This is a genomic window from Paenibacillus sp. NPDC057967, from assembly GCF_042887015.1.
Lineage (GTDB): Bacteria > Bacillota > Bacilli > Paenibacillales > Paenibacillaceae > Pristimantibacillus.
The window spans coordinates 345,312-460,654 of the sequence record NZ_JBHVQB010000001.1; the positions used below are offsets into that span (position 1 = coordinate 345,312).

86 protein-coding genes and 3 pseudogenes (2 of these 89 cut by a window edge) are annotated in these 115,343 nt (G+C 44.4%); 14 read left to right on the top strand and 75 right to left on the bottom strand.

The window, feature by feature from the left end:
• From ACFVSO_RS01470 to ACFVSO_RS01485, 4 genes are all read right to left on the bottom strand, one after another.
• Window positions 1-267 carry the beginning of an alpha/beta hydrolase gene (locus ACFVSO_RS01470; RefSeq protein ID WP_387469347.1) on the bottom strand. It extends 663 nt beyond the left edge of the window, so only the first 267 of its 930 coding nucleotides appear in the window; the start codon lies at window positions 265-267; the stop codon falls past the left edge of the window.
• 128 nt (window positions 268-395) lie between these two features.
• Window positions 396-1,181 (bottom strand): sporulation protein, encoded by a 786-nt coding sequence (locus ACFVSO_RS01475; protein ID WP_387469350.1) that lies wholly within the window; start codon window positions 1,179-1,181, stop codon window positions 396-398.
• 117 nt (window positions 1,182-1,298) lie between these two features.
• On the bottom strand, window positions 1,299-1,553 hold the full coding sequence (locus ACFVSO_RS01480) for a DUF7667 family protein (protein WP_387469352.1): 255 nt from the start codon (window positions 1,551-1,553) through the stop codon (window positions 1,299-1,301).
• A gap of 128 nt (window positions 1,554-1,681) precedes the next feature.
• Window positions 1,682-2,866 carry a bis-aminopropyl spermidine synthase family protein gene (locus tag ACFVSO_RS01485; RefSeq protein WP_387469354.1) on the bottom strand — a complete coding sequence of 395 codons (1,185 nt, stop codon included), beginning with the start codon at window positions 2,864-2,866 and terminating at the stop codon, window positions 1,682-1,684.
• A 586-nt stretch (window positions 2,867-3,452) separates the two neighbouring features.
• Between ACFVSO_RS01485 and ACFVSO_RS01490 the strand changes: the two genes are divergently transcribed.
• On the top strand, window positions 3,453-3,905 hold the full coding sequence (locus tag ACFVSO_RS01490) for a hypothetical protein (RefSeq protein WP_387469356.1): 453 nt from the start codon (window positions 3,453-3,455) through the stop codon (window positions 3,903-3,905).
• Window positions 3,906-4,007: 102 nt separating this feature from the next.
• Here the strand turns inward: ACFVSO_RS01490 and ACFVSO_RS01495 are convergent, their stop codons facing one another.
• The 13 genes from ACFVSO_RS01495 to ACFVSO_RS01555 form a co-directional block, all read right to left on the bottom strand.
• Window positions 4,008-4,799, bottom strand: coding sequence for a hypothetical protein (locus tag ACFVSO_RS01495; protein WP_387469358.1), 792 nt, complete (start codon window positions 4,797-4,799; stop codon window positions 4,008-4,010).
• 187 nt (window positions 4,800-4,986) lie between these two features.
• A complete protein-coding gene (locus tag ACFVSO_RS01500) occupies window positions 4,987-6,147 on the bottom strand; it encodes a leucine-rich repeat domain-containing protein (protein ID WP_387469361.1) in 1,161 nt (386 codons plus the stop codon).
• Between the two features lie 120 nt (window positions 6,148-6,267).
• Complete coding sequence (locus tag ACFVSO_RS01505) at window positions 6,268-7,071, bottom strand: DNA alkylation repair protein (protein ID WP_387470520.1); 804 nt, start codon at window positions 7,069-7,071, stop codon at window positions 6,268-6,270.
• Between the two features lie 115 nt (window positions 7,072-7,186).
• A complete protein-coding gene (locus ACFVSO_RS01510) occupies window positions 7,187-7,861 on the bottom strand; it encodes a Crp/Fnr family transcriptional regulator (protein ID WP_387470522.1) in 675 nt (224 codons plus the stop codon).
• A 668-nt stretch (window positions 7,862-8,529) separates the two neighbouring features.
• The gene (locus ACFVSO_RS01515; protein ID WP_387469363.1) at window positions 8,530-10,104 is read right to left on the bottom strand and encodes an FAD-dependent oxidoreductase; all 1,575 of its coding nucleotides are present in this window, start codon (window positions 10,102-10,104) and stop codon (window positions 8,530-8,532) included.
• A gap of 23 nt (window positions 10,105-10,127) precedes the next feature.
• The gene (locus ACFVSO_RS01520; protein ID WP_387469366.1) at window positions 10,128-10,985 is read right to left on the bottom strand and encodes a Gfo/Idh/MocA family oxidoreductase; all 858 of its coding nucleotides are present in this window, start codon (window positions 10,983-10,985) and stop codon (window positions 10,128-10,130) included.
• A gap of 17 nt (window positions 10,986-11,002) precedes the next feature.
• Window positions 11,003-12,061 carry a Gfo/Idh/MocA family protein gene (locus ACFVSO_RS01525; RefSeq protein WP_387469368.1) on the bottom strand — a complete coding sequence of 353 codons (1,059 nt, stop codon included), beginning with the start codon at window positions 12,059-12,061 and terminating at the stop codon, window positions 11,003-11,005.
• Window positions 12,062-12,077: 16 nt separating this feature from the next.
• A complete protein-coding gene (locus ACFVSO_RS01530; RefSeq protein ID WP_387469371.1) occupies window positions 12,078-13,682 on the bottom strand; it encodes a response regulator in 1,605 nt (534 codons plus the stop codon).
• A gap of 366 nt (window positions 13,683-14,048) precedes the next feature.
• Complete coding sequence (locus ACFVSO_RS01535) at window positions 14,049-15,593, bottom strand: extracellular solute-binding protein (RefSeq protein ID WP_387469373.1); 1,545 nt, start codon at window positions 15,591-15,593, stop codon at window positions 14,049-14,051.
• A 64-nt stretch (window positions 15,594-15,657) separates the two neighbouring features.
• On the bottom strand, window positions 15,658-16,542 hold the full coding sequence (locus ACFVSO_RS01540; RefSeq protein ID WP_387469375.1) for a carbohydrate ABC transporter permease: 885 nt from the start codon (window positions 16,540-16,542) through the stop codon (window positions 15,658-15,660).
• A gap of 14 nt (window positions 16,543-16,556) precedes the next feature.
• Entirely contained in the window at window positions 16,557-17,477 is a 921-nt protein-coding gene (locus ACFVSO_RS01545; protein ID WP_387469377.1) for an ABC transporter permease, read from the bottom strand.
• A 142-nt stretch (window positions 17,478-17,619) separates the two neighbouring features.
• Window positions 17,620-19,311, bottom strand: a complete 1,692-nt coding sequence (locus ACFVSO_RS01550) for a cache domain-containing sensor histidine kinase (RefSeq protein ID WP_387469379.1) — start codon at window positions 19,309-19,311, stop codon at window positions 17,620-17,622.
• 109 nt (window positions 19,312-19,420) lie between these two features.
• Window positions 19,421-20,965 carry an extracellular solute-binding protein gene (locus tag ACFVSO_RS01555; RefSeq protein ID WP_387469381.1) on the bottom strand — a complete coding sequence of 515 codons (1,545 nt, stop codon included), beginning with the start codon at window positions 20,963-20,965 and terminating at the stop codon, window positions 19,421-19,423.
• A 258-nt stretch (window positions 20,966-21,223) separates the two neighbouring features.
• On the opposite strand from ACFVSO_RS01555, the gene ACFVSO_RS01560 reads away from it, so the two are divergent.
• Window positions 21,224-25,621: an S-layer homology domain-containing protein gene (locus tag ACFVSO_RS01560; RefSeq protein ID WP_387469384.1), complete on the top strand. Its 4,398-nt coding sequence runs from the start codon at window positions 21,224-21,226 to the stop codon at window positions 25,619-25,621.
• Between the two features lie 99 nt (window positions 25,622-25,720).
• Here the strand turns inward: ACFVSO_RS01560 and ACFVSO_RS01565 are convergent, their stop codons facing one another.
• From ACFVSO_RS01565 to lpdA, 7 genes are all read right to left on the bottom strand, one after another.
• Window positions 25,721-26,518, bottom strand: a complete 798-nt coding sequence (locus tag ACFVSO_RS01565; protein ID WP_387469386.1) for a TatD family hydrolase — start codon at window positions 26,516-26,518, stop codon at window positions 25,721-25,723.
• A 4-nt stretch (window positions 26,519-26,522) separates the two neighbouring features.
• Window positions 26,523-27,092, bottom strand: a complete 570-nt coding sequence (locus ACFVSO_RS01570; protein ID WP_387470524.1) for an RNA 2'-phosphotransferase — start codon at window positions 27,090-27,092, stop codon at window positions 26,523-26,525.
• 217 nt (window positions 27,093-27,309) lie between these two features.
• Window positions 27,310-27,900 (bottom strand): hypothetical protein, encoded by a 591-nt coding sequence (locus tag ACFVSO_RS01575; protein WP_387469389.1) that lies wholly within the window; start codon window positions 27,898-27,900, stop codon window positions 27,310-27,312.
• 17 nt (window positions 27,901-27,917) lie between these two features.
• Complete coding sequence (locus ACFVSO_RS01580) at window positions 27,918-28,550, bottom strand: M12 family metallo-peptidase (protein WP_387469391.1); 633 nt, start codon at window positions 28,548-28,550, stop codon at window positions 27,918-27,920.
• A gap of 336 nt (window positions 28,551-28,886) precedes the next feature.
• Window positions 28,887-30,059 carry an ABC transporter permease gene (locus tag ACFVSO_RS01585; protein WP_387469394.1) on the bottom strand — a complete coding sequence of 391 codons (1,173 nt, stop codon included), beginning with the start codon at window positions 30,057-30,059 and terminating at the stop codon, window positions 28,887-28,889.
• Complete coding sequence (locus tag ACFVSO_RS01590; protein ID WP_387469396.1) at window positions 30,043-30,675, bottom strand: HlyD family efflux transporter periplasmic adaptor subunit; 633 nt, start codon at window positions 30,673-30,675, stop codon at window positions 30,043-30,045. Before ACFVSO_RS01590 ends, ACFVSO_RS01585 begins: the two co-directional genes overlap by 17 nt.
• Window positions 30,676-30,714: 39 nt before the next feature.
• A complete protein-coding gene (lpdA, locus tag ACFVSO_RS01595) occupies window positions 30,715-32,106 on the bottom strand; it encodes a dihydrolipoyl dehydrogenase (protein ID WP_387469398.1) in 1,392 nt (463 codons plus the stop codon).
• Window positions 32,107-32,275: 169 nt separating this feature from the next.
• Between lpdA and ACFVSO_RS01600 the strand changes: the two genes are divergently transcribed.
• Entirely contained in the window at window positions 32,276-32,854 is a 579-nt protein-coding gene (locus ACFVSO_RS01600; RefSeq protein ID WP_387469400.1) for a TetR/AcrR family transcriptional regulator, read from the top strand.
• 96 nt (window positions 32,855-32,950) lie between these two features.
• On the opposite strand, the gene ACFVSO_RS01605 is transcribed toward ACFVSO_RS01600, so the two are convergent.
• Window positions 32,951-34,048, bottom strand: coding sequence for an MBL fold metallo-hydrolase (locus tag ACFVSO_RS01605; RefSeq protein ID WP_387469402.1), 1,098 nt, complete (start codon window positions 34,046-34,048; stop codon window positions 32,951-32,953).
• A gap of 267 nt (window positions 34,049-34,315) precedes the next feature.
• Between ACFVSO_RS01605 and ACFVSO_RS01610 the strand changes: the two genes are divergently transcribed.
• Window positions 34,316-35,350 (top strand): ABC transporter substrate-binding protein, encoded by a 1,035-nt coding sequence (locus ACFVSO_RS01610; RefSeq protein WP_387469404.1) that lies wholly within the window; start codon window positions 34,316-34,318, stop codon window positions 35,348-35,350.
• A 12-nt stretch (window positions 35,351-35,362) separates the two neighbouring features.
• Window positions 35,363-37,024 (top strand): helix-turn-helix domain-containing protein, encoded by a 1,662-nt coding sequence (locus tag ACFVSO_RS01615; protein ID WP_387469406.1) that lies wholly within the window; start codon window positions 35,363-35,365, stop codon window positions 37,022-37,024.
• A gap of 39 nt (window positions 37,025-37,063) precedes the next feature.
• Here ACFVSO_RS01615 and ACFVSO_RS01620 read toward each other — a convergent pair whose 3' ends face one another.
• The 24 genes from ACFVSO_RS01620 to ACFVSO_RS01735 form a co-directional block, all read right to left on the bottom strand.
• On the bottom strand, window positions 37,064-37,537 hold the full coding sequence (locus tag ACFVSO_RS01620) for a hypothetical protein (RefSeq protein WP_387469408.1): 474 nt from the start codon (window positions 37,535-37,537) through the stop codon (window positions 37,064-37,066).
• 236 nt (window positions 37,538-37,773) lie between these two features.
• Window positions 37,774-39,081, bottom strand: coding sequence for an NtaA/DmoA family FMN-dependent monooxygenase (locus ACFVSO_RS01625; RefSeq protein ID WP_387469410.1), 1,308 nt, complete (start codon window positions 39,079-39,081; stop codon window positions 37,774-37,776).
• A 269-nt stretch (window positions 39,082-39,350) separates the two neighbouring features.
• Window positions 39,351-40,181, bottom strand: a complete 831-nt coding sequence (locus ACFVSO_RS01630) for an AraC family transcriptional regulator (RefSeq protein WP_387469412.1) — start codon at window positions 40,179-40,181, stop codon at window positions 39,351-39,353.
• A 45-nt stretch (window positions 40,182-40,226) separates the two neighbouring features.
• Window positions 40,227-41,216: a FecCD family ABC transporter permease gene (locus tag ACFVSO_RS01635; protein WP_387469414.1), complete on the bottom strand. Its 990-nt coding sequence runs from the start codon at window positions 41,214-41,216 to the stop codon at window positions 40,227-40,229.
• Window positions 41,213-42,304, bottom strand: a complete 1,092-nt coding sequence (locus tag ACFVSO_RS01640) for a FecCD family ABC transporter permease (protein ID WP_387469416.1) — start codon at window positions 42,302-42,304, stop codon at window positions 41,213-41,215. Before ACFVSO_RS01640 ends, ACFVSO_RS01635 begins: the two co-directional genes overlap by 4 nt.
• A gap of 19 nt (window positions 42,305-42,323) precedes the next feature.
• Window positions 42,324-43,145 (bottom strand): alpha/beta hydrolase, encoded by an 822-nt coding sequence (locus tag ACFVSO_RS01645; RefSeq protein ID WP_387469418.1) that lies wholly within the window; start codon window positions 43,143-43,145, stop codon window positions 42,324-42,326.
• Window positions 43,142-44,152, bottom strand: coding sequence for an ABC transporter substrate-binding protein (locus tag ACFVSO_RS01650; protein ID WP_387469420.1), 1,011 nt, complete (start codon window positions 44,150-44,152; stop codon window positions 43,142-43,144). Before ACFVSO_RS01650 ends, ACFVSO_RS01645 begins: the two co-directional genes overlap by 4 nt.
• 112 nt (window positions 44,153-44,264) lie before the next feature.
• The gene (locus ACFVSO_RS01655) at window positions 44,265-45,377 is read right to left on the bottom strand and encodes a helix-turn-helix domain-containing protein (RefSeq protein ID WP_387469422.1); all 1,113 of its coding nucleotides are present in this window, start codon (window positions 45,375-45,377) and stop codon (window positions 44,265-44,267) included.
• Between the two features lie 127 nt (window positions 45,378-45,504).
• Window positions 45,505-46,389: a nicotianamine synthase family protein gene (locus ACFVSO_RS01660; RefSeq protein WP_387469423.1), complete on the bottom strand. Its 885-nt coding sequence runs from the start codon at window positions 46,387-46,389 to the stop codon at window positions 45,505-45,507.
• A gap of 145 nt (window positions 46,390-46,534) precedes the next feature.
• On the bottom strand, window positions 46,535-50,263 hold the full coding sequence (locus tag ACFVSO_RS01665; RefSeq protein WP_387469424.1) for an ABC transporter ATP-binding protein: 3,729 nt from the start codon (window positions 50,261-50,263) through the stop codon (window positions 46,535-46,537).
• A gap of 81 nt (window positions 50,264-50,344) precedes the next feature.
• The gene (locus ACFVSO_RS01670) at window positions 50,345-51,220 is read right to left on the bottom strand and encodes a haloalkane dehalogenase (protein WP_387469425.1); all 876 of its coding nucleotides are present in this window, start codon (window positions 51,218-51,220) and stop codon (window positions 50,345-50,347) included.
• Between the two features lie 182 nt (window positions 51,221-51,402).
• The gene (locus tag ACFVSO_RS01675; RefSeq protein ID WP_387469426.1) at window positions 51,403-51,870 is read right to left on the bottom strand and encodes a MarR family winged helix-turn-helix transcriptional regulator; all 468 of its coding nucleotides are present in this window, start codon (window positions 51,868-51,870) and stop codon (window positions 51,403-51,405) included.
• A gap of 192 nt (window positions 51,871-52,062) precedes the next feature.
• Window positions 52,063-52,686: a hypothetical protein gene (locus ACFVSO_RS01680; RefSeq protein WP_387469427.1), complete on the bottom strand. Its 624-nt coding sequence runs from the start codon at window positions 52,684-52,686 to the stop codon at window positions 52,063-52,065.
• A 51-nt stretch (window positions 52,687-52,737) separates the two neighbouring features.
• Window positions 52,738-53,691 (bottom strand): tRNA dihydrouridine synthase, encoded by a 954-nt coding sequence (locus ACFVSO_RS01685; RefSeq protein WP_387470526.1) that lies wholly within the window; start codon window positions 53,689-53,691, stop codon window positions 52,738-52,740.
• A gap of 274 nt (window positions 53,692-53,965) precedes the next feature.
• Window positions 53,966-54,820 (bottom strand): VOC family protein, encoded by an 855-nt coding sequence (locus ACFVSO_RS01690; protein WP_387469428.1) that lies wholly within the window; start codon window positions 54,818-54,820, stop codon window positions 53,966-53,968.
• A complete protein-coding gene (locus ACFVSO_RS01695) occupies window positions 54,798-55,454 on the bottom strand; it encodes a TetR/AcrR family transcriptional regulator (protein ID WP_387469429.1) in 657 nt (218 codons plus the stop codon). Before ACFVSO_RS01695 ends, ACFVSO_RS01690 begins: the two co-directional genes overlap by 23 nt.
• A gap of 215 nt (window positions 55,455-55,669) precedes the next feature.
• A complete protein-coding gene (locus tag ACFVSO_RS01700) occupies window positions 55,670-56,731 on the bottom strand; it encodes a suppressor of fused domain protein (protein WP_387469431.1) in 1,062 nt (353 codons plus the stop codon).
• Between the two features lie 199 nt (window positions 56,732-56,930).
• Entirely contained in the window at window positions 56,931-57,182 is a 252-nt protein-coding gene (locus tag ACFVSO_RS01705) for a hypothetical protein (protein WP_387469432.1), read from the bottom strand.
• 156 nt (window positions 57,183-57,338) lie between these two features.
• A complete protein-coding gene (locus ACFVSO_RS01710; protein WP_387469433.1) occupies window positions 57,339-58,397 on the bottom strand; it encodes an AI-2E family transporter in 1,059 nt (352 codons plus the stop codon).
• A gap of 173 nt (window positions 58,398-58,570) precedes the next feature.
• Complete coding sequence (locus ACFVSO_RS01715; RefSeq protein WP_387469435.1) at window positions 58,571-59,287, bottom strand: M24 family metallopeptidase; 717 nt, start codon at window positions 59,285-59,287, stop codon at window positions 58,571-58,573.
• A gap of 296 nt (window positions 59,288-59,583) precedes the next feature.
• Window positions 59,584-61,635, bottom strand: a complete 2,052-nt coding sequence (locus tag ACFVSO_RS01720) for a serine hydrolase domain-containing protein (RefSeq protein WP_387469437.1) — start codon at window positions 61,633-61,635, stop codon at window positions 59,584-59,586.
• 311 nt (window positions 61,636-61,946) lie between these two features.
• Entirely contained in the window at window positions 61,947-62,246 is a 300-nt protein-coding gene (locus ACFVSO_RS01725; protein ID WP_387469439.1) for a hypothetical protein, read from the bottom strand.
• Between the two features lie 311 nt (window positions 62,247-62,557).
• A complete protein-coding gene (mazF, locus tag ACFVSO_RS01730) occupies window positions 62,558-62,899 on the bottom strand; it encodes an endoribonuclease MazF (RefSeq protein ID WP_387469441.1) in 342 nt (113 codons plus the stop codon).
• A complete protein-coding gene (locus ACFVSO_RS01735) occupies window positions 62,893-63,123 on the bottom strand; it encodes an AbrB/MazE/SpoVT family DNA-binding domain-containing protein (RefSeq protein WP_387469443.1) in 231 nt (76 codons plus the stop codon). Before ACFVSO_RS01735 ends, mazF begins: the two co-directional genes overlap by 7 nt.
• Window positions 63,124-63,836: 713 nt before the next feature.
• On the opposite strand from ACFVSO_RS01735, the gene ACFVSO_RS01740 reads away from it, so the two are divergent.
• A complete protein-coding gene (locus ACFVSO_RS01740) occupies window positions 63,837-65,285 on the top strand; it encodes a serine hydrolase domain-containing protein (protein WP_387469445.1) in 1,449 nt (482 codons plus the stop codon).
• Between the two features lie 201 nt (window positions 65,286-65,486).
• On the opposite strand, the gene ACFVSO_RS01745 is transcribed toward ACFVSO_RS01740, so the two are convergent.
• The 7 genes from ACFVSO_RS01745 to ACFVSO_RS01775 form a co-directional block, all read right to left on the bottom strand.
• On the bottom strand, window positions 65,487-65,804 hold the full coding sequence (locus tag ACFVSO_RS01745) for a thioredoxin family protein (RefSeq protein WP_387469447.1): 318 nt from the start codon (window positions 65,802-65,804) through the stop codon (window positions 65,487-65,489).
• A gap of 2 nt (window positions 65,805-65,806) precedes the next feature.
• The gene (locus tag ACFVSO_RS01750) at window positions 65,807-66,178 is read right to left on the bottom strand and encodes a MerR family DNA-binding transcriptional regulator (RefSeq protein WP_387469449.1); all 372 of its coding nucleotides are present in this window, start codon (window positions 66,176-66,178) and stop codon (window positions 65,807-65,809) included.
• 304 nt (window positions 66,179-66,482) lie between these two features.
• On the bottom strand, window positions 66,483-68,162 hold the full coding sequence (locus ACFVSO_RS01755; protein ID WP_387469451.1) for a M56 family metallopeptidase: 1,680 nt from the start codon (window positions 68,160-68,162) through the stop codon (window positions 66,483-66,485).
• An 8-nt stretch (window positions 68,163-68,170) separates the two neighbouring features.
• Entirely contained in the window at window positions 68,171-68,524 is a 354-nt protein-coding gene (locus tag ACFVSO_RS01760) for a BlaI/MecI/CopY family transcriptional regulator (RefSeq protein WP_387469453.1), read from the bottom strand.
• 276 nt (window positions 68,525-68,800) lie between these two features.
• Complete coding sequence (locus ACFVSO_RS01765) at window positions 68,801-71,110, bottom strand: glycoside hydrolase family 95 protein (RefSeq protein WP_387469455.1); 2,310 nt, start codon at window positions 71,108-71,110, stop codon at window positions 68,801-68,803.
• Window positions 71,111-71,125: 15 nt separating this feature from the next.
• Window positions 71,126-72,091, bottom strand: a complete 966-nt coding sequence (locus tag ACFVSO_RS01770) for an aldose epimerase family protein (RefSeq protein ID WP_387469457.1) — start codon at window positions 72,089-72,091, stop codon at window positions 71,126-71,128.
• Between the two features lie 158 nt (window positions 72,092-72,249).
• Window positions 72,250-75,600: a DUF5107 domain-containing protein gene (locus ACFVSO_RS01775; protein WP_387469459.1), complete on the bottom strand. Its 3,351-nt coding sequence runs from the start codon at window positions 75,598-75,600 to the stop codon at window positions 72,250-72,252.
• 154 nt (window positions 75,601-75,754) lie between these two features.
• Here ACFVSO_RS01775 and ACFVSO_RS01780 point away from each other — a divergent pair, with 154 nt between their 5' ends.
• Window positions 75,755-76,648: an AraC family transcriptional regulator gene (locus tag ACFVSO_RS01780; RefSeq protein WP_387469461.1), complete on the top strand. Its 894-nt coding sequence runs from the start codon at window positions 75,755-75,757 to the stop codon at window positions 76,646-76,648.
• A 36-nt stretch (window positions 76,649-76,684) separates the two neighbouring features.
• On the opposite strand, the gene ACFVSO_RS01785 is transcribed toward ACFVSO_RS01780, so the two are convergent.
• From ACFVSO_RS01785 to ACFVSO_RS01805, 5 genes are all read right to left on the bottom strand, one after another.
• Window positions 76,685-79,237, bottom strand: a complete 2,553-nt coding sequence (locus ACFVSO_RS01785) for a glycoside hydrolase family 97 N-terminal domain-containing protein (protein ID WP_387469463.1) — start codon at window positions 79,235-79,237, stop codon at window positions 76,685-76,687.
• A 34-nt stretch (window positions 79,238-79,271) separates the two neighbouring features.
• Complete coding sequence (locus ACFVSO_RS01790) at window positions 79,272-81,368, bottom strand: alpha-galactosidase (protein ID WP_387469465.1); 2,097 nt, start codon at window positions 81,366-81,368, stop codon at window positions 79,272-79,274.
• Between the two features lie 138 nt (window positions 81,369-81,506).
• Window positions 81,507-83,120: an extracellular solute-binding protein gene (locus ACFVSO_RS01795; RefSeq protein WP_387469467.1), complete on the bottom strand. Its 1,614-nt coding sequence runs from the start codon at window positions 83,118-83,120 to the stop codon at window positions 81,507-81,509.
• 147 nt (window positions 83,121-83,267) lie between these two features.
• On the bottom strand, window positions 83,268-84,200 hold the full coding sequence (locus ACFVSO_RS01800; protein WP_387469469.1) for a carbohydrate ABC transporter permease: 933 nt from the start codon (window positions 84,198-84,200) through the stop codon (window positions 83,268-83,270).
• Between the two features lie 35 nt (window positions 84,201-84,235).
• A complete protein-coding gene (locus ACFVSO_RS01805) occupies window positions 84,236-85,204 on the bottom strand; it encodes an ABC transporter permease (RefSeq protein ID WP_387469471.1) in 969 nt (322 codons plus the stop codon).
• A gap of 228 nt (window positions 85,205-85,432) precedes the next feature.
• On the opposite strand from ACFVSO_RS01805, the gene ACFVSO_RS01810 reads away from it, so the two are divergent.
• The 3 genes from ACFVSO_RS01810 (at window position 85,433) to ACFVSO_RS01820 (ending at window position 89,338) form a co-directional block, all read left to right on the top strand.
• Window positions 85,433-87,016 (top strand): response regulator transcription factor, encoded by a 1,584-nt coding sequence (locus tag ACFVSO_RS01810; protein WP_387469473.1) that lies wholly within the window; start codon window positions 85,433-85,435, stop codon window positions 87,014-87,016.
• The gene (locus ACFVSO_RS01815) at window positions 87,013-88,755 is read left to right on the top strand and encodes a sensor histidine kinase (RefSeq protein WP_387469475.1); all 1,743 of its coding nucleotides are present in this window, start codon (window positions 87,013-87,015) and stop codon (window positions 88,753-88,755) included. The genes ACFVSO_RS01810 and ACFVSO_RS01815 overlap by 4 nt, the downstream gene beginning before the upstream one ends.
• Before the next feature lie 130 nt (window positions 88,756-88,885).
• On the top strand, window positions 88,886-89,338 hold the full coding sequence (locus tag ACFVSO_RS01820) for a HEAT repeat domain-containing protein (RefSeq protein WP_387469477.1): 453 nt from the start codon (window positions 88,886-88,888) through the stop codon (window positions 89,336-89,338).
• 70 nt (window positions 89,339-89,408) lie between these two features.
• Here ACFVSO_RS01820 and ACFVSO_RS01825 read toward each other — a convergent pair whose 3' ends face one another.
• From ACFVSO_RS01825 to ACFVSO_RS01865, 9 genes and pseudogenes are all read right to left on the bottom strand, one after another.
• A complete protein-coding gene (locus ACFVSO_RS01825; protein ID WP_387469479.1) occupies window positions 89,409-91,709 on the bottom strand; it encodes a glycoside hydrolase family 97 N-terminal domain-containing protein in 2,301 nt (766 codons plus the stop codon).
• A 538-nt stretch (window positions 91,710-92,247) separates the two neighbouring features.
• The gene (locus ACFVSO_RS01830; protein ID WP_387469481.1) at window positions 92,248-93,258 is read right to left on the bottom strand and encodes a hypothetical protein; all 1,011 of its coding nucleotides are present in this window, start codon (window positions 93,256-93,258) and stop codon (window positions 92,248-92,250) included.
• Entirely contained in the window at window positions 93,224-94,342 is a 1,119-nt protein-coding gene (locus tag ACFVSO_RS01835) for a DNA cytosine methyltransferase (protein ID WP_387469483.1), read from the bottom strand. Before ACFVSO_RS01835 ends, ACFVSO_RS01830 begins: the two co-directional genes overlap by 35 nt.
• A 683-nt stretch (window positions 94,343-95,025) precedes the next feature.
• A complete protein-coding gene (locus ACFVSO_RS01840) occupies window positions 95,026-95,712 on the bottom strand; it encodes an ATP-dependent nuclease (protein ID WP_387469485.1) in 687 nt (228 codons plus the stop codon).
• 9 nt (window positions 95,713-95,721) lie between these two features.
• A complete protein-coding gene (locus tag ACFVSO_RS01845; protein WP_387469487.1) occupies window positions 95,722-96,144 on the bottom strand; it encodes a hypothetical protein in 423 nt (140 codons plus the stop codon).
• A gap of 138 nt (window positions 96,145-96,282) precedes the next feature.
• Window positions 96,283-96,690 (bottom strand): AAA family ATPase, encoded by a 408-nt coding sequence (locus ACFVSO_RS01850; protein WP_387469489.1) that lies wholly within the window; start codon window positions 96,688-96,690, stop codon window positions 96,283-96,285.
• A gap of 255 nt (window positions 96,691-96,945) precedes the next feature.
• Window positions 96,946-97,086: pseudogene (locus ACFVSO_RS01855) on the bottom strand (23S rRNA (uracil(1939)-C(5))-methyltransferase RlmD); the annotation flags it as partial.
• Window positions 97,087-97,341: 255 nt separating this feature from the next.
• Entirely contained in the window at window positions 97,342-97,644 is a 303-nt protein-coding gene (locus tag ACFVSO_RS01860) for a hypothetical protein (RefSeq protein ID WP_387469491.1), read from the bottom strand.
• Window positions 97,641-97,844, bottom strand: a complete 204-nt coding sequence (locus ACFVSO_RS01865; RefSeq protein ID WP_387469493.1) for an aspartyl-phosphate phosphatase Spo0E family protein — start codon at window positions 97,842-97,844, stop codon at window positions 97,641-97,643. Before ACFVSO_RS01865 ends, ACFVSO_RS01860 begins: the two co-directional genes overlap by 4 nt.
• Before the next feature lie 334 nt (window positions 97,845-98,178).
• On the opposite strand from ACFVSO_RS01865, the gene ACFVSO_RS01870 reads away from it, so the two are divergent.
• Both ACFVSO_RS01870 and ACFVSO_RS28840 read left to right on the top strand, forming a co-directional pair.
• Entirely contained in the window at window positions 98,179-101,607 is a 3,429-nt protein-coding gene (locus tag ACFVSO_RS01870; protein ID WP_387469495.1) for an ATP-binding protein, read from the top strand.
• A 189-nt stretch (window positions 101,608-101,796) separates the two neighbouring features.
• Window positions 101,797-102,116, top strand: a pseudogene (locus ACFVSO_RS28840) (DDE-type integrase/transposase/recombinase); the annotation flags it as partial.
• 16 nt (window positions 102,117-102,132) lie between these two features.
• Here the strand turns inward: ACFVSO_RS28840 and ACFVSO_RS01875 are convergent.
• The 3 genes from ACFVSO_RS01875 to ACFVSO_RS01885 form a co-directional block, all read right to left on the bottom strand.
• Window positions 102,133-105,843, bottom strand: a complete 3,711-nt coding sequence (locus ACFVSO_RS01875) for a YobI family P-loop NTPase (protein WP_387469497.1) — start codon at window positions 105,841-105,843, stop codon at window positions 102,133-102,135.
• Window positions 105,844-106,603: 760 nt separating this feature from the next.
• Window positions 106,604-107,623, bottom strand: coding sequence for a hypothetical protein (locus tag ACFVSO_RS01880; protein ID WP_387469499.1), 1,020 nt, complete (start codon window positions 107,621-107,623; stop codon window positions 106,604-106,606).
• A gap of 361 nt (window positions 107,624-107,984) precedes the next feature.
• Window positions 107,985-111,746: a hypothetical protein gene (locus ACFVSO_RS01885; RefSeq protein ID WP_387469501.1), complete on the bottom strand. Its 3,762-nt coding sequence runs from the start codon at window positions 111,744-111,746 to the stop codon at window positions 107,985-107,987.
• A 908-nt stretch (window positions 111,747-112,654) separates the two neighbouring features.
• Between ACFVSO_RS01885 and ACFVSO_RS01890 the strand changes: the two genes are divergently transcribed.
• On the top strand, window positions 112,655-113,749 hold the full coding sequence (locus ACFVSO_RS01890; protein WP_387469503.1) for a beta family protein: 1,095 nt from the start codon (window positions 112,655-112,657) through the stop codon (window positions 113,747-113,749).
• On the opposite strand, the gene ACFVSO_RS01895 is transcribed toward ACFVSO_RS01890, so the two are convergent.
• Window positions 113,718-114,293 carry a sce7726 family protein gene (locus tag ACFVSO_RS01895; protein ID WP_387469506.1) on the bottom strand — a complete coding sequence of 192 codons (576 nt, stop codon included), beginning with the start codon at window positions 114,291-114,293 and terminating at the stop codon, window positions 113,718-113,720. The two genes, ACFVSO_RS01890 and ACFVSO_RS01895, sit on opposite strands and share 32 nt — an antisense overlap.
• Window positions 114,294-114,713: 420 nt before the next feature.
• Here ACFVSO_RS01895 and ACFVSO_RS01900 point away from each other — a divergent pair.
• Window positions 114,714-114,971: pseudogene (locus ACFVSO_RS01900) on the top strand (tyrosine-type recombinase/integrase); the annotation flags it as partial.
• 201 nt (window positions 114,972-115,172) lie between these two features.
• Here the strand turns inward: ACFVSO_RS01900 and rlmD are convergent.
• Window positions 115,173-115,343, bottom strand: the final stretch of a protein-coding gene (rlmD, locus tag ACFVSO_RS01905) for a 23S rRNA (uracil(1939)-C(5))-methyltransferase RlmD (protein ID WP_387469508.1). Its footprint extends 1,278 nt past the window's final position; only the last 171 of its 1,449 coding nucleotides appear in the window; its start codon lies beyond the right edge, outside the window — the gene reads right to left on this strand; it ends in the stop codon at window positions 115,173-115,175.

Here is a 115,343-nt window from a genome sequence, read left to right on the forward strand (position 1 = left end):
CGTTATGTCGGAGGGCTGATTCGCCTCCAAATAATAGGCATGCAAGCGCAGGCCATCCTCGGAGTCCATGCTCCAGTCTTCGAACAGTTGAGCTTCCCACCATTGGTCGTTGCGTTCGTAAGGATTCTCAGCGCTTGCCCCGACTTCGAGATCAGGATTGCCGTTCAAGAAGCTTTTGTCGGCACGCGCGATGGCTACGTTATAGAAATAGAAGCTGGCCCCAATGATGCCAGCAGCCAATACAAATAAGATAATTGTGATGAACATCTGCAACACCTTTCTGGACAAGGTAGTCGATATGCTTGCCAACATTATCATAAAGAAAAAACGGACCGCATAGCAAGCTGAGTAAGCATGCCATACAGTCCGACGAAAGGTACCTGTCGTGTGCTCCGTTAGTGTGAGTATCTGGAGATGACTTGATCCAGCAGCGATGCGACATGCTGCGGACCGCGCTGAGCATCAGCATTCGTAACGGTTACCCGCACGAAGCTTTCATCCCTGTCCATAGCTTCTGCGAACATGCCGAACAAGCTTGTCGCTCTCCGGTCAATCTGAAGCAGCAGCTCCAGCTCCGATGGTTGATTGCGCAGGAATACGACTTCGAGCTCATCCAACCTGCCCCGATAAGCACCGGAATAAGGCACCCATTCGAACTCTTGAACGAACGGCGAATGTGGGCCGCCAAGCCGAGGGGCATACAGTGTCTCCGCTTCGCGCATACGGAATCCAAGCAGCTCAATCGCCTGCATGACCGCACGCATAGCGGGAGTAGGTACGACCTCAATCCGGTCATTGTCCGTGGGATCTACCGACGAGCGGATATCCGCCGTGGTCTTGATCCACACCGACGATCTGCCGATCGTAAGCGGCGTATTCGGGGCCAGATAAAACGAGAACGGCAGCTCAAGCGCTGTGTTCGGCTGCACATCAATCGGCGGCGTCACACGCACCGTTCCGAGCTGAACGTTTTGCGGAATCTTGCTGTCGTTTACTTCTTTTAAATACGTGGTCATAATGGTCAAGTCGATGCCTTCGATCCGTTGCACCACTGCGCCTCCCTGAATTCGAACAACTCCCCGGATTTCTTCTCCAGGATAATAAGTCGTCTTCTCCAGAAGCGTATCAAGCTTTGCAGAACCGATCCCTACACTTGCCATCATTCGATTAAACAACGACATTCCGCACACCCCATCATTCATCATTATGATATCGATGTCAGAGCTTCCCCCAACTTCTCTATCATAGCAAATTTTATGAGGAATGGAATGCTTTGAGACTACTGGATTGGGGGTCCGTTAGAGCAAGCCCGCTTCCATCTCGTCAAGCTTCTCGCATATTTCGTTATGCCATACCATATCGCCTTGCTCATACGCTACGAATGCCAGTGATTTCAAGGAATCGAGCTTCCGTACCAGCTCCAGATTGACCGTTAGACAATGGGCTAATTCCTGCTTCTCCACAGCTGAAAGGCGATCATAATTGCCCCCTATCGACTTCGCCTTCATGGTTAATTCCGCAAGCCTGCGGTGTGCCGAGTGAATACCAATCATATTTCACACCCTACCTTCATACCGGATTACCTGCCAATACTATCAGGATAGCCCGTCTTGCGATGTTCATTCATGGTTAGGCATATATTCTGGAACATTTTTATAGAATCTAGCATCATCGCCGGACGCTAGCCGGGATCGCCCGAGCCGGAAACCGCCCTCTTCTCCACCATATTGAACGTATCGTTCGCACAAGAAGGGCAGCCCTCATTCTTCAACTGCTCAATCGTCGCGATCTCTCCTTTGATGCCTACGAAGATATGCCGCGAGCATTGCTTGCATCGATAGGTACGCAGTGTCTGCCTGACTTCACCGGTATATAAGGCATCGGTGAAAGCCCCGCTATGCTCCGGCTCCGTCTGGTCTGTCGTGCGAAGTATGAACATTTGGCTGCGATTCGCAATCATCTCAGCAGCTTCATATTCGTTGAAGTGAGGAAAGCTCGCGCTTACCGTCAGTCCCATCCGGACAAATTCCCGCTGCATCGCCAGCATGAAAGCAGGTGATTTATGCGCAAAAGACAGGAAGATCGGCAGCCCCTTCAATCGCTTCATCGCTTGAATACCGCGCGATATGAACAAGCTCATGCCCTGCAATGTATAGGGAGGATCAGTAAAGAATCCATCGTATTGACCGCATAGCGTGAGCGGAAGCGGCTCCCTGAAATCGATGCGATGACAGCGAATAGGCAAATCATATTCCTTCGCTACATCTTCAATGTATCGGATAAATCGCTCATCGATGTCCATCACATCTATTCGCGTCGCCGTATGCCCGCCGTTCGGGAACAGCTTCTTAAGCAGCAAACCGATCGACACGCTCACCAGATCATCGTCCCCTACACATAGTATCCGCTTGCCGATCAGCGCATGCTGCTGGAGACAAAGAATGGCCCGGCGCAGACTGGTCTCCGGCGTACACTTGGATTGATCAATGCGCACATCAACGGATGGACGGAGCGGGAACAGGGTCTTCAGCTTTTTTAGAATAACGCTCAGTTCATCATCCCATTCATTTGATTGAAACAAAGCTTGATGGAATGAGCGGTCGAGACCGCGGTATCCCCACTCTTCCTCGATCCAAGCAGCACCCTCAGACGTACATCGAACGCCCTGCTCCTGAATCAGCGCTCCCGCATTGATCAGCTCCCGCTTAACGGCGGCAGTAACCGGGACGGGGAGCAGTGTCCTTCTAGCCAGCTCCTTGGTCGATATGCCTGGCTGCAAATAGGATTCTAACAGCAGTTGTTCAATGACCTGCGTCCCTTCTTGCAATGTCATCTGCTCGTTCACTTGTTCCACGTAGTTCTTCAATCACTTCATCCTCCTGACTCGTATATAAAGATGGTTGTTCTCCGCTTCGGTCTTATCCGCACAATTAACACTGACATGTCATCACTCCTAATTTTTTTGTGTGAAACGCAAAAAGGGCAGAGATGAACATACGTCATCCCTGCCCTATCTTGCAGATGCCTAATAACTCGCCATAGACGCAAAAAATCCGCACTGAACACAGTACGGATAAAGGCGCAATGGTATAGGCGTCCCCTAAGGTTAGATTAATCCGTTGTTCTTAACTAATTCCGAAGCATCCCATTGGCCATCAAGAAACAAACCACCCTCAACTGAGCGCATGGTTCATAGCCTGCCGAATACCTCTAATATGGAATTTGATTAGTTAAGAACGACCTGATTCATAAACTCTCTCCTTAATGGGAATTAGCTTTATGTTATCTTATTTGGGTTGGCGGAGTCAAATTCGAACAAATGAGGTTAATCAATTTGATTCTGACGATTGTTGTCATTATTTGTTCTAAAATATCAAATATTCTATTTCAACCATCTAGTCACTTATTTGGTTCTATGGTACTATATAGAAAAATATCGAGGAGGATTACAAATGTTGATAGCTATTATTATTTTGGCAGCTATTATTTTCCTTATTGTCTCTCTAGTCAATACGAGGAAAAAGGCAAAAAAACGCAGCGAAGAACTCGGAGTAAAGGTCTCCGTAGCACTTCAGCATGTTGAGGGACTTCCCATTGCACTTGGAACACTATCCAATTTGCTTGCTTGCCAAAATAAATTGGTTATCGACTCCAAGAAGCTATCGTTCGATGTTCCTTACGATAGAGTCATTAAGTACAGCACCCAGAATGTTTCCGGAGGTGCCTCAAAAATCAAGTCTCCTCTATTTGTCGTTCACTATTATGATAAGAGCGGCGCACAACAGTCAATTACCTTCACAAGTACCATGTTTGATTTGAATAAATTCGTCATTGATTTTACAAAAGCATTGAATCGCCCGGAGAATAGCCTTGAGGTTGGAGAGAGCGGAACCGTTTCTTTGTAAGATGACATCACTAATTCTACATAAATATAGAAGGAAGCCTCCTATAATTAGGGGGCTTCCTTTCTTTAGTAATGGAATATTGGTATTGTTTCAATCATTAAATTAAGGCATTATGACTTCGCGCGGTCTTTTGCTGTATGAGATGTAGGCCAGCCCTAACACTTGGGCAAAGAATACGTAGATCGAAGCATCTATCCGATTAATAACAAATATAAGTACAGGTGAAAAAATAATAAGTGCAATGGCAGACCATCGTATCGCTCCTTGCTTGCCTAACTCTCGTTTTACCATAAAGGACACTATACTTACAGCAATCGTTGCAGCAATAAATATCGTAACGCCCAATAACACCAAATTCATCTTAAGCCATAGAGTTGATCCCATTTGTACAAGGCTGAAGACCATAAAGATGAACATAATCATTATAGCTAACAAAATGATGGGCCAGATTGGCGCATACAATCTCTGAATATAATGCAGCCATTCGCTATTGTCCTTGTTCTCATTTAATTTCTCCAGTTGCCTCGTCAGCTTATCTACCTCAGTCATGACTAAAGCGTGCAAGGAATATAGCAATGACCGGTCGAATTGCTTATAGTAATCTCGAATAATGGTGCGATGTGTTTTTGTCAAATATGGCCCGCATTCTCCAAGAAGTACATACATTTGCCGTTTACTATCCTCGTTATTTAGATGAAGCACACTTGCGATGCTTAGCTCAAGCTTCGTAAATAAGGTTTGTTTCAGTTGAGCGATCGTCAACTTATCCTGCTGCTCACGATCGATCATGCCTTTAAACTGTCTATACATCCACACTAATATCGTGCCAATGATGGATATGAGAAGTGCTTCTGTTGTATTAGCTTTAAAAAATGCAGCCACTTCAGCCCACATATTATGCCCCGCTCCTAGTCCTATGAAATGTCTAGTTCTTAGGACTTATTCGCCAGAAAAGAGGATAGCCCCTTCTTTTTGTTAATATTCTCCTCCATTAGCCATCTCAATACTTTTTTACTCGCATAAAAAAACCTCCCTTGTTAAGAGAGGTTCATCCGTTTGCCTTATCATGTCACCGAAATAGCTAATACGTCTCATACACAAGAGTACGGTCTAATTCCAACGCCGCTGAAAAAAGCGCGTATATATAAAGATGACCAGCTGGCGTCTCTCCCGCATCGTAACCTAACCGAAAGGCTCCGTCCCTATCAAATTCGAGTGCCGACAGCACCAGCTCATTCACATCCTCGTCCGGATGCGTTCGGGCAATCAGTTCCAATGCTTGCTCGATCAGTTCGTCCTTGCGCTTCCATGCCCCCCTAATCATCGGCGACAGCTGCTCCATATCAGCGTGGGTTGAAGCACCGACAGATGCGGCAAGCTCGTTGTCCCTGTATACCAATGTGGCAGAATAAGAGGAGAAGGAGTTGTTGTAGATAAACGTCCCCACATCCTCTATCGAATAGTCCGGTTCGATCATCAAATTATTAGAGGAATCCACTTTCACAAGCTTAGCGTTATCACTCGTATCCAGCATCGATAATTTGTTTTCAGAGCAATACAGCTCTATTAACTGAGCATTCTGGCTGATGTCCAGGCTCATAATATGATTATTAAAGCATCTAAGACTCTCTAATGCGATAAGCGGCGCAACATCTAATTGTGCGAGATGATTGTGGTTGCATCGTAACTCCCTCAGAACCTGGCAATTTCCTATATTTAATGTGCTCAAATAATTATTTCCGCAATCGAGTCGGGCAAGCCCTTTGTTCTGATCCAGATCCAGCGCGAACAAAGAATTATAGCCGCAATTAAGCTCCTTCAACTGTTCGTTCCGGTCTAGCTTCAGCTCCGACAGGATGTTCCAGTAGCAATGCAGCTTCGTAAGCTTGGGATTATCGCTGACATTCAATCCACGAATTCGGTTAAAGCCGCAATCCAGCACTTCCAGCTCTGGAAGATGGGTGAGATCCAATTCATGAATTTCATTGTTGTTGCAATTGAGTTCCTTCAGCAATCCATTATGGCTTAGATCAAGTTCCCTCAGCAGATTATATGAACAATCCAATTGCTCCAGCGACACAAAATGCTCGATCCCTCGTAAACTGGAGAACTTGTGATTCTGAATCTGGAGCGACAAGATATCCTCTACATCTCCACGGTCAATGCGACCTCGACCTCCCGAGAAATTGTCCAGGACGTAGCTTCTAAACCCTTCATCTATGAAATCCTGCGTAATGTCCATTTCCACGCCTCCCTTAGCAAGCAGTTGCTATGTTAGGCTTATTATAGCTTCCATCCCCGTCAGGGTCAGCGGTCTTATGACCTTATTGCATGGTGAAAGATGGGAAAATAGACTTAGTTTTCACTGTTTTATGCTTCTTTGCGCCCGCGCTGCAATTCGCTTGGTCGATGTCCCATCAGATATCGTCAGCCATGTCTCGCATAGGCTAGCCACCCATTCCGGTCTGGACTTCGCGGCATCATTCAACCAATTGGCAACGGAATCCTGAACATACTTGGACGGGTCAGATTTCAGCGGTTCAAGCAAGGGCAGCCCCAATTCAGGATTCTCCTTCAGCTTCGTAATATGTTTGGCCCACACACCTCGCGGTCTAGTCGCTTCCACAGCAAAACGTCGCACATTGGCATCTTCTTCATCGACCCATTCACTCAATACTTGTATAGACAGCAACAGTTCTTGCGAGACATCTTCTCGGATCGCCATCCATGCTATTTCGCGCACGCCAAAATGGCCGTCGGCAGCAAAGCGGCGAATAAGCGCCAGCTTTTGTTCCAGCCCCAGTTCCTCTAGTCCAATGATGTATGCTGCCCAGCAACGCACACTGTCTGACGGATGCGCAGCCAATCGTTCGAATATCTCATTTTGCCCATATTCCTTCTGCTGACGGACCATACCAAGCCATTCGCCCGCTACAGCGGGAATGACTTTCATGACAGGCTGCCCCTTTATTCGCTCCAGAGCGGATAGCATGGCAGTGGTGTGTTGTTGTAAGCCAAGCTCCATCAGAACGTTTCTTAGCAGCTTTATATGATCGACCGCTAGCCATTCGGTTAAATTAACGGTTTCCATTTTCCCGCTGTTCAATAAATCGAGTACTTCAGTTACGATTTCACTTGCTCTGCGCGGCCCTTTTCGGTTGGCAATAGCCTCCGGTATTAAGTTTGCTTCCACCTATTCGCAACCTCCATTATGACTTTCCTTCATCATAGGGTCTGTGCGAAGAGAAAAGCTGTAATGCAGGTTACAAATCGAATCCACTCTATTCTGTGAGAATATCGCGGTGAATGGCTATCGACCGGAATCCAACTTGTAGCATACCGGAATCAGCAAGCTCCTTTAATGCGACAGAAACGGCTTCTCTGGATGCCCCCACAAGCTGGGCAATCTCCGCATGCGAAAGAGGCATATCAATCTTGCCGTACTCGCAGCCCTTATTCCAAACGCCAAAACGCCCGAACAGCTCGTTTAGGACATGAATGATTTTATCGTGCAGCTTGCCAAGCGCCAGATTTTGCGCGAGACTGCTCATATTAGACAAGCGCTCGCTGATGGCTTTCATCATGTTCATCATGAATTTCGGATGCTGAATCAGATAGATTTGAAATCGTTCCTTGTCCATCATACAAATATCGCTCTCCACGACCGTCTCGATAAACAGCCCTCGCGTGCCTAACGAGATTTCATCCATCTCGCCAAATACATTCCCTGCACCCAATATGTCCAGCGTAAATTGTTTCCCTTCCTCACTGAGCCGATAGAGGCGCACCTTGCCCTTTTTAATAAAATACAACGTTTCAACGAATGTGTCCGGTGTCTGGATAAAGGTCCGCTTCGGGACGGTTGTAATGATGGTCAGCTTATCCATCTCGACCAAATCATTCTCCGAAAGTGAGCGCATCAAATGAAATTGCGATAAATACTGAATACGATCCATCGTTCTCCTCCCCTGCTTATAGAGATCATCGCTTATTTTGGCGGACAATGCAAAGGAATTGGCAGGGGCAAGTGCTCCTTTCACTACTGGCCATACTCCCCTTCAAAATGAAGAGAAGGGGTTGTCTCATAAGTAGATTTGCTTGAAGAGAAAACTCGAATGACTAAAAAACACAAAAATACACTTACTCCGAGCAGGATTGTATCGAGTTATAAGGGACGGTCGATACAGATTCGCGGATTTGGTCGATCTGATAAGTCGATCTGATCGACTTATTCAGGTCAGACGAGGCTGCTACGAGTATTTAGATCGATTCTATCGACTTATTCAGCTCAGATGAGGCTGCTTCGGGCATTTAAGTCGATTGTATCGACTTATACGAAACGGTCGATACAGATTCGCGGATTTGGTCGATCTGATCGACTTATTCAGGTCAGACGAGGCTGCTACGAGTATTTAAGTCGATCTGATCGACTTAAACGGGACGGTCGAGGCAGGGGCGCGCGTCATGAACGAGCAATGCCCCCACCGTTCGTACGCACAATAACAATAACTACAACAATTACAAGACTTTCGACTCAAAAAGAGAGCTGCCCCTATGTCACTTCAGACATTCGGGACAGCTCCTTCTCAACAATCGGAGTCTCGCTATAAGATTCTTATTGCATCTATACCGAATGAATAGATGGCCAATCCAGCTCAATGCCCTCCGCTACTAGCAGCTTTTGGAATTGCGCAAGCTGCGCAGCATTGTTGCGAACATCACGCGGCTTGAGGCCATTCTCTACGCAGTAAGCAGCTAAGTAACCTGCCGCTTCCCCTATATTCCACTCCACAGGATGCAGCCGGTAGCATCCATTGGTAATATGGGTCGTTCCGATATTTTTGCAGGCTGCCAGCAAATTGTCCATACGTACAGGAATCAATGCGCCTAACGGGATATAGAACGGCAAAGAAGGTACATCTATATAAGTGCGAAGCGATGTGCTTGGATGCAGGTCAATCCGGTAAGACCCAATCCCTACGCTGTCCGGATAACGCTCCGCCTTCCCTTCCTCCCGGCAATCCGGGCTCAAATGCTGCTCAAGCACCGTACATTCCGCTTTGATCCGGCGCGATTCACGAATATACGGCATCTTCGCCAAACCATCTATCGTACCGGTTGCATCGCCGCGAAGACGAAGTCCAGGATAACCGTTGCCTCCATCATGACGCGGAGCCTCTGTCTGCATCCAGTAAAGCAGTGACAAGCTCAGCTCCCTCGCATTGTTCAGATGCTTCGCTCTCTCCTCGGCGCTTACATCAATGATCGGCCCCAGCCAGTAATCATTTTGCGGCCAGTTGACAACCGTCAGATCGCTTTCAAAAGTACCCGGCGAGAACTGCTGACGATCGATCAAGCGTCTATATTGCCATAAGGAGAAGTGCTTTCCATCCGGGAATAAGCTGTACGTTGTCGGCTCAAGAGTAGACGGCACCACTCCCGCCCAACTCAGCTGCTTATCAGGCCAGAAGTCCGCGCGATAGCTTCGCCAGAAGTCATACTGGTCCGGCTTCTTTATCGTAAAGTCCTCGCCCTCGATATGGTCCATGGCGAAGCACCATGTCAGGGCTTGCATATCCATAGGATCAGCCTTGCCCGGCAGCGCATGAGGCTCACCCGTATCCTCCACCGACTCTGCCCCTGTTACGTACTCTACGTTCGCTAGAGGCAATACATCTCCTTCATCGGTTGCATCCAGGAAATAAGCTCCGGTCAACACCACTTTTTCACCCGTCAGCACATGCCGCAATTTCGCCGAAAGGATCCGATCGCCATCCGTCTCTACCTGCTGCACCTTGAAATATTCTAAAACCGTCAGGCGGCCGCTGTGCACATAAGGAGCAAGCATATCGCGCAACACTGCAAGAGCTGTTCTTGGCTCATGCGATATTTTGCTGACGGATGCATTTCCGGGATTAAAGACCAGTCGCATACGAGCTTCCGGCGTTACAGGAAAGTTGTTTATGTAATAATTCCGCACTCTATTCCGAAATTGCCGATAGCTTGCCGTACAGCCAAATTGCTCAATCCATTTATTCTCGTCCGGGGGAACGGCCTGGCTGGTCAATTGCCCGCCAATCCAATCGCTTTCCTCTGTCATAATGACACGCTTGCCCATTTTGGCCGCTGCTAATGCTGCTGCGACTCCGCCGGTACTGCCTCCGATAATGATGATGTCTGCATTCAAGTGTTGTACCATAGTAAAAAGCCACACCTCTTCCGCTAATGTCTACTCCCATCAATTGAAGGCAATTGCACCCATTGATGAGGCTTCTCCATAGCCTTGATTCCATATTCAATAATCGTAATGACGGACAGCGTCTCAGACGACGCTACCGCAGGAGTCGATGTTCGGAAAAAGGACACCATGCTTTCAATAAACAGTTCAAAAAATGGGGACTCGACTTTCTTCACGACAGTGGGGCCTTCTATATATTTTACGGCCATCATAAACGGGCACTCCCAGCCCAATTGATGCAATGAAGCTTGTCTTCCGTTGCCAAAATCAATCAGCAATGCGGGCGACTCAGCTGTACCCGTATACATTAATCTACTCGCTCCAATTCCCATTAATGCCACAATTGGTTCAATTTGGTGAATGGCGTAAGAATGAAAGAGGCCTGGTCCCCAGCTGCTAATCGTCTCCGTCTCTAATTGTGAATCTGCCGTATATTCAGCCGCATAACGAAGCGCAGACGTAGAGTACATCGGCGTTCCATATTGCTCGGCAAGCTGGAACATTCTCTCTGCCGCTGCCCGGTCTGGAGCGAAGGTCTTATCAATGTAAGTCGGCTTGCCAGACCGCAGCGGAAGATCGGACAGCTCCTCATGAAATTCCGGGTTATCTGGCGACAATACGATCAAATAATCGCTGCGCTTCACCACATCTTCTATCGTGTCCAGCAACTCTACTCCATGGTTGCGGCACCACTCCGCATTGCTGATGCCGTTTGGGCTGTCTATTTTCCCATAAGCATAAGCAACCTTCATGGTCTCGCCCGACGCCTCTTCAATCCATTTCGGATACTTGTTCGCATGGAATTCATCCAAGTAATAATCGATGAAGCCTATCTTTTTCATATCGTGCTCTCCTCTCGCTAGAAAGAGATTTCCCGGCTGTTGTCAGATGAATCATAAATCGCTTGAATAATCTTGGAAGACAGAATGACTGTATCAATATGGGATGGCAGCTTCTCGCCAGTCTGAATGCATTGAATGAAGCTGTCGATTTCATTCTGAAAATGATTGCCTTCCTTAAATTGAGGGATGGTCTCCAGCAAAGCGCCATTCTGAGCGCTGTAAAGTTTAAAGTCGGCGCCATACTGCAAGCGAATACCCGCTTTATCGCCTAGAAAATCGATATACGTCTCGCCAACCCCAATATTTTGTGCCCAAGCGCCGTTCAGGGAAATCGTTGGGCCGGAGGTACGGATCAGCCCGGTAACAAAATCGTCAACATCATACGTACCTTCAAGTTTCGGCGGACCAGCCCACATGCTTAGATACGAGTAATTTTTCATATCCTTGCCCAGCTTGGAGAATGCTTGACCGGACACGGTGCGCGGCTCCGGATCGCCGGCGCAATACATCACAATATCCAGATAGTGTACTCCCCAGTCGATAAGAACGCCGCCGCCCGACACCGCTTTTGTTGTAAAGTCGCCGCCCAGGCCTGGAATACTTCGCTGCGCGCGGAAGCTGACATAGACGTGATAAAGCTCGCCCAGCTCACCGTTTTGGATCATATCTTTAATCCTATTTACGCTTGTATTGAACCGGTTGACGACGCCGATATTTAAGGTCACTCCTGTATCATGCTGAACCTTTTGCATCTCCAGTGCTTCCGCGTAGGTTCTTGCCGCAGGCTTCTCGCACAGCACATGCTTGCCTGCTTTCATACACTCTATGGCAATGGATGCATGGACATTATTCGGCGTACAGATCGATACCGCATCGACTTCAGGATCATTTAATAGTTCGCGATAATCCGTAATGGCCGTTCCACAGCCGTATTCCTTCACCGCTTTTTCGGCTCGCTCCCCGTCAATATCGCAAAAATATTTAATTTCCGCAGCCTCATTTTTCAAATAAGACGGAATATGAGCATGATTGGCAATGGTACCGCAACCGATAATCGCAACTTTTATTTTAGACATCTCCTATATTCCTCCCTTAATTCGCTTCTAGTTTTGAAAACTCGCCAGGTGTAACTCCCCAATACTTACGAAATACCTTTGTAAAATAGCTTAAATCCCGATAACCTACTGCGCTTGCCGTATCGTACACCTTCGCTCCCTTTAGCAGGATCGATTTGGCGCGCTCCATCTTATGCTCCAATACGTAGGCTGAAAAGGATTTGCCCGTCTCTTGCTTGAACAGCCGGCTCAAATACGAGGAATTGATAAATAGCCGCTCCGCCACATTGTATAGCGTCAAATCCTCTTGAATGCCGTCATCGATAATTTGAAGTGCCGCCTCTACCATGCGATGCCCTGCGCTTCCTCTTCTCGCATGCTGATAGGCTATGAAACTATGGATAATCCGCTGCAAGCATTCATAGACCTGTTCCTTGGTGGCAAAGGACTGCAAATGAAGCAAATAAGGAAAATCGCTTCCCGCTACCTCCTTTACCGAGCAGCCGCGCTGCTGAATCAGCCGTACGATCAAGCTGCCGAAGTAAAGGATAATCTCGTTGACCTTATCCATTGTATCCGCTGTAAGCATCGACGAATTCCACTGTTTATCAAAAGCTTCCAGTGCCTTGGCCAAATTCCCTGTTTCAATTCCAATCTCAAGCTCACGCTCGCTATTCGGCTGGCCAAGGTCCAACATATCCTGCTCGAACCTTGCTTGATACGAAATCGCGATATGCTTCCCATAAACAATGCGCCGCTGCAGAGCTTGACGCGCTTGCTCATAAAGCTTGTTCATGTCGATCACTTGATCGGTATATTCACTAATTCCCGCGCTAGCGGTTAGTTTGAGACTTTCCTTGACAATGTTAAGCAGCTTGCCTACCGTCGCATTCACATAAAGAATAAAGGGTTCCGGATCTTCAACGGAACAGGTATGAAAGACAATGACCGTGGAGCCGTTCGAATCCAGAAACATCCATTCCGGCTCCAGATCTTGGCTTGCGATATACTTTAACGAAACTTGCAGCAGCGAGGTGTCGTCTGCTCGAAATCTGGTTTCAGCCGCTTGCAAGGGGTCCATATCTACAATAGCTACGCAATAAAGTCTTGGCGTGTCCAAGTCCATCATCATATCCGAGCTATGCTTCTCAATCTCCCAAAGCGAATATTTGCCTTGCAGCCAGTTCATCAGAAACAGCTCGCGAAGATGCGGAAGATGCTGCGTCCACTTTTGAGTTAATAGGGTCTGATTATGCAGCGCATCGAGCTGCTCGCGCAATTCGGCGGCGCTCTCCAGAACAGCATTCAAAATCTCACTGTCTCCAGCAGGCTTCAATAAATATTTACTGATCCCGGTCTCCATAGCAATCTGGGCAAATTCAAAGTTGTCATGGCCACTTAAGACGATCATTTTAATATAAGGATTTTTGAGCCGCACAAGCTTGGCAAGCTCAAGCCCGCTCATGCCAGGCATCTGCACGTCCAGCAGCATGATATCTGGCTTCTTGCGGTCGAACAGCTTAAGCGCTTCCTCGCCGCTCTCCGCCAGCCCGATGACCTCAATCCCATGATCCTCCCAGGGAATCTCTAGCGCCAAATTGTTGCGCAGCCTTGGTTCATCCTCGACGATCATTAAATACATAAGCAGCCCTCCCAAGCGAAATGGCATGCGACATGGATGTCCGCATTTCCTTCATCATACCAGAAGAATCTTTGCCAACCATCCCTAAAGCGATGGCAAAGATCCTTCTTCGATTGCTAAAAGAGGTTGTTCAAAAAGTCCACTTTTGATCACGAAGCACTATCTAGGAAGCATACTCGACATCGAACATTGAATTCAGCCGGAACTTCCGGTGCTCACGTAGCTTCCACTACGCTCCGCTCCTCATTTCCTAGCTTCATCCAATCTTCTGCAGCGTTTTGAAAAAACGCATCATCGGAAGCATAAGCTCAAGTGCTGAAAACCGGACTTTTTGAACTCACAATGTAAGAGGTTGTTCAAAATGAATTACTTTTGAGTACTAAACCATGCATTGGCATCCTTATTCATAGCTTCGCCGCCGTCTGCTTTCCACTTCGCCAAGTAACTATCAAATGTATCAAGTGACGCTGTGCCGGCAATAAATTGCAAATACGTATCATTTGAGAACTTGGTCAGCTTCTGCGAATGCTCGGAGATGCTCGCAATTGGCGGCGCATTGGACAAACGGTCAATGACAAACAGTCCGTCTGCCAGCTGCTGCAACTCTTCAAAATAGTTGAACAAGATTGGATCTTTTCTTACCCTTGCCTGCCAATAAGTCGAATAGACGCTTTCATCAACACCAGTCAGATAGTAGCTTGCATTATTCAGATCATCGAAAGCCGGAAGAATAGGGAAGTATTTGCCGTCTTCGAACTTGTGATGAACGCCTTCTTGGCCGATAACAATCTCTTTGAATAGATCCTTTTCCAATTTAAGATTCATATAATTCATTGCATGCTCTTTATTTTCGGACCATTTCGGAATGGCCATAAAGTACGTAATGCCCGTGTTGACGCCAATCGTCGATAAGCCTTGCTCATCCTTCAAGAATGGCAGCGTGACGAAGTCCGCATCTGGGAAGTTCTTCTTCAAAGCGTTAACAACCGATGGCGCGCTCCACCAAGCTAAGCTCATCATGGCAGACTGGCCGCTTGTGAATCTCTCGATTGCGACAGAGCTTGTATTAATAGGCCACTCCGAGTCAAGGAGTCCTTCTTTGTATAATTTATTCATAAAGGACAAATATTCTTTCATCCTTGGATGCTCGGCCTGATGAATCACCCCTCCGTCCACTTCCAGCCAGGCATTGTTCGTAAGGGTGTTGGCAATGCCAAATGTGGAGGCAATCTCCGGAATGACGCTCACTTGCCCCGTTCCAGTAAAGGGAATAACCCCCTTCTTATCTTTGATAGCCTTCAGCACATTGTACAGCTCGTCACGATTCGTAGGCACTTCCAATTGAAGCTCTTCGAGCCAATCCTTGCGAATGACAAGGCTGGAGCTGGCATAGATACCGGTTCCGCCTTGCGGAATGGCATAAATTTTCCCATCTATCGTAGCAGCCGACCATGTCGTATCTTCAATGCCTGCTTTCAGATTTGAACCATATTTATCAATCAAATCGTTCAAAGGCTCCAAAGCGCCCGCTTCGGCCAAAGTGAAAAATTGTTCTTTGGTCAGCCGCATAATGTCGTACTTTTCACGATTGGACATCAGCAAATTTAATTTTTCATTGGGGAGCTCTTCTGGCAGCATATCGTAGGTCGTCTTATAGCCCGTTTTCTCTTCTAGGAACCCTGCAGTAAAGTAGGCATTAGGATCGAATCGGTCGAACGGCTGAAGCTGTCTGAGCTGCGGCTTTGTGCCGCTCAGGACATCCTCTGTGGCTTCTGGCGTATTCGTTGTGTTTCCAGCGCTAGTCGGCGATGCCGTTTCCTTATTCGTGTTCTTTCCTCCATCGCCTGAGCTAGAGCATGCAGATACAATCATAACTGCGATCAACATCAGCAGAGTAATCGTTTTCTTCATATGGTCGTAACCTCCCTTTGAATTGAACCAGCCTTCGTGCAATACCGTTGCCATTTAGATCCTTTTATCCTTTTACAGAGCCAAGCATGACCCCCTTTACAAAATACTTTTGCAAGAAAGGATAAACTAGCAATATGGGTATGGTCGCGACGATGATGGACGCCGATTGAATCGCCTGCGGCGAAACATTCATCGCCATATTGACGTCGATCGTATCCAGCTTCAAAAATATATTGTTAGCGGAAGCCAGCAGTTCCTTTAGATAGAGCTGCAACGGTTTAAGATCGGGACTATTGATGTAAATCATTGCGGTAAAAAAGTCATTCCAGAAGGCTACCGCATAGAACAAGGAAATCGTCGCAAGGACAGGCATCGATAGGGGCAGCACGACCTGGAAAAGCGTTCGAATATTGCTGGCTCCGTCAATCTTGGCCGATTCTTCTAATGCTTCCGGTATGTTCTCAAAGTAGCTTTTAATAACCAGCATATTGAAAACACTGATCATGCCCGGCAGGAATAGCACCGGCAGCGTATTCACGAGACCTAATTCTCTTATTAACAAGTACGTCGGGATTAACCCTCCGCTGAACAGCATCGTGAACACGAACATGAGAATAAAAATTTTGCGTCCGCGCAGCTTCGGCTTTGACAACGGATAAGCAGACAGCGATGTCATAATGAGACTGAGCAGCGTGCCGACCACCGTTACGATAATCGAATTAATGAAAGCGCTTTGAAACAATTTGTCGCTCATAACATAGACGTACGTTCCGAACTGCAAATCGACAGGCAGCAGATTGACTTGCCCCGATATAACCGCAGCCTCGCTGCTCAGGGACTTGGCTATCAAATTAAGAAACGGGAATATGGTGATAACGCCCATAAGGATAAAGAATGTATAGTTTGAAGCCACAAATACCTTGTCTAGAATCGATGTTTTTTGCCGCATAAGAAGCCCCCTTTCTACCAAATGCCCCGTTTAAGAAACTTCCGGCTTAAATAATTTCCTGTAATGATTAGAATAAAGCCGATTACGGAATCAAATAGTCCGACCGCTGTCGAAAAGCTGTAATCCTGCTGGCCAAGACCGATTCGATAGACGTAAGTGCCAATGACATCCGCAACCTCGTATACAATAGAGTTGTACATGACGAGAATTTGCTCTGTGCCTGCCTCCAATATGTTACCGAGGCGAAGGATAAACATAAGGATAATGATCGGCACCAAGCCGGGGAGTGTAATATGCCATATCTGTCTGAATCTGCTGGCTCCATCGATCTTGGCCGCTTCATACAGCTGAGGATCGATGGTGGCAATAGATGCCAGATAAATGATCATCCCCCAGCCTACTTCCTTCCAGCCCGCGGAAGAGATAAGCACCGACCGGAATACCTCCGTATTCATGAAGAACGCTATGGAATCTCCGCCTAATCCGACAATCATCTTATTAATCAATCCGCCATTAGTGGACAGGAGCTGCAGGAATAAACCGCTTACAATTACCCATGATAAAAAATGAGGCAAGTATACAATCGTTTGGATTCCGCGTTTAAAAACCATATTTTTAATCTCATTCATCAGAACAGCCAATATAATCGGCAAAGGAAATAAAAAGAAAATCTTGTAGATGCTAATAATCAATGTGTTTCGGAACACTCTCGCAAAATCCTCGGATAAGAACAGTTTCTCAAAATGCTCCAAGCCGACCCATGGACTTGCCGCCAATCCGTCATAAATGTTGAAGTCCTTGAACGCAATAACAATCCCATACATCGGCGTGTACTTGAACAGAAGTAAAAAGAGTATTCCTGGAATGAGCATTAGATACAAATCCCATTCTTTCACTACATCAAGCCGAAGCCTTTTAAAGTAGGATGGGGTCATTGAATCCCTCCTTTGCCTGTTGTTATCCCTCATTTTAGGGAGTAAAGGCATGAATGAATAGGGGAGGATGTTGCGGTGTTTTGGTAATTTGATGACTATGAGACAAAAAGAAAGACCTGGACAGAGCGTATATTCGCTCCGTTCAGGCCGGCTTCTCCATCAATCTTTCAAGTGGGATTTGTAAGGTTATCGTCGTTCCTTCCTGCCAGACGCTATCCATGAACAGTATCGCGTCTATGCCATAATAAAGCTTCATTCGTCCAACTACGTTTCGGATGCCGAATAAATCCTTCACTGAATTTTCCGTAATCGTCACTAAATTTTCCTGGCGGTTAAGCTTTTCAATTTCGCTTCGAATAAAGTCGAGCCGCTCCTCGCTGATGCCCATGCCATTATCCTTAACCGTCAGACAGAGGTTACCCTCCTTCAAGCTGCTCGAAATGACTAATTCCCCGCCCGCTCCTCGCTTCTCGAGGCCATGCAATATCGCATTTTCTACAATGGGCTGAAGGAGCAGCTTTAAGACTCGCAGCTCTTTCGTGTCCTCAGCTATATCAAAAGTGACCGTGAACTGGTCCATAAAGCGGAACTGCTGCACCCGCAAATAGTATTCAAGATGCGTAACCGTCTCCGCTACTGTAAATACCTCCCGTCCCTTGCTTAAGCTTAAACGGAAAAACTTCGATAGATTCAGCACCATTTCGCTAATCTCATTCACATCATAGTTTTTGGCGGTCCAATAAATCGAGTCCAGCGTATTGTACAGAAAATGGGGATTAATTTGCGAATGCAGAAACTTCAATTCGGTTTTGCTGGATTGCAGCTGATGCTCATAGACATCACGAATAAGCAGCTGCTGCTCGGCGATCATCTGATTGAACGCATCCGTCAGCGCGCCGAATTCATCGGTTCGTTTACGAGTTAGCCGGATGTTCAGCTTCCCCATCCTCATTTGCTTCATTCCGAAGATTAGCTCTCTTAGTGGCGATGAAATCCACTTGTAGACCCCGTAAGAAATAAACAGGGCAAGCATGATGCTTATTCCAATAATAAGCATCGTAATTTGCGAGAGCTGCCTCGATTTCTGATACACCTCCTGCTCGGGCTGGATCATCACGATCGACCATCCGGAGCTCTCGGACTGCATCCGCCATACAAGCATTTCTTGCTCTTGGCCTGCTCGCCTTTCTTCGCCACCGGGCCCCGCCCACTCATCCTTCAGATGATTCTGGTCGGTTCCCGCAACGAGATCACCATTAGCTGAATACAAATAGATGGAAGAGCCTGCGGACGGCTGCACGCTTTGAATCCTCTCCTGAAGCAGCCCTCTATCAACCGTCAGCACCAGAACATTAGAACCGTCCTCTTTATTTTGCAAATCCATCAATCTCATAAATGAAATCGTCTCGGGGCCGAAAATGTTCTCTTCACCCGGGAGGGGGTTGTAAAGCACCGTTTTACCATTGGCCTCCGTGACGGCTTGATACCACGATTCGTTCTCGTGCTGGAGCATTCTCGCGCCATATTGCGTAGAGATCAGCATGCCCGATTCGGAATGCAGGATAGAAACCTCCCGGATATGTCCATTAATGGCTACCACATTCGTGAGGCGATCCATGATCGAATATAAGCCGTACAGGTCTGATGTTAAAAGAATAGCGTTCGCTTCATGCAAGGTCAGCTTTATACTATAATCCACCGACAACAGCACTAATAAATTTTCCAGATCCTGAAGAGAGATATCGATATTGTCGAGCACTGACTGCAACCCCGTCTCTGTCCGCTCATCCGTCTGCTTCTTCAAAATATCCATCGAACTAATGTTTGAAAACAAGCTGATGCCCACCAAAGGGATCAATATGAGCAAAAAATAAAGGGTTAGCCGGATTTGGATTCGCTGGCGGTAAGCATTCGAAAGGGTAGTCCATACGTTTTGCAAGCTCTTAATCCGCCCCTTTCGTCTGAAGTCTATACCAAGCATTCACTTCATTTGTAATTTCCCAGCCGCCATTCGTATTCCACTGCTTCGCAAACCTTTCGAACTCCTGATCAACGCTTAAGCCCATAATGATTTTCAAATAAGTTTCCTCTTCCAGCTTCAGAAGCTGTGAACCGTATTTTCTCATGGAGACGGTTTGGGGTCCGCGATAATCGCTGTGAAGCACATTTTGGACGATAAACTCCACATTTTCATTCAAATCATATTGCTCACCGAGAGAGTTCAGCCGATCCCTGCGAACAGCCCCATCGTTCGGATCAGCCAATGCATGCAACGTGCCTCGATAGATATGCTTTTCGTGTTCCTCGAAATGGGTCACCATGATACCATTCTGCTTCGTCCATACTTCACCCTCGAACCCCAGCTTTAATTCTCTATATCCTTCGCCTGCAATGAAATGGAGCACTTCTATTACTTCTTTCGCATGAAGGCTCCCCTTCGGAATGACACTATAGGTCTGAATCAGGTCATACTGGGCGGTCCCGTATTGTCCATCGTAGCCGACCGGGTATTCCAATCGAATCCACTCCGCCTTCGGATCCTTTTTCATATTTTCAAGAATAGGACCCCGCGTATCATACCAGGCAGCCGAAAACAATCCAACTCTGCCCTCAATAATTTTGTCCTTGAAGCTGCTCAATTTGTTCAGAATAAACTCCCGATCGAGTATCCCGTCACCGTACAGCTTCGCCAAATAAGCAAGCGCGCTCTTCGCTTCCGGTAAAATCCCGCTGTATACAAGCTTTCCGTCCTTTTCCTTCCACATGCTTATTTGACTTAGCCCGCGCGGAACTCCGAAAGCACCGAAGAATGGAGCTGTCCGCGATAATCCCGATGGAATCATGGTGAGCCCATAGGTATCATTCACACCGTTTTGATCAGGATCTCCATATGTAAACGCATACATCACATCGTAATATTGCTCCAATGTGCGCGGCGGCTCTAAGCCTAACGCATCCAGCCAGTCTTTGCGCGCATAAATCACTTCATTGCCGGATACTTCATTCAGGCTGGGGATCGCATAGATTTGTCCGTTAAAGGTAACAGCCTCCCACGCTTCCTTGGGGAAGATCTGGAACAGCTCTGGAGCATGGGCCTCAATAAGATCATCAAGCGGCAGCAGCGCTTGTTCGGTCACATATTTGTATACCCACATCGGATCTGCTGTCTGGATGAGATCCGGCTGATCCGATGAATTCATGATCGTATTTAATGTTTCTTGATAACCATTGAACTGCGGAACCATCAAAGAAAGGTTAACTCCAGTGGCATTCTCAATGTAACTCAAGTAGGGATTATGATTTTCATCCATTCCTTCTGGAAATTTGCGATCTGAATTATTGACAACCATTCTGATTGCTGGCCTGTTGCTTTCGGATAATCCCTCCCCGCTTTCGTCTGCAGACAGGGAACGAGAATCACAACCAGCCAAGAGACTAATGGCCATGATAACGCTTAGCTTGATGATCGTCATCGGATGAATACTCACAGCGATGCCTCCTTCCATTCTGTTGTATATGGAGTATAGCAGTTTTCTTAGTCATTTTGACATCGCTTTCACATTCTCCTCTTTTAGAGATTGTATCTCGTTGTTGAAAACCGGACTTTTTGAACACGTCCTTTTGGGTGCCTCCATTACAAATGTCATCGATGTTCTATAAGTTGTCATCATCGCCCCTATAATCCGGAAAGCGCCCGCACCTATAATGAAAGCGTATCCAAACAACTGCAAAGGGAAGGTGGATTTATGAGAAAGTATGGTAGAAATGCAATTACTTTTCTTATCGTCTGCTTGATTGCTTCGGTTTTTTCGAACGGGGCGGCCATGGCGCAAGCTGAAGATGAAGCCGCTTCTGTCGACGCTTCTGTCGACGATTCGGTGTATGCCGTCACTGCGGACGGCAGCACAAAGCTGGAGCTCAGTTACATCAATACGAACGTGGATAGTCCGCAGCGGCAGGATTACTTAGCCTTGTTCACAAGCGGGACGAGTGTTACTAACGTCGCTGGCAATAGCAACGAGGTTTTCGTCAAAAGCACCAATGTTGCCATCCAAGTCGATGCGAATGGCTCCATTCTGAAGTGGATCGGCCCGCAAGGAGGCATTGATCCCGTGACGAATAAACCGATAGCTTGGGATGCTGCACAGCAAGTCACGATTCCGCCCGGCGGCTACGTAATTCTTGCCAACGACAACAATTGGCTGGACAAAGACTTTCGCAAGGGATTATATAATACCTTTCATGCAGAAGACACCATTACTCTCGAAAAAGGCGGTGCCATCGTGACAGCGGAGGATTTCATACAGGAGGAGGAAAACGGCGGTGATCTGATCGAGATTGAAGCGCCTCCTGCGGATGTAACCGTCATTGTGGAGGGGCCAAAGAAACCGATTGATTATATCGACGCTGATGTCTCATCCATTCCTAATATCATTGCATTATTTACGACCGAATACGGAACAAAGGTCTCCGTTAGAAATACCAATGTAGCCATTCAAGTAGATGCGACTGGCAAAGTGACAGCGATGTTCAATGCGGCAAACGGCAGCTCCGCTCCATCATGGACACAGGGCGGCGACCTCGACATTCCGCCAGGCGGATATGTCGTCATGGCTCAAGACAATAGTTATACGACCTATGATATCAAAAAGTATCTGGCGACCAAGTTTAAGGTGGGCGATACGGTTAAGCTGCGGAAGAACGGGAATGTCGTAGCCGTAACGGAATTGATGAAAGGCACTGGCGCTCTTCCGCGTATGGAGCTTGATGGAATGAACATGTATACAACTCCAGAGGCGACCGCGACCGTATCCGGCAAAGTAACCAATCAGACTGGCGCTTCCGTTGCAATCGGTGAACAATCGGCTGTATTGCAAGAAGACGGCACTTTCAGCCTGCAAATTCCGCTTGCCGAAGGACCAAACTATCTCGATGTCGTGTTGTCCAAGGATGGTGCCGCCCTGGACACAAAATCTATCATTGTGTATAGCAGGCCTTCCCTGAATGATGACAAACAAATCATGCTTTGGGTGGATCAAGCATCGAACGCCAAGAAGCTTCAATCAAGTGAAAGTGTCCTCCAATTTCTGAATAAAGCGAAAGACGCCGGGGTCACAGACGTTATGTTTGACGTTAAAGGGGTGGAAGGCTACGTTTCCTACAAGAAAAATGACTTGACGGGCCGCCCGTATGTCAGTGAGATGGTTGCCGGTGACCGGAAAGGCTCCAACCCTGATTTGGACTTGCTTGAATTGTTTCTGGAACACGGCCATGCGCTTGGACTGAAGGTTCATGCTGCCTTTAATGTATTCGCAGAAGGCTCTATTGCCGTGAACGACTTCGCTATCATTGATGAGCATCCGGAGTGGGAGGAGCATGTATTCCGTCCGGAAGACAACGGGCAAATATTAGCATTAAGAGAAAGCGAATATGGCAAAAAAGGCTTGTCGGGCGCTTCTGGAGGTGCCGCTGTATTATTCGTCAATCCGGCAAACGATGATACGCGCCAGTTCCAATTGAAGACCTTCGAGGAAGTGCTGAAGAACTATAACGTAGACGGCATTGTCCTTGACCGGGCACGCTACGATAACGAAACAGCCGATTTCAGCGATGTTACGAAGGCCAAATTCGAAGCGTTTCTGGAACAGCGCGGGAAATCGCTTGCCAACTGGCCGAATGATATTTTCCAATATGTGAACGGCAGTCGGGTTAATGGTCCGCTTATTCAAGACTGGTGGGAGTTCCGGTCTGCCACAATTACAAGCTTTGTAGAAGAGACGAGAGCGCTTGTTGACCGCTATTCTGCGGAGAAAGAGAGAAAGATTGAAACCTCCGCCTATGTTGGCGCATGGTTTGAATCCTATTATTTGAATGGCGTTCACTGGGGAAGCAAAGACTTCCGCTATGACGACCGCCTCAAATTCCCTAACGATACGATTTATACCGAGGAGTATTACAATACCGGATATATCAGTGAGCTGGACTTTCTAATGGTAGGAACCTACTATAGCACGACCCAAGAAATTCAACGTTATATTACGCTGGATTCGATTGTAACTAATGGCGAGGTCCCGCTTTATTCGGGTATGGCCTTGTCTAATCTTCAGGACCCTGCTCTTCAGCGGCAAATCTTCCAAGCTGCGCTTAGCAGCTCGAACGGCTTAATGTTGTTCGATGCGTCTCTTGCCAATTGGCCGATTATTAAAGCCTCTATTCAGGACAAGGAATACGTAAAGGACTACCAGCTGGGAATGAGTTTTCCGGGTGCTCCTTCATCCTTTATCGAGGGCAGCTTCTACAATACAAGCCGTAATCTTGGCGACCTGAACGTAATGGATGAAGAATTCGGGACCTCAACCGGCACCAACAAGTTTGGCGTTGAGGTTGTCGTGGATGACTCCGGTAAGGTTACGAAGGTCGTCAACAAAAAGCAAGCCATCGACTGGAATTGGGGCGTGCCTGAGGACAACAACAGTGCTATTCCGTCTGGGGGCATGGTCATATCGGCACTCGACGAGAACGGTGTTCGTACAAAGCGGCAGCTTGTCGCTAACACCTATAATATAGGTGACAATATCAGAGCAGCTGCGCTTACGGGCTACATGGACTATGACGGTAAGACTGTGTCGACCGCAAATGCCACACTGAAAGGAAATATCAAAGTATTAGGCCCAGGCTCCAAAGTTGAAGTTTTCTTAAATGATAATAAGGCAACGGTTGCTTCCGGCGGAGACTTTACAGGCGTCGTTAATCTGAAACAAGGTGTCAATACCATAACCATATCTGTATTTGTAGATGAATGGAAGACGAATGAGCTATCGATCCAAATGACCTATACCCCTTCTGTTACGCCTCCCGGTGGCGGCAGCAGCGATCCAGTAACGGATCCGGAACCAACAATGACGAATACTGGCGTAGTGATTACGGCTGATGAAGTCCAAACGACGGATGCAAACGGGAATCCTGCTGCAGGAGTTACTCTGGATCAATCCATGATCAGCAAGGCTATTGCGGCGCTTCAAAAGGATGGTAAAAACAAAAGGGAACTGATTGTCGATTTTACGACAGATGGGCCTATCTCCATCGTTAACGTACCTGTGCAAGCGTTGCTGCAAGCTGCCAATTCAATCGAAGGCGCTATTCTGACCATCAAATCAGGCGGGGCTTCCTACTGGCTGCCGGCGAATTTGATTGACACTGCTACGTTATCGACTCTGCTAGGCGATCAGGCGAGCAATACTCAAGCGATCATCACTGTAGAAAGGAAATCAGGAGCAAACGCCAACGGCGTGACAGACGCCATTGAAGCTCAAGGCGGCTTATTAATCGGCGACGCTTACGATTTCCGCATCACATTGAAAGCTGGAGATTCATCGGTATCCTTCAATGATTTCGACAACCGTTATGTTGAACGCTCCTTTACGCTGCCAAGCAACTTGGTAAGCAAAGTAACTGCGGTTGCGATTGATCCAACAACTGGGGAACTGTCCTTTATTCCTGCCCGCTTCACTACGGTAAACGGAGTGACCGCCGTAACGATCAAGCATGCTGGCAACGGCGTATATGCGGTCATCTCCTATTCCAAATCCTTTAATGATTTAGAGAATCATTGGGCTAGAGCCGATGTCGAATGGCTTGCATCGAAGCTGCTTGTGAAAGGCATGTCCGAGAGCCAATTCGCGCCGGATGCATCCATTACCCGCGCTGAGTTTGTGGCATTGCTCATTCGCGCGCTTGGACTGAAGGAACTGGCCGGTTCATCGTTCAGCGATGTTGGTACGTCCAGTTGGTTTGCCGGCTATGCTGCAGCGGCAGCTAAGGCTGGTCTGATCGAGGGCTACGAGGATGGCACATTCCGACCATCACAAACGATAAGCCGTGAAGAGATGGCTGTTCTTGCCTTGCGTGCAGCTAACTTCGTAGAGAAACAAAACGATTCCACATCATTATCTGCCTTGGAGGCATTCTCCGATGGCGGTGCGATCAGCAACTGGGCGCGCAGTGCGGCGGCTTTTGCTGTACAAGAAGGCCTAATGAATGGCGTAACGAGCACCTCTTTTGCTCCGAAGGAGCAAACGACTAGGGCGCAAGCTGTTGTCATCATGAAGCGACTCTTAATACAGCTTGGTTTGATCGACAACTAATCACACTAACTTAAAAAGAGTAATGGCGGTGCTCAGGAGTTCATTCCTGGCACCGCCATTCTATGTTTTCAGTCGCTTCAGAAGCGCGACAATCAGATATCAGATACGGAAAAACGCCTTGGCCGTCTCTGTTGTTGCTTTCGCGACCTCTTCAGCCGATTTCCCGATGCACCGCGCAACGGTGTGAAGGACGTGGGGCAGTATCGAAGGTTCGTTCCGTCCATCCGCTACCCTCTCTTTCAAGTCGCGCGGAGTCAGGAACGGCGCATCCGTCTCAATCATGAGACGATCCAGCGGAATCGTACGGACAAGCTCCTTCAGATGCTTGCCTCTTCTCTCGTCGCAGATCCAGCCGGTAATTCCGATATGAAAGCCCATATCGAGATAGGTTCTGAGCTCGTAAGCCGTACCTGTAAAACAATGAACGACCGCTTTGTTGACGGCATGTTCTTTTAGAATGGCTACAAAATCATGAAACGCCTCCCGGTCATGCAGGAACAGCGGCATTTCCAGCTCCTGCGCCAGCCCAATCTGTTCTTCGAACCACTTACGCTGGACATCCCTCGGCGAGAAATCCCGGTTGTAGTCCAAGCCGCATTCTCCAATTGCTACAACCTGAGGTGACGACGCCAGTTCTCTTAGCTTCGCAATCGTCTCGCTTGTGCAGCTCTTGGCATCATGGGGATGTACGCCTGCTGTGGCATACAGCTTTCCAGGGTATTGTGCCGCATAGCGCGATGCCTCTATACTGCTTCTTACGCTCGTACCTGTAATAATAAGCGGTGAAACCTGCGCATCTATCGCTCTCTGTACAACTTGTTCGCGATCCTGATGAAACGATCGGTGCATCAGGTTTACGCCGATATCTATGATGGGATAATGGTTGGATTGATTCATTTATCTATTTCTCCTTATTTTCCGGATTCGTTAGTTTAAAGCTGACTGCCGGAACATGATCCGCTAACCACACTTCATTCCCGGCATAGTAGAACGTTACTCCCGATTGCCTGGCGCTGCATGTATCCACCTCAAGAATAACAAGCTCTCCCCGCCTGCTCCCTGCCAAGGCTGCAAAGTCTGTCCCTTCGGACAAATGGACGTATTGCCTGCTCATCGGTTTCAAGCCATCGTTCATAATTAACGTTAGTGCTTTCTTATTGGTGCCGTGATATAGGATGGCTGGAGGCTCTGCCGGTGAATAACTGACCCGATCATGGCTATGTCCGTATCTGGCTCTTATACGCGCATCTATGATTTCAAAGCGCTGCTTCTCCGACTGGCGCACGACCAGCTCAATATGCTCCTTGGCAACCCATCCCCACTTAGGCTGGGCTTGTATCGATGCCAGCAGCGCGTCTAGCGTACACGATCCATCCTCGGGAGCTAATACAAGTCCGAACGCCTCTGGCGTATGCCGCAGCATTTTGCTTATCAGCTTGCTTAGCGATTTTTCTTTGTGTGGATCTAACAATGTCATCACTTCACTTTCTAACCTTAATCCGATTTGCTGTTAATTGCATTATAGCCTCTCGTAACGGAGAAGGAACGGGAATGTTTGGTTAGATATAAATAATACGAGTAATAAAATAAATGGAGTGGTGAAAAAAGCTGAATTAATCTTATAAAAAAGATCGTCAATCTGTTTTCACCAGAATGACGATCTTTTTTTATAGATTAGTGTAAACATACTATTCAGTTAATGGTTTGCTCTTATTTTTAGCTGCAACAGTTATTTTATTTATGAATTTCTCTAATTCTTGCTCTCCTCTTCCTGACGTTAATATTTCTTTTTGGGTTTGAGATTTTACTTTTCCGTTATTAATTTTCCAAATCCCATCTTCGAAGTTATATGACCAATACTGTCCTGACTCCGTTTTTGTTAGAATCAAAATCACATTTTCAGATTGTTTAACCATTTTACTACTGTCTATTTTATTGTCATTAGAACCATGCTGCAGGAACGTTATAGTTTGGTTGTCTGTTTCTCCGTATAAAACTTTATCCACTTGAACAATTGCAGGGGTAACGGGAAAAGAATTATCATATTTAATTTTTACACCTGAATCTTTTTGAAAAGTTTCTCCCAGACCTACGACAGTTCCTTGAATGATTAAATCAACATTCCAGAATTCATCTTCAAGACTAACATAATTTGAATCAACAGCAGTGACACGATCATTTTGATTATCGCTTTTATTTACAGCTAATCCAGTTACAGCTCCTATAACAATGGATAGTGATAATAACAAACCTATAATTGTTATACGTTTTTTATTCATAAATACACCATTCCTTTCTAATAACGGTCATTAAGTTGTTGTACATCATAGGAGGATGGTACCAATCCTCCCGCTAAAGCTGCTGTCATTAATGAATCAGCCTTCGCAGAAAGATATTCAGTATGAGCTAATCCCATAACATGTCCTAATTCGTGAGCTACTAAAGCCCGCCTTTTAGAACTTGCAATAATGTTTCCATTATTCGTATAAATTGCTGCATAATTAACTAATTTCCCCGTTCCGCAAAGAGTATCTATGTTATGAATGGGTTTAGTCATACATGCAACAGCATCATCTCTGTATGGCTGTGTCCAAGCATAGCCATTACCCCACCCATTACTATTCCAAACAGACGATGCTACAGAGATAAAATACACATCCGCACTTGTATCAGGAGAGTCTGATATCATAACGTCAGCACCACTATTAGTCCAAAGAGCTAACCCATCTGTATATACACTTCCACCATAACTAGAATTAAGACTATCATCATTTACCCGTAAGACAACATCACCTTGAAAACTAATTGTCTTCCATTTCCACCCATAGTATGCTGCCTCAGAAATTGAAGAAAAAATACCGAATGAAATTAATCCTACGCTCAGACACGCAATAAATAATGAAAGTTTTCTAAAAAACCTCACTTCCAAACAACCCCCTCCAAATTAGCATAAAACCCAAATATATCTAATTATATTGTAATCATATGCTAGTATTACGGTCAACGAAATGATTAAAATCAGGTAAATAGAACTACGTATATTCTATTAAATGACCCCATTTCTTATCTAATTACATGAATATTTTTTCCAAAATACCCTCACATCGTTTCTTGTCAGTCCCCTGCTAGAAAGTATAAACATTGTGCGTACAGAACTCTTAATTTTGGCTTTTAAACAAAAACACCCCCAAGTTTATATCCCTGCAATAGGGAGACTTCACTTGAAGGTGATTGATTTAATCGTATGATATGGATTTCCTTATCCTTAACTAATAACCGGCAAAGCTCCTGAATTGGCATGCTGCTCGGCCACCGAATGGGATGTTCTCGCTTCCTTCATGACCATAAGCCCGATGAGCAACGTTGCGGCACCAATAATAATGAGCAATGCTCCGAGCTCCAAGCTATAGGCCGTTAAGTCTCCATTCCTGAACGCCATGCCGCGAATCAGTCGGTTCAGCCAGTTCATCGGCAGCGCCCATGCCGTAACCTGAAAGAAAGCCGGCAGCGCAAGCGGAGTCAACTGAATGCCGGTAACAAGAAACGACGGGTACAAGAGGACACTCATCCGCGAGCCGACTTTGCTCACATCCTTGGCTGTGTAACCGAGCAGCATCGCGAGCAGAGACAAGGCAAAGGAATAGAGCAGCAAAGGGATCATAAAGAGATACGGCTCTGCCTCAAATCGCATGCCTCCTACTTGCTTCAGTAGTCCATAGCTTAAGAGCAAGGATACCGTACTGAGCAAAGCATAGGGAACAACGCGAATCCACAGCTGGGCAGGCGATGTCCCATTCGCAAACAGCCTTCCTTCCTTCCGAAGCCTAGGCGCTATGGCCCCGGCAGCGCCAGTCGTTATCATTAATACGACGATATTAACAAATCCAATGACCATCGAGCCGATAAAGGATGTCGTCGGGTTATACAGCATTCGCTGAACGAGGGTTAGGGGAGAGATTATCCCCTTAGCCGTTTCTGCATCCATCCCTTGCCCAGCTAACCCGGTCATGGATAATGTCATATTTTCGGTCGTCATAATCTCCTGAATAGCGGTTCGGATACCGGTTAGCCCTGAGGGCATCGTATTGTCCATTAAAACTCCGATAGTCGTGGATTTCCCTTGTTCTCTTCTCAGCTCTAATTCAGCAGGAAGGATAATGACAGCTACAGCCTGCTCATTAGCCAGCAATGTATCTGGATTCATCCGACTAGGAAACACCTCAGTGACCTTCATGTATGGGGACGCATTTATTTTCGTGATTAACTGCCGAGAATAAGAGCTATGATCCTCATCTACGACAACAACGGGAGATTCATTAATTTGATTCTTCGAAAACATCAATCCAAAGAACAAGGCCGCAATTAACGGGGCGACAAAAATAACGATCAAAAACTTGCTGCCCGCTACGTACTTCCACTCCTCAGTCAGCGATTTCATTAAAGTCCACCTCCGCCGTCATACCCGGAAGCAGTCCGGCTTTCGAAGGCACGGATAGACGTACTGCAAACATGCTCACATCCGCTTGGCCTTTCTCTCTCGTCATGCGCATGCTCGCAAACTGAGGGGCGGCTGCAATCGAAGTGACAATGCCATCCACCTCAATTGGCTGGTCCAAATACGGAAAACGGACCTTTACACTCTGATTCATCTTAAGTTTATGAATTTGCCCTTCCTGTACGAAGAGGTCCGTAAAATATTCGTTCTTTTGCACAACGGCTGCCGGCATTCCTGGCATAATCTCTTCTCCCAGCTTTACGGCGATTCGGTTAACCAGCCCGTCTTCTGGTGCAAATACCTCCTCCTCGCTTCCTTCCTCCAGCTTGATTCTGAATAGCAGATCTCCCTTTTGGACGGAATCACCTAGCCCCGCATTTATCTGATAAATGGTGCCTGGCTTCTTGTCATATAGGATCGTTTTCGACTCGGCGTCAAGCACACCTTGCTTTCGATTCTCGGCCTGACTCACTGCATCTGTCCCTTTTGCCGCGAGAAGTGATCCTCCTACTATCAGCACAAGCGCAATTCCCATATACAATACCCATTTCTGCTTCATGTTTAATTCCTCTCCCTATCCTGTTTCGATCTTCTTTGTTTAGTTTTTCTTGCCCATTATCATTTTTCTAACTGCATTTTCTGCAGCCTCCATGATCACTTCACCCAAAGTGGGATGAGGATGAATGGTCATCGCCAGATCCTCGACTGTCGCTCCCATCTCGATAGCCAAAGCCAGCTCCGATATAAGCGTTGACGCTTCTACGCCAACGATTTGCGCACCCCATATCATTCCTGATGTCTGATCCGCTACAATTTTCACAAACCCATCCGTCTCTTTCAGCGCAAGGGCTCTTCCGTTAATGCCAAATGCGGATTTGCCCGCTATAACGGAATAGCCCTTTTCCTTGCTTTCCGTCTCCGTCAGGCCAACGCTCGCAAGCTCTGGTCCGGAGAAGACAACTAATGGCATAGCTTTATAATCAATAATGGAAGGCCTTCCCGCTATAGCCTCCGCTGCAACCTTCGCTTCATAGGTAGCTTTATGAGCTAGGGCCGGGCCCGTGCGAATATCTCCGATCGCATACACATGCGGAACCTTCGTTCTGCACTGTTCATCCGTCTCAATGAGTCCTCTGGCTCCTGCCTGCAGGCCGATACGTTCAAGCCCTAACTTCCCATCTGTATTCGGTCTTCTCCCCACCGTCACTAGCGCATATTCGGCTCGAACAAGATGCTGTTCGCTCCCTTTCATGTAATAGAGAGTCAGCCCATCCGCATCCTCTTGGGCTTTTACTGCCTTTGCATCCGTAATGATGGTTACACCGTCGTTGTTCAACTGCCGGATTACAGGCGCAACCAAATCCGCCTCAAACTCAGGAAGCACTCCTCCGCCCCCTTCGAGAATCGTTACGTTGGTGCCGAATTTGGCATACATCTGCCCCAATTCTACGCCAATATAACCTCCTCCAATTACCACCAGACTTGCCGGGAGCTTGGAAAGCGACAAGGCTTCCGTGGATGAAAAGATACGCCCGCCATACGGAAGTGCCTCCAGCTCGATTGGACGGGAGCCCGTGGCCAAAACGACGTTTTTGAACGATATCTGTTGCTCTGTTCCCTCGCTCCTAATGGCAACCGTATGCTCATCCATGAAGCTTGCTTCTCCTTGGAGAATTGCAACTCCGGCTGTTTTCAACAGAAACTGAACCCCGCCAGCCTGCTTATTCACAACCGCTTGTTTGAATGACTGTGCCCCCTCAAATGAAGCTGTCCCAATATCGCTACTCCGCTCGCTGTGCAGCTGAAAGCGATGGCTTTCCGCAATCAAGGCTTTGGAAGGAATGCAGCCTACATGGGTACACACGCCGCCGACCTTGCCGCGCTCCACAACCGCTGTCTTCATGCCAAGCTGTGCGGATCGCAGCGCCGCCGCGTATCCCCCCGGCCCTGAACCAATCACTAAAGTATCTACTGCCTCTAAATGGAACATGTCTGTACCTCCTAATTTAAAATATGATGATCATAATATATTATAGTCATCATATTTTAAAAGCGTCAATCCCCTCTCTTGTGCCTTGCAGGCTGCTTAACAAATTGACACTATTATTTATGATGACTATAATATTTTAAGGCTAGAGTTGTATAAAGGAGTGTTGAAGGTGCCTTATCCTGAAGGACATAAGTTAAAGGTGCGCGGCCGAATTATTGAAAGTGCCGCCAAAGCTTTTCGCACAAACGGCATTCGCGAGATTAGCGTCCCGGTCATCATGAAGGGCGCGGGCCTTACGCATGGAGGATTCTATTCGCACTTTGACAATAAAGAGCAGCTGGTCTTGGAAACTTGCCAGTATGCCATTAGTGATACGATAGCATTGCTGCAAAAGGCAGCAGATCAAGCGGGTGAAGATGCGAGGATTGAAGCCGTTATTGATTTTTACCTAAGCTCGTATCATCGCGATCAGAAGGAGCTCGGCTGTATTCTCCCTGCCCTCTCCGCTGAAATTTCCCAGTCTTCAGAAGAAGTGGGACAAGTCTTCACCCAAGAGCTGCAGCGAATGATTGATTTTATCTCCAATTTGGCGAAAATCGATCCTTCTACGGGTAATGCCATCATGAGCCTCATGGTCGGCACCATTGTACTGGCGCGGTCGGTGAGCGACTCCAAGCTGAGTGACCAGCTGCTATCAGCGGGCAAGCAAAACGCAAAAGAGCTTATTAGGACTAGCATGCATGTCTAATCAAGTGTCTTTGGCATCACGGCGTTCAAGCATACAAAAAGGCAGCGCAGAACTCATTATTTGAATTCTGTGCTGCCTCTTCTTTACGTTATGACGTTACTCCCACCAACTATCAGATGGGTATTCCGATGCTCCTATGGTTACAGTTTCTCCTATTCTAGGAGTCACTAAGACCGTGTTCAGATGTTCGGCTGCCCGTGTTGCCCGCTCTATAGGGTCTGTCCAACTGTGAAGCGCTAATGTAAAGGCTCCCCAATGTATAGGAATCATTAATTTGCCTTGCACATCCTGATGAGCTTGCAATGACTCTTCAGGAGACATATGAATATTCCCCCACTTCTCATCATATTGCCCCGTCTCGATGAGAGTAAGGTCGAACGGTCCGTATTTATCACCAATCTCCTTGAAATGCGGTCCGTATCCGCTGTCCCCGCTGTAGTATATTCTCGTTTGAGCACTAACTATAACCCAGGAGCTCCACAGGGTAGACCCCGCGCCGCCGCCCCTTCCTGAGAAATGTCTTGCCGGTGTACTGGTTAACGCCAGTCCATGAAGCTGCAGCTCCTCCCACCAATCCAGCTCTACAATTCGATCAGGATCGACTCCCCACTTCGTCAGATGCCCCGCAACTCCTAACGGAACAATAAATTGCTTCACTTTTCCCCTCAGCTTGCGAATCGATGCATAGTCCAGATGATCATAATGATCATGCGATATCACTACGGCGTCCAGTTCAGGCAGGTCCTCTATCTCTGCCGGCAGCTTGTCGCTGTAACGCTTGGGACCGAAGAAGCGGACAGGGGAAGCATAGCCACTGAACACAGGGTCTATCAATAGCTTCACCCCATCAACTTTCAGCAGCAGCGTGGAATGTCCGAACCAGATCACTTTATCTTCCTTATTCTCCATGAAAGCCTTCGAATCAAACGGCTCGACCGGTATGCTCCCTTTCGGCCTGCTGTTTGGAGTTCCCTTAATCATTCTGACTAAAGCATCGGTGCTATCTCTTAGGCTATAATTCATTGGCGTTGATGTTTGATTGCGGAACTTCCCGTCGCTAAATTGCGGGGAGGCTTGAATTCGTTTTTGACTTTCTGCCGAACTTTTGCCGCCAAGCGGAGGATAATATTTCAGGATCAAAAAAATGACCCATGCGACAAAAGCGATTACAGCGAGTAGAATTATTAATTTCATTCCCTTTGACCCCAACTTTCTATGTGCATCCACCTGAACACCATTAGCGTCATTCACTTTTAGATTTTGCAATTATATCATACGCATACTTCTAGCTGTTACCTTAATAAAAATACGCTTCTTACACCACTGCACTGTCCCTTCTGTGCAAAAAGTCGTTACTTCCATCCATTGCTGCACCTGATCGTACAGTGTAATCTATTAATAGAGAATGATAATCATCCTCAAATCATGTATAATACAGATTGAATAGGAGAATGACACACCATGAACAGATTATTGTCCCGTTTATCCCAGACCACCTTATTCCTCTCATTGCTCATTTTGCTCGCGGCCTGCAGCTCTTCAAGCACGTCAACGCCAGCAAAAACGCCTGAGGAAAGTACGAATACAAGCATCGAATCGGAAGCGCCAGCGACGACCAAAATGTACAAAGATTATGAAGGCAGGGAGACAGAAATTCCGGTTAATCCGCAAAAAATTGCTGTGGTTGCCGGATCGGGAGCTATTATCGACGTCAAAGAATTAGGATTCGAGCCTATTGCCTACCCGCACCGCTATATGAGCAACTCTAATATTTTGAAATCCACACACGAAAGCTTAAGCGCCAAGGCTCCTGACATCGGAATGCCTACTAACTTGGAAGTATTGGTCGATCTCAATCCCGATCTCATGATTATGGGCTATGAAACTCAAGATAATGAGTATGCTATGTTGCAAAAAATTGGACCCATCGCCGGCTTCGATGAATCGGTCTCGCTGCCGCAGCGACTCACTGCTATTGGTGAAATCTTAGGCAAGCCGGATGAGGCTAAGGTAATCCTCTCTGATCTGGAACAAAAAACCCAATCGATGTGGCAGCAACTGCGCGATCAAGGAAAAATAGCCGAGGGAGAGACTGCCGCAGTTATCGTCTATTATTGGAACAAGAAAATGTATCTCATGAAAAACTTCGGCGTATTTGACCTGATCAACCACCCAATGGGATTTAAAATGTCGGACAAGGTGGCTGGTCTAGCGTCCTCATCCCCTTCCCCGTATATCGAAGTTACGGAAGAGGCACTGCATGACACATTAATCGCCGACCGTCTGTTCCTGCTGTATGATAATAATGCGGAAGCCAAAGAAGGCTTCAAACAATTGAAGGAAAGCAAGGTATTCCAGAGCCTTCCTCCAGTCAAAAATGGAAAGACTCACTATATTCCGCTCGAGTATAACGATAACGATCTGATTACTACACGCAAACTCATCGACGTCTTCCCGCAAATTATAGAAAGCGAGATGTTCGAAGAAGCCAAATAGGAGTAAATGCCAATGTTTCAGCCTTCTATCGGTGGCAAGTCAGCACTTCCACTCACGTTCGCCCTGACTTCCACCCAGCGTATAACCTGCGACAACCAAGAATACTGCCCTATTGGGTTCGCTGACGAATATCGCCTCCTACTGGTGCTTCAGGGAAAACTGGAGGTGAAGGATATACACCGCAAGCAATCCGCTGTACCGGGAGCCTGTCTCTTGATTAATCCCGGCAGTGAGGTCTTGCTAACCAGCCAAGGAGCTGAATCTCTCTTCTATCTGCTCTCCTTTACCGCTGTGAATGCCTATGCCAACGGGTCAGCGCTGAAGCGCATCTTAAAGCTGCTGGCTGACGGGATGAAGCTCCCGGCAGCGGTCCTTCATACATTTGCGGCTAACTTTGAGGACGATGGGTTTCAGGATGAGCTGCTCCAAATCGGTAAGCAAAGCTCTTTCCTCTCCCTGCTTTCTATGCTCCTGGAGCAGGGCGTTAAAGAGGAGAATCGCATACGCGAACCGAGGAACGCTGTATGTCGAACTATCGAATTTGTGCAGAGCAATTATCAACTTAATCTCACCGTGCAGCAACTGGCTGATATGGCACAGCTCCCGCGTTGGCAATACCTCCGGGTGTTCAAAAAAATGACCGGAAGCAATCCAAGCAACTATATCACCCAGTTAAGAATCGAGCAGGCCAAAGCCTTACTGAGTCACTCCGATGAACAAGTATGGAAGGTTGCGCATCAGGTAGGTTATAACGACGAGCACTATTTCAATCGCAGATTTAAGCTCGAAACAGGGATATCTCCGGGCCAATATGCGCGAATCTATAGTCGTAAGACGAATATGAGCGAACAGCATGAGGCTGTTCAATATCCCCCTGTATCGGCTGAGCGTATTATATACGATGATGCCGGCACTGTAGGCGATTTGCTCGCACTGGACATTGAGCCAGTGGGAGCAAATTTGCGCTTTTGCAACAGCGACTCGTTTGCAGACAAAATCCAGTACACACAAGAAATCGGCTTTCCGCTTATTCCAGACAAGATCCGTACGCTCAACCCTGATCTCGTATTGCTCAGCCGCCATGGAAGTGAGCGTCATCCGGAGCTGTCCGCTATCGCACCAACTGTCGGAGTGAACGAATATGCCTCCATGCACCGTCGAATACAGAGGCTAGGGGAAGTGCTTGGCATTCGCGAGCGGACCAAGCAATGGCTCGATGCTTACGACATCCGATGTGAGGAAATGTGGCAGCGGCTCCAATCCTGCAAATCTTCGGACGAATCAGCTACGGTCCTGTACTATCATCATGATGGACAGCTTTACTTGCTTCATCGACTTCGCGGCTTAGCCAAGCTGCTGTATCATCCTCTTGGGTTCCGCATGGATGAGCGCATTCAACAAATGCGTCCAGCCCGCGGCCATTACTATATCTCCATTGCCCCAGATCGCCTGCGTGAATTTGCAGTGGGAGACCGGCTGTTCGTTTTTATTCATTCGAATCAGCACATCTCAGCCGCAATGTCAGAGCTTAACCGATGGCCGGACTGGGCTCGGCTTCCCGCCGTCCAGTCCGGCAAAGTGCATGTTCTGGATTCGTTCTGGAATTCTGACGACGCTCTAACGAGCCGGTTGGCACTGGAACAGTTCCCTGCTCTGTGGGCAGGCTCTATATAGTTGGAGTTCAAGATGAGAGGATAGTTTTTCTTTGACGGCTTACGTATCAAACAAAAAGACATCCGTTCCCTTTTTGGGGGAGAGATGTCTTCTTTTTTGTTCTGCTAGAGCTTTCATATCCTCTAATACCATTTCAATTCGTTCATCTTCAGGATCGCCCCTAGAACTGTAGAATATCAAGACATTTGCCACTTGATATTTTTTATGTGGTATCACACTCGCTGTCGCTGTCTTATACTCAAAATCCTTTATTCCTTCCTTAACCCCTTCACTGGATGCATATACGTATATACTGATTATTTCTTTATCATTAATCATATAAGATTCAGGCTCGACACCATTTAAAGTCATTTGAAATACACTATTCTTATTTATATCTACTTGTTCTTCTAAAAGAAATCCGCGCTTCTCAAACGATTCTTTTAACTGTACGAAGTTGATTACTTTCTCGTTAGTTGTGCACCCTGTCATCATAGAGCACAGCACGAACAGTATCATCATCGTCTTTTTCATGGTTTATCCCCTTTACAACTGTTCTGAAATAAAGAGATTTCGTCATTGCATTCTTTGTTGTAAAAAAGATAACTACGAATTGACTAACCCTTATACGGATAGTCTAACACAGAATAGCTCAAATTCCATAAATCCCATAAATATCCTGTGTAGTAATATGCATGAGTTCCCTGTCGAGTGGAGCCTACTTTGCAGCCTTTTCGATCACGCGGAACTTGAAGCTCATGGATAACGGATTACGTAATTTCTAAATGTTCACGCAAAGTACTCCCGCTATATTCACTTCTGAACAAGCCTCTTTCAACCAGCTCCGGCATCAGCTTTTCAAAAAATATCTCCATCGATTTTTCTGATCCGCCTGGAAGGGCTATAAATCCGTCGATAGCTCCAGCCTTGTGCCTTTCCATAATATCATTCAGCACATCCTCCACCGTTCCCACAGATACCCAGTGAGCAGATCCGACAACCTCCGGTCTTGCCAGCACCTCTTTCACTGTAGGCTGAGCCTTTGTAATATACCGGCGCAGCAGCTCGGCATGTGTCCGGCTGCGAACAGGCTGATTGGAATCAGGGAGCATATCGGCAGTTACGCGTTGATCCAGAGAGAAGCCGCTTAGATCAAGGCCCAGCACCGATATGAGAGAGCTAAGTCGGCGCTCCGTACTTAAATGTGCATGCGCAGCCTTATGCAATTCAAGCGCTTCTTCCCGTGTATCGGCCAGGAAAAAATATAAGCCCGGCAACACTCTGATGGTGTTCGGATCACGTCCCTGCTCTGCGGCTCTTCTTCTCAAATCATTGCGCAATTCCACTCCCGATTCCATATCCGGCATTGCCGCAAATATAGCATCCGCAACGGAAGAGGCAAAATTGCGGCCAACATCCGAAGCGCCAGCTTGAAACAAAGGAATAGGTCCCGATGAATGAGAAGGGATAGAAAGAGGCCCCTTCACACTGAAATATTCACCGGAATGATGAATTGCCGTCACTTTATCTTTATCAGCAAATATGCCCGACTCGCGGTCAATAACAATAGCTTCATTCGGAAAGCTCTCCCATAGCTTACGTACCACATCTGTAAATTCCATGGCCTTTGCATATCTTTCTTCCGGTGAAGGCATTGGAGAATCACTGAAATTTTCTGCGCCTTCAATAGAGGTGACAATATTCCAGCCTGCCCGTCCATTACTTAGCCAATGCAAAGACTGAAGCTGCCTTGCCACCACATACGGCGGATTAAAAGTCGTAGATATGGTCGTAACCAGTCCGATTCGCTCGGTTGCACCGGCAATTGCAGCAAATATCATCGTAGGGTCAGGACTGCCGAAGCTAGCAGAATCACCAATCATCTGCGAGCTAACATACAGATAATCCGCCATGAACAGAAAATCGAGCTTTGACTTCTCCGCCATCTTTGCCAACTCAATGTAATATTTAATGGAACCCATTTTTTCTACTTCGCTATCTGGCCGCCGCCAGCTATTTCCTTTCATCCAGGTTTTATTTAAGGACAACCCAATACACAATTGTCTATCCACTTTCATGTCCAACAACCCTTTCTTATCCCTATAGATTTGCCTCTATAAAAACACTCTGAGCACGCAGAGGCTCTAACAATATTATAATGATAATGATTCTCATTATTAAAGTATAGTTTAGCAAGGACTTAAGCAAATGCAAATACACAAATCACAAATGGGATATGCATCATTATCTAATTCGTGTTGTTTAATGATTAGTCAAAAAGCAAAAAAGCCTGCACCACCTCAGGCTCATCACCAGCAGTTGCAAGCGTCATTCACAAATCAATCACTCAATAGATATGATGATCTAATTGGTCTGTATATGCGGAAGGAGACACACCGAATTTCCTCTTAAATAGTCTGCTGAAATAGAGCGGGTTGGCATAACCGACACTGACCGCAATATCGCGGATCGGGAAATTGCCTGCTTTCAGCAAGTCAATGGCTCTTTCCATACGATAATGAATCACATAGTCGATTGGACGGAACCCCGTATGCTTGTGAAACAAGTAAGAGAAGCGTTTGGCACTCATGGCATGCAGCCCAGCTAACTCGTCGAGAGTAAGAGGATTCATATAATGCCCGTGAATATAGGCAATAGCTTCCTCTATGACCCTTTCACTTGGAGAACGGCCGCTCTCTCGGTGGCTGCAGCCAATCAGAACCTGATGCATAATGCTTAAAAATAATTCCTTAACCCGCAGCTTTCCAATTCCTTCAGATGTATAGGCATTCTGATGGAGCATGGTCAATAATTCGATTACTCTCGGATTTGCACCCGGTTCCAGCTTAAAATGCGAGTCGCATTCATGCGTACAATTGACGTCGTCTGCCTTGTACAATCTATAGAAAAGGGAATAATACTCGAGCTCAGCTTGTCCGATCACTTGCGAGCCCAGCTGCATGCCTGGAGCCGCGTGAAATACGGCCCCTGGATATAACTCGTAGACTGTTCCATTCACATCTATTCGAGCTTCTCCGCGAATAATAAATAGAAATCCATGCATTAAGGTCGTAAATTCACGCCATATACTTTTCGGCTGGATGACTAAGCGGTAGACATCTTCAATCTCATAGCTGCCGCCAGCAAACACCTCTGCTAATCTATCCAAATTTATCAATTCCACTCGCTCCCTGGCATCAAGTAGCTGGTTTTGTTGAGTTAGTCACCTATCGCTTTTAATTAATAAGTATAAGAAGTAAGGAGCGCCAATTAAGGCGACGATCACGCCTGCCGGTATTTCCGTATTGGCTACGGCCATCTTGCCAAGAGCATCTGCGATTACAACTAATCCGCCTCCAATCAATAAGCATCCCGGAATCATTAATTTATGCCCGCGAAATAGACGTCTGACCAAATGCGGAACGACGAGTCCTACAAATCCGATGCTTCCGCTAACCGCAACTGCTGGCGCTGCCAATAATACACTGCATACTAAAAACCAAACGCGATATCTGTTTACAGACACGCCTACACTAATGGCTACCGGATCGTGAAACTTCAGCACATCTAATATACGATGATGACGGATGACTAAAGGAACTATAATAACGAGCCAAGGCAGCATAGCATAGACATGATTCCAATTGCTATTCCCTATATTCCCTGCCAGCCACACCTTAATCATTTGATATTGCGAAGGCTCCAGCACAAAGGTCAGTACAATCATCGTTGCGCTAATCGCCGCCGCAATAGCAACGCCTGTGTAAATGAGTCGAATGGGAATAATCCCATGATGGCGATCATAAGAAAGCAAAAATAATAAGGCCACTACGATAAAACCGCCAATAAGAGCATAGAACGGCTGAACATTCGTATGCAAGCCGGTAGAGCTATTTTGCAGGAGTAAAAATAGCATCATCGATAGTCCCGCTCCAGCATTGATCCCCAATATTCCGGGGTCCGCCAATGCATTGCGGCTTATGGCTTGCAGCAGCATGCCTGCCAGCGCCAACGCTCCGCCAACTAGAAAAGCTAGCAACATACGAGGAATTCGGAACTGAAAGAGGACAAGCTCCTGCCTTGAAGTGCCATTCCCCCATAGGGTCTGCCATAGATCAGGCAAGCTTAAGCTGCTTTGCCCGGTAGATATGCTAAAGATAAAACCCAGAAGTATGAATACGGCAATAATGATAAACTTCCATCTTAACTTCACGATAGCTCCCGCCTTTCTTTGCGTGCCAAAAAAAGAAAGAACGGAATGCCGATAACCGCAATGACAGCACCGACTGGAATTTCATAAGGGGCATTGACGATTCGCGCCGCCAAATCAGCAAGCACAACAAGGATAGCTCCCATAATGGCGGATAGCGGAATGATATAGCGATAATCCACGCCGACGAAGTAACGTACCAAGTGAGGGGCCATTAACCCGATAAAGCTTACCGAACCGGCTAGCGCGCATGAAATCCCGGCCAACAGGAAGGCGGCTACCAGGGAGAGATTCTTTATCAGCTTAGTACGAACGCCAAGTCCTTCCGCTGTCTCGTCTCCTACGGATAGGATGGTAATCGATCTTGAAATGACGATGGCAAGCAGTAGAGCCAGGAGCATCCATGGCAGCATTTGCTGTAAATGCGCCATCTTAATGCCGCTTAACCCTCCCCCGTACCAAAAAGCCACCTGCTGCGCCACTGAAAAGAAGATGCTTATTCCTTCACTTAAGGCAGTCAGCATGGCTGATATTGCAGCGCCAGCCAATACAAGCCGAATAGGCGTCAATCCCCGTCTGCTTAATAAGCCGACACTAAATACTAAGCCTGCGCCTAATGCCGCTCCTAGAACGCAAAGCCACAGCGTACCCGTAAATGAAATCGCCGGCAGGAAAACCATGGCAATGACAAGCATGACGCCTGCCCCGGCATTCAATCCCAGAATACCCGAATCCGCTAATGGATTGCGGCTAATGCCTTGCATAATAGCCCCGCTAACGGCGAATCCGGCTCCTGTAGCCATAGCCGCAAGCACACGAGGCAAGCGAATGGTCTGGATCACATGGTGGGTAGTGGACGTATGATCATAAGCAAAGATCGACGTGAGCACATCTGAGAATGGGATTCTTTTCGCTCCTAGCGCCATAGCAAGGACTAATACTCCCATTAATAGCAAGAGCATGAATAGAAGCAATAGTATAAAGGAGAGCTTTTTTGTGCTTGTTAATGATGATTCTTGAACATTTGAGGCCAATGGTTCCAACCCTTCCCCTCCGCTTTGCAAAAAGAGCCAGCCAAGGGCCAGCTCCAATGCAGAACGAATATGCTGTCTAACTCATTTCTGATGTTGTGGCGAGCAAAAATTTGACCGCCCGGCTAATCGCACCAGGTATGACGCTCACATGCTCCTCTTGCTCAAGCAGCGCCCAGCTAGCTTCGAAGCCTGGAACGCGCAGCGACATCATATCAGCGCATAAATCCAGACTATCCTTGACCATATGATCAAGCTCATCTCCACCGGCTATCATAAGCGCCTTGGGCAATTGGTTTAGCCTATTGCTTTTCATAACTGCTTGGAACGCTTCATACTCGTCTAATACTGCGCAATCATTCCACCAGATGGAAGCACTGCTCGCGATGTAATGCGAGAACAATGCGGGTTGTGTGAATAAAGCATGCAGAACGAACAACCCTCCGAAGGAATGACCAAACAATGCCTGCTTCTGCTTATTGATGGCGAACCGCTGTGCCATAGCCGGCATTAACTCCTTTTCAAAAAAGGCAAGCAGCTCATCTGCCCCTCCGAATTTAGGCCAAGGCTCCCCATTCGGACGCTGCGGTAAATTGGCAGGCTCGGCCGGCATTGTTAAATCATAGGTTCGACGCACCGTATCAAAGGCTTCGCCGCCAGGGTATCCGATGCCAACTACAATAGCGGGCTGGTATCCTTTGGGCTTGCGCGTCAACAATCGCGTGATTTCGGCAGCAGTTTCGAATAGTCCATTGCCATCTAGTACATAGATGACGCCATATCCGCCCTCTGCTGGCTCATCGAAAGGTTTTGCAATAAATATTTCATAGTCCAAATGATTGCTTGTACTCGTCATCAACATCGTTTCATAATTGCGCTTGACGTATGGCTTAATCATCATGGCTGCAAGAACGCCACAATATCATCCATCGTTTTCTGGTAAGCAATTAATCCGCTCGATCTCCAGTGATCGCCTTTGACGTCGAACACTTGACCACCTTGAACAGCTGGCAGCGCAGTCCATAACGGGCTAGCTTTAATGTCTGCCAGGAATGCATCTCCCAGACCGTCGTTGTTGTTAATAAATATATAATCAGCGTCTATGTCAGACAGCATCTCAAGCGAAATATCAGCAGACATTTCTCCTTCTACAAGAGCGCTCTGAGCAAATCCCAGCTCACTGAGCACATAGCCCCCGTAATGGAAGTTGCCAACCAAGAAGATCGCACGGGCATTCGCATTAATATAAATCGCTTTTTTACCAGCAGAAAGGCTAGCTAGCTGCGCTTTCGTTTCTTCCAGCTTAGTATTATAAGCAGCAATAGCTTCTGTTGCTTTATCCTCTAACCCCAGCAGCTTCGCAATCGTTTCCGTTGCTTCCACAACGTTGCCAAGCGCATTCTTAAATACGTAGGTCGGAGCGATATGCGAATAGTTTTCATGAACGCCATTTTGCGCATAGAAAGCGGTTGGGAATATAATTAATTCCGGCTCCAAATCTACGACCGATTCCGGAGATGGAACGCCATTGGCAAAGCTGATTTCTTTCACGCCGCTAAGCGTATCCTGCAAGTATTGCTGCGGTTTCTCGCCTGTGGACCATTGGGCGACTGGAGTTACGCCGAGTGTAACCAAGTAATCCTCCAAGCCAGGCGCGTACACCTTTTGTACCGTTCCAGGAATGTTTACGGTATTGCCTACCTGGTCCGTTACGTCAAACGCTTCTCTGGCTGCCGAATTCGATCCTTTTGCACCTGATTCATCCGTTGAGCTGGATTCGCTTGTTGGTGTAGGATCAGCCGGGGACCCAGGAACAGCTTCCTTATTGCTGCCGCAAGCTGCCAGTGCTACGGATAATAGACCCGCCATCACAACATAACTTATTTTTTTTGCATGGAACCACTTCATAATTGACTTTCCCTCTCTCCTAAATTCTCAATAATAATCATTCTCATTATTGAGTATATAAGAGATAAAGCATGTTGACCATGCAACATATTACGATCGGCCATGTACATTTTCAAGGTAGCATCATCACGGCCACTTCCTCTAGCATTCGCCTTAAAGCAACTGGAGAATATTCAAACCACGGATCGGAATGAATGACATAGATTTGTTGATGCTTCATAGCCCCTAGTTGTTTGAATCCAGCATCTCTTTGCAAATAATGCCAGGTTGCTCGTGACTCATCATCAGGGCATATAATGGTAAATAGCTTATCTACCTGCAATTGGGCTAGCTGCTCAAACGTAATTTCGGTGTTATATAGACCAGCATACTCATAGCTGGGGACCGCTCCCAAGTCATGAAATAAAAGATGTTGAATACCTGAATTGCAATAGGCAAATATTCGCTGCTGATAGATACGGATAATCATAATCTTAGGCGGATGAGCCGCCCAATCTAACCCTTGACGAATTTCACTCAATCTTGCTTGATACTGCGCGATCCACTGATTCGCTTCTTCTCGTTTGTTCAACCGGGCAGCAAGCTCCGTTAAGGCGATAAAGCAATCTTGTCTATCATCCAGCCAATAGACTGGAAAATGATCCTCCATCCGTGTGACCAGCTCTGGCGGCATATCCTTGGGAGAGATGAGAAGATCCATTTGCAAATGGTATAGCTCACTCGGAATGCAATAATTTTTGTTTTTGGTTAAGGATACCTTATGCTCGATTTGATCCGGCCACAGATTATAGTAATAGGGAGTCCATTTTGCGCTTAATGGTGCAGCAAAGGGCACGATGCCTGCTGCGTGCAAATAACCCATCATGTTGCCGGTAACCACGCCGATATGGGATTTCTGCTGGCTGGTGTACATCGTTGGCGATATACCTTCAACCTTTTTGAACACTCGGCTAAAATAAAATTCATCGCTATACCCAACAGCCTCCGCTATGGGCTTCAATCGGGCGTCTTCCTGTTGCAATAGCTGTTTAGCCTTTTGAATACGCAGCTGTGTCACAAACTCCATGGGACTCTGGATGTATTGCTGTTTGAACGCCGAGGAAAAGTAGCTGGGACTAAGACCCGTAAGACCCGCCAGATGGTCTAAAGTGAGCTGCTTCGTGAAATTCTCTTCTATATAAAGCCTGACCTCGCTTAAATCTGTTCTTTGCATTGGTTTTTGCATGCTTTCACCTTTACCTATCCATGAACTGATAATTATTATCAATTATACTTTGCTTTCATGAACCAAGCAATGCTGGAACGGATCATTCTGATTGAGGCAGGTTCCATAAACGGTTTTTCATACTTCATTACATAGGATTTCTCACACGTTCAAGGAACAAAGTCGAATTGATGACCAGATTTTCTTGTGGACATGTTCGTCCCAGAATACGCCACCCCTGCTTGTTCAACTGTGCTTCATCAATCGCTTCATACATGATTTGCCTCATCCCCTCTGCTGTGCGAACAGCTACTAGAGGATCAGAAGCAGTTTGATTAATGCGTTCAAGCACTTCCATCTTATTGCGAACAAGACTAGCGACAAAGATTTGGCTATAGGAGCTGTAGTCGAATTCTGATCCATTCCCCATCACAACCGTAACTTTATCCGCTAAGCCGAGGCGCTCAAGTAATAAACATGACGCATCATAGGCAACAGCATCCATTTCCAGACAGATCACATTCGCATCACTTAATTGGTGTAGAATAATCGCACTTAGCGGCATCGGCCCACTGCCTACAAAGATCATTGGCAACTTCTCTGCGCGGCCTTTCTCTCGAATGAACGATCGAAGCGTGGACAGTTCCTGACTTACTAGAGCCCTGTAAATAGTCCAGGCAGATAGCCTTGATAAGGGATCTAAGTCAGAACTCTCAGAATGGCAAATAGCGCGAGAATCATTCAGCTCTGCCAGAAATTCGGCTTCTGACAGCTTATCCTGCAATTTTCGGTGGTTGCTTCGAATATACTCGTTGCTTAGAACGGATTGTATCTCCTCAGGTGAATAGCGGGGGCGTAACTGAAGGGAAAGATGACTCATGATGTTCTTGACTACATGATTAGCAGGAGACAGATCTAATTCCTTCTGAAGAAGCTCATTGGCTACACGGATAAAATCGATAAAATGGTCAACCATTTGTGTTCTTGGGACGTTAACTGTATGTATTGTAGAACTAGTTGAATAACCTTTCATTTCCCCAGTTCCTCCCTCACTCTACAACCTATTTCTTACTACCAGCTATATTCATATGGTCAAAGATTTAGAAGAATATTGGGAGATATACAGTCACCGGCAGGGATCACCAAAAAGCGGAAATCCCGAGCCGGATTTGCAAAAATTAAGCTTTCACTTCTTCAATCGTTCTGCGCATCACCCAGCCTTGGGCACGGCGGCGCTCCTCCCAGAAGCGGCGGTAAATGCCGCCGTTCGCGAGCAGTTCCTTATGCGTGCCCGACTGCGCAACCCTGCCGTCGTCGATTACGACGATATGGTCGGCACGGCGAACGGTATGCAGTCGATGGGCAATAATGACGACCGTTTTGTCGCGGGCCAGTTCCTCGAACGCCTCCTGAATATACCGTTCGTTGTCCGGATCGACGCTAGCCGTCGCTTCATCCAACAAAATAATCGGTGCGTCCTTCAATATCGCCCTCGCAATCGAGATGCGCTGCCGCTGGCCGCCCGACAGCAGCCCGCCGCCTTCGCCCACAGCCGTATCGTAGCCGTCCGGCAGCTTCATAATAAAATCGTGACAGCGGGCTTTCCTGGCCGCTTCCTCCACCTGCTCCATACTAGCGTCCGGGTTGCCGTATCGGATATTGTTCGCCACCGTGTCATTGAACAGATACACGTCCTGGAACACAAAGGCCAGCTGCCGCATCAATTCATCTGAGCTCATGCTGCGCACATCCGCGCCGCCGATCGTCACCGCGCCCCCTTGAACATCCCAGAAGCGCGCAATCAAATGCAGCATCGTCGTCTTGCCTCCGCCCGAAGGGCCCACAATCGCCGTCGTCCCCTTCTCCGGGATGACCAGATTGAGGCCGTTCAGCACCCGCTTATCACCGTAGCCGAAGGTGACGTCGCGGAACGCAATCTCGGTGCCTTGCATCGGTCGGCGTTCCGATGTCAGAACTGGCATGTCCCTGGCCTGGATAATATCGTTCATATGATGTACCGTTGTCGCGAACATGCGCTTGAACAGGGCATAATCCATCAGCGGCAGCGGCTCATAGAAACAAATTGCCAAGACAAGAAACACCATGAAGGTTGCCGGTTCCAGCGTTCCTTGCCCAACGAACACACCGCCGACGATCAAGACTAGCGCCAAGCCCAGCTCGAAGGAAATATGATAGACGGCTGTATACGGCGTTAGCCTCCGATTGATCGCAATACTGGCATCTCTATAGTTGTCGATCGTTTCCTCATAGCTTTGCATCCGGCTGCCCGTCAGTCCAAAGGAACGGATGACAGCTATGCCGCGAATATACTCCAAAATTCGGCTGTTGGCTGCCTGCCGTGCAGCCGACAGCTTCTGTATAATCTCCTTCAGCTTCCGTTCCGCAAGCCATGCGGAGACAACGCTGAGCGGGACGCCTGCCAGCGATACGAGCGCTAGCCGCCAATCCAGCCTCATCATCGCGATCAGAATCAATGGCGGAATGACACATGCTTTAATTAAACCGATGACGATGGAAGGGACATAGATGTAGGTGGACGCGTCGGTTTTCACCCGCGATTCCAGGACGGAGGCATCCTTTTGAAGGAAAAAGCCGTACGGAACTTTGCGCAGCCGGTCGCCCAAATACAGACGAATATGCGTCAGGAAATGACCGAACAATGGAAACGACCATTTATTCGTCAGGAAATAAAACACCGATTGGCCAGCAAACATCAACGCCATCCAACCGGCCGCTTGCCATGCCTCGTCGGGTCGACCGGCAAGCAATTGATACAGGACGGCGACCACGGCAATGGAACCAAGCGCAGTAAACACGTTTTCGAAAAAGCTGAAGATGAGTGCGCCTCGCAGCCGATTAGCCTTCTCGCCCGCCAGCAGCAGCGACTGCCGAAACTCCGACATCTCCGCCAAATGCCGGTGAGGATCATCCGGCACCGGAGTGCCTCCACCCAGCTTGCCGAACGCCTGTGAATCCTCTGTTAACGGTTCGCCCGCCTGAGTCTCTAACGACAAATCCGGGGCCGCCACCGCCGCAATCACCGAGTCCAGAACGGACTGATCCCCTTCCAAATCCTCGGTCCCGGCCTCATACGCCTCCCACAGGCGGCGATATAGTTCGCTCTTCTGCAGCAGTTCTCCATGCGTCCCGACAGCTGCGACGCTCCCCTCGTCAATGACGGCAATCTGGTCGGCGTGTACCACAGTGCCTAGCCGATGGGCGATGGCCACAATTGTTTTGGGCTCGCCATTGGCAGGATGAAGCAACCCCGCGATCGCATCCTGAATATGGGCTTCGTTCTCCGGATCGACAAGCGACGTCGCTTCGTCCAGCATGATAATAGGCGCATCCTTCAATATGGCGCGAACGAGACTGATCCGCTGCCGCTGACCGCCGCTGAGTGTCATGCCGCCTTCACCTACAGCGGTATGATAGCCTTGCGGCAACTGTTCAATGAATGTATGACAGCCAGCCCGGAGAGCGGCAGCTACAACCTCCTCATCCGTAGCACCAGGCTTGCCGAACCGGATATTGTCCATGACGGTTCCCTGGAACAAGTAAGCATCCTGGAAAACAAACGACACGAGCGACATCAACCGCTCCTCGCTCATCTCTCGTACATCGACACCGCCAATCGTCACACTGCCGCCGTCCGTATCCCAGAAACGAGGCAGCAGGCGGGCTATCGTCGTTTTACCGGCTCCCGACGGTCCTACCAGCGCAGTCATCGTTCCTGCGGGAATCGTAAGCGATACATCACAGAGCACAGCTTGCTTGTTATAGGCAAAGGTCACGTGTTGGAATTGGATGGTCGCATCCTTTGGCGTCTGCGGCTGATCTGCCGATGCCATTTCCTGTTCCTCCAGCATCTTGCTTACATTCTTGAGTGATGCCGCCAAACGAAAGGCCGTCATGCCGCTTGAGCGGAGCATCTTGAATAAAGCCGCCCCTACCCCTAATGACATCAGAATGAAAAAGATAAGCACGGGAACGGTAAGCTGCTCCTGAGCGATCAACCAGATCCCTGCCGGGATAACAATGAGGAGCGCTGACCGGGAGAGCAGTACGGCAATCGTTTTGGCTGGCATGCCTTTGCTCTCGATTAAGGAGGAAGTCTCCGAAAAATCACGAACCGCTTTGGAATACGTCTCGAACGCCAGCTCCGTGCGGGAGAAGACGCGAATGACCTTCATTCCGTATACATAAGTAAGAATAGCGCTGCTGACCGCGGTCCCCGCTTTGCCGTACCCGGCTTGAAGCGGTTTTAGATAGGTCATAACCAGTGCATAGCCGCCCACCGTTACCCCTATGAAAGCAAGCACCGCCAATCCCATTCGCCAATCCATAGTGAACATGATCGCAAAGGAGAGAATCGGCAAAGCTGTGCTTGCTGTAATATCCGGCAGCAAATGGGCAATGCCTTCCTCCAGCTGCTCTACGTCCTCATTCAAGGTGTGCTTGATCTTGCCGCTGTCCGTCCGGTCGAAGTAACCGAGCGGCAGCTTCGCCAGCTTATCCGCCAAGGCCATACGAACCTCGTACACCACATCATAGGCGACGCGGTGCGTCCAATTCGTCGATAATGACGTCAGCAGCCCTTTGAGTGCAATCGCAAGCAAAGCTGTCCCGGCAAGCGCGAGCAGCTGCACTTGATCGCCAAGCAGCCCGCCGTCCGTCAACCCCTTGCAGATCTGATAGATAACCCAGTAAGGAATAAGCCCCATCAGGGTAGCAACAATGCCTGTTGCAATCGAGCCGGTGAGCGCCGCTTTCCGCTTAAGCAGAAACGGCTTTAAACGAGAGACGGGGGAAGGCGGCTTCGTTTTTTGTCCTTTCGGCGCTGCTGTTGGTTTAGTTTGTATCACTTGGGATTCCGTATGAATCACTCCTTGAACTTCGATAATGATAATCATTTTCAATTATAACAAGGAGATATTGGGATTTCAATACGAAATAATAGCGCGTTCTTACGCCAATTTTTCCAACCATACGGCAAGCGCTTCGCCGACTGCTTCGGGCGCGTCTTCTTGCGGATAGTGAAGACCCGGTACCGTAACTTCCGTCTGCGATGGCCAAGAACGGCAGAAATCGACGTGGGCTTGCTGCAATCTGCCGGGTTCGCAATGAACGAACAGCTTGGGAACGGTGCTCTTCGCCAGGTATTCGCCGTATTCAGTGACAATCGCTATGACATCTGCCGGATCGCCGCCGATCGGAAGCTGGCGCGCCCAACTGAGCATAGGACGGCGGCTTTCACCCGGCTCCAAGAACGGACGGCGGTACTGGGCGATCTCTTCATCCGTCAACTTGCGCAGAATGTTAACCGGCAGGTTGAACTCGATGAACGAATTTTGCTCCAGCACCATTCGTTCCCCTTCTGGCGACCGAAGTGCTTGGAACACCTGGCGCCCTTCCTTCGACATATCATTCCAGTTGCCGGGCATAATGATCGCCTCCATATAAGCGATGCCTTTGACCGCACCGGGATGACGCTTCGCCCAATCAAATCCCAGCGCCGATCCCCAGTCGTGCACGACGAACGTCACACGCTCGCTGACTCCCAGCTGTTCAAGCAGCTTGTCGAGATAGCGGCGGTGTTCGGAGAAGGTGTACGCGTTAGGCCCGCTGCTCGAGAGTTTATCGGAATCGCCCATGCCGACGAGATCAGGCGCGATACAGCGGCCAAGCTTCCCTGCATAGGGCATAATGTTGCGCCACAGATAGGAGGATGCCGGATTCCCATGCAAGAAGACGATCGGGTCACCAGTTCCCTCCTCTACATAAGCCATCTCCACTCCGAATACTTGCATGCGCTTTTTCTCGTACGGAAATGTTGCATTCATCACTGTTCATCTCACCTTCCATTTTTTTGTCGCTCTTGCATACGTTCCAATCTAAAACGTGCGATCTCGATGGCATGCGCAACATCCTCCTTGAAATTCTATCCCTCCAAAACGATGCGAGTACTTCGTTACACCGTCCCACATCAACAGCACTTCCGTGAGACTCGCTCCTCCACTTCCTGTCATCCTTCTGTCTCTTCCTTCTCGGTCAAATTGCGAAGCACGGTTTGCAGCATGCACAGCAACTGGTCATACTCCTCGTCGCCGATGCCCTTGCGTGTCTTGTTCTTCACACGGGCTAGCGCTTCTTGAACCCTCGGCACGACATCCTGCCCTGCATCGGTCAAATAAAGCAGCTGATAGCGGTTGTCGGCGGGATTGGCTTCTCTCCGCACATACCCTTCCGCTTCCAGCTTCGCAATCGCCTTGGCGGTCGTCGTCTTGTCGATGAGCAGCGTCTCGCTTAGCTCTTTCTGTGTGACGGGTTGCCGAAACGCAACAGCCATCAGAAAAATATACTGCCCGCTTCCGATTCGGAATGGTGCCAATTCCGCCGAGATCAATACTTGCATGTGACGGTATATGGCCGAGATATATGGACCATGCGATTCCCCTCCGCCTTTGTCATGTTGCCGCCAATTTTCGTTCAAAACTTCACCACCTCAAATAGGATGTTATTGCAACTAATTTCAATATATGCGATATAGGATGTTATTGCAACTATTATTTATATGGCTCGTCACAAAAATACACCCCCTAGAATTTCATTGGAGGTTCCAATGTGTATTCTAAGGGGTGCACTTCTTCTTATTTGTGAGCATGCTAGTTCCGGTTCGATTTAATCAACTGCATTTCTTAATCACTTTCTCCACTCGTTTTCGTTTTGTGTCTTTTTCAATATCGCCGAGTCGTGAGAAAAGCGTCTTAATGAAAAGGGCTTTGTTTTGATCGTTGACGATGGATACGGCATTCTCCGCATACATGGGAAGTTGATTTGTGGGACATCTCTTAAGCTGTTCGATGAGTAAGGTGAATGCATGATTCGCATAGGATTCCACAGAACAAAGTTTAATCAGAATATTTACTCCGTGATCCTTGGTGATGACTGATCCTTTGTCCGTACTGTCAACAATTTTTTCAAGCGATGCATAGATGACTTCCGGATTTTCCAGAGTTATCGCGTCTAGCGCTGTCATAGCTCCCCAAACCAATCGATTGTTCCTATGATCAAGCAAGGTTAAGAACTCTTTGCTGTATTCAGCGATCAAAGCCGGCTTAAGATACCCAATCTCATAGAGAACTTTCATACAATCGCTTTGAATGTTCTTGTCTTTGTTAGATAAGTTAGCAATAAGCTCTTTCACAGCTTCGCAATCTTCTCTTTCAGCAATATCTCGCGCCAGTTCCTGGTTGGGACCTTCGTCTTTGCGATGGAGTACCGTTGCTAATTTGTCGATTATGGTCATCTGTTTTTCTCCTGGTCTAGGTATCTCACTTTATTGGAAGCGTACCTATAGTTAACTATTCCTATCCTCATGACTATTATCTTCTATCACAGCATTCCCATTCTTCTCAAAGGTATGAAGAAGTTCACGAACTTCATCCGTTGACTTCGTGCTCATCAATTGATTTCGCAGTTCACTTGCCCCTCGAAATCCTTTCACATAGATCTTGAAAAATCGTAAAAGTGTTTTAAATGGACGCAGCGTTAATTCTGTTGCATATTGATCATGAAGATCAAGATGTAATCTTAACAGATCCAGTAATTCGTCACTGCTATGTTCCCTCGGCTCTTTTTCAAAGGCAAAAGGATTATGGAAGATACCTCTCCCAATCATGATCCCGTCCACACCATATTGCTCCGCAAGCTCTAAGCCCTTTTGCCGATCAGGAATATCTCCATTGATGGTCAACAGAGTATCTGGCGCTATACGATCACGAAGCTGCTTAATTGCCGGAATCAGTTCCCAATGGGCATCTACCAGGCTCATTTCCTTTCTTGTACGGAGATGAATAGAGAGGTTGGCAATATCTTGTTTCAAAATATGGGTTAGCCAATCCTGCCATTCCTCTATATCGTTGTAGCCAAGCCTCGTTTTCACACTGACCGGCAATCCTCCCGCTTTGGCCCCTTGAATGATATCTGCCGCAAGCTCTGGATGCAGAATAAGGCCGCTGCCCTTACCTTTCGTGGCAACATTGTGCACGGGACAACCCATATTGAGATCCACACCTTTGAAGCCAAGCTTAGCCATGCCTATGCTCATTTCCTTAAAATATTCAGGCTTATCCCCCCAAATATGTGCAACCATCGGTTGTTCATCCTCCGTGAACGTTAGACGTCCCCGTACGCCATAAGTCCCTACAGGATGACAATAGCTCTCCGTGTTAGTAAACTCTGTAAAAAACACATCGGGTCTGCCTGCTTTACTTACGACATGACGAAAAACAACATCCGTCACATCTTCCATTGGTGCTAGTATAAAAAACGGGCGAGGTAAATCACGCCAAAAATTATTAATCACTACCTGTTCAAATCCTCTCACTATAGATACAACGCGATTAGCATTGACGCTTCAACTACAACTAGTCGTAGAGACATAGTATCACATCTTAGCTATTTTAACCCGGTTGTTGTAGCCATAACACGATCAAATTCCCTGGTAAATTTCTCACCGTACGAAAAAAGAAGAGCGCTTTGCCGCTCTCGGCAGTACTCTTCTTTGAATCAAATGTATGGACTGCTTAAAAAAAGTTACATGATGGCTGTTGCTTTAGGACAAGGGTCGCTCCATGACTCTCGTGAGGTTGAATGGCCAAGTCTTCGTCAAGCGAAGCCGACGTTAGCAAATGAATTTCCGCCAATCGGTATTCATCAGACTTGCGAAGTATGATTTTATGTTGTTTTTCAAAAAACAGCTCGCATTGCTTTCCTTGTTGGGAGTGATTGACCCTGGGCCCAAGCGGTTCATATTTCAAAATCCATGCCTCAAGATCCGGCACATCAATCACTAGACAGTCGATGCCCCGAACACCATTGCGATGAGCAAGTTCATGCTTGAGGCAAGCAATCGGAGGATGGTAGGCGCTCATCAAAAAGGGCATCGTATCATCTTCGAACACCGCAATCCACCACGTTTGCTTGATGCCATCGGGCAGCTTTTTGCTTAACTTGATTTTATTGCCCACACGCGCACCGGCTTGCTTCATTCCTTCGAGATTAGCCTCTGCCTGTTCAACGGGTACGCTATCCATGGCATAGTCCGTAATCCCTTCCTTGCTTGCGATGTAGTGCATATATCGCTTAATCATAGCCGGATTAATAGGTCGAAGAAGCCTAAGCAGTGCGAGAATCAGCTTATCGGCCACATTCATCGGCTTTGGATTAAACAATTCAAGAAAAGAGCCGTCCCGAAAATAAATAAACGCATTGTGAGATTTCTCGGGCGACACTCGATAAGTTACCGTAAAACCCAGTTCTTCATAACGGCTTGCGGTTTGCTTTAAGCGGTTGGTTTTAATTAATACATGCCCTATTGCAAAGGTGCTCATGTTGTATTCTCCCTTCGGTTTTTGCTCATTGGCGCAATTCCCTTTCATTCTGGGCTGTTCCTCCCCCTTCTTCCAGCAAGGTTTTCCAGCCCGCTTGCATAAAGGGAATCAGATAGCGCATGTAGTCCATCGCTTCCTCGTAGGTCATCCTGGACGCAACGGCTTCCAATATGCCCCAATAGCCCTGTTTGACAAAGATAGCGATAACACGCATAGAAGGATAATTTCGCAGCTGTCCCATAGCCACGAGTTTGTCCATATAAAGCCGCGTTGCTTCAATGTCGGCTTCGATCCATTTATCCGCGAAATTCTCTAAGGACGAACCTGCCGAGCCGTTCACCAGCATATCGAATTCATCAAACCATCGGTACATATATTCGACGAATCCCAGCAGCATACGCGATGCAACAGGCATTCTCGACTCCAGCTCGTTGTGGTCCAATAACTCGGATTGAACGCTTGAGGTGTGCTGGAACACAACATTGAATTCATCCAGTACGGGCTTCGTTATGGCTTCGAACATCGCGTTTTTATCCTCGTAATAACGATAAATGGCGCCTGTCGTCATTCCGGCCCTTTGGGCTATGGACCGCATATTCGCCCCCAAGAAGCCTTTTTCCAGAAACTCGTCTTTTGCGCATTGCAGCAGCTTTTTTTCCGTCTGTTCGGCTTTCTTGCTCATAGTTCGCAGCTCCATTCAAAAAAGATAACAATGTTATTTTATCATACAAACCTATCGCAATTCCAGTCTGTTTACAAAACAGCTCTTCTCGCAGTCACATTCCGGGTCCAGAAAAATGACAAAAGAGCCTTCGTTCCGCTATTCATGCGACTCAAAGACTCTTCATTTCGCTGGGGGTCTACTTCTCTGTGAAGGTTACTGCATAACACTTCCCTCTAGCCAATCGTGGATACGATTTGACCGTCTTGATCTCTAATGTAGGTTTTCACAATTTGCACGTTCAAACCTTTGAAGGAGGACAGTGCCAGCACGCCTTCCTTGGGCTGAAGCTTACGGGATAATTCGGCGGCACTCGCCTCGTCGAGTCGGACGCGAACCTCATCCTCGCCTTCCTCGAAGCCCACGGCCTCTCCAGGCTCCAAGACGATCTGAATATCCGGGCCTGACAACCGGAGCGACTTTCCTTTCATAATACGTCCTGAAAGCATCTTTCCTACAACCTCGGCCTGCTTCGCTCCTAGACTGAGTACAGCTGGCGCTTTGCCAAATAGACGTTTCTTGGCCGGTTCCCAATCCAATTGATCCACATATAAAAAGCCCGTGTTGGACCCATCCCGTTCAATCCCTCTCTGCACCGCTTCGGCTATCTCAGATATCTGCATGAAGGAATCACGAGCTAGATCCGTGATATAACCCGGCATAAGCTCCTCACAAGCTCTTAGCAGGCCCAGCGTATTCCAAGTCTGCATCGCTTCAAGCTCTCTGCCCGTGATACCTACCATTTGCAAAAACTGTACCCGTCCGTTCGGCGTGTCTGCTTCGGGAAGCTCAGGGTCCGCGATAAAAGCCAGCGCCGTCAGCTGTGTATCTGCCCCCTCACAGATCGGACCGTTGGCATCCAAGTAATCGCCCGACCGAAAGATATTGCCACTGTTGAACACATATCTGGCCATATTTTGCAGCAGGTTGAGCGCCCAGGCTGGAGGCTCTTCCTCTGTGTCCTCCCGTACCAGCCGAAAGGTCAGCTCAAATCCGTAACCGCTGTGCTCGGCATCATCTGATTCCTTGTCGTACAGCTCTGAAAACCCAAACGTCACCATATGCCAATGCGGCAAGGGATGCTCCGCCTTGTATGCGCTTAGACCGTCAAGAGGATCTGGACCTCCCAGCATGTAAGAAATTAGCGTGCCGTAATGCTTTGGCTCCTGATCTCCGTAGAGCTTGGACATCGCTTGTTCAATAGCGTCCCATCCGACTGTAGTTGCTTCTTCGTTCATTATCTTCCCTCCACTTACAGGACTATATTTCCAGAAAAAAGGATGTTATATATATCGTCCGTCGCGGCTTCATTTTCAATAGGACGTTGAGCGGAGTTCAAGCTAGCTTTAAAATCAATCAAAAAAAGTCTATGCAATATAACTGCGTAGACTTTTTTCAGAAGGAAATCAGCATAGTAAGTGAATCTCTTAGTGCTGCTTAAATGTCCTTGGCAATATGCGGTTTACTGTAATGGCTAGTTCCTCCAGAGCCAACTAGTACGGTACCGCCTTTTTTGAAGATGAGCAATTTGCTTGCCCCGGTGGTAAGCAGAGCCGTTACTTTGGCATGATTGCTGGTTGCGGTGTAGATGACATAACCGCTCTTGCTCACCTTAGTTTTCCAGTTCTCATCAAACTCAGACCTCGCGACCCGATTCGAATAGACTTGGTTTTCAACTCTTTTGGCCATAATCCTCGCCCCTTCCCCCATCACCTCGATTTGTTCCATATATCTTATGCGAGAATGGTCATTTGGAATGGACAGGTCCCTGCCAATCGCAACAACAAAACAAAAAAGCCATTGTTCTGTTGCTCGAAGCAACAGGACAACGGCTTTTTCCATATTTTATTTGGAGCTTGAGTTCTCTCCTGATAGCTGTGCCGCTTCTTTTTCTGAACCTTTACTGTTGCTTTGATCCACTTCAAAAATATCAAGTAGGAACATAAAAATCGGAATCCCAATAATAAGTCCCCAGATCCCCATGAAATGCTGGGAGAAAATAAGAATAATAAAGGTGTAGAACATCGGCAGCTTTGTTTTGTGAGCGTACAACCTAGGATTTAAGAAGTATGTCTCCACTGCATGGATAAGCAAAATCATAATAATCGCCCAAATGACCGTTGTGATACCGCCTATCTGGTAACCGATAATACTGATCGGAATGAAGGAGATCATAACACCGACTACCGGCACAAGACTCAGTAAAAATACCGTAATCATGAGAGCGAACAAGTAAGGGTAGCCCATAATCCACAACCCGGCAATCGTTAGAATCGTGTTGAATACGGCAATCATCAGTTGAACCTCAATCACTTTACCGAAAGAAGAGGTGAATTTTTGGCCAAAGTATTTAAACTCATTGTAAGCCCAACTAATTTTGCTTTTGCTCAACTTTTCCGTAAAATGATTGACGGTGTGCTTCTGGATTAAGTAGAAGTAGCTCAATACGATAACAAAAACGATAACCTCTGCCCATTTGCCGAGTTTCACAATATAATTTAACGCATAGCCCCCGTATTGCTCTAATTCCAGTTTGTTAAGCGTGGAGGAGACAAACTCAGCAAATTCATCCGACTGAGGTGTGTCCAGGAATTTGATCATGGATACATATAATTCGGAAATTTGACTAATGAGCTTCGGAATATAATTGATAATTCCATATACGAGCCCAAATATTAATACAGCGTACAATACCGTATTAACGACAATGGGCGATATGGGGAACAGCTTAGATATTTTCTTCGTAATAAAGCCCTCTAGGCGTCCCATGACGAAGGTAACAAGAAACAGCAGCAACATCAAATTGAGCATATCTCTCAAGCTGTACAGCAACAAAACGACCAGTAAGAGGAACAGGATTCTTCTTACTATACTATTGGCAAAAAACTCCCGCAAAAAATTCATTCGCTTCCCTCAATTTTAGTTTAGTCATTTGAAGCTTTATGGATGAGCGGAGCGTCACAATACAAAAGCTCGACTTCTGGCCCGTTGCCAACATAATAATACTTCAATATTAAGTTATTATATATGAAAATTACTGCATTTAAAACTTTTACCGTAGTCCTTAGCCCGACAAGCTATAAAACAAGTAATTCTCCATTACGGAAGTAATAAATATTCTCCCGTTTAAAGCCATACTCTCCATTGCTGTACTTTATATGTGGCTCAAATGTAAACAGTGATCCTTCACTAAGCTTCATCTTATTCCCTGACTCAAAATATCTTCTTTGATCCTTATTGAATTCGATTGTGTGCCCCAAGTTCCCAGCAAAATCAAGATTAATGTAACCAAGTTGTTGTATAACCTCATTCATATGTAAGTAAACTTCTTCAAAAGTCAGGTCAGGTCTTACAAAATCAATAAATTTTTTATGGAGTTCCTTTTCGGCGTTAATTCCATGTGAGAATTCTACTGCAGATTCATTTTGGGTATTTGCAAGTGCGTCTTCGGCAATAACATTTCCATCGATCACAATTAGTGTTCGTGCATAGTCTCCCCAATAGGTGTTAATCTCTGGACTAAGATCGATGGTCACGATATCATTTCTGCCGACAAATGTATCTGAAGGCTTATATTCCTTACCCGACTCAGAAATGATTGTTCTCTTGCCAACGTGAACAAATGCCCCTATACCGTGATACCAAAAACTTTGAATTCCCTTATTTCTCATGATCTCTTCGGCTCTAATCACGATTTCCTTTTCCGTTATGCCCTCTTTAATGATCTCCTGTAATTCGCTTATGGTAGCTTTAGCAATAGATTGGACGTAAGTATACTGTGACAAATGTTCCATAATAAAACCTCTTTCCTGCATTCATCATAATAAAAATTCTTCCTTTTGCTTAAAATATCCTCCCCGTTTCTCTCAAACAGATAAGCGATCTGGATCGTTCAAATCTAAAGCCTCGGTGTAAAAATCTGGTTACGTTACGACTAATGGCTAGAAGCTCTTCATGTTCAGACAGTGGAAAATGGTAATTTGGAAGGGACAAGTTGCTGGTCTCTTTATAGCAAGAAACAAAGATCTAGCAAAAAAGCCAGCTATAATAGCTGGCCAATTTGGAATCTAGTCTACGTTTTATTTACTCTCTATTTCACTAGCGTAATACCAAAGGAAGATCCGGCATTTCCAGCAAATACGATATATCCATTCGCAGGCAGCACGACTTCGTTCTTACCGCTAATGACCGTATTATTCACCAGTGCTCCCATTTCATCGTAGACCATAAAAGCACCTATAGCTGGCATCGTGACTACCATTTTCTTGCCAGCCACTGTTTCTGGAATGCTGAACCATCTAGCATGTCCATCAGCTTGTACCGTAGCTTTCGACGATTTACCTGTATAGAGCGGCTTCACTCCGTCCTCGCTCATATACAAGGCTCCAGCCGCCTTCAAGTACTCTATACCGTCTTTTTCATAGAAGAGAATACTCAGTGTATCTCGTCCTGCCATGCCAGGAATGTGGTGCTGGCTCTCAGCTGTATGGGGACCTGTAATCTTCAAATCATTGAAATAACCACCACTTGTCTGTATCGTTGGACGAATCAAGCTCATATAGGCGATGGCACTGAATTTCTCGCTAATGGAATAGAAGGACTTGCCTTCTCTTGCTGCCCAAGCATCTGCTGTTTCTTTATTCAGTGCTGCACCTTCCAATTTCTCCGCCTTGTATTCGGCAAAAGCAAGCTGGCCTAATCCAGGAACCGAAATATACTGGCTCATCCACAAATAAGTACGTCCGTTGCTTTCCTTTACAAAACTAACCTTTGTACTGCCATCCTCATCGACAAAGGTTCCATCTGTGGTGTATATCAATTTCTGTTCCGGGGCAGTCAATCCTGTTAAAACAAGTTCCCCGTCTTCGATAGCTGCATTCCACTGATCGCCTTGAGTACTGTAATCCCCCCCGTACTTCTCGATATCTTGGGGCATATCAGCCTTAACCGGCTTCCCGAATGATTTTTCCGGTTTAATCTCTTTAATGGCGCCCTTCTCTTCCATCGCCTGAAGGAGCAGCTCACTCGCCAGCAGTTGATTAATAGACGAGCTCCCGCCTGAGGTAATGACTGCTGCAGCCATGTTCTGTTCTGGAAGCACGATAAGGGAGGAATGATACATCTGTGTGTCTCCTCCTTTGACAAGGGCTTTCATACCATAGTCGTTAAACGGGAATAATCGTACGCTGTCCCAGCCAAGTCCGTAGTCAATCGAACTATCCGCGTCTTTGGGCCATAATCCCCTTCTATATTCTTCTTGCCCCATGGCCTTTGCTGATTCAACAGAGAGTACATCTGGTCTCTGCCCCGTAAAGAGTTGCGAGAATCGGACCAAATCCTCCGCAGTAGAATAAATTCCGCCTGTTCCAATCGCATTGGTCGTTTCAATTGGGAGCTGACCTTCGTATGCGTAAGAGTAAAGTCCAGCAAATTGGCTTGATTCTACTTTATTTTGTGGCGTCATGGTATGTTTCATACCCAAAGGTGCAGCAAAATTGTCATGAATGAATGCCGTGAATGTCTTATTGCTGACTCTCTCAACAAGTATCTCCGCCAGCGTGAATCCATCGTTGCTATAAACCGAGAAAGCTCCAGGCTCTGCCTTTAATTTCTGTGTAGACAATTGCTCAAGCAGCGTATCATGTACGTATGTATCTGGATCATTGAATAGAAATGCATTACTTAAACTCGAACCAAGAAAACCTGATGAATGATTCAACAACATACGAGGGGTAATCTGTTTATATCGATCATCTTCCATCTTGAAATCCGTAATATATTGTACAACCGGAGTATCTAGATTGATCTTGCCTTCATCCACTAATTTCATGACTGCTGCCGCAGTAAACACTTTGCTCGCAGAGCCAATACCGTAGATGGTTTCCTTCGTTAAAGGGACTTTCCCTTCTATATCGTTAATTCCTGATTGTCCCGATACTTTGATCACTCCATTATCGATCAAGGCATACTGCACGCTGGGTATCCCATATTGTTCAGTTAGAAGCGCTGCTTTCTCGGAAGCGAACTGCTCTAGTGTCTTTACAGAAACCGAAGCTGTACTGCTGGATGCCATTGCTCCTGTAGGAATAAGCGGGGTCAGAACTAAAGCAGCTGCGAGCGTCCATACGATTCGTTTTTTCATGTCATACACATCCTTCTGTCTCTTATTTTGAATGATTACGAATGTTCATGATTCATTGCCAGCCTGTACGGATTCTCCTTTCTTACCGTCATTCTAGCATTCCAGTCTTACGTGCTATTAAACTTAATCTTAATTCCATCTGCCATGTGGATAAGACAGTTAAGCTTCTGTTAAGACTGCTCCATACACATCCATAAACAGCCCTACAATGAATTTTTCGTGTACGCTGGCATTCCGAGTGTATACAAATAAGACCCCTGCCAACAGCAGGAGCCTGATCAATCCATTGATGAAATAGACAGCAGTGACGATTATTCCACGCCGTCCTTGAAGTTATTATGGTAGTGCTTGTCACCTTTATGCTCGAGATCATCAAGCGTTTTTTCAAGTGTTGCAACGATCGTTTCCTTGACTTGTGTCAGTGTCTCATAAAATAACGCCTCTTCTGAGCCTACAATTTTCACGCCGCTGATCGCTTGCATGGACTGAAAACGACGGTGTTCATCAGCAAGGACATCAATCGCAGCCAAAGTATGTTTCGTTTGCAGGAACAAATCCTTATGATGTTGTTCGACCAGCCTACGTTCCAGTTGTTCCATTCTTAAGTTCATGGGCATTATCTCCTTCATAATGAGATTATTGCAAGCAACATCTTGGATTTCATTGTACAATTATTTGCTCCCGAAAAACAACTGAGGTACTAGCTGCTCAAACGTGGGCAGCTCCTTCATTAATAATCTTATTCTACCGTCTCCGGTAATCTTATAAAAAAGAGTGCCCAAAAAGGCACTCTTGATCATTTATCTAGATAGCTTTGGTCTAGCTGAATATTGATGATGTCCATACGAACCCTCCATGAATTAAGCAATATTGGATTATACCAAAATGCCATCCAAAGAACCTCCTCGGAAGGCACACCATCTTAGCGAATCAATACTTCCATTTTTGAAACTACCTCAGACATCGTCTCATCAGGTATTTTGCAGATAAAAATTGCCTGTAGAGACTGCCAGTCAAGACTCTTCACCTGATCGGAGAGAATTACCCCCTCGATAGGTAAATCCTGCGGAATGATGACCTCGAATGGGTAACCCTTGATTTTGGAGGTTACCGGACAGAACAGGGAAAGCCCAACCTTGCCATTATACGTGGCAGGTGAAATGACCAATGCAGGACGCTTCCCAGCTAGTTCATGACCTGATTGTGGGTTGAATTGCAACCATACCAAATCGCCGCGATCCGGCACATAAGAATTGCTCACCATGACTCCCGTCCTTGTGGCTCACCAGTAAATACCTCTATATGGAGATTATCCGGTGTGACCTGGGCAAGGAGTTCATCCAGTGTTACTGACTTGGGCTTGATTACAAGGTGACCATCTTCAACATCGAGATCGACCTCGGAGCCTTCCTCAATACCGACCTTCAAGGCAAGGGACTTCGGGATGCGAATGCCTAAGCTGTTACCCCATTTTTTGACCTGAAACATGGAAACACCACCTATAATGTTTATACAAAGTATAAACAAACATCAATGAAAGTCAAATCGATGTGGAGTTCTACGAGTTTTATCTACTGCTTTTCGTTTAAGATAGGCATAGAATCCGCTCTTAGAGAGTCCGACTTCTTTGCAAAGCTCTGTATTTATGTTTTCCGTCCCTATCCGAACGAATCCGCTGTCCTCAGACGATAGCAGCTCTTTCCAGTAGAACGCCCACTCCCCTTGTAACTTTAACGGATTCTTACTGACATGAACCTGCGTTATATCCAGAATGCCTTCTTCACACGACGAGGTCTTCTTTTGAAAATAAAAAAACCGTCCCCCCGGACGGTTCATTAACGTGCAAACCCAAGTTATAAGCTAGAGGATACGGCTTTTAACTACTACTTCCTTACGAGCAACACACAGCACTCCACATGCATCGAATGTGTATACTTAAGTACCTACATGGATATTTAACATCCAGGCCTCTACCCTTAACACATACATCTGCTTTACCACTACTTGTGATACGGTTCACCATATCATCTATAAAGCGAACTTAACTCCTATTAAAAGAACTCGTCCATAAGGTAATAATCTCCCTAGCAAAATAGTTCGTAGTAAGTAGTAGATTATGGTAGCAATCAAATTTTTTATATCGTATGATTCTTTACATACAATAAGATTTCCAATAATTAGCTTCATGGAATGGAGAGACTATGAAAAAAATTATTGTCTTTATGATTGCTTTACTTATACTGTTCACTGGATCCGCAACACCAAGTTATGCATTATCAAATTCGCAATCTGATTCGATACAAACATTGTTGGATGATGCAAGCCGTATATCGGGTGTACCGGGAATCTCAATCTCAATACTTGCGAACAATGAAGTGCTCTACTTCTCTTCCGGGTACGCAGATCGCGAAAAGCGACTGTCGGCAAGTGAAAATACGCTATATGAGCTGGCTTCGGTGAGTAAAGCTTTTACCGGCATGGGTATTCTGCTGATGGAAGAACAAGGACTGCTGTCAATGTCAGACTCTATCCAGAAATATTTGCCTTGGTTTACGTTAAAGTATCAGGGGAAACACGTTGATATGCAAAGTATGACACTCCATAACTTTTTACACCATACTAGCGGCTTAACAAATGGCCGTCACAGTCAAAACATTCCACAAGGCAATACACCGGATATGTTGCAAAAAACCGTAGAAATACTCGTAGATTCTGAATTGTCGTTCTATCCTGGTGAGCAGTATTATTACGGAACTGTTAATTATGACGTATTAGGTCTGGTTATGGAGACTGTGTCGGGACAAAGCTATGAAGACTTTATGAGGGAACAGATATTTCAGCCGCTTAGTCTTCACCAGACGTATGTTTATAAAGAAGATGCTCAAGCCACCGGACAGTTGGCACAGGGCTACCGTTCTTCCTTTTTTATGACAACTCCATATCACGCGCCGGATTATTCCGGGAATAAACCCGCAGCCTACATCATTTCTAGTACAAAAGATATGGCGCGTTGGATGGGCATACAAATGGGTATTGTGCAGGACATACCCGAAATATTTCATGCGGTTATCGAAAAATCACATCAGGGTGATAGGTCTGTTCCGGCTGTCAACGAAATGTATTATGCGGCGGGCTGGTCGGTAAACGCCAACCAAACGATTATAGAGCACCCAGGGGGCAATCCCAATTTCGGAACCGAAATGGTCATACTGCTAAATGAACGAACAGCCATCTCCTTGCTGACTAACGGCGCAAATATCAATAGAAGCATGGTACTAAAAGTTAAAGATATATTAGACGGCAATCTGACGCAGTCATATGGAATAAGCGGCACACAGCTTTTGGACATCATTTTGTCGTCTACCACAATTATTCTTTGCCTATTGGCTGTTCTGTTCTTTCTCTTAGGATTACGCAGACGGAAAACGAATGAGCGGCAGCCTATGACAAAAAAGCGAATGATCATAACAGCTATTTTGCTGATTACTACGATTGTCCAGTGTATAATGTGCAGTGCACTAGATTGGTCAAAGATACTTGTTTGGCAAACCTATAGTGTTCTTACAGCTTTGATTTCGTCGGCATTATTAACAGCAAGCATTACATGGTTTGTATACACTCACCGATATAATGCCTCGCTCCGAAAATAAGCATTTCATTCGTTCGCCTTATTGAAAAAACGCTAAGATTTCTTTTAATGAGAAAACAATATCAGCAAAAAGGGAGTGCCAGGCACTCCCTTTTTTTCGCCCAGATCCGTCTCCTTTCATGCTTTTATGCATTGTCGTCCCACCACCACAAACTGGACAACGCGATGCTTGATAGACAATGTAAGTACTGTTCTTTACGTGTTACACATACCGCTCAAGCGCCGCTTGATACACTCCCTTGGGCCTGAGTCCAATAAATTTATCTACCGGTTCACCTTTATGAAACACGATAACGGTCGGCATGGACATGACGCCGTATTCAGCCGCAATTTCTGGTGATTCATCGCAATCTACTTGCAAGATCGACAGGCGACTCCTTTCCTCACGTTCCAACTCTTCCAGAATTGGAAGCAGCACTTTGCAGGGCGGGCACCATTTCGCACCGAAATCGACAAACGTCACTTCCTTCTGGCTAATCGCGCTCCGAAAATTCGTTGAGTTGATGGTTTGTAAGCTCATTTTCATTCCTCCGCTTCACTAGTTTGCCGTTCATCTAAAATCGAACTTATGCGTTCCTCCAGATTCAACTTGATGTTTTGCAGCAGATATATTTGTGCCTCGATCTCCGTGAGTTTTTGGCGGTAAATCGGGAGCACTTCTTGGCAGAATGCTTCTTTATTTTTCAAGACGCAGTGCAGAAAACCGGCGATTTGCTCCGTCGACAATCCGAGATTGAGGTACAACTGTATTGTGCGCACTTGCTCTTCCGCAAGCGGTGAATATTCTCGGTAGCCATTCTCGCGCCGAATCGGCGTGAGCAATCCTAACTGGTCGTAATAACGTAGCGAACGAATGCTGACCCCTGTACGGGCTGCAATTTCTCCAATTTTCATGCTTCAACGCCTCCTGAATGGTCGATACGATTTCATTATAAACCCTGACACTAATGTCAGGGTCAAGAGTTAATTTCACTTTCCGGAGTTACTTCCGCCGTCTTAAACTAGACGTATCTCAATTGCTCTCCTCTTCGTTTCCATGCTGTACGTTAGTATTTTTTCCCTTTTTCGCCATAACGAAAAGCCCCCATATCGTTTCATCGGCTTAAACACTAGGGTGTTTTTCCAATGTCCATATAAGGGGGCACTTCAGTTTTCGGCTTAGGTGTTTTTTAATGTCTACTTAATTGGGGCTTGACCATTATTTCGTCACGATAAAGTTAGGGAGATTTTGTTCAAGATACTTCATTCTTTCCGAATAATCTTGTTCTGCATGAGTTTCCGAAAGGATATTGTTCGACACTAACAAGTCATAAAATGATTTTAGCATCTGGGCTGATATAGCGGAAGTAATCATCATTCTTTGACCGTCGATCAGAACGGAAGATATTTTTTCAGGCTGTATAAGTTCAATCTGTACGCCGTTCCTGTCGATTATGAAATACATCTCCTTTACATTTTCAAACACTAAATGTTTAACTTCTGCCCCGTTTGCCAAGCGACTCTGAACTTCTTCCATTGAATAGCCCGGAATGGGATCATTGATCAGCAGCCATTTTGCAAAATCTTTTGCATCGACTTCATCTGTATCATATTTTTTCCAAACCGCGCCATTATCTTGGCTTATCTGTATTGTGTTATCCATCATGACACGAAGATATATTTCGTTGTCCATATAAACTGCACGATACTTTGAATCCATAAGGCTGTCTATCAACTTCGGTACATCATATTTCTTGTTGAATGTTAAATCGTGCGGCATTAAATCTGTAATGGTGGCACCTTGAGATAATGCCGGCACAATATCTGTAGTGATGGCACCTTGATATAATGCGGGCATTTCTTCGGCTGAAGGTTCGGCTGTAGGATTGTCGACACCCGTAGCATCTACCGTTTTGTCCAATGCAGAAGTCGCAAAGATGATAACGACACTTGCTACAAGCCCAATAGCGAGCAGCATCATGGTGATCGTCATTTTCTTAGTTTTCATGATCGATATAATCCTTTCTTCGGTTGAGTTTTTGGAAAAGCTGCTAATCATCGGCGACAAGCCGATTTTCTTTTCTTCCAAACGTACAAGTGCCCTAGCATAAGTAGATTTCGTGTTTTCCCCAAATTTTCGAATGACGGTTTCATCACAGAATAGCTCGATATCACGGTTCGCAAGAATATACATGACCCATACAAAAGGGTTGAACCAATGGACGCATGCGCTAGTGGCAAGAATCCATTTTTTTAGTGTGTCAAATCGCTTGATGTGCGTAAATTCGTGGGTCAGGATAAGCGCAAGCTGTTTCTCATCGTCATAATCCAAATTTTTCGGCAAGAGTACAACAGGCCGAAAAATACCGTATGTAAGCGGAGTTGAAATATGATCCAGTTGCCTGATTTGAACATCTCGCCATAACAAATTTGAATGCTGCCATTTTCTTATAAAATCGTTTCTAATAGGCACAGCCATTTTGTAGATTTTGCGATACCTTAAATGCGGAATGATAAAAAATAATGCACACAACGTAAAACCAACTAACCACACCCATACAATAGGCGATATTTGTGAAGCCATCTTCAATGGCATAATCGGCGCGGTCACATGTTCTGTAATTGGGGGCATGATTACCGCCGTAGTACCATTAACAAATGTTGAACTTTCTGACGCGGGAATCAATTTGGGCACTGTAAACGTTCTGCTTAAATGTTCCACTGCCGTAAAAATGCTAAATTGCGATTGAACTGAAACAGGTACAAGCAATTGAACTAGTGCAACACCCCAAAGAAACATAAAGGTCATTTTAGGCAGCTTGTGAATGAACAAGAAACGTAAGGAAATAACTGCAAGAATAAAGACTGAAGCCGAAATACTTATTTGAAGTAACGACATTTCCCACCTCATTCCAAACTATCGATTAGACGTTTTAAGCGGTTTATTTCTTCCGTCGATAGTCGTTTCTGTCCCAACAATGAAGCAATCAGTCTGTCGGGGGCGCCATCATACATTTTATTTATCAGTTCCGTTGTTTCGTGTTCTTGAGCCTGCTCTCGTGTAACAACCGCATGGCAAACGAAATTAGGCTCATGCCGCTCGATCGCCCCTTTATCAAGGCATCTCTTGATGATGGTATACGTTGTTGTTTTACTCCAACCTACTTTTTCTTTTGCAATTTCTGCAATTCTCTTTGCGGGGGTATCGCCTTCTTTCCACAAGATTTCCATAATATTAAGCTCGCTATCGAATAACTTCATTACCAAACGAAAGCACCTCATTCATTTTTATTCTACTGCTGTAGAATTCCATATCCACATTCTACTGCAGTAGAATTGATTTGTCGATACGGTCCTATAATTTTCTTACACCAATCACCTCTTCCCCATGTAGCCCTTCATGATTGCCTTTGAATTTTAATATTCAAAACGAAAAAGACGCCGATTATTCGACGTCAATTCATCGTTGCGTATCGGTAATACTCGAATTATCATCTTCCTCATCCGATCGGCTGTGTCTTTTTTTCTTCTAAAACTCTAGACCATATCCAATTGGTTATTGAAGCAGTATGTACCACCCGCTTCCAAATTGACAAATATCCTATCATTCCCACAACGTACGAATATACTGCCTTTGGTATGCGAATAAATGGTCGCTTCTACCAATTGGCGATTCTCCCAAGACACATCCACTTCTATATTGCCTTTCGCTCGCAAGCCCTTGATTGATCCCCTCGACCATGCTTCGGGCAGTGCAGGCAATAAATGAATTTCTCCATTATGACTCTGCAACAGCATTTCTGCGATCGCCGCAGTCCCGCCATAGTTGCCATCAATAACAAAGATGTTCGTCTCCGCGCCTGCGATCCCAGGTTTGGAGTAAGTGAATAAATTATCAAAGCATAATTCACCGATTAAATGTCCAATATGCTTGTGCGCACGATCCCCATCATGCAATCTGGCAAAATGAAGACCAAATAGAGCGGCTGTAAACTCAATATCCTCTAGTTCATCTTGAAGCATTCTGTTCTCTAACGTAACTCTTGAGGCAGCGCTTAATTCCGGCGTCCCTTGTGGAGTGATTTGATTACTAGGGTATAATGCGAACAAATGCGACAAATGCCTGTGCTCTGGCTGTGCTTCCTCATAATCCTCCAACCACTCTTGCAGCTGACCCTTCTTGCCTATTTGTAATGGAGGCAAAATCGCTATGGCATCCGTTAACTGCTTCTGCAGCTCCACATCTCTGTCTAATAATTGTGCCGATCGCAAACAAAAGGTAAACAAATCACGAACCAGCACTTGATCCAGGGTAGATCCCATCGATAATTGCTGAGCGCCCTGACTCTTATTGCTTGGATAGAAGTGATTTTCAGGCGAAGTTGATGGCCCTGTAACCAACCAGCCGTAGGACGGATGAATCGTCATATAATCCAGGAAGAAAGCAGCTGCCTCTTTTAACACCGGATAAGCTTGCCCTTCCAAAAATGTACGATCTAGCGTATAGTCGTAATGCTCCATCAGGTGTGTAGCAATCCATAGCCCGCCAGTCACATGAAGTCCCCAGGACGTGTCCCAGCCTGGTGCTGTGAATCCCCATGCATTCGAGAATACATGCGCTACCCAACCCTCGCTGCCATAGAAATCACTTGCAGTAGAACGTCCTGCATGCGATAGATCCTCAATATAACGCATTAATGGCAAATGACATTCGCTCAAATTGGATATTTCGGTCGGATAATAATTCATTTCCGTATTCACATCCAAATGATAATCACAGCTCCACCCCATACGGCAAGCTTCACCATCATTCCATATTCCCTGTAAGTTCAACGGCAATGGAGAGTCCGCTCGCGAGCCTGCAATCGTCAAATACCTGCCATACTGAAAAAATAATGCGAACAAATCAGGATCATCGATTTGCCCCTGCTTGAACAATTGTATCCTTTCATTCGTTGGCAGAGCGGATTGTGCGGACGTACCCAAATCCAGATCAACTCGTGCATAAAGTCCACTATAGTCCAATATATGATCCTCTCTAAGCTGCGAATATCCCTTGGCAAGTGCATGTTCTACTTGACGCTTGGCATCCTCCTCCCAACCATCTTCTCTTCGGTAATCTGTATTCACTGCAAAATACACCCAGGCTTCATCGGCTCCCGATACAACCAGCTTTCCCGCTTCACTGCGAAGAGTACCGCCGGATACTGCCACCTTCATGAGACCTTCACTCCATACGCCGCATGTACCATCACTATGTACTTGCTCCGTAGCCTGGCCTCTGAATGTTATGATGTCGTTGTTCAATGTCTCGGTATGGAAGATTTCTGTACGCCCTTCGATACCCAGCGTGAAGGAAACCGAACCCGGAATATCCCCCCATAAGCGGGAAGCAACGAGATCATCCGCATGTGTAGCGAAGACTTCACGTCGGATGGTATGGCCATTCACCTTGTAGGATGTAAGTGAAATAGCCTCATCCAGATCCAGCTCGCGAATGAAGCTATCGGAATCACCAACCGTTTCGAAATGAAACTTTACATCACACAGTGGCAGGTTTGTTCCAAAATTCATTTTTTTCGGCTGCAGCACTTGTTTGGCAAGTCTATCTCCTGTCGGATAGTCTCCCGCAAAAAAATGCTTTCTCATCTCTTCCAGGTCAGCCTTCCCCTTAGACGGGGTAGCTGTTGCTTCCGATTTTCCCGACCAGTAGGTTACTTCAGTCATGCTCCATGTTTCTGAATCTGCGGCCCCAACAATGACAGCACCCATTCTTCCATTTCCGAGAGGAAGTCCCTCTGACCATTGTAAGGCGGGTTGTCTATACCATAGTTTATATTTACTCATATTGAACCCTCCTTGTTATCTATACTCTGAATCATTCATTCCCGTAATCAACTCGATTTCCAAAAACCATTCATAAGTACCGTGTGCTTCTACAACAGCAACAGACTTGCGCTCCATGGCATAGGATAAATCGTCGAGAAACCCGGTAGCCGGTTCGATCGCCACATGATACTGTCCATGATATCCGCCAGCATTCGCCCAGATGGACAGGTAAGGAACCTTATCCTTTGGGAATAGCATCGTCAATTGTTCTCCTGTAACGGGATCCAAGAGGGAGGCCTTCCCTTCGGGCAGCTCACCTTGAAAATAATACTTCTCTGCCGTGCGAGCCGTGGCCGCTTCCACTACGTTCAATCGTATCTGTTCTTGATCCCCATAGGGAATTGGCCACTTCTGGACATCTCCTCTCTGGCCCAACCGGCCATCTTGGGAATAGGAGACAACGATCGTATTCATTTCGCGGGGCACTATTATTTCCATACCTTCTTCAACTTGAAACAGCGGATGGGCTGCCCATAAGAAAGAGAAGGGGAATGGGCTGAGATTCTGAACGGAATAATCAATCCGTAATCGCTGCTCTTTCGTGAACGAATAGGTTTTCTTCAGATGATACGGCATCCTCACTCCATATACATCGCAACTGAGTATCCCTTCGTGTGCGATGACATCCCAAGGAATCGACCACACCTCTCCATGATCAGGTAATTCTACCTCCTGCCAAGGGAATTCCGGATAACGGCATACATTAATCGTTGGGAACATCTCATCCCAGCCGCTGCCGTCGCTATCTGCGAATGAACTCGCATACCCCTTGTTGCCAAGCGGGTTATCCGTTCTCGATAACCATTCTCTTCCGGTTTTCAAATTTTTCAATGAAATGACTTTGCTCCCCAGATTAGCAGCAATCGTGAGTTCTATAATCGAGTTCGTACCTGTCCATACTTCCTGATCATCCATCTGTTGTTGCTTCCACTGCAACATGGTTGCCCTCCCCTTTTTCCTCTGATAAATGTGAGAAAACCTCTATAGAGGCCATTCCCTGAGGAACGACCGTATGTAGAGGCAGCTTTGTATATTTTCGATCATCGTAAAAATTGCTCAAGAACGCGGTTCAACAACGTTCTTGAGCATGAATCCATTTATGATACGCCCTGAAGCGTAAGCTCCATATGGATAGCAGCGCCTTGATGGTTCGGCTCGAGTTCAAGTGCCAGCTTAAAGTTATTCACCGCTTCTGCTTGGTTTCCAAGACCTAAATGACCTAGCCCCATCATGTAGTAACAATGGATATGATTCCTCTTATTCAGATCCTCATCAAATACCAGGAAGTCTGGCAAAGAGACTGCAAAATAATCAATCTTTTGTTCTATGAAGATATGTTGTTCTCCATAGTCCACTAGCTTGTTGAACCGGCTGCGAGCCGCTTTCTCATGACCCAATTGACGTAAAGCAACACCTTGATAGAAAATCATGTGCGGCGGCTGGTCATTATAGTACATCGCGCTTGTCGGTTCATCCAACCCTTGGGAAGCTGCGGCAAAATACTGCATAGCTTGCTCCTCTTCTCCAAGCTGTTGATGAGAGAGACCTAAGTAATAATGGATATTATTCTCTTGGGCTCCTTCTAATTTCCCCTCATTCACATTCAGCGGGTACTGCTTCGCTGCGAGCAATTGCTCTATGGCTTCCTTCGCCTGGCCTGCTTCTAGCAGCCTCTTGGCCCGCTCTACCCGCGCTAACACGTATTGTGTCGGCACTTTACCTTCGCCGCCTTCCCACGGGTGGAAGTTGCGATTCATAATCAACGCAATCGCTTCTTCATGACGGCTCAAGGCGTTGTGCAAGGTAATATACTCCAGGTACAGATCATCACGGATGATCACTAATTCCTTGTATTGATCCAATTGGGCTAATCGCGTCTCAGATGAATAATTAAGCTTCTTATACAATTGATCCAACTCGTAAAACACTCGAGCGTCGGATGTATTCAGAGCAAATGCTTTCTCTAAGGCAGTAAGCGCTGCATCTGGATGATGCTTTTTATTGAAATAAGCCAAAGCCAGGTTACGATGTACGGTTGCAAATGAATCATTCAACGCTGCGGATTTCTCCCAGCAAGATACCGCTTCATCATGCCGCTTCTTATCAAACAACAAGTTGCCCATATAGTACGGTGCCTTTGAATCATTCCCGCGCAATGCTGTCACATGGTTCAATACGACATAATCCTGAATCGAGTTGGGGAAGCAATACGCAGGATTCGCTTCCTCCGCAAGGCTATAATAGGAATCACATGCAGCGGGATCATTACACTTCATGTTGTAGTACCCTTGATAGTAATGAACCATGGGATACACGTTGCCGCTTGTACGTTCAGCAATGCGGCCTAATACATCCAGTGCCTCTGCGTATTGCCCGGCATCAGCATAATCATGTGCAAGCGCAATATAGTTATGCGCGTCGTCTCGCATCAGATTCACTAAGGTTTGCTTCGCTTGATTAGCTTGCTCTTGATTACTGGATTGCTCATAGATATAGATCAATTCATTTCTCGAACCGAATTCCATCGGATCTAGAGAAATGGTTTCCTCAGTTAACTGCTTTGCTTCAGCCAGACGATTGAGTTTTCTCAGAATAACGCTCTTCAGATTACGAGCTTTGTAATTGCGTTGCTGCATCGTAAGAGAACGGTCAATCAGTTCAAGCGCTTCTTCATATTGATGCTTCTCACTAGCAATTTGCGCTAGCGCATAATACCCGGTTGCTTGCCATGCTGCAGACCAGACTGCCTTGTAGAATGTCGTGAACGCTTCCTCCAAGCGGCCTTGCCATTTCAAGGTTTTGCCTAAGTTGTAGAACGGCTCACTGTCATAAGGTCTTGCATTATGGCGAGTCAACGTCTCAATCGCTTTTCTAAAATACGCTTCACTCTCTTCCAGTAGTCCTCTGCGCAGCAGCAATAATCCGTATGCGTTATTCAGGCGAATATCTTCTGGATCACGTTTTAATCCTTCCAAATAATAAGCGTCAGGCTCATACGTAGCATGACGATACTGCTCCAAGTGAAGACCTGCCAAATATAAAGCCTCTGTATTCTTCAATTCCTCCGGTGCACCGATCGCTTTCGCCGGAGCTGGCGTTTGCTCGATTTTCTTCGGTTTCGGCTGATAGGAGATCAGTTCTCTGCCGCTTGCAGTTAAGACGACAAGGATTAAGTCTTCTTCCCGATCCTTCTTATCGATCTCGATTTCTGTTGAGAATGTATCCACGGGTGAAAGCTTTAGTGTCTTGTCTATATACGTTCGACGAGCGCTTTTAAGAATGACATGCGCAGCCTCGAATACCGAAGTTGCATAGACATGTACGGTCGCTTGTTGACCGGTCACTTCCAGATTCACAGCCGCATCAATAGAAGCGTTCTTCACCATGCCGACTTGTTTGTAGGGCATAAAATATTGCTTAAAGCTCTTCTCCTCATAGGGTTGAAGCCATGTGAAGTCTGGTTGGTTGTCTGTGTAGACACCGGTCATTAGCTCGATGTAAGGACCATCTTCATCTGTTAAATTACGATCCCAAGCTTGACCAAATTCTCCATGCCCCCATGTCCATTGCTTCTTGCCTGGCGAGACATGTTTATTCGCAATATGCAGCAGCCCTGCCTGGACTTTATGATCATAGCCGCCAATAAAGTTATAATCTGACTGATACGCCATATAGGATGTTGGTACGGGAATATTGGTGTATTTGGAAATATCAACGCCTTCTGAATAATCCATCTTGTAGTACGTTCCGGTTGCAATTGGAAATTTGGATACATCACGTTTCCCATGATCGAATACGGCATGCACATCGGGAGGAAATACCGATTGACTATGATCATTGGCAGCCAATGCCGGATTCGCCCACCATAAGAACGTCTGAGGCTCCGATGTGCGGTTGTACATTTGCGCATGGACCTCCAAGTAAGCTTTGCCAGGATACAGCGTGAAGCCTGTTGTTACTTTCGTACCGTACATCCGGTCAATCTCGCCTACCCATACCGTTTTACTGCCATCCTCATTTGCTTCAATGCTGCACTCAACAGGTCCATACGTATTCGGACGGTGATGCTGCGGCCAGTTAAATTCAATGCCGCCTGAGATCCATGGTCCAATCAGACCGACTAATGCAGGCTTGATCACTTGATTGTGATAGACAAAATCATAGTTATTCGTCTTATCGATCGCTCTATAGATTCGTCCGCCGATTTGAGGCATCATTTGAATTTGAACGTATTCGTTTTCCAGGTACACCATTTGATAGGGCTTCATAACCTTATCATCATAGATTTTATCAATAACCGGATGAGGATAGACACGGCCTGAACTCCCCTGGTAGACGCGTTTTTCCAGAAACATCGGATTTTTATCCGGCTCCCCTACTTCATATGTAGGAATTTCAATCATTTCTTCCCATACCTTCACTTCAGCTTGTTGTGCCAATTCGCTCATCCCTTCGTATACAAGATGTAATTTCGTTACCCTTATCCTACGAGGTTTCATCCCTCAAGACCATTCACTATCAAATGAAGATGATGGATTATATGATGATTTCAATTGCGTTTAAGAGTTGACAAGCGTTTCTGGAAAAAGCATAGTGTATAGTATGGATACTATAAAAAAACAAGACGGATTCAAGTCCCAAAAGTTGATTGTACTGCCCGATGATATTATTGCCGAATACGCGACTCACCCGCTTATCCGCCCTCTGTATATAACCGATATAGGCTGCTTTCCACAGGCACTGCATCACTATCGTGAACGCCCTGCGGGCAGTGCTGCTTATATCGTTATGTATTGTATTGCAGGTGAGGGTTGGGTTAGCCTGAGCGGTCAGAAGAAACAGATCCTGCATAAAGGCTCCGTCATGGTCATCCCTGCCAATATGCCCCATGAATACGGCTCCTCCGAAACCAATCCATGGACTATTTATTGGTTTCATATGAAAGGAGAGAATGCCGGTTCCTTCTTTGAAGGCATAGATCAATATACGATACCAACACTGGTATCCGTTGAAAAATCCGCCAAGATCATCGAGCTATTTCATCAATGTTATGATCTTCTGCAGAAAGGCTACTCCCTCAACCGCATTATTTATGTCTCGCAACTGGCATGCCATCTCGCGGCGCTCATACGATTCTCGCAGCAACAACCCCATGTGCCAGGGAAGCAGAAGAAGAAACACGATCTGGAGCTCTCGCTCCAATTCATGAGCGATCACTTGGAGCAGAATATATCCCTGCAACAATTAGCGGATCAAGCCAATTTGTCGGTTCCGCATTATACGCATGTGTTCAAAAAAACGACAGGCTACTCCCCCATCGATTACTATTTGCGACTTAAGATTCAACTCGCATGCCAGTATCTGGACCTCACCGAGCAGAGTATTAAGGAAATTAGCATTCGCCTCGGGTTTCAGGATCCCTACTACTTCTCTCGACTGTTCAAAAAAATAATGGGGAAGGCTCCCCTCGTGTATCGCAATACACGAAAGGGGTGACTTCCCCCATTCTTTTCCCGCTTATATCAAAGCCTTCTACTCATCTGCAATAATAGCAAAACCGTAAATATGAACAGCTCGGCCTTCATCATTGTATAGACGGAATGTATTGTTGCCCGCTTGCATCCAGATGCGAATTTCACGCTGATCTTTGATATCCCATACAGGGAAGCCCCAGCCGGCGGTGTTGTGCAAATTGGTTCTGTACGTGTGCGCTCCTCCGTTAAGCTCTATGCTGAGGTCTCGGCTTTCCCCTGCACAGTAGTCAAAGCGCATCAAATAATAGCCATCCTTAGGAACCATAATACGGTCAAACTTAAGCTCGCCTCCATTGCCTAGACCTGTAGCCTTCTCCACGCCTGCTGTATCCAGCACAAATTCTGCGCCACCGCTCAGGCTGCCTTTTCCAACAGGAACATACAATTCTTTTGGAGGATTGTTATCAATAATATGGAATCTTTCCAAAGCGGGCACAGCTCCTGCAATACGCTCGAAGAACAACGCGCTCTCCCCGCCAGCGAAAGGAAATACCACATCTTTGGTCATGAATATTTTATTAGAGCCGCTTTGCGGCATGGCCATGTCCACTTTGTTGATTCCGTCACTGACACGCAGTGTCCAAGGCTCTGTTGCTGCATAGAACAGTCTTATGGTATGAGGCGTGTCCGTTGTTTTCACTGAAAACACAACACTGCCATTCAGCAATACCGCTTCCTGTTCATTGTCATAAACGACAGGCTCGCTGCCTTTCAGCGTTTGTCCCGCCAGTGCCAAGTACTCTGTCCTTGCGTCACTCATGTAACCGGAACAAATTCCTGTTGGCAAGTCCGGGATTTCTTTTGTGATATAGATGCCGGCACCGCCGCCTTTCAGCAGTGGTAGCTCTAGTACATCAGCAGAAGTCACCTTGATGCGCTTCACCTTCATCAATTCGCCGCTGTAGTCATCCTCATAAAGATCAGCCTCAAACTCACCTTCAGGCAGGAAATCCATACTCAGACGCAGAATCATCGCTTCGTCTGTTATGCAGCCAATCAACCACTCTTCTTGGGACCGGCGCATAATGGCTGCATGATGACCTGGAAAACCAGACAACACCTTGATCTCATCGTAAACAGGCTTCATGCGGCGCAGAAAATCGGTCCCTTTCCATGCCTCCAAATAATAAATCGATGCTGCAATATGGGCAGCGCCTGATTCATAAACGACGGAAAGCGCCATTTGATGCCCTAGCGTCGTGTTGCGGTTTTTGTTCGAAAACCCGGTCGGCGTATAATCCATCGGACCGATTACATTGCGTGTAAAGGGAACCGTACAATTGTGTCTTGCGTCCGGCAAGCCGCTCCACATATAATGTTCAATTCCCATAATCCCTTCTGCCGTCATAAAGTTCGGCCATGTGCGTCCTTCGCCCATACATTTGGTCGCCCCATGGAAATTAATCATCAACCGATGTTCCGTCATTAAGTTTGCAATCATCTCATATTGCCACATCGTATGCTGAGAATCGTTCTGGAAGAAATCGACCTTAAGTCCGTCTACCCCGCAGCTTGCCCACAACGGAATTTTCTCTTGTGCCTTCTCAGGGGTGTCGATATACTGCATGGCGCTCCACAGCCATACGACTATCCCTTTCGAGTGGGCATAATCGCACAGCTCTTTCAGCCACGTAATATCCCAGTCCGCATCCACGGTGAGTCCTTCAAATCCGACCGCTGCCGCATAATCTACAAAGCGCTTCTGCTCTGTATATAGCTGTGCGCTATTCATATATTCCCACCAGCCCCACAAACAACGCCCCGGCTTGATCCAGCTTGTATCTTCCATGACAGAAGGCGGATTCAAGTTATAGTTGATGGTGGTATTCACCAATTCGTTTAAGTCGTCTGTCACCACAATGACGCGCCAAGGAGAGGCGAACGGAAGCTTACAGGAGAGCGGTCGCCCCATTTCTTCCGGAGCGAATTCCAAGGACATGGTCCGCTCTCCGGCTCCGCGCAAATGACAAGAGCAATAGCTGCCATCCGTGTTGTATACCTCTGCTTCTGTAATCATGACCCAGCCGCCATTGTCAGCGTGGAACAAGCTTGGCATCCCGTAATCTCTGCCTTCTTTGTCTTCCCAGCCGGTACGGTCATAGGTACCTTCATAGCTGTTGACCCAATGCTGCAGCCATAATTCATTGTAGGCCTCTGCCAAATTAAAGTTTGTTGCTTCACGCAATACTTTCATCGGTTTTTCTTCATTAGACAGTACTTGATAGCGGAAAGCAGCCCCATCATCATAAGCACGCGCGCACAGCACGAACGTATAAGCGCCACACTGGAACTCTAGCGTCAGCTCATTCGCATGATTCTCGTAAATTGCTTTTTTGCCCGCTGGTATAGAATAGCTCTCATCAACAACAGCACGAGCTTCCTTTACAAAACGAAAGCCTCCTGTGAAATCCTCCAAGTCACTTTCAAAGCCAAGCTTGCTTTGCTCGATGGCCGCTTTGCCATTGCGCTCAACCGCGTACCATAATTCCTTCTCGGCATTCTCAAACACGGTGAAACTAACAGCATGATTAGGCGAATACAGTTTCCACATAGATGCAATCTCCTGTCCATTCGTATTTTGTTTTTTATTCCGGCAACAAGCGCACCATACAGCTTGCATAATCATGATTAAGTGTAATCGTGAGTCCGTTGTTCATCAAAAACGCGCCTGAATAGCTCTGCTTCTGCTGCCCTTCTATCTCTACCAGATAACTTGTTTTCGCATCCAGCCCTCTTGGACGAATCGTAAATGCTGTGCGCCAGCGAGAGGGATGATCCAGGAATGCAAACAATACGCTTTCTTCTCCATTCTCGTACTGCACGGCCTGCAATCCGTCCACTGGCAACGAAGCCAGCCGGTGTAATTGCCCAAACTGTATAATGGAACGAACTTCTTTATAGAGCGCTACATATTTTTTCAGAAGCTCCATTTCCTCTTCTGTACTCTCATTCAAATTAAGTCCAATGCCAAGCGCACCGCACATGGAGATATGCAATCGGAACAACAGCGGCATGGCACGTTTGCCATTTTTCCCCGAATCCGTCACCCAGGCACGCATATATTTGATTGGATATAGATAGCTATACCCTTCCTGAATAGACAATCGGTCCAGAGGGTCCGTGTTATCGCTTGGCCAGAATTCGTCAAAGTATGGCATAGCGCCATAGTCCACGCGGCCGCCGCCGCTTGCACAAGCCTCCCACTCTACCTCGGGATGCAGCGCCCTTAATGATTGGATAATATGGTAAAACCCCTTCGTATGCCGGTACCAAATCGTTTTAAATTCACTGCGATCCAATACAGCAGAAGCAACCTCGCTCATCCCTCTGTTCATATCCCATTTGATATAGGAGATATCATTCTCCGTAAGCAACCGATCAATCTCCGCAATAATATAATCCTGTACATCTTGCCTGGTCAGATCCAGCATATACTGGTAACGCCCCTCCATCACCGGACGACTTGCGTAATGATACACCCAGTCTGGATGAGCGCGATACAAGTCACTGTCAGGATTCACCATCTCGGGCTCAATCCACAAACCAAATTGCATGCCGCAGCTCTTCAGCTTTTGGGTCAGCGGTGCCAGTCCGTTTGGAAACTTTGTTGTGTTTATCCGCCAATCTCCCAATCCCGCATGATCATCGCTGCGCCGTCCAAACCATCCATCATCCATAACAAAGAGCTCCACACCTATCTGTGCGGCCTTCTCTATAAGCTGAAGCTGCCCCTGCTCATTCACATCAAAATAGGTGGCTTCCCAGGAGTTATATAAAACGGAAAGAGGCTTATCTGCCAGAGGCTTTGGCATGACATATCGTCTGGAGAACTCGCCCATTGCATTCGACATTCTATCAAATCCATCCGGTGAATACCCCAGATACAGAGCCGGTGTTTCCAGAGTTTCCCCGCCTGTCAATTGCCATTCAAAGTCGGTATCGTTCATCCCCGCCAAAATATTCAAATACTCGTAGGGGGTTTGCTCCAATACGATTTTGAAATTTCCTGACCATGCCAGTGCGCCATAATAGACCTCTCCATATGTTTCCCCCGCATTTTGATGCAGAACAAAGCTCGGATTCGCTACATGACCCGTAGCGCCGCGCAGACTTTCCAACACCGTTTTTCCGCCCGTTATTTTTTGCTCGAAAGCATCAAAGTCAGAATTCCACATGCCGTTAAAGTTTTTCAGATTCCAGCCTGCTCCAGGCAACGAGCCTTCTCCCGAATGCAGACGCTCCACAGTAACGACTTCGGTTCCACAGTTTTTAACTGTGCGACGCTTTTCAATAATATCTACATCTTCATACACCTTGTAGTGCAGGGACATTTGAAGCGGATACACTGTGTCTTCCAGGGTCACGGTGAGTTCGTCATTGTCAATCGTATGCCCCACATAACGATAACGAAAATCTCTTACACCATCGGCAAACGTTACTTTGAAAGAAGTTTCCTTGAAACGCATCGTTCCAAAAGAGGAGCATTCTTCTCGCTTGACATCATTGAGGGGATGAAAGCCCTGCTCCCATACATAGGGCTCATTCTTAAAATCCTCAATCGCATCTATGCGTGCGCCCCAATAGAGATGCCGCAAGAGCCCTTCCTGATCTACACTAAAGCTATACGAGCAGTTTCTTGTGTTTAGCAAAAAAACATTGTTTTTTCCTATGATGATTGCCATCTTGTATGTCTCCTTAGAAAGCGAATTCATATTCTCAAGCGTGAAACTTTTACTCCCTGGTTAAAATACACGGGGCAGGGTACAGCTTGCCCACTCCGCCCCGTAATCATAGCGATACTTTCTTGGATTGCTACATGCTTATTTCTTTTCTGCCGCGTTGTACAAGTCCATACGAACTTTATAGTTAGCTGTATAAATATCTTCAATCTTCACTGCATTATTGGCTTCTAACTCAGCAATCATTTTTGCATACATACCGTCAATTTCACCCTGTGAGTTTGCATACACCATAGAGGAGAAGCTATTGTCGATAATATCCTTGATTTTTTGCTCACTCAATGCGTCGGGTGAGCCTCCCTTTGGACCTAGATCATCATAAAGCGCGGTATCCCAAGTGGAGCCTTCCATTGCTTTCAGCGCATGTTCATTCACATTATCTCTGTTGTAACGGAACATTAAGTCATAAGGAGTGCCGTCTTCGCCCAATCCATTCCGAACCATCCATGTCCATTTGCGCGCGCCTGTTGTTTTTGAGAATTCTTGCCAATCAGCTCTAATGGAGTCGAGCGCTTCTTGCGTCGGTACATGAACGCCGTTCTCCATATTCCAGTTCATGCCTTCCTTACCCCACATCAGCAAATACTGACCTTCTTCGCTTGCGAGGAAGTCTAGAAACTTGATCGTTTCAACCGGATTCTCATTCGCCACTGTAATACCAATGCCGTCCCAGCCCAAGGAGCTGCGAGGGCCAAAAGTTGTTTCTGCTGGATCAACGCCTGGGGCCGTTACTTTAAACCCGTAGAACAGTTGATTGGTATCCTCTCCGTGCTGAGCGCGGAATGCCGTGTTGGCATCATTGACGATACCGCCCGCCGTCGCAAACACACGTCCGCTGACCGTTTTCTGCTCATAGTTTTGAGACTTATTGATGCCCCATTCACGGTCTAGCAAGCCTTCTGAATAAAGAGTGTTGATGAACTTTATCATCTCTAAGTAACGCGGATCTCTGACTATAAACTCAAGACGGCCATCCTTCTCATAATAAGTTTTCATCCCATACATCGCCTTGAATGAACCAATGATAGTAGGCATGTGATCTGCGTTCACGGTCATCGGTATAGAAGGATTTCCGTCTACAGTTGGATATTTCGCTTTAAATTTTCTCAGCAAGTCCAAAAATTCATCTTGTGTAAAGGAATCTCCAGCCAATGCGCGCTCGCCATATCCGAACTCTTCAAGGATATCCATACGCATATTGATTGCCCAGTTTGGATCTGGATCCAAGCCGTACCAGTTGTTCAAATAATAATTTTTGCCATCCTCATACACGCTTTTGGAAAGCACGTCACCATAACGCGCCTTGATGTTCGGAGCATGCTCCTCAATCAAATCATTCAGCGGAATCAATGCTTTACCGGCAATGTATTTGTTCATGGTTGCTTCACGTCTGTCAATGACAGCAATATCAGGCAAATCTCCGCTGACTAGCATCAAATTCAGCTTCTCATCCGGATTACCGGTAGGTTGCTGAATCTCAATAAATACACCTGTGCGTTCTGTAATTTCTTTTGCAACAGGGTTAGTAAACGGATCACCCACATTTTTGTCAAACAACGTTAAGGTGATAGGCTTCTTCGTTGTACCGTTTTCTTCTCCCCCTTTGGGAACGTTCTCATTTTTGCCTCCGGTACTGCATGCGCTCATAAGCATCGTGCATGCAAGCAGCGCTGCCATGATCATTCTTTTTCTCATTCTGATACCCTCCTATGAATGAAATAGCTTCTTGGCTTCCAGCTTGCTTCCCTGCTGCATATGCAGGGGGATTTATATTTCAACCATAACCTGAACCGGATGTCAGATTCGGAATATGGGCGAAAACAAGACTTCGATTGGTAACGTTTAGCCTTTTACTGCCCCGATAAGCATTCCTTTCAGGAGGTACTTTTGCAGTAATGGATACATAAGAATAATGGGCAATGTCGCTACCATAGTCACTGTCATACGGATACTCTCGCTGGATACCGGCATCTTACGCTGTTCATTGGCAAGCTGCTGTGCCGCACTTAACATGTCATTGGTCTGGAATTGATTCAGAATTTTCACCAAAACAGCTGATAACGTTTTCAAATCAGGGTTATACGTATAAATGTAAGAATCATACCACGCATTCCAATGAACAATGGCTGAGAACAAGGTGATCGTAGCCAGTACCGGAGTACACACAGGTATAATGACTCTTAGAAAAATCTGAATGTCATTGGCACCTTCTATTTGTGCCGCCTCCTCCATTTCTTTGGGCAAGCCCTCCATGTAGGTGCGAACTAATATCATCCAAAATATACTCATTATCCCGGGGAAGATAAAAACCCAGAAGCTGTCGATCAGATTCAAGCTGCGAATGACCATGTAAGTGGGAATCAATCCGCCGCTGAAATACATCGTAAATACAAAAAACAAATTTATTCCACGCCAGCCTACCAGTTCTCTTTTACTTAGCGAGTAAGCCAGCATTGAAATGCAAGCCAGCGTAAGAGGTACTCCAATTACCGTTCGAGCGACCGTCACACCGATGGAATTCAGAATTTCTGCATCCTTCAAAACCGTTTTATAACTGCCCAGGCTGAATTCGGTTGGCCACAGCATAAATTGTCCATAAGTCGGGTCAGAAGCATCATTCAGGGACAATATGAAAATATGCCAGAACGGAAAGAAGGTAACAATGAACAATAACAATAAAAATCCGTAAATGATCATATTCCCTGTAATGGTTGCCAGCGTATAGCGCTGTGACCACTTGCTTCTAGCGACTGTGGGTGCAACTTCATTATTCATTTTTTCATTCCTCTCCCAGCCGTATGCACAAATGGTTAGAACAGATGCGTTTGGCCCATTTTTTTAGATATTTGGTTTACCGTTATCACCAGAATAAAAGCGATTACTGATTTGAACATGCTTACAGCAGCTGCATAGGAGAACATGCCATTCTGAATGCCATATCGGAACGCATAGGTGTCAATGACATCCGAATAGGATCTGTTCAGTGAATTACCTAGTAAGAAATATTGATCAAACCCGGTATTCATCAAGTTGCCGATGTTCAAAATCAACAGAATAATAATAGTAGGTCGCAGCATCGGCAGTAATATGTGCCAGATTTGCTTCAAACGATTGGCGCCGTCCACTTTCGCAGCTTCGAACAACTCCGTTGGAATGGCAGCGATGGCAGCCATATACATGATGGAATTGTAGCCCATATCCTTCCAAGCATTCGAAAGCGCTATAATAATCCAGAACATCTTGCCTTCCTGCATAAACAAAATACCTTGTTCTATAATTCCGATTTTCATCAGCAGCTGATTGACAGGTCCCTCAGCGGATAACAATGTAATCACAATACTTGCAGCAACAACCCATGAAATAAAAAATGGTAAATAGGAGGCTGTTTGGACCGTCCGTTTGAACCAGGTTATTCTTGCTTCATTCAGCATTATTGCGATTATGATAGGAAGAATAAACCCTATCGACAGTGTTAGCACACTCGATACCAGAGTATTGCGCATCACGATCCAAAAATCTTGTCCTGAGAAGAAGTATTGGAACCACTGTAATCCCACAAAGTCCGCTTTAAAAAGCGAGCCCCAGAAATCCCCTAAAGTCGGCTGATAATCTACAAATGCCATGTACAAACCAACCATAGGAGCGTAAGCGAACAATGCTGCCCATACAACTCCCGGAATGAGAAGCAAATAAAAGTATCGCTGCCGAACCATTTTTTTAATTGTAGGATGTTTAAGAAACGGAATTTTCTTGCTGCTTCTATCCATCTCAACTTCCATTCTCCCGCCTCCTTATCTCCAATTTAACTTTATGAATTCATCATATAGAATCTTGTTTTGTATCGCTATATCACGATTTTCCGATTTCTATCGCAAACAAACGACCTTTCACTATATCATGTGTTTTGGTCCGACTTACAACGCATTCATGGATTCCGGATCAATTGACATTACCTACATTCGAACTTATACTCTGTTCTATCATCTAACGATATGCAAGGAGGATCTATGTACAATATCATTTTAGTCGATGACGAACGGCTCACTTTAGACACTCTTGCAAATTATATAGATTGGGAACAAATGTCCTGCCGTGTCGTTGCCACTGCCAGCAACGGACGAGATGCATGGAGCAAAATAGAAGCCATGCAACCGGATATTCTCATTACCGACGTGAAAATGCCTGTCATGGACGGCATTGAGCTCTGCAAACAAGTTCATACTCGCTTCCCTAACATTCAAATCGTTTTTCTAAGCGGATACAATGAATTTGATTATGCTTGTGCCGCGCTGCAGCATGGTGCCTGCGGGTATTTGCTGAAGCCCGTTGACCACGAAGAACTGACTGCCACGATGAGGATGGTTCGTCAGCGTTGTGAAGAACAGAAGAATCGATTCAATTCCACCTTATTGACGTCGGGAGAATACCTGCGTGAGCTTCTTCAAATCGGGGGTAATCTGCTCTCCGGCTTGGCAGACGAAGTTACTACTGTATACAACCACCATTTGCATCTCCCTGCGGAAAACAAAACATTTTATTTTGTATTTATCAGTATCGACGAATATAGCCTGCTCGCAGAGAATCCGCTTGTATTCGATGCGCCTTCCGGTGATTTCTCCACTGTGGAAAGATTAGAATTTTTCATCGCGGGATTGCCCAGCTACTCTCCCGGTGTATTGACCAAATTGCGCGATGGCCAATGGCTTTTCGTTACCAAGGAATCAGACCGTACCGTGTTTACGCATTGGAGAGATCAGTCAGCGAATGCGCAGCGTTGGATATCCCTGTTCCTGACAGACCACCCGCAATCCTTGCTCTCCTTTACCAATCAATGGCCCAAGATGCTGCAAACGCGCAATCAACTGGTTGCTATTCACGGCACAGGACTGATCCATGACAACTGGGAGAACATGCAAGCCATATTGCGCAAGGAACCCTTTCCCAAAACAGAGCACTTGATTGCCGCCGTGCAACAAAATCGCAGAGACCAGGTTGAAGAATGGCTCCATGACTATTACGATGGCGGTCTGCCACCCGGCAATATCAGTCAAGTTTTTGTAGACAGCGTTTCCGTTTTTAATGCGGTGCTGTCTGCGGTTGCGGCTAACAACCGTCCTTTGCAACAGTTGTTTGAAAACGATTCCAAATTCTTCGAGCGCCTTTCCCTGATGGAAAGCATGCAATCGATGAAGACACACATGCGGCAATTACTGAGCATTATGATGGACGAGCTGGAAGCATCCCCCGTCGATCGCCATATCGAGATTGTCAACGAAGTATGCAATATCATACAACAAAATTATGGAGGGGTGATTTCGATTGATGTGCTTGCTGAGCTCATCTACCTGTCACCCAACTATCTCCGAACGATATTCAAGGATGTTACGGGGAAAACCTTACTCGAATATGTAACTCAGGTCCGCATGGACCATGCTTGTCTCATGCTGCAGGAAACTAATATTAGAATCCATGAGATTGCCAAGCAAGTCGGCTATGAGAGCCCCTCGTATTTCGGCTCTGTCTTTTTCAAACGCACGGGGCTCACCCCTAACCAATACCGTACACACGCGAAAAAGAGACCACGATCATGAAGACATTGAAAAGGCTGTTCAACAATTCGTCTTTGTTACAGAAGCTGCTGGTCATATTTCTTACCGTCACGATCATTCCTCTTATCTTTATTACGGTGTTCTTCTATGATCGCACGGAGCAACGGCTGCTCGAATTGACTTATGAGAATATGTCTAGCAGCAACCAGCAAATCAGCAGTAATGTCAACGCTCACTTGAATAATCTTCGCCAGATTTCATCTCTAATCTATACAGATGAAAACTTACAAGCCTATCTTACGCAAAATTACACAAGAGACTATTCTTTTGTCGAAGCCTACCGGTATATCGATGGACTCTTATACAGCTTGCTTACTGCGAACAACAACATTGCCAGCATCAACCTTTATGTAGACAACAAGTCGCTTCCGGAGGATGGTCTGTTTCTCAAACATATCTCTCTTGAAAATTTACCGCTTGAGTACTTAACTCAATTACAACAAACCTACGGCAACAATATATTCAGTAATGTGATTCAGGACAAAAACGGGAACAACGTGATCTATCTTGGACGTATTCTCAACTTTAACGCACAAAGCCATTTTTACGGCATGGTGACGATCGGTCTTAATGAAGAGTTACTCTACAAGTTAATCGAAAAAGAAGAGCAGAACAAAAGCGTCTATTTGCTCAATGAAAAAAATCAAATCATTTCAGCATCTGATAAATCGCTTCTAAACCTGTCATTCAGCGAGGCCATCGGCCCCGAGTTGTCCATCAATCAAGAAGTCGTCACCATAGACGGACATCCCCATTTGCTGGTGTATAACACCATGCCTCATGGTTGGAAGACCGTTTCTCTCACACCCATTGACGAAATCATGAGTTCATCTCGTCAAACAGCTATGCAAATTGTTGTCATTGCGCTCTTTAGTATTGTCTTATCCATCTTAATGATCATTGTCATTGCCAAATACCTGTCGCTCCGCCTGCGGAAATTAAACCGTCAAGCGGCACAAGTAGAGAAAGGGAATTTCACCGTCTTGCTTACGGATTCCAGCAAGGATGAGATTGGTCAGTTAAACGCGGCTTTCAACAAGATGAGCACACGTCTCAAGGATATGATTGATAAGCTGTATATCAAGGAAATTGCCAAGCGCGATGCGGAGCTTTATGCCTTGCAAAGCCAGATCAATCCCCATTTTCTGTATAATACGCTGTCGGGTATTTCCTCTCTGGCCATCCAAAACGATGATATGGAAGTAAGCAAAATGTTAAACCATCTCGCAAGATTCTATCAGACATCACTAAATATGGGGCATCAATATATTACGCTGGAGAAAGAAATCGCCCTTACCAAGCACTATCTTGCCATCCAGCATATGCGCTTTGAGGATAGCTTTATTGAACGTTGGGAAGTAGACGAGAGCTTGTGTAAGCATGAAACGTTAAAATTGTTATTGCAGCCTTTTGTCGAAAATGTCATTAATCATGCCATCTATGATGATCAACAATGTCTGGAAATCAACATCCGTATTTACAAATCCACGCACGCTGGTGTTCCAGCGCTCTTACTTGAAGTAGAAGATGACGGCTGCGGAATGTCTGCTGAACAAGTGGACACACTGTTATCCACAGAATCGAAAGCCGGATATGGAATCAAAAACGTACATGAACGTGTGCAGCTTGCATACGGACCAAACTACGGTGTAACCATTCATAGCCAAGCTGGATTGGGCACAAAAATTACCATCATGCTGCCTTTGCAGCAACATGATTAAGTAAATCCTGATTTACAGGCTGCTCAATCGGCTTCATAGGAGTAGGATAGTCAGGTTCGTGCTATAATGGTGATCATACCAATTACATTCATCATTCTGCCGAGATGGCGATGATTAAGGAGATTGAACTTTGACTAACAACCATGATATTGGAGCAGTTAGCGAACTGCCAGAAAACTTCGAGGAGCTCAAACGAGCGGCCAATCGGACGGGAAGCTGGAGAGATAGACTGAATGCGGTGAACGAATTGGGGAATTGGGATACAGCCCCTACCATTAAGCTGCTGCAGCATGTTTTGACAGGTGATCAAGTGTTCCAGGTGCGCGAAGCCGCATACCGCAAGTTGAAGCAGCTGGGTGAAGATGTGCAAATGCCTGCCAAGAATAAGGGCGAGCTGTTTAAAGGCCTGAACAAAGTTTTGCTGCGGATTAAGAAAAGCCTACCTGTTGGTCACACCTTCGAGCAATTTAAGGAAAAACTGCAAAAGACACGTCTGGATATTTATGATACTTACGAGGGCGACAAAGGTACTGAGTTCGACTCCTGGCTTCGTGCAATTTGGGAGGCGCCAGCTAGAAGATAATCGCCACATGCCGAGCGCACGACAAAAAATGATTCCTGTTTCGTACAGGAATCATTTTTTTGTCGGTTGCCTACGGTATTAGAATTCCGATGTTATCGATATCAGGCGCATAACTGGAATAAGAGAACTTAATCGTATTGGTGCCCGCGTTCAAATTCATGGAAGTAATATAGCTTCGAACAACATTCCAGCTTCCTGAATCCAGCCTTAATTTAAGCAATGTGTTAGCACCGCCATTGAGACTGTAGTTAATCCATCTCTCGTCGGCCGCTAGAAAATTCAATTTAACTTGATAAGCACCCGCTGTTGGCACGGTTACATTGAATTCCACAGTGCCTGAATTATTGCCCAGATTGCCCACTTTATTGCCGTTCGAGCAGTTGACGCAGCTTACAACAGAAGCAGCACCGGCAAGAGCAGCGCTTTCCGCTTCATAGTAAGTATAAGGATCATCTGGCATACTAGGCACGGTATTCTTTGAAATCAGTACCGCGGCTCCTCCAGTTGCTAGAAGAGGAATCGTCAGCGTTGAAGAGGCTGTCACTGTACTTATTTCTTTACTTATGGATTCTCCTGTCGCTCCGTCCTTATATACATAAGCCGTGTAGTCTCCCGGTTCAAGGTTCAGGCTTGAAAGGGGAATCGTGATTGTCCTCGCGCCAACGGTCATCGCCCCGATATACCAATCCGAGCCACTTTTCCTTGCCATAACAGCGTGGCTCCCCGGGAAACCGTCAAGGAGCTTGGTCTCATCCCATGAGGCAGGCACAACACGCAGAAGCTCCGTACCTTTCCAGTTGGCGTATATATCTATGGAGTCGGCATAGTTTTGAATCTTGGATTCATACACAACAGCCATCGCCAATTGGTGGCCTTGTGTTGTATTTTTGTTCGTGTTGCTAAGAGCAACAGGGGTGTAGTCCATGGAACCAAGCACGTTTCTTGTGAACGGAAGCGTAGTATTGTGAACAGCGGTTGGAGCCGGCGGCCAATACAATTTATAGCGTTCGGAGCCAAGCACGCCTTCCGAGCTTATGACATTAGGCCAAGTACGTTCTTCTCCGCCCGGTTTTGTGGAGTTATGAAAATTCACCATAAGCTTAAGCTCGGCAGCATAATCGGCTACCGACTCCAGGAAGCTCATCCCGACCTGCGACTCATTGGCCGTCATGTCCACTTTTACTCCTTTAATGCCCCAGCTCGCCCATTTACGCAGATTCATCCTGCTTGCGCCATATGGGGTATGGACATACGGACTTGCCCATATGAATATGCCCACATCCTTTGTCTCGGCGTATTGGACTAGATCCTCGATCGTACCGTCGGTCCACTTCACCCATCCGGCGTCAACGGTGACATATTCCCATCCCATTGAAGCTGCGAAATCCACATACTCCTTTTGGCGCTCGAAGGAATAAGGCACTTCGCGATAGCCCTCAGGAACATTCGGGTCGCCGTAATAGTCCTCGCTCCACCAGGACCATGCTGAGATACCCGGTTTGATCCAGCTGGTGTCCGGGATTTTCGACTCTGGATTCAGGTTTTGCACCAAAGTTGAATTGACCAGATCATTCAGATTGTCCGTGACGATCACTGCCCGGTAAGGACTCTGGAATGGCAGCGCAACCTGCATCTGGTTTCCATACATAGCTTGGTCGGCTCCGCAGGAAAACCTCATGTTCTGCCCTGGGCTCCCGGTAAGAACCGAAGGGCAATAAGTTCCATCAGCGTTATATACATTCGCTTCGGTAAATAAAGCCCAATAAGAGTTGCTGTTAATCGATGCCAAGAAAGGCATTGAAATCGTACTGGTATCTAACGTTGTGGGAGCGTAATACTGCCAAGTCCCCTCGTAAGTATTGACTGGCGGGTGACCCCATCCGCCTGTTCCGTTAGGGAAATTGTATTCGGTATATTCCTTCTCGATGAAGGCCTCTCCCATCCCCGGAATAGCGTATCTGAAGCCGAATCCATCATCATATACCGTCATGTATAAGATAAGCTGAGCCGAGCCTTTCGCAACGGTGTATTCCCTTTGTACCGCGTTATCTTGGTTTACACTTTTTTTGCCGCCCGGTATAGAATAAGTATTGTTCCACGAGGTTGTGCTGGTGGATACGAATGACATTCCCGAGTAGAAATCCGTATCGGTGGTCTTTAAGCCCAAGCGTGATTTATCAACGATTGCCGCCCCATTTTTTGTAACGCTGTAGTACAATTGTCCGCCTTCCAGGTACATCGTCGCCGTGAGTGTGCCATCAGGCGAGGATGTGGAGTACTCCGTTCCGGTATCAATTGCAAAAGCTGAAGGAACAAACGTAAAAATCATAGTCAATACCAATATGAGACTTACTGCTTTCTTAAATGACATTCTTTTTCCTCCTTTATTAATCGCTCAAAGCTAAAGAAGTACAAAAAGCAATCGAACCCCTGCAAGCTTGCTGCTAAGAAAGACCAACATTTTCGGAAGCTTGGCTGATCATCTACGAATGCCCTATAGAGTTAAAGCATCGGTCCGTAGGAAAGTAATTTGTTAGCTTGTTTTGCAAGGGTTAGTTGGGCAAGCGCTTTCATTTTACCTCCTCCTTTTCAACCTAAGACCGATCCCCTGACTCTATTATCGGTGGAACAAAGAGAGAGATTCCATAATAATTTCCTCTGAATCCTATCGGAAACGAACAATCTTACATGGGCGTATGTTGGCATCATGATCTTAGGTGCGTATGCAAACGAGAAGCCTTCCTGAATGGCGAGCCGGTCGCTCAATGTTAGTGGGTGTCCACTTTCCTTGACGGAGGTCTAGTTTTACAAGGTATTTTCATCGTTTTAGTTGTATTTGGGCATTACAAAAACCTCATGCATTAGTAACATGAGGTTCCAATTTAAAGCCTAATTTCTTGAAAGTGAGATCAGTTATTTAAGAACAAACTTTCAGAAGGCTTCCAATCTCGTGCCAGTTCATCAGCCTTCTCTAACCATCTTGTAATACGTCTTTCAGGAGATACGCTCTCTCCCCAATACTCAACAAACAAGGCATCATCCATCGTTAGTGAAGCTTCGACCATTTCAGTTTCAATAAGCTTTAAAGCCCTCATTATGTAGATGCCGCCATTATCGTCATTCTTTGGATTAGCAACACTACCCGCAGAGAATAGGTCTCTAGCTTGATGACACAGCACACCATGGTATGTTAGTAAATACAATACAAGATCATCGTATTTATCACGTGCTCGTCCAGACTTCACAATTTTGGGACATAGCAGTGCTGCCTCAGCACGAAGCTTAGTTTTCTCAGGAGTGGTCAAATTAGTGTATAGTCTTGCTTGAATAGGTACAGTGTGCTCGTCAGTTTCCTTCTCCTCAATCCACCAAAGTCTTCCATCTGGATGAATTTTCCTTGCATAAGCTCTTATATACTTCATTTTTTCATGCATAGGAAGCTTCCGAAAGTCATCATAGAGAATTCCCATTTCTTCAAATAGTGATTTCTTGACTGCAGTTTTTTCACTAGGCAATTCAACCTCAAAGCGAGGAACATGAGAGGTGCGGACGTGAATGACACTTTGCTCGTACTCTCCCCAACGAACTTCTGGCGTACCACCCATTTTCCCAAAAACCAAATAAATATGCTTGACACTTTCAACTCGCTGAGTTTCAAGTACACTATTGGCGACACTGCGCCAAGTGTCATTAGTTGTAAACTTTACTTCAACACCAAACTCTCCCATCGCAATATCAGGGAATGCCTGCGGATGGGGATCAAGATCAATCAGGAAAGATTCCGCAATTGTCATATCACGCAAAACCTCTCGGACACGATTTTCAAACTGTGGAGACGTTTTAAAGCCCGTAGTCTGGGCTTCAATAGTCAGTTGTGTACAACATCTATCCAACAACGCTTCGAACTCTGCTTTTTTCAATATTATTCCCTCTAATCACAACTTCTACAGATTTGGCAATATGCCAAGCTAACACAGGGGGAACGGCATTGCCGATTTGCCTTTCGGTTTCTCGAAGCCCTGCGGAGAAACGAAAACTATCTGGGAACGATTGAATCCGTGCTGCTTCACGCATTGACATTCGCCTTGGCAAGGAATAGTGAAACTGTATATTCCCATGGCACTCCGCTCTGATAGTATATCCCGGTCTATCGGCAATAAGGCGTCGATTACCTTGCTCTCCACTGACCTTAGCTTTGCTCCAAATATGTGAAAAATCCTTATTTTCCTCAAGTAGCTCAAGATCACTAAGAGCTTCTTTGGCAGTGATATGCTGAGTGCAGGTAGGCTCAGGTGGAGTAAACTCTGATAATTCCCGCCTCGTTCCAATAATAAATACGCGTTCTCTTGTTTGCGGAACACCATAATCAACGGCATGATATAACTTATAACTAACATTGTAACCCAGCGATCCAAAATCCTCCAGTATTTTCTTTAAAGAATATTCATTTTGTTTTAACAACAATCCACCGACGTTTTCAGCAATAAAGACCTTGGGTTGGATCCTCTCAACTGCCTCGACAATTGCTGTATACAGACTACTCCGTTCTCCATTAATACCCTTCATTTTCCCATTTATAGAAATATCCTGACAAGGAAATCCTCCGATTACAACATCCGCATAGGAAGGCAATTCATCCAACTTCTCATTAATGTCTCCAAGAACAATATGCTCTCCGATGTTCCTCTTATACGTCTCGCAAGCGGCAGGGTTAATCTCGTTCGCCCAGATAATATCAAAACCTGTCTTATCATAGTGCTTGCCCAAGAAGTCGAATCCCCCAATAATCCCTAAATCCATACCACCACAACCTGAGAATAAAGAGACAACAGTAATTGGCTTCATCGTTGTACGTTTTTTTACTGGATACTCTTCATCACTATCAACAACCCAATTACGACCTATTTTTTGCGCGGTTTTCAACACGCCTTTTTCAGCCATCCGACGGAGGGTGTCTCCACTTTTGTTATGTTTCTTGGCATACTCTACGAGTGATACTAACACTACGATTCCTCCTTAGTACTAGATTCTCAAATTATACACGATATCGTGTACAAACTCAACATAAAAAGGAACGTACATTCTCTTTTTTCCAAATTCATCGTTTGTTAAATCCCTACAACAACTCGGTTTCATATCACTTCAAAAAAGTTGGTGTCTAAAGCGTTCTACTTAAATAGAATAGAAGCCTAATCTGTATAGGATCAGGCTTCTGGAAAGGAGAAGCTAGGAGTCAACTCTCTGCCACTGAGCAATACTATCACATCTTAGTACTTACGAATCTTCAATATTAGACACTCCACATGTGTTACAAAATAACAATAAATGAAGTGTCCCCGTACAAGGTTTTATGAACTGAGGTCTAGGCGTTCCCAATTATTTGTAAACACGGCATGTTGACACTACACATTCAAAATGACTCCAATCATTAAACGATAATATATATCTACTTATTCAGCCTCCGCAGCTGCTACCTTCGCATCGACAGTCTCCAGGTTTTGTGGCAACAAATTAAACGACTCTCTAAAAACATCTGATATTATTAATCGCCACATAGGGGCTACTGAGTCCCATTCATCAGTCCAACTCGTGGTAATGTGAGCAAATGCTTTATAAGGCTTTTCACTAGAAGGAGGAGTGTAGCCAAGAACATCCTCTATACAATTCGCAAGCATTATTCTCCTGTTTTAATCACCCACAACCTCAAGAATCGGATCGTTAAATATTTCTGCCCGTTCCTTTCCTTCATCTTTATCATGAATAACAATAGGATTGATCCCCATAGCTCTTAAGTACTTTACAAGGGCAATTATTGTCGCTTTTCCCCTTGCTTTAATAATTTGCCAATTACATTCTATATCTTTCCTTACTACCTCGGGCATTCGACTTAGAGTTTCCCTAAGCACGATATCCTCGGTATCTCCCTCAACCACTAACACATGTTTAGAGAAAAACACTATGGATATATGATCATCTAATATCAACAGCATTTTAACATATGTTTTATCGTCATTTTGAAGCCTCAAGAACTCCTCACTGGCGTTAAACGCATTACATCTCAGTCTCTCTATTTTAATCTGACCATTATCGCCTGTGTACTCATCATTTTCTCTAGATAGAGAATTTAAAATCTGCAAAGGCTTTTTGCTCGAATCAATCATATAAGGAGAATGAGTTGTGCAAACAATTTGATTGTTACGAGTTCCTGCCAACTCGTATATTGTATCCCTCATTTGCTTCGCAGCATTGGGGTGCAAATATATTTCAGGTTCTTCAAAACCTATAATTAAAGGTTTATGCTCTTGTCCAGCCGTTTTTCTATTGTTACGCAAATTTCGATACCTTAGTAGGGCAAAAACAGCGGATCGAATCATTCCTGTGCCCTACAAATTTACAGGTGTATTGATGTTACTAAACATGGAAATAGTAAACTGTGGTTTAATTACTTTATCCGCATCAGCTAGATTAGTAAGCGCTCTTAATCCAGTATTAGGGAAAACCTCTTTCATAACACCATTTAATTCTGTCATCATTTGCCCAAACTCACTCTGGGCATTCTTGGGATCAAGCTCCTCTGCGAGCTGATTCAAAAATAACTGGGCTTGTTTATAATTATTTGATGAGTCTCTTACATCATTAAATAGCTCAACTAAAGTGGAAACTAACGCACCTGAATTACCTGAAAGTTCTTCTGCCTTATCCTGAGCAGGAATCAGTAAAAACTTAGGAAGATTAATTAACACGTTTGCAGGAATGCCTCCTGGATTCTTAAACCACTCTTCAATCTCCTCATCATACTCGTACAACTCTTCAACTTCTTCAATAATAGTCTTAACTTTTGCAGTTAATTTCTTATCGCGATCTACTTCCGAGATTTTTGTTTCTACAGAAGTTAAGTCAAGCCCCGCATCTATGTACTGTCCAACTGTACTGCAAATTTCAAACTATGTTTTTACTTTCTTCACCTGCTGACGCAATTCGACAGTACAATCTGAACCGGGAGTAAACGTCTTCCTATAAATTACTCTTAGCCCGGTCTCTCCATCGTCTTTATTATACTGTAATACTCTCCCCTTAAATCCCACCCACTGCTTGGCTTCTTCCGGCACATCCCTAAACTCGGCAGTTAATACTATTTTGTCTGATCCACGTCTGGTTAATTCTCCATCCATATAAGAGAAAAACTCTTCATCAGAAATTCTTTTTATATCATTCAAAAGTATGTTAAGCGCTGCCAGTACTGAGCTTTTACCTACATTGTTTTCTCCAATGAGAAAAGTTGCATCTGAAAATAATACATTTGTATCTGTATGTCTCCTGAATCCCTCAATCTCCAACTTGTACAACCGCATAGGTAGTTCCTCCTCTTCAGCTTTGTATAGCTATATTTCGCCCATAAATTCCAAAATCCCCCTTTATCAATAGTGATTTGGAACTAAAACCACCATAGCTTGCAGCCACACCTCCATGATGAAAGTGGCTCTTTCACAATTAAGAGAGACATCATAGCCCCGTTTAACACATTCGTCCCAATGGCATCCAAAATAAAAGCTCAAACGCCAAGAGCGCCTGAGCTTCGTATAATAGGTAAATGTGGCTCCAATATACTATTGCCTAATAAGCGACACACAGCACTCCACATGAACCGTCCAAGGAAACATATCCACCGGAGTCACTTCCACGGTCTTATACCTGCTATCCTCCAGGATGCGTGGGTCATTCTCGAGTGTGGACGGGTTGCATCTGACGTAGACGACGCGCTACGGCTGAACTCGAGATTGTCTTCAGCGGCGTCGAGATGCAGTGCTTATGTGAACGCTTTAAATTATAGTTAGGAGAGTTCAACCTCTCAACTATCAAAGGATTTTTATTCGATTGCTTCTGAGCCTACAATTTCCACAGCGCTGATTGCTTGCATTGGATTTCATTGTAAAATTATTTACTCCCCAAAAACAACTGATGTACAAGCTGTTCAAACGGGGGAAGTTCATTCATTTATAATCTTATTCTTCCGTCTCCTGTTCATCATCCATAATCAATGCCATTATGACATATGCAAGCTGTGCTCCGTCCTGCATCCCCTGCCAGTACAAGTATTCATTCTCCATTTCTTGCTTATAATGACATATATCTTCCCATTCAGAGAATTCCGGTTTACTTATAATAGTTCGATCTGAAAATAGCTTTTGAAAAGCCAAGTCCTTTTCTTCCCGTATTCTCCTAAACTCAGGATCCAGTGCTACGCGAGCGAAAACATCATCCAATCTGCTTTGCAGGATACTTTTAAACCATGTCGGAAGCTTCAAGGCTTGTTCCTCCTCGCATAGTGTCCTCCTGATTTTTTAAGCTTCTTAAGATGTAGACGCAATATTAACTTATCTACTTTTCGACTAATGGCTAGAAGCTCTTCATGTTCAGACAGAGGAATTAATTGTTCAATCAACGCTTCGCCAAGTGTATTCATCTTGTGCTTTTCCTGCTCTATTCTTTCATGCAAATGAAACATTGTTTAGCCTCCCTCTCCTCATCTGCCAGGAGGTTCTTTTCAATGCTTCATTATGTGTCTCCTCGCAGTTTACTCAAATTGTACGAAAAGACACTGTTGTTTTAATGCGAATATCGCAGTAAAACAAAAAAAATATCGGATCACAATTCCTCAATTACGTAAGGCAAAAAGGATGAAACAAACGGAATCCTTGGCCAGTTTGCAAAGTTTGGAATGTCTTCTTAACTGCACTGGAATCAAAATAGCAGCTTCTTTACTAGAATGCAGAATTAATGTAAGGTGAGGTAATACAAACCTTTATTTGGGACTATAACTTGATTCAGGAGGGCATTCAATGTCAAAATATGATTTCCACTCATTACTTGAGCCTCTCGAATTTGAAAAGTTAGTATGTGACATTGTCCAAAAAAGAGATGCCATATCATTGAAAATGTACAAGGAAGGTCGCGATATGGGGATTGATGGTTTATATATTGATGGCGATATGAAAGTCATTGTTCAAACCAAGCGCTTTCAAACTGACTTCAAAAGACTATATCGTGAACTAAAAAACTCCGAATTACCAAAAGTACGTAAATTAAAGCCTAATCGATATATAATAGGAGTTTCCATGGACTTTTCCCCATATGAGGAGAACCAAATTATTGAGTTATTCGAAGGGTTTATTCTCAATAATCATGACATTCTAAGTAACAAAGATATAAACAGATTCCTCGAAGATCCAATACATAAACAAACATTACTTAGATATCCAAAACTATGGTATCCTAATGCAAATATATTGGAAAAGGTATTAGTCGAATCTGTGCATCGTGCTGCCTATAGAGAATCCTCTGAAGAATTAAAAGAAGCTATTAAGGCTGCCAAAACTTTTGTCCCTACACAGATCTATTACGAGGCACTGCGTAAGAGTTCTCAAAATCATGTAATTGTTATTTCGGGAGAACCCGGAGTAGGGAAGACTACAATGGCTTATATTCTGGCTTTAGCTTATCTTCAACCAAACAATTTAGACGGTTTCGTATGGGCAAATTCCATTCATGATGTATATGCAATGCTAGAGGATGGGAAACAGCAAGTTATTATTTTAGATGATTTCTGGGGGAGTATCTTTTTAGGAGAACAAACACGTCGAAACGATGAAAACCGATTAGATAAACTCATTAAACGTATAGTTCAGTTTCATGGAGAAAAATGTTTAATCATGACAACCCGGGAGTACATTTTACAGCAAGGATTTCAAAAACATCCCTTATTGAGAAAAACTCTGGACCGATACGCACTAATATGTACGCTTGAGGAGTACGGAGACGATGAAAAGGCTAGTATCCTTTATAGCCATCTTTACGCATCAAATCTTGAGTATGAATATGTAAACTATTTATATTTGAAAACTGATTGGATTGTACATCATCAAAATTACAATCCAAGAGTACTCGCGTTATTTTTGAATAATAAATTCGATAATGATTGCTCTCCTGATGAATATTACGGATTGTTAGATGACTATTTTGATAATCCTGAAGAATTTTGGGAATCTATCTATATGGATCTCTCTACTGAATCACAAATTGTTTCTTTACTTTTGCTGATTTCGTCAACCCCCATGCATCTAGAGAGTATGAAGCACTGCTTTGAGAAATTTATAATGGTTTCAAGCAGCATTATGAAAGTTAAGAATATCGACGAATGTATTGCAGAACTTGAGAAAACAATGATAAAGAGTTTTTACAGCGAGGAATACGATGCAATACTCTTGAAATTCAACATGCCTGCTGTACAGGATTTTTTATATGAGTACTTACAGAAAAATTGCGAGAGCTTAGTTCCGCACCTCTTAGAATGCTGTGTATATTACAATCAACTCCAATTTTTACTAGAACATCTATCCGATTCTTGCAGTAATCGAATTACAGATCTTATCATTGAACATTGTATTGTACACTATGACGAATATAATGCGAGCATTCTAGAATATGATGGGAGTTGGAACTGGAACATTGACCATTTCGAAGAAAACGGAGGTAATTTAGACCGATTCTTCCACTTGCTTCGTTGCTGTCAGCCAAATAAGCATCCATTACTGTACCGTTTTTTGGAAACTGAAATAAAAAAGTATTGCTTAACAATGGGCAATGGCGACCTAGAAGCTCAGTATAAGGACTTGCATAATCTGCCCGATATTATTGATCGTTGTGTGAAATTAGGGATGACTTTCGATGGGGATAAAATCATTAGTAAATATTACGAAAATGCATTCAGTGTTTACCACTATAAAGCAATGGATCAATTTCATAATGTATTCCCAGAGGAGTATTCTTTATTTTCAAAAACTCATTATACAAAAATTAAGAGTAATTTGAAGAATAAAATTCTTTTAGAATTAGACTTCCTCAATACATATGAAATGGAAATTGAACTAGATATGCTCATCGATAATACTCCAGAACTTCTGATACAATTTGGATTACGTTATACTAAACAATTTGGGCTGAAAATATATAGCTTGTGTGGAAGAGAGCCATTTTTACCTGAAAATAATGTGAAACAAAATAATACATTAGATAGCAATCCAGATTTGAATCAACAAACTCTAGAGGATGTTAAAAAAGACGCAGAAAATTGGCTGCTTGGGCCTTCTGAAACTTATTTAGATGATGATCAAATAGAGGAAATTATCTTAAATAGTGATCTTACATCTCCTACAAAAAAATTATTGAAAACTGTACTGAAGACTTCGACACCACAATATATTCATAATTTTTTTAAAGCCAAAGAATCGCTTAATCTTCTTATCGAAATATTATGTGTCCCTGATCCACATATGCCAGAGAAAGAAATTGATCTTATCTTCTCAATCCTGTTACATATCTCTCAGGAGAATGAGTTATTAATGAACAATCTTGTAAGTTTTTGCGCTGAGAGCTTGGCTTTGTTTATTAATAGGGACGAACCAGTTTTACGTGCAACCCATTTCTTTACAAGTAACGTTTATACAACCTATCTAGAAGATAATGAACAATTACGCGAAGTTATATATAAATACCTAATTATTAAAGATGAGCAATGGATTCGTTTTCTCAATATTCCAATCTTTATTTTCTGTAATGCGTTTATTATTTGCTTTGGCAGTGAAGAAGAGGAGTTAGAAGCGTGCTATTCGGACATATTAGGGGATAATTTTAAACGATTAAAACAAGTGATCCAAAATGGTTCCAATAAACAAATCAATATTTTATATGCAGATTACTTTCAATATTATTTTAAGAATTATGAGTGGGAAGGTTATATGTATCGAATGTTCGAAGAATTAAAACCTTACCATTTTAATCAGACTTTTGTTGCACCAATGATAAAGAGTTATCTTGATAGGTTAGGAACCGGAAATCTTACTAGTAAAGTTTTAAATGTTATCTCCTATAGCGAGCTAGAATTTAAATACAAGGCTTCTAGAAGTCCATTATATTTTACCAACAAACTAAATGATGAGCTTTGTATGATAGAGCATTTGGGAATATCAGTACTTTGGGATGCTGATTTCCCATCTCAAATAACTAAAAGAAAACTAAAAGAGTTACAAACAGAAGAATTAGCACATCAAGACGGTGATAGATGGAGAGTACTAGTATATAAAATTAAAGATGTTGATCTGCTAAAAGAATTAGGTGTGTATGACGCAGCATTAAAATTCCTACGGGAAGTAGAGGGTACATACTCACGATTTATTGATGGTGATTACTCAACAATAAAGCCACTGTATTAGTGTGTGACTCTAATTCGAACTAGTATTCGTAAGACTGCAAATAATCCGTGTGTTTTACGTAATATAGAAGCAACAGCCCTCAACCGTTGAATACAGCGGTGGGGGGCTGTTGGTTTGTATATTTTCAATGAAGGTTTAAGGCATCCCCGTTATTTAGAAATCCGATGTAATGGCATAGTATACTCCACATGGCTGTACCTGGCGAGCATCATGGATCTTATACAGCCGCAAAATCGTTGGATTTCACATGGATGAGCTAATGACGAAAGAACTGGTGTTAACGGCGCTGGACCGTGCCCACAGCCAGCAGCGACCATGCGAAGAGGTACTGCATCATTCGGTGGCAGTCAGTATGCTTCCCATGACTACCATGCGCGGCTGCGCACAAACTAGATGAAAGGCAGTGTGAGCCGTCAAGGAACTGTTACGATTATGCGTGCATCGAATCGTTCCACAGTGTGCTCAAAAAAGAACCTGTCTACTTGGAAAAATTCAAAACGCGCAAAGAATGTACCTAAGGATGTACTATACCGGTTTTAACACTGATTTATTTCGGAGAATTTTGTAATTTCCTTTCCTCTCGTAATCTTCCTGAAAATCAAATATCCACCCCTTCTTTTTAAATGCGGTTAACAGCTTAGCATTTTTTTCATTGATTTCATATTTAGGTCGGGTACGATTCTCGAAAATCTTTTTATACTCATCCAAACCCAACATTTCAAGGTACCTCCTACATGCTTCTTCCTTCATGCGGTGCAAAGAAAATATGAATAAATCAGTTTTTTGACTATCTTCCAAATCATCCGATTCAATTAGGGCTTCCAGCAGTTTATCACATATCTGCATAGAATTAATGATGATATGTGCAATATTCTCCTTTGCCAATTCATAAATAATTTGCTGTATTTCATTTGCCCAATTTTCATAAGTTACAAGCAAACTAGAAAGATCACTAAAATCAAAGTTATTTCTCAAAATATGTTCAACTATAGACGTAGAATATCTTTTATTCAAAATAGATATTGGTTCATTTGTAAACCCAAGCAGCCTAGTTTTAAGATCGTCTGTAATATCCCAAGCAAGTAACTCAACTATTTCATCTATTTCAACCTCTTCACTCGTCATTATATCTGCATATACATCAATGTTTTTTCGGATAAAGTATACACTCTCACTTGGATAATGTTCCCGAACAAATTGTAATGTCTCCAAATTCATAGAGATAATATTTTCATCAACAAAAACTCTAAATTTCTCATTTGATATACCCTCTACCTCAAATATTTCATAAGAAAACTCGAGCGAACTCAATGTCTCCCTATATTTATGAGTCGACAGTTGATTACAAACTATAGCTGTATCAAAAAATTCTTCTGACTTTTCATCACCAAAATCTTTTTTTGCCTGGGAAAAGTCTAAATGAGAGTCATTTCCATTTATGAAGGAAATTAATACATTATCTAACGACTCGCTAGTTCCAAAATATAGAAGTATGTTTTCTTCTGAATATTTAACTAACCGCTTACTTAGAAGAACATTCCATAAGCTAGTATCATCCACATCGTCGATTAAAGTTATAAGAGTTTGTAACAAATCTATATATTTTCTTTTCTGATCTGTAGAAACAGTCTCATTGTTTAAAATTATCAAAACAACATTCTCATCATCTTTAATTACACCATTACTGTTTGCTAACACCTCGTCAATATAAGCACACGTATTTTCATGAGCATATTGTGCTAATGGAGATTCTGGATTAGAGCGCACTAAAGTATAATTTCGATGATAGAGATCATTCTCATCTTCAATATCATAAAAAGTTTTAAGCATGAGTGATAAATTATCAAAGTTAATTCTATACAACGAATTATTATAAATCTCTATTAATAGCTCTGTATTTGCCTTTGTGATTCCAATAAAAGAAACATTTAATTCAATTAATCCGTGAATTAGTTTATCAACTACTGGATCATATATATCGAGGTAGTCAACGCTTGATGAAATGTAATCAGTAAGGCATTCTTCAGAATTAACAGCCTTAATTTCATCAACACTAGAATAGTAAAGTGTATAAATCGAATACAAGCGTGTCTGGCTCTCTGTCATCTTTTTTCTTTCTACTACGGATTGAAACATTTCTGGCCATTGCTGGTTAAGACACTTGATGAATGCTTCAATTTCCCTAGCAGTATCAAAATATTCACCAATAAACTTAAAGTTTCTTGTTTTCTTAAGTTGTTGTAAAAACCTGTTAAGATATATTTCATGTTTAGGCGTTTGCAAAAGATATTGAAGCAAATCGAAATTTAAAATCTCTTCCTGATCAAAATCCACTTCTCGTAGTCTAGCAACTACTAATTTAGGATTTTTTAATTGATAAGTGTGTTCTTTTGCCATTTTATCTGTGATACTGCGTAAAAACTTCTTATCTACTCGTGTGAGACTATGCTCATAGAAATATGTCATATAGTCAGGATATGTTTCATCAATATAACCATTGCGTATAAGATACTTCAATAAATCGAAATAATCACTCCTTTTAATTTCGTGAAAATTTGTTTTATCACCAATCTCATTTGTCGTTGTTATTTTAAAAATAGCGTCTATATTCTCCCTAGTAATAATCTCATTTAATTGCTTATTATTTGTATAGATTATTTCCTCCTTAATATCGGATAGTTCATCCTCTAACTCTGACAGACGATTATTTTCAGTAATATCTATACTGTTTTGACGAGCTGCAACTTCTTTTTCAAGCTTTTTTAATTCCTTTTCTCGTTCTGGATGATAATAACTTTGATTTATCTGAGTCCTCTTAGATTGATATACAAGGTCTAATTCCTCCTTAAAAATTAAATGTTCATTTTTTGCTCTTGAGATCTCTGCTTCTTTTGGCGCGACTAACCCACTTAATCTTTCAATCTCTTGCTTTACAAAAGTTTCTTTTTGAGCAAAGAGAGCAAATACCATGCCTTGATTCAGTTGTAAATCACTAAAGTCCCGTGGGAACAAATTCTTATATGCTATCATCGCAAGCATCTTGTTACAGTTTAAATCTGTTGTATTTAGCCTTTTATAATAAATAATGAACTCATTATATATGTTTTTAAGCAGCCTCATATCATCAATATACAAGGAGAGCCCCTGTAAAAAGCTCTCATCAAAAAGCTCATAAATACCACCTTTTTTGAAATGTGATATAAACTGATCATATGAATTTGAGCTATCAACCACAGGAACAACAGGCACTATGTATTCAAAAAACTTAGTACGGTCTTTTGAGATAAAAATATCATCTCGCAACAGATAAAAGAACCTTAGCGGTTGCTTCCTTTCCTTTTGAAGCTGGATATTGGCTAACGTATTAATCTCACGTAGTCGCTCAAATATCCTACTTACATTGAAGCGATCCATATCCTCAAACACGATAACATCTGCTTTTACGTTCTCAAACAAATACAAAACTTCATTTAGGTATTTATCAAAATAGGATTCATTACTTTCCTCAAATATTTCAATTTCATTTCCCTGTAGACTAATTTTCCTGAACATGTTCTTATTCATTTGTAGCTTCACTATTTTATAAATGAAAATAGAAGTTACTATAATACATAAAGCACCACTCACTAAAAGAACGTAACTATTTGTAGACAAGTTTAACATTTTCTTTAATTCAGACATTGGCAAAGACGAAACATATCCGTTCCATTGTTCAAATAAGAAAATATGTAGCAGAGCTAAAAATAATAACATTGTTGAAATCGTGATAACTAGAAAGTTTCTAATGCCAACCTTTCTTTTAACCTTAAAATTAGTTTGAGGGATTTTATCTGATGGAATCTGGTGAATAAGTTGATTTAATATTTTTCCTTCTAGAATAGATTCTTTAACTTCTTTTTCTTCTTCTCCTTCGGAGGTTTCAAAATGAGCAAGTGATACATGCACAAAACGCAAATCACTCCGGCTTTTCTTATAAGATGCTATAACACTGCTTTTACCAGCACCATATGCTCCAGATATAGCAACATTATAAATATCTGAGTTAGAAAAGATGTAGTCAAACGCATCTTTATAAACGTTTAATTCTACACCATCATTAGGCGTTAGTTTTTGAAATTCATATTTGTTATCATACTCACGTGTACTTTTTCTTTTGAATACAGTTTTTGTAGAGTTATATGCTTGTGCAACAATTCTCCAAAGACCGCTCCATCGCTTTTTCACCCACTCTATCAAAAATATCCCCTCCTTCTATTATGAAGAATATCCATATGTTATAACGTAATTTTATAATAATTTCTCATGACTTGTTTTTTGTCTACATCTTATTGCTTTAGGATTGTTGTTACTCCGACCAAATCCATGTCAATCTATTTTGAATATCTATGAAAATTTTCTATTGGACTACCTTTCAACAAAATATGCCACTTTATCAAGATATTCTACATTTCTCGAGCATTCCCTTTCTAGTCTACAAGAGAATTAGTAAATAAGTACTACCGCAAGTTGACGATACCCCCATTGGACTAACTGCAATCGTATATCCATCTTGACCAACCTTTGGTTGACTGTGCAAATTTCCCAAACGTGTCAGTGCCCATTTTACTGCTTCGCTTCCGATTCACCCTCAAGCAAATCACAAGTCACCAACTCAAAAGAGAGCACCTAAGAAGGTGCTCTCTTCAGGCTGTTGACAAAGCCCCGGTTTCCGGGGCTTTGTCAACAGCCTGACCCTCTCTCTAGAGAGGGTCATCCCGCCTTAACTTCTCATCGTTATTTTCCGTTCATAACTAGTAGTGAACAACACTACACATGCTCCGTATGCGGGAAGCGCTCTCTGCTGCGGCATCTGTAATAATCGCCTTATGCCGAGTAGAATCAATATTTTAGTCAACTCTTCCAGTTCTATTCACTTGATTTACTTTACCTTATCACGAATTTTGCGGCAGTTTTACGGCATGCACCTCAACAAGACTATATAACCGAAGGCTTATTATTAAAGAATGTCGTAAGCTTTAATAGCCCGTATTTTATAGTTAATATGCCTATTGTAATCCTCACTTAGCAACTCGTTAACATGATCCTGGCAGTTTTGATAGATATCATACTCTACTCCAGTGACATCAATAATTGAAGTTTGGTTTAATCCTTGAAGAATCATATTAATTATTGCAAACTTCGATAATCCAGTGGCAGTAAAGGGGTTTTTAGTAAGGGTTTCTACTTCTCTTCTAGAGTAATACTTTTCTTTGACTTTGTTCAGCATGGTTGTAATAAAGGCATTGGTTATAGGCTTATTAGTACTTGTTAGAAATAGATTACTGTAAGTCGTTTCCACTTTGATTCGTTGTTCATAGTGCCTTTTTAAACACTGAAATAAGGAGTACGGCAATTCAAGTTTTATTTCCCCATCTGGACACTTGTCACATTGGATATTTAGAAGTCGTCTTTCATGATCAAAATCACCAAGTGATAGTTCAACTATCCTGTTGAATTTGAACCCATACAGAAGAAGTAATTTCAAGATCAATTTAACTTGCATTGCTATCGGGGTCTCTTTTGTCCGAGAGTTCAATTCACTATATAAAAATCTAAACTGATCCTCGTCAATCGGGGGATTTGCCTCGCGAGCTTTTAGTTGACGGCTTAGTACGTCAGGTCTTCCCTCAATTTCTTGACTGAGTTTAGTGAACGGCTGGATATTTCTTAAATTTTGATTAGGATATCTTTCGTTTATTAGTTCCTCAAATAGCCTATTCAACGCAATAAGAAAATCATCTATTGCACTTTTACTTCTTACATTTGGATTACTCAGTATGTAATACTCTGTACTTCTAACAACATCATTACGAGTAAATTCATGTCGAAACAAGGTGTCTATATCAGCAACATAAGCTTTTTCTTTAAGTAGATAAGGAACTAAGAAATCTCGTAATTTGGGCATGTACTGATGATGCTCATGCTGAGAAAGGTCTGCACCGAATTCCCGTAATTGCTTTAACAATGCTTCTTTCAACTAAATCTCCCCCTAATCTCATCACTAATAGTCCATTATCGAATAGAATGCTATCTTACATATGGAACGACAATATATTGAGTGCTTAATACAGTGTAGAAAATGAAAATCGAAACAATAAAGTTTATTCATTCAGAATTTTAACTAACTTGGAAACTCACTTAACTTGGGATTGTAGGTGGAGTCATCTCAATTCTCCCCGCATGAACCTTATATCTCTGTGTTGAAGCTCCCCCCCAAGTCCTATGCGACCCTAGAATCTAGTTCAAACCCTATTACCCCGAAATATTCTATAATTGAAAATAATTGATACCCCCTACATCGGTACAAGCTCCCGATGCCCCAGCTCTGTACAGTTCCTCTAAATGTCTCTTAGAACTTCATCCATTTGTTCTTGTTCAATATTACGTCTCCATGCTTCAATTGACCGTTGTACTCTTTGCTTATGCTTTAAATAAGTTAATCCAGTTAATGCAGGAAGCAAAGATTCTAAAAATGCGATTTTTACCTCGATGTGTGGAATCATGCTCCCCCATCCACCACCATAACTTCTTGATTCTAATTCAATTTCTTCAAATAAAACAGAATCTGTATTTAATTTAATGAATCGTAAAAGATGTTTCTTGCGACGTTCATCTGAAAACTTTGCATCAACAATAGATGAAAACAATATTTTCATAAACTCTGAATTATTATAATTGATGCTTATGAAATGAGACAGCCACTCGTCCTGACGTATGATTCGATTTCCTGATCTATCCCTAACCATGAAAAGGTGGGCTATATGTCCTGAAACTTGCCACGAATAAAGCCCCTCAACATTGCAATACGATTTAAAAATATGATCAGCGAGTTGAATATAGTCATCACAATCCCAGACTGCAGATATGCGCTTTTCATCTTCATGCCTCCAAGAATCTCTACCCTTCAAAGTATAACTAATAAATTCATCAATAAATGAAGAGTCCATAAGTATAAAATTGACGAGATATTTGCCCTTATGATCGGTATTTTTCTCGCAGGAAATCTGTTTAAAGTATATTTCTTTTAACAAAGCCACATCACTTTTAAATCGGTCATGTAGTATATCTGGATCAGTGCCGCCATCATATGAACCAAACATGGTATGAAAATATAATGAAAACATAAAGGAAGAATAGTCGTATTTTTTCGCAATAATTCTTCCTGCTTTTACGAATACTTCGTCATCAAATTCTCTGTATTTTTCTAAAAATTCAATTTCTCTAGATGGTGATGAAGTAATGTTGCCCTCGTGTAAAGATAAAAAGTCATATAGCATCTGCACAAATTGCTTCGAAATAGCTTCAGAAGGCAAATTTCTAAAGAATGAAAAAAACCATGCATTTTTTTGATCAAATTCAAATTTGTTAATTATTTCATAAGTTCGATCAACTCCAACCAACTCAAATAGCTTTTTCATGATAGGATCGGGATACAGGTTTATAGGAGTATTATGATCTAGATAAGCATCAACGGCATACAAATAAAGTTCTTTATTAATTTCGAGATAATCGAATGCGTACTGTAGCCCACCAATAATGTCCCACGTGTCCTTAAAGTCACACTTCTCATAACTAACACATACTCCCAGCATATTTTGAATTGTTTCTTGGTTAGCATCCCTTAACAAATATCGAATGTCAGATTCTTTTAACTCTTTTTCCTTTTCCCAATCAAACTCTTCTAGATGGCGTTCGCCCTTTAACAGTTTATAAATTAAAAAATCAGGACTATTTAAATAATCATATAAATGTGGCTGTACCTCTATACCAAGACGTTTACATTGATCTACTACTGTTTTTGCTATAATGCAGTGTGAAAGTCTACGCGGGGATAAATGATTACTGAAAAAACGGATTATATACGGGCAATCAAATTGTACCAGTTCTTTTTCAATTTTATCTTTGTTGAAGTATCCATATTCTTTAATTATAGTTTCAATTTTTAGTTTATACTCATCGTATTTATATAATTTAAATAAAGCACTCCAGATCAATTCTCGATATTTTCGAGAACCATCACTTAGTTGAACAGGTATTTGATACATAGTGATTGTATTTCCTCTCCCTGTCTCTGAAGGCGAAAAGTGCAACTTTAGTAACTGAGCAGCTACTCTCACAAAAAGGATGCATATTGTTTCATTTTTCCATGCATCAGCATGTTCAATAAATTTGTTTATCAATTGGATCTGCGTCCAATAGTCATAGCGATGTGAATTCTTTTTAACACCGAACGAGTTGTTAATTGTATGATAAAAATTCATAAACCCTTGCGGCATTTTTTTGTAATATTCGAATAATAAATCCAAAGCTTCTGGCAGATCATTTTTATCGTAGAATCTGCCTATAATATTTAAAACATCGTCATTTACGCTATTATTACGGCTTTCTTTCTCGAAATCGATAGAGTTAATGTCAAAAAAACCTTGAGGTAATCTATCAATTCTTTCTTTCAGCATCAATAATGTTTCAGTTGGCTTTATGCTATGAAATATTTTGACAAATTCAAAGAACAGCGGACTCTGTGATTTTTCAAAATCATCCCACACAATACGTATTTCTTTTTCAAGTTGATTGTGTATAATCTCAGAAGCAAAGATATTGCCAAGAGTGTTAACTGCATTAATTACACGTGGTTGATAACTCTCGAAACAAGCTTTTAGCATTTCTGATAACGGAATGATCCGTTTGTTTATAAATACATACGCAAGTAGATAGTTGCCAAGACACTGATCTGATATTTTTGCAGCCTTATCATTGTATATGTCCACCAATTCCAACTCGTGTAATCTATGGGAACATGAAATAAATGAAGTATCCGATATACCTATCTTCTCTAGTAGAGGCATTAAGCTTTCCAGACGTTCGAGGTTTATTGCTGTCAGGAAAGCAATCATTCCTGCCACTGCGCACAAATCTCTATCTTGATCGAAAATATTGTTTTTAATGAATTTGCCATAATACCCTTCATACAACTGAGTTGCATCATTAATGCTAGATAATGATTGTGTTTCAACCGCAAGCCTTCCTGCAAGAATAGCAAGCCTCGCATTTCCTTCGGCAATTCTAACAATCTTATCAAGATAGTCTGAATTTAATATTTTCAAATTAACTTCTAAAAGCTTCTTTATTTCTTCGTCCGAAAATGTGCTGATTGTACAAACGTCTGGAATCGTAAACTCTCGAATGTCATAAATGGTTGTCTGTTTTGCGTAATCTCTCACTGTCATTACGATCTTCACATCGTACCCTTGTTTATACTTTGTAAGGTACTGCAGCGCATGTTGTAGTCCCGTAATTTGATTCGCGTCATCGATCATTAAAAGATATCTATCGGGGGTATCTAAAAATACTTTTAAATCTTCATATATAGGTAGGCGATTACTTTGAACACACAACAATCTATAATTGTTTTCAAATGCATATGTTTTACAACACTCTAATGCTAACCGTGTTTTTCCCACTCCGGCAGGTCCCGTTATCAATATAACACTGGATTTTTCTATTTTAGTTAACAATTCGATAGTTTCTTTTTCTCTAAACTGGAAGGCAGTTGAAAGTGGAGCTGCCATTCCATTCGAATCATAAGCAAATATAAACTCCTCAGAATTAAAAATCTGCTCAGTGCTTATCGAAACGCCTAAGAAATCCCGCGATATTCCGTGGAATCGGGTATAAAGGTTACTGGCTAGCTCATCTACTCCATTTAATTGAAGTAATACTCCGTTAGACGAACAAAGATCGTGTAGCTGTTTGCTTTTTCCTGCAGACAAGGTAGCTGATGTATGGAAACAGATAATTTCCGCAATATTTGATAGCTCTACTCCCGTTTTCTCGAATTTTAAGCAGTCGAAAATATCTGCGTGTATCTTTTCATAAATATTTGATTGCTGAGTAGTGTACATAACAAAAATGTACTTTCCACTAGGATCATGAAAATATGTATCCGGGATTCCTTTTGTAGTTTTCATGGTGCCAGATTTCATCCCTAAGGATAATACATTTTCGTATCCTAATTTAAATAAATACGCATCACATAACTCTTGAAATGCGCCCCCATCAAGCTGCAATATTTTTTGTTTAATATCTGTCAACTTCGACATTGAATATACCTCCCATGTTGTAAGTAGGATTTAATCTCAAAGTTTTCAAAAATCACTTTCAAAAAATTAAGCTATCTATATATCCCATTTTCCAATATTATAATAGAAAACCCAAGCAAAGTTTTTTCCTGAGTTGAGGAATATTTATATTCACTTGAACATACATGGGATTATGCACTGAAGAACGACCTCCATTATATGACTCCACGATCTGCGCCATACATCAGCTAAACTACCCATTAACCAAGGCTTACATGCCAAGGTTGTTTAATGGCATTACAACATATCTGCAACTATGAATGTATTTAGCCTTGCTCAGCGTTCTACCGACCAAGCTGCGGCTGATAAATTTGAAAAACTATTCTCTATTGACATTAAAAAAGAACAGATGAAGACGCTGAGTTAAAAAGTTTCACTCTCGGCGCTATCTTCTGTTCTTTTTGCTCACTCATTTCAATTTACAGCAATTTTAGGACCTCCGTTCAAACGCCTCTGTTACACCACTTCACTAGGCATAGCGTTTTAGCCCGCAAACCCTTATACATCAAGGCTTCCCGCTTCCTATATCATCCCTAACGAGCAAACAAACACTCTCCACATGAACCGCCCAAGGGTAACGCCTCCTTTTTTACCGCTTCTGTTATAGTACCACGCACGAAACCGCACCAATTGTAGATTTTTGCAGTTCTGTTGTACTGGTTTGATAGACTTAGGAGCATTTAACATTATATTTCACATCAATTTCACAATTGTCCTTACGATTATAAATCATTACCAAGCATATAGGTGTATATGTCCACGAACGCATGTTCGCTACAAAAAGGAGGTCTTTAGTAGTATTATATTATAATCTGGAAGAACTAATAAAATCCTTCAGCCGATGAAGAAATTTCTTAGGAGGTTGACAAATGTTTGATCAAAGGCACTATGTACCCATTATTAAATGGAAACGAGGCGAACAGGTAGCTCTTGAAAAACTACCACATCAAATCAAATCACAATTCACGCCCTTGATTGAAATTGTACCAATAACCTACGATTACAAAAACGACTGTCCTAAAGAGACTATTGACCAACATCTAGGAGATTTTCAAGACCAAATTCAGAACACATGGGAAGCTAGAATCCCTTTTTTTATTGATTTAGATTATCTTGATACCAGTGACCGCATGCAAGACGGCAGACACCCACTAAGCTATATCTTCGACGAAATACGTAGTGTAGAATTTCACGGCATTCCAGTAACAGGAAGCAATAGAGACGTAGCATATCAAGATGAAGTTCGTGAAATAAACCGGATCGATAACAATGGTGTTTGTATTAGATTGACCGACGATGACTTTATTGGAACAGAGCAAATTATAAATACGCTACTTACATCACTAGATATTTCTGAAGCCCAGACTGATTTAGTAATTGACTTAGGTGAGATTACCACAGATGAGGTGCGTTCATCAGTAATAACAACTTTAGCTGTTATTAATTCAATATCGAACATTCACGCGTTTAGAACACTTACAATAACTGCAAGTGCCTTCCCCTCAAACCTATCCAAATTTGTTTCAACAGGTAGTTCTGGATCTGTCCCCAGAGATGAATGGAATGTTTGGAGAACTTTATACGCCAATAGAAATAGAATTACAAGGATTCCTACTTTCGGAGACTATACGATCAACAGTCCCGACTTAGTTGAAATGGATCCGCGGCTTATGCAAATTGCGGCGGGAATAAGATATACGGGCAAGAATGATTATTATATATTTAGAGGGGTCTCTGTTAGAAAAGCTGGATCAGGAGGGTGGGGACAGGCTCAAGCTTTATGCCAACAAATTGTCGCTCACCCTGGCTACAGTGGTAATTTGTTTAGCTGGGGAGATACTTATATTTTTGATTGTGCTAACGGAGCGGCTTCCACAGGTACAGCCGAAACATGGAGACGAGTTGGCACTAACCATCACATTACTCTAGTAGTTAATGAACTCGCCAACTTTTCCTGGACTTAAGAACGCATCTTACTTCATATTGTAATTCCTTTTTAGGCACATTCTCAGCCAATGCTTTCCATATATATTCCCGAGGCTTGCTCATTAACCCTTTATGCAAGCCTCTTTTTTTTAGCAATTCTATAGCTTCATCTCGCCATAACAATTGCGCAATTGCATACGGATCGATCATTTTATTTTTGTTTGCTCTTCGTTCTCTGTATAAAATTATATTTCCTCTTGCATTAGCTTTAACCCTCAGAATCCCCCACCACGGAGGTATTTTCTCTCGTACATCTTCTATGTATTTCTCGCTTACAACTAAAGTCACTGTATCAAAGACCCTATTATATGCTTCAGTTTGTCTGGGTAGTCGTTCAAGCGTATCACTCTCACTTTTTATTTCATAGCCATTCATTGCTCCGTTTATTACTGCAACATCAATTCTTGCTTCACCTTGACAAACACCTAATTCATCTAGAATAAGTACGTCCTCTTCATTTGAGTGTTCTCGGCTCAACTTGGTCATCAAGACCGAGCGAATATCAATGTCACGTGTTTTCATAAAATTCATCCCTTTAATAATATTTGAGCACGGAACACTACACACTGTCTCGAATGCAAACCTATTTTATCACAGTCACCTTAGTCCGTCATCAAGAACTCGCTTGGTCATCTCGCACGTTCCATTCTCGTTGACTTTGGTACTGCTCGTGCTACAGAAACGCTGGCAGATTATATGACCAGCCGAAGTCCTAGCAGGACGAGCTACTGTCTTTTTACATTTTATATTAATATCCGGCCGCTTCTCTGATGATCTGTATTTTAGGTAGCTCATTCGAGATGAGGGTGGTCATCTACATATCGTGAAGTCTTTTCATGACTTCATAAACAATTTTACCAGCAACAGCTTCTGCTTCTTCATTCGTTAGTTCGATAACCGTCGACGCCATCACTTACATACAGGCTACTCACACTTCATCATGAGCGCCCCTATCTGTGGTTCCGTTCGTTCATCAAAAAGCACGGGCTCCGGTATATCCGCTTCCACGATCTGCATCATACCGCCGTGACTCTGCTCATTAATCAGGGCGTTCATGCAAAAATCATTTCAGAACGGCTCGGGCACGGCGACATATTCACAACGATGAACATCTACGGCCATGCGCTTCAGAGTGCGGACCAGATAGCTGCCGACAAGCTTAAATTTCTGTTTGCGGATCAAGCTAAAACGCAAAAATAAGACGCTTAGGAGCCCGGCTCCTCGGCGTCTCTTTTTCTTATGTCTTGTGTAGAATTATCACCATTTACTATAACGAAATTAGCTTATTCACATCAAATTCACATCAACGTCAGCAAAAACACTCTGTATTAGCATAGAATTACAGGCTGTATCAGACCACTCAAACCGGTTTCAGTTCTATCATTTCGCCCTTCAGTACTATCATCTTTTCAGGAGAGCCACACTCTCCACATGAACCGTCCAAGGAAACATATCCACCGGAGTCACTTCCACCGTCTTATACCCGCCATCCTCAAGAATGCGCAGGTCACGCGCTAGCGTGGATGGATTACAACTCACATAGACGACGCGTTTCGGCTGAAGCGCGAGGAT

Excerpts from the sequence above, each read along its gene's own strand:
- ACFVSO_RS01475 (WP_387469350.1), bottom strand. The coding sequence starts at position 1,181 with ATGTCGTTGTTTAATCGAATGATGGCAAGTGTAGGGATCGGTTCTGCA.
- ACFVSO_RS01480 (WP_387469352.1), bottom strand. The coding sequence starts at position 1,553 with ATGATTGGTATTCACTCGGCACACCGCAGGCTTGCGGAATTAACCATG.
- ACFVSO_RS01490 (WP_387469356.1), top strand. The coding sequence starts at position 3,453 with ATGTTGATAGCTATTATTATTTTGGCAGCTATTATTTTCCTTATTGTC.
- ACFVSO_RS01495 (WP_387469358.1), bottom strand. The coding sequence starts at position 4,799 with ATGTGGGCTGAAGTGGCTGCATTTTTTAAAGCTAATACAACAGAAGCA.
- ACFVSO_RS01500 (WP_387469361.1), bottom strand. The coding sequence starts at position 6,147 with ATGGACATTACGCAGGATTTCATAGATGAAGGGTTTAGAAGCTACGTC.
- ACFVSO_RS01510 (WP_387470522.1), bottom strand. The coding sequence starts at position 7,861 with ATGGATCGTATTCAGTATTTATCGCAATTTCATTTGATGCGCTCACTT.
- ACFVSO_RS01515 (WP_387469363.1), bottom strand. The coding sequence starts at position 10,104 with ATGGTACAACACTTGAATGCAGACATCATCATTATCGGAGGCAGTACC.
- ACFVSO_RS01520 (WP_387469366.1), bottom strand. The coding sequence starts at position 10,985 with ATGAAAAAGATAGGCTTCATCGATTATTACTTGGATGAATTCCATGCG.
- ACFVSO_RS01525 (WP_387469368.1), bottom strand. The coding sequence starts at position 12,061 with ATGTCTAAAATAAAAGTTGCGATTATCGGTTGCGGTACCATTGCCAAT.
- ACFVSO_RS01530 (WP_387469371.1), bottom strand. The coding sequence starts at position 13,682 with ATGTATTTAATGATCGTCGAGGATGAACCAAGGCTGCGCAACAATTTG.
- ACFVSO_RS01535 (WP_387469373.1), bottom strand. The coding sequence starts at position 15,593 with ATGAAGAAAACGATTACTCTGCTGATGTTGATCGCAGTTATGATTGTA.
- ACFVSO_RS01540 (WP_387469375.1), bottom strand. The coding sequence starts at position 16,542 with ATGCGGCAAAAAACATCGATTCTAGACAAGGTATTTGTGGCTTCAAAC.
- ACFVSO_RS01545 (WP_387469377.1), bottom strand. The coding sequence starts at position 17,477 with ATGACCCCATCCTACTTTAAAAGGCTTCGGCTTGATGTAGTGAAAGAA.
- ACFVSO_RS01560 (WP_387469384.1), top strand. The coding sequence starts at position 21,224 with ATGAGAAAGTATGGTAGAAATGCAATTACTTTTCTTATCGTCTGCTTG.
- ACFVSO_RS01565 (WP_387469386.1), bottom strand. The coding sequence starts at position 26,518 with ATGAATCAATCCAACCATTATCCCATCATAGATATCGGCGTAAACCTG.
- ACFVSO_RS01575 (WP_387469389.1), bottom strand. The coding sequence starts at position 27,900 with ATGAATAAAAAACGTATAACAATTATAGGTTTGTTATTATCACTATCC.
- ACFVSO_RS01585 (WP_387469394.1), bottom strand. The coding sequence starts at position 30,059 with ATGAAATCGCTGACTGAGGAGTGGAAGTACGTAGCGGGCAGCAAGTTT.
- ACFVSO_RS01590 (WP_387469396.1), bottom strand. The coding sequence starts at position 30,675 with ATGAAGCAGAAATGGGTATTGTATATGGGAATTGCGCTTGTGCTGATA.
- lpdA (WP_387469398.1), bottom strand. The coding sequence starts at position 32,106 with ATGTTCCATTTAGAGGCAGTAGATACTTTAGTGATTGGTTCAGGGCCG.
- ACFVSO_RS01605 (WP_387469402.1), bottom strand. The coding sequence starts at position 34,048 with ATGAAATTAATAATTCTACTCGCTGTAATCGCTTTTGTCGCATGGGTC.
- ACFVSO_RS01610 (WP_387469404.1), top strand. The coding sequence starts at position 34,316 with ATGAACAGATTATTGTCCCGTTTATCCCAGACCACCTTATTCCTCTCA.
- ACFVSO_RS01615 (WP_387469406.1), top strand. The coding sequence starts at position 35,363 with ATGTTTCAGCCTTCTATCGGTGGCAAGTCAGCACTTCCACTCACGTTC.
- ACFVSO_RS01620 (WP_387469408.1), bottom strand. The coding sequence starts at position 37,537 with ATGAAAAAGACGATGATGATACTGTTCGTGCTGTGCTCTATGATGACA.
- ACFVSO_RS01625 (WP_387469410.1), bottom strand. The coding sequence starts at position 39,081 with ATGAAAGTGGATAGACAATTGTGTATTGGGTTGTCCTTAAATAAAACC.
- ACFVSO_RS01645 (WP_387469418.1), bottom strand. The coding sequence starts at position 43,145 with ATGATGATTAAGCCATACGTCAAGCGCAATTATGAAACGATGTTGATG.
- ACFVSO_RS01650 (WP_387469420.1), bottom strand. The coding sequence starts at position 44,152 with ATGAAGTGGTTCCATGCAAAAAAAATAAGTTATGTTGTGATGGCGGGT.
- ACFVSO_RS01655 (WP_387469422.1), bottom strand. The coding sequence starts at position 45,377 with ATGCAAAAACCAATGCAAAGAACAGATTTAAGCGAGGTCAGGCTTTAT.
- ACFVSO_RS01660 (WP_387469423.1), bottom strand. The coding sequence starts at position 46,389 with ATGAAAGGTTATTCAACTAGTTCTACAATACATACAGTTAACGTCCCA.
- ACFVSO_RS01670 (WP_387469425.1), bottom strand. The coding sequence starts at position 51,220 with ATGAATGCAACATTTCCGTACGAGAAAAAGCGCATGCAAGTATTCGGA.
- ACFVSO_RS01680 (WP_387469427.1), bottom strand. The coding sequence starts at position 52,686 with ATGACCATAATCGACAAATTAGCAACGGTACTCCATCGCAAAGACGAA.
- ACFVSO_RS01685 (WP_387470526.1), bottom strand. The coding sequence starts at position 53,691 with ATGGAAGATGTGACGGATGTTGTTTTTCGTCATGTCGTAAGTAAAGCA.
- ACFVSO_RS01690 (WP_387469428.1), bottom strand. The coding sequence starts at position 54,820 with ATGAAAGGGAATTGCGCCAATGAGCAAAAACCGAAGGGAGAATACAAC.
- ACFVSO_RS01695 (WP_387469429.1), bottom strand. The coding sequence starts at position 55,454 with ATGAGCAAGAAAGCCGAACAGACGGAAAAAAAGCTGCTGCAATGCGCA.
- ACFVSO_RS01700 (WP_387469431.1), bottom strand. The coding sequence starts at position 56,731 with ATGAACGAAGAAGCAACTACAGTCGGATGGGACGCTATTGAACAAGCG.
- ACFVSO_RS01705 (WP_387469432.1), bottom strand. The coding sequence starts at position 57,182 with ATGGCCAAAAGAGTTGAAAACCAAGTCTATTCGAATCGGGTCGCGAGG.
- ACFVSO_RS01710 (WP_387469433.1), bottom strand. The coding sequence starts at position 58,397 with ATGAATTTTTTGCGGGAGTTTTTTGCCAATAGTATAGTAAGAAGAATC.
- ACFVSO_RS01715 (WP_387469435.1), bottom strand. The coding sequence starts at position 59,287 with ATGGAACATTTGTCACAGTATACTTACGTCCAATCTATTGCTAAAGCT.
- ACFVSO_RS01720 (WP_387469437.1), bottom strand. The coding sequence starts at position 61,635 with ATGAAAAAACGAATCGTATGGACGCTCGCAGCTGCTTTAGTTCTGACC.
- ACFVSO_RS01725 (WP_387469439.1), bottom strand. The coding sequence starts at position 62,246 with ATGAACTTAAGAATGGAACAACTGGAACGTAGGCTGGTCGAACAACAT.
- mazF (WP_387469441.1), bottom strand. The coding sequence starts at position 62,899 with ATGGTGAGCAATTCTTATGTGCCGGATCGCGGCGATTTGGTATGGTTG.
- ACFVSO_RS01735 (WP_387469443.1), bottom strand. The coding sequence starts at position 63,123 with ATGTTTCAGGTCAAAAAATGGGGTAACAGCTTAGGCATTCGCATCCCG.
- ACFVSO_RS01740 (WP_387469445.1), top strand. The coding sequence starts at position 63,837 with ATGAAAAAAATTATTGTCTTTATGATTGCTTTACTTATACTGTTCACT.
- ACFVSO_RS01745 (WP_387469447.1), bottom strand. The coding sequence starts at position 65,804 with ATGAGCTTACAAACCATCAACTCAACGAATTTTCGGAGCGCGATTAGC.
- ACFVSO_RS01750 (WP_387469449.1), bottom strand. The coding sequence starts at position 66,178 with ATGAAAATTGGAGAAATTGCAGCCCGTACAGGGGTCAGCATTCGTTCG.
- ACFVSO_RS01755 (WP_387469451.1), bottom strand. The coding sequence starts at position 68,162 with ATGTCGTTACTTCAAATAAGTATTTCGGCTTCAGTCTTTATTCTTGCA.
- ACFVSO_RS01760 (WP_387469453.1), bottom strand. The coding sequence starts at position 68,524 with ATGAAGTTATTCGATAGCGAGCTTAATATTATGGAAATCTTGTGGAAA.
- ACFVSO_RS01765 (WP_387469455.1), bottom strand. The coding sequence starts at position 71,110 with ATGAGTAAATATAAACTATGGTATAGACAACCCGCCTTACAATGGTCA.
- ACFVSO_RS01770 (WP_387469457.1), bottom strand. The coding sequence starts at position 72,091 with ATGTTGCAGTGGAAGCAACAACAGATGGATGATCAGGAAGTATGGACA.
- ACFVSO_RS01775 (WP_387469459.1), bottom strand. The coding sequence starts at position 75,600 with ATGAGCGAATTGGCACAACAAGCTGAAGTGAAGGTATGGGAAGAAATG.
- ACFVSO_RS01780 (WP_387469461.1), top strand. The coding sequence starts at position 75,755 with ATGGATACTATAAAAAAACAAGACGGATTCAAGTCCCAAAAGTTGATT.
- ACFVSO_RS01785 (WP_387469463.1), bottom strand. The coding sequence starts at position 79,237 with ATGTGGAAACTGTATTCGCCTAATCATGCTGTTAGTTTCACCGTGTTT.
- ACFVSO_RS01790 (WP_387469465.1), bottom strand. The coding sequence starts at position 81,368 with ATGGCAATCATCATAGGAAAAAACAATGTTTTTTTGCTAAACACAAGA.
- ACFVSO_RS01795 (WP_387469467.1), bottom strand. The coding sequence starts at position 83,120 with ATGAGAAAAAGAATGATCATGGCAGCGCTGCTTGCATGCACGATGCTT.
- ACFVSO_RS01800 (WP_387469469.1), bottom strand. The coding sequence starts at position 84,200 with ATGAATAATGAAGTTGCACCCACAGTCGCTAGAAGCAAGTGGTCACAG.
- ACFVSO_RS01805 (WP_387469471.1), bottom strand. The coding sequence starts at position 85,204 with ATGGAAGTTGAGATGGATAGAAGCAGCAAGAAAATTCCGTTTCTTAAA.
- ACFVSO_RS01810 (WP_387469473.1), top strand. The coding sequence starts at position 85,433 with ATGTACAATATCATTTTAGTCGATGACGAACGGCTCACTTTAGACACT.
- ACFVSO_RS01815 (WP_387469475.1), top strand. The coding sequence starts at position 87,013 with ATGAAGACATTGAAAAGGCTGTTCAACAATTCGTCTTTGTTACAGAAG.
- ACFVSO_RS01825 (WP_387469479.1), bottom strand. The coding sequence starts at position 91,709 with ATGTCATTTAAGAAAGCAGTAAGTCTCATATTGGTATTGACTATGATT.
- ACFVSO_RS01840 (WP_387469485.1), bottom strand. The coding sequence starts at position 95,712 with ATGATTCGATCCGCTGTTTTTGCCCTACTAAGGTATCGAAATTTGCGT.
- ACFVSO_RS01850 (WP_387469489.1), bottom strand. The coding sequence starts at position 96,690 with ATGCGGTTGTACAAGTTGGAGATTGAGGGATTCAGGAGACATACAGAT.
- ACFVSO_RS01865 (WP_387469493.1), bottom strand. The coding sequence starts at position 97,844 with ATGTTTCATTTGCATGAAAGAATAGAGCAGGAAAAGCACAAGATGAAT.
- ACFVSO_RS01870 (WP_387469495.1), top strand. The coding sequence starts at position 98,179 with ATGTCAAAATATGATTTCCACTCATTACTTGAGCCTCTCGAATTTGAA.
- ACFVSO_RS01885 (WP_387469501.1), bottom strand. The coding sequence starts at position 111,746 with ATGTCGAAGTTGACAGATATTAAACAAAAAATATTGCAGCTTGATGGG.
- ACFVSO_RS01890 (WP_387469503.1), top strand. The coding sequence starts at position 112,655 with ATGTTTGATCAAAGGCACTATGTACCCATTATTAAATGGAAACGAGGC.
- ACFVSO_RS01895 (WP_387469506.1), bottom strand. The coding sequence starts at position 114,293 with ATGAAAACACGTGACATTGATATTCGCTCGGTCTTGATGACCAAGTTG.